The organism is Streptomyces sp. enrichment culture, from assembly GCF_964273255.1.
Lineage (GTDB): Bacteria > Actinomycetota > Actinomycetes > Streptomycetales > Streptomycetaceae > Streptomyces.
In genome coordinates this window covers 740,643-854,976 of record NZ_OZ186835.1, presented here as the reverse complement: position 1 = coordinate 854,976, position 114,334 = coordinate 740,643, and the positions used below count along the sequence as shown (strand labels likewise).

The 114,334-nt window shown below is 73.6% G+C and carries 99 protein-coding genes, 3 pseudogenes and 1 riboswitch (2 of these 103 only partly in view); of the genes and pseudogenes, 65 read left to right on the top strand and 37 right to left on the bottom strand.

The window, feature by feature from the left end; genetic code table 11:
* Positions 1–905 (top strand): annotated as a pseudogene (locus ACSU53_RS03800) (lysylphosphatidylglycerol synthase transmembrane domain-containing protein); its annotated part reaches 148 nt to the left of the window's first position; the annotation flags it as partial.
* A gap of 356 nt (positions 906–1,261) precedes the next feature.
* On the opposite strand, the gene ACSU53_RS03795 reads toward ACSU53_RS03800, so the two are convergent.
* Entirely contained in the window at positions 1,262–2,128 is an 867-nt protein-coding gene (locus ACSU53_RS03795) for a creatininase family protein (protein WP_437024736.1), read from the bottom strand.
* Positions 2,129–2,169: 41 nt separating this feature from the next.
* Here ACSU53_RS03795 and ribA point away from each other — a divergent pair, with 41 nt between their 5' ends.
* On the top strand, positions 2,170–2,832 hold the full coding sequence (gene ribA / locus ACSU53_RS03790; protein WP_362095930.1) for a GTP cyclohydrolase II: 663 nt from the start codon (positions 2,170–2,172) through the stop codon (positions 2,830–2,832).
* 198 nt (positions 2,833–3,030) lie between these two features.
* On the opposite strand, the gene ACSU53_RS03785 is transcribed toward ribA, so the two are convergent.
* Positions 3,031–4,257, bottom strand: a complete 1,227-nt coding sequence (locus tag ACSU53_RS03785) for a serine hydrolase domain-containing protein (protein ID WP_437024735.1) — start codon at positions 4,255–4,257, stop codon at positions 3,031–3,033.
* Positions 4,258–4,373: 116 nt separating this feature from the next.
* On the opposite strand from ACSU53_RS03785, the gene ACSU53_RS03780 reads away from it, so the two are divergent.
* Entirely contained in the window at positions 4,374–4,820 is a 447-nt protein-coding gene (locus ACSU53_RS03780; protein WP_437024734.1) for a PPOX class F420-dependent oxidoreductase, read from the top strand.
* Here the strand turns inward: ACSU53_RS03780 and ACSU53_RS03775 are convergent.
* From ACSU53_RS03775 to ACSU53_RS03755, 5 genes are all read right to left on the bottom strand, one after another.
* The gene (locus ACSU53_RS03775) at positions 4,790–5,413 is read right to left on the bottom strand and encodes a histidine phosphatase family protein (protein WP_437024733.1); all 624 of its coding nucleotides are present in this window, start codon (positions 5,411–5,413) and stop codon (positions 4,790–4,792) included. The two genes, ACSU53_RS03780 and ACSU53_RS03775, sit on opposite strands and share 31 nt — an antisense overlap.
* A 4-nt stretch (positions 5,414–5,417) precedes the next feature.
* Positions 5,418–6,305 carry a phosphogluconate dehydrogenase (NAD(+)-dependent, decarboxylating) gene (gnd, locus tag ACSU53_RS03770; RefSeq protein ID WP_437024732.1) on the bottom strand — a complete coding sequence of 296 codons (888 nt, stop codon included), beginning with the start codon at positions 6,303–6,305 and terminating at the stop codon, positions 5,418–5,420.
* Between the two features lie 104 nt (positions 6,306–6,409).
* The gene (gene opcA, locus ACSU53_RS03765) at positions 6,410–7,345 is read right to left on the bottom strand and encodes a glucose-6-phosphate dehydrogenase assembly protein OpcA (RefSeq protein ID WP_437024731.1); all 936 of its coding nucleotides are present in this window, start codon (positions 7,343–7,345) and stop codon (positions 6,410–6,412) included.
* Positions 7,342–8,943 carry a glucose-6-phosphate dehydrogenase gene (gene zwf, locus ACSU53_RS03760; RefSeq protein WP_437024730.1) on the bottom strand — a complete coding sequence of 534 codons (1,602 nt, stop codon included), beginning with the start codon at positions 8,941–8,943 and terminating at the stop codon, positions 7,342–7,344. Before zwf ends, opcA begins: the two co-directional genes overlap by 4 nt.
* Before the next feature lie 682 nt (positions 8,944–9,625).
* Positions 9,626–11,038: a glycoside hydrolase family 16 protein gene (locus ACSU53_RS03755; protein WP_437024729.1), complete on the bottom strand. Its 1,413-nt coding sequence runs from the start codon at positions 11,036–11,038 to the stop codon at positions 9,626–9,628.
* A 430-nt stretch (positions 11,039–11,468) separates the two neighbouring features.
* Here ACSU53_RS03755 and ACSU53_RS03750 point away from each other — a divergent pair, with 430 nt between their 5' ends.
* The 3 genes from ACSU53_RS03750 to ACSU53_RS03740 all read left to right on the top strand — a co-directional run bounded on the left by ACSU53_RS03750 (position 11,469) and on the right by ACSU53_RS03740 (position 14,067).
* Complete coding sequence (locus ACSU53_RS03750; RefSeq protein ID WP_437024728.1) at positions 11,469–12,803, top strand: 6-phospho-beta-glucosidase; 1,335 nt, start codon at positions 11,469–11,471, stop codon at positions 12,801–12,803.
* Positions 12,804–12,994: 191 nt separating this feature from the next.
* Positions 12,995–13,285 (top strand): hypothetical protein, encoded by a 291-nt coding sequence (locus ACSU53_RS03745; protein WP_437024727.1) that lies wholly within the window; start codon positions 12,995–12,997, stop codon positions 13,283–13,285.
* Positions 13,286–13,503: 218 nt separating this feature from the next.
* Complete coding sequence (locus ACSU53_RS03740; protein WP_437024725.1) at positions 13,504–14,067, top strand: DinB family protein; 564 nt, start codon at positions 13,504–13,506, stop codon at positions 14,065–14,067.
* 292 nt (positions 14,068–14,359) lie between these two features.
* Here the strand turns inward: ACSU53_RS03740 and ACSU53_RS03735 are convergent, their stop codons facing one another.
* The gene (locus ACSU53_RS03735; RefSeq protein ID WP_437024724.1) at positions 14,360–15,526 is read right to left on the bottom strand and encodes an ATP-grasp domain-containing protein; all 1,167 of its coding nucleotides are present in this window, start codon (positions 15,524–15,526) and stop codon (positions 14,360–14,362) included.
* A gap of 329 nt (positions 15,527–15,855) precedes the next feature.
* Between ACSU53_RS03735 and ACSU53_RS03730 the strand changes: the two genes are divergently transcribed.
* Together ACSU53_RS03730 and ACSU53_RS03725 are read left to right on the top strand one after the other, a co-directional pair.
* The gene (locus tag ACSU53_RS03730; protein ID WP_437024723.1) at positions 15,856–16,716 is read left to right on the top strand and encodes a metallophosphoesterase family protein; all 861 of its coding nucleotides are present in this window, start codon (positions 15,856–15,858) and stop codon (positions 16,714–16,716) included.
* Complete coding sequence (locus tag ACSU53_RS03725) at positions 16,713–17,390, top strand: 4'-phosphopantetheinyl transferase family protein (RefSeq protein ID WP_437024722.1); 678 nt, start codon at positions 16,713–16,715, stop codon at positions 17,388–17,390. Before ACSU53_RS03730 ends, ACSU53_RS03725 begins: the two co-directional genes overlap by 4 nt.
* A gap of 299 nt (positions 17,391–17,689) precedes the next feature.
* On the opposite strand, the gene ACSU53_RS03720 is transcribed toward ACSU53_RS03725, so the two are convergent.
* The 3 genes from ACSU53_RS03720 to ACSU53_RS03710 all read right to left on the bottom strand — a co-directional run bounded on the left by ACSU53_RS03720 (position 17,690) and on the right by ACSU53_RS03710 (position 19,509).
* On the bottom strand, positions 17,690–17,926 hold the full coding sequence (locus ACSU53_RS03720; RefSeq protein ID WP_437024721.1) for a hypothetical protein: 237 nt from the start codon (positions 17,924–17,926) through the stop codon (positions 17,690–17,692).
* A gap of 355 nt (positions 17,927–18,281) precedes the next feature.
* Positions 18,282–18,821 (bottom strand): toxin-antitoxin system, toxin component, encoded by a 540-nt coding sequence (locus ACSU53_RS03715; RefSeq protein WP_437033012.1) that lies wholly within the window; start codon positions 18,819–18,821, stop codon positions 18,282–18,284.
* Positions 18,822–18,852: 31 nt separating this feature from the next.
* Positions 18,853–19,509, bottom strand: coding sequence for a helix-turn-helix domain-containing protein (locus ACSU53_RS03710; protein WP_437024720.1), 657 nt, complete (start codon positions 19,507–19,509; stop codon positions 18,853–18,855).
* Between the two features lie 223 nt (positions 19,510–19,732).
* Between ACSU53_RS03710 and ACSU53_RS03705 the strand changes: the two genes are divergently transcribed.
* From ACSU53_RS03705 to ACSU53_RS03685, 5 genes are all read left to right on the top strand, one after another.
* The gene (locus tag ACSU53_RS03705) at positions 19,733–20,401 is read left to right on the top strand and encodes an MmyB family transcriptional regulator (protein WP_437024719.1); all 669 of its coding nucleotides are present in this window, start codon (positions 19,733–19,735) and stop codon (positions 20,399–20,401) included.
* Between the two features lie 293 nt (positions 20,402–20,694).
* Complete coding sequence (fdxA, locus tag ACSU53_RS03700) at positions 20,695–21,021, top strand: ferredoxin (protein WP_437024718.1); 327 nt, start codon at positions 20,695–20,697, stop codon at positions 21,019–21,021.
* Positions 21,022–21,027: 6 nt separating this feature from the next.
* On the top strand, positions 21,028–21,750 hold the full coding sequence (locus ACSU53_RS03695; RefSeq protein ID WP_437024717.1) for a helix-turn-helix transcriptional regulator: 723 nt from the start codon (positions 21,028–21,030) through the stop codon (positions 21,748–21,750).
* 45 nt (positions 21,751–21,795) lie between these two features.
* Positions 21,796–22,224: a hypothetical protein gene (locus ACSU53_RS03690; RefSeq protein ID WP_437024716.1), complete on the top strand. Its 429-nt coding sequence runs from the start codon at positions 21,796–21,798 to the stop codon at positions 22,222–22,224.
* A gap of 334 nt (positions 22,225–22,558) precedes the next feature.
* Complete coding sequence (locus ACSU53_RS03685; protein ID WP_437024715.1) at positions 22,559–23,173, top strand: TetR/AcrR family transcriptional regulator; 615 nt, start codon at positions 22,559–22,561, stop codon at positions 23,171–23,173.
* 150 nt (positions 23,174–23,323) lie between these two features.
* On the opposite strand, the gene ACSU53_RS03680 is transcribed toward ACSU53_RS03685, so the two are convergent.
* On the bottom strand, positions 23,324–24,379 hold the full coding sequence (locus ACSU53_RS03680) for a DUF2510 domain-containing protein (RefSeq protein ID WP_437024714.1): 1,056 nt from the start codon (positions 24,377–24,379) through the stop codon (positions 23,324–23,326).
* A 905-nt stretch (positions 24,380–25,284) separates the two neighbouring features.
* Between ACSU53_RS03680 and ACSU53_RS03675 the strand changes: the two genes are divergently transcribed.
* Positions 25,285–27,978 carry an ATP-binding protein gene (locus ACSU53_RS03675; protein ID WP_437024713.1) on the top strand — a complete coding sequence of 898 codons (2,694 nt, stop codon included), beginning with the start codon at positions 25,285–25,287 and terminating at the stop codon, positions 27,976–27,978.
* 43 nt (positions 27,979–28,021) lie between these two features.
* On the opposite strand, the gene pcaDC is transcribed toward ACSU53_RS03675, so the two are convergent.
* Genes pcaDC through pcaH form a run of 4 tightly spaced genes read right to left on the bottom strand, consistent with a single transcriptional unit; the run spans position 28,022 to position 31,873 of the window.
* The gene (gene pcaDC / locus ACSU53_RS03670; RefSeq protein ID WP_437024712.1) at positions 28,022–29,146 is read right to left on the bottom strand and encodes a bifunctional 3-oxoadipate enol-lactonase/4-carboxymuconolactone decarboxylase PcaDC; all 1,125 of its coding nucleotides are present in this window, start codon (positions 29,144–29,146) and stop codon (positions 28,022–28,024) included.
* On the bottom strand, positions 29,143–30,489 hold the full coding sequence (gene pcaB, locus ACSU53_RS03665; RefSeq protein WP_437024711.1) for a 3-carboxy-cis,cis-muconate cycloisomerase: 1,347 nt from the start codon (positions 30,487–30,489) through the stop codon (positions 29,143–29,145). Before pcaB ends, pcaDC begins: the two co-directional genes overlap by 4 nt.
* On the bottom strand, positions 30,486–31,091 hold the full coding sequence (gene pcaG, locus ACSU53_RS03660) for a protocatechuate 3,4-dioxygenase subunit alpha (RefSeq protein ID WP_437024710.1): 606 nt from the start codon (positions 31,089–31,091) through the stop codon (positions 30,486–30,488). The genes pcaB and pcaG overlap by 4 nt, the downstream gene beginning before the upstream one ends.
* Positions 31,088–31,873: a protocatechuate 3,4-dioxygenase subunit beta gene (gene pcaH / locus ACSU53_RS03655; RefSeq protein ID WP_437024709.1), complete on the bottom strand. Its 786-nt coding sequence runs from the start codon at positions 31,871–31,873 to the stop codon at positions 31,088–31,090. The genes pcaG and pcaH overlap by 4 nt, the downstream gene beginning before the upstream one ends.
* A 351-nt stretch (positions 31,874–32,224) precedes the next feature.
* On the opposite strand from pcaH, the pseudogene ACSU53_RS03650 reads away from it, so the two are divergent.
* A pseudogene (locus ACSU53_RS03650) lies at positions 32,225–32,671 on the top strand (MarR family winged helix-turn-helix transcriptional regulator); the annotation flags it as partial.
* 140 nt (positions 32,672–32,811) lie between these two features.
* On the opposite strand, the gene ACSU53_RS03645 reads toward ACSU53_RS03650, so the two are convergent.
* On the bottom strand, positions 32,812–33,750 hold the full coding sequence (locus tag ACSU53_RS03645; RefSeq protein WP_437024707.1) for a DUF3048 domain-containing protein: 939 nt from the start codon (positions 33,748–33,750) through the stop codon (positions 32,812–32,814).
* Between the two features lie 327 nt (positions 33,751–34,077).
* Between ACSU53_RS03645 and ACSU53_RS03640 the strand changes: the two genes are divergently transcribed.
* Positions 34,078–35,268, top strand: a complete 1,191-nt coding sequence (locus tag ACSU53_RS03640) for a zinc-dependent alcohol dehydrogenase (RefSeq protein WP_437024706.1) — start codon at positions 34,078–34,080, stop codon at positions 35,266–35,268.
* Between the two features lie 205 nt (positions 35,269–35,473).
* On the opposite strand, the gene ACSU53_RS03635 is transcribed toward ACSU53_RS03640, so the two are convergent.
* The gene (locus ACSU53_RS03635; protein WP_437024705.1) at positions 35,474–36,541 is read right to left on the bottom strand and encodes an ATP-dependent DNA ligase; all 1,068 of its coding nucleotides are present in this window, start codon (positions 36,539–36,541) and stop codon (positions 35,474–35,476) included.
* 74 nt (positions 36,542–36,615) lie between these two features.
* Between ACSU53_RS03635 and ligD the strand changes: the two genes are divergently transcribed.
* Positions 36,616–37,638: a non-homologous end-joining DNA ligase gene (gene ligD, locus ACSU53_RS03630; RefSeq protein ID WP_437024704.1), complete on the top strand. Its 1,023-nt coding sequence runs from the start codon at positions 36,616–36,618 to the stop codon at positions 37,636–37,638.
* A 25-nt stretch (positions 37,639–37,663) separates the two neighbouring features.
* Here the strand turns inward: ligD and ACSU53_RS03625 are convergent, their stop codons facing one another.
* Together ACSU53_RS03625 and ACSU53_RS03620 are read right to left on the bottom strand one after the other, a co-directional pair.
* Complete coding sequence (locus ACSU53_RS03625; RefSeq protein ID WP_437024703.1) at positions 37,664–39,880, bottom strand: OmpL47-type beta-barrel domain-containing protein; 2,217 nt, start codon at positions 39,878–39,880, stop codon at positions 37,664–37,666.
* Positions 39,877–42,273: a ThuA domain-containing protein gene (locus tag ACSU53_RS03620; protein WP_437033010.1), complete on the bottom strand. Its 2,397-nt coding sequence runs from the start codon at positions 42,271–42,273 to the stop codon at positions 39,877–39,879. Before ACSU53_RS03620 ends, ACSU53_RS03625 begins: the two co-directional genes overlap by 4 nt.
* Positions 42,274–42,607: 334 nt before the next feature.
* Here ACSU53_RS03620 and ACSU53_RS03615 point away from each other — a divergent pair, with 334 nt between their 5' ends.
* The 4 genes from ACSU53_RS03615 to ACSU53_RS03600 all read left to right on the top strand — a co-directional run bounded on the left by ACSU53_RS03615 (position 42,608) and on the right by ACSU53_RS03600 (position 46,393).
* Positions 42,608–43,714 carry a multicopper oxidase domain-containing protein gene (locus tag ACSU53_RS03615; RefSeq protein ID WP_437024702.1) on the top strand — a complete coding sequence of 369 codons (1,107 nt, stop codon included), beginning with the start codon at positions 42,608–42,610 and terminating at the stop codon, positions 43,712–43,714.
* A gap of 108 nt (positions 43,715–43,822) precedes the next feature.
* A complete protein-coding gene (locus ACSU53_RS03610) occupies positions 43,823–44,899 on the top strand; it encodes a LacI family DNA-binding transcriptional regulator (RefSeq protein ID WP_437024701.1) in 1,077 nt (358 codons plus the stop codon).
* Between the two features lie 107 nt (positions 44,900–45,006).
* Entirely contained in the window at positions 45,007–45,804 is a 798-nt protein-coding gene (locus ACSU53_RS03605; protein WP_437024700.1) for a VOC family protein, read from the top strand.
* A gap of 343 nt (positions 45,805–46,147) precedes the next feature.
* A complete protein-coding gene (locus ACSU53_RS03600; RefSeq protein ID WP_362095844.1) occupies positions 46,148–46,393 on the top strand; it encodes a WhiB family transcriptional regulator in 246 nt (81 codons plus the stop codon).
* A gap of 147 nt (positions 46,394–46,540) precedes the next feature.
* Here the strand turns inward: ACSU53_RS03600 and ACSU53_RS03595 are convergent, their stop codons facing one another.
* The 4 genes from ACSU53_RS03595 to ACSU53_RS03580 all read right to left on the bottom strand — a co-directional run bounded on the left by ACSU53_RS03595 (position 46,541) and on the right by ACSU53_RS03580 (position 52,683).
* On the bottom strand, positions 46,541–47,515 hold the full coding sequence (locus tag ACSU53_RS03595) for an acyl-ACP desaturase (RefSeq protein ID WP_362095841.1): 975 nt from the start codon (positions 47,513–47,515) through the stop codon (positions 46,541–46,543).
* A gap of 235 nt (positions 47,516–47,750) precedes the next feature.
* Positions 47,751–48,527 (bottom strand): dimethylargininase, encoded by a 777-nt coding sequence (ddaH, locus tag ACSU53_RS03590; RefSeq protein WP_437024699.1) that lies wholly within the window; start codon positions 48,525–48,527, stop codon positions 47,751–47,753.
* Between the two features lie 213 nt (positions 48,528–48,740).
* On the bottom strand, positions 48,741–51,047 hold the full coding sequence (locus ACSU53_RS03585; protein WP_437024698.1) for an ATP-binding cassette domain-containing protein: 2,307 nt from the start codon (positions 51,045–51,047) through the stop codon (positions 48,741–48,743).
* 10 nt (positions 51,048–51,057) lie between these two features.
* A complete protein-coding gene (locus ACSU53_RS03580; protein WP_437024697.1) occupies positions 51,058–52,683 on the bottom strand; it encodes an ABC-F family ATP-binding cassette domain-containing protein in 1,626 nt (541 codons plus the stop codon).
* A 420-nt stretch (positions 52,684–53,103) separates the two neighbouring features.
* Between ACSU53_RS03580 and ACSU53_RS03575 the strand changes: the two genes are divergently transcribed.
* Positions 53,104–53,799 (top strand): GOLPH3/VPS74 family protein, encoded by a 696-nt coding sequence (locus tag ACSU53_RS03575; RefSeq protein WP_437024696.1) that lies wholly within the window; start codon positions 53,104–53,106, stop codon positions 53,797–53,799.
* 529 nt (positions 53,800–54,328) lie between these two features.
* Here the strand turns inward: ACSU53_RS03575 and ACSU53_RS03570 are convergent.
* A complete protein-coding gene (locus ACSU53_RS03570; protein WP_437024695.1) occupies positions 54,329–54,745 on the bottom strand; it encodes an SsgA family sporulation/cell division regulator in 417 nt (138 codons plus the stop codon).
* 390 nt (positions 54,746–55,135) lie between these two features.
* Here ACSU53_RS03570 and ACSU53_RS03565 point away from each other — a divergent pair, with 390 nt between their 5' ends.
* Positions 55,136–55,459, top strand: coding sequence for a plasmid stabilization protein (locus ACSU53_RS03565; protein ID WP_432055377.1), 324 nt, complete (start codon positions 55,136–55,138; stop codon positions 55,457–55,459).
* 72 nt (positions 55,460–55,531) lie between these two features.
* Entirely contained in the window at positions 55,532–56,233 is a 702-nt protein-coding gene (locus ACSU53_RS03560; protein WP_437024694.1) for an endonuclease V, read from the top strand.
* Between the two features lie 269 nt (positions 56,234–56,502).
* Here ACSU53_RS03560 and ACSU53_RS03555 read toward each other — a convergent pair whose 3' ends face one another.
* Positions 56,503–57,681 carry a saccharopine dehydrogenase family protein gene (locus ACSU53_RS03555; RefSeq protein ID WP_437024693.1) on the bottom strand — a complete coding sequence of 393 codons (1,179 nt, stop codon included), beginning with the start codon at positions 57,679–57,681 and terminating at the stop codon, positions 56,503–56,505.
* Positions 57,682–57,791: 110 nt separating this feature from the next.
* Between ACSU53_RS03555 and ACSU53_RS03550 the strand changes: the two genes are divergently transcribed.
* From ACSU53_RS03550 to ACSU53_RS03535, 4 genes are all read left to right on the top strand, one after another.
* Positions 57,792–58,202 (top strand): MmcQ/YjbR family DNA-binding protein, encoded by a 411-nt coding sequence (locus ACSU53_RS03550; protein ID WP_437024692.1) that lies wholly within the window; start codon positions 57,792–57,794, stop codon positions 58,200–58,202.
* Between the two features lie 99 nt (positions 58,203–58,301).
* Positions 58,302–59,462, top strand: coding sequence for a CaiB/BaiF CoA transferase family protein (locus ACSU53_RS03545; protein ID WP_437024691.1), 1,161 nt, complete (start codon positions 58,302–58,304; stop codon positions 59,460–59,462).
* Positions 59,459–60,673, top strand: coding sequence for an acetyl-CoA C-acetyltransferase (locus tag ACSU53_RS03540; protein ID WP_437024690.1), 1,215 nt, complete (start codon positions 59,459–59,461; stop codon positions 60,671–60,673). The genes ACSU53_RS03545 and ACSU53_RS03540 overlap by 4 nt, the downstream gene beginning before the upstream one ends.
* Positions 60,674–60,720: 47 nt before the next feature.
* Complete coding sequence (locus ACSU53_RS03535) at positions 60,721–62,898, top strand: 3-hydroxyacyl-CoA dehydrogenase NAD-binding domain-containing protein (RefSeq protein WP_437024689.1); 2,178 nt, start codon at positions 60,721–60,723, stop codon at positions 62,896–62,898.
* A 127-nt stretch (positions 62,899–63,025) separates the two neighbouring features.
* On the opposite strand, the gene ACSU53_RS03530 is transcribed toward ACSU53_RS03535, so the two are convergent.
* Positions 63,026–63,766: a MerR family transcriptional regulator gene (locus ACSU53_RS03530; protein ID WP_437024688.1), complete on the bottom strand. Its 741-nt coding sequence runs from the start codon at positions 63,764–63,766 to the stop codon at positions 63,026–63,028.
* A gap of 200 nt (positions 63,767–63,966) precedes the next feature.
* Here ACSU53_RS03530 and ACSU53_RS03525 point away from each other — a divergent pair, with 200 nt between their 5' ends.
* Positions 63,967–65,691 (top strand): BCCT family transporter, encoded by a 1,725-nt coding sequence (locus ACSU53_RS03525; protein ID WP_437024687.1) that lies wholly within the window; start codon positions 63,967–63,969, stop codon positions 65,689–65,691.
* Positions 65,692–65,772: 81 nt separating this feature from the next.
* Here the strand turns inward: ACSU53_RS03525 and ACSU53_RS03520 are convergent, their stop codons facing one another.
* The 4 genes from ACSU53_RS03520 to ACSU53_RS03505 form a co-directional block, all read right to left on the bottom strand.
* Positions 65,773–68,151: a Tex family protein gene (locus ACSU53_RS03520; RefSeq protein ID WP_437024686.1), complete on the bottom strand. Its 2,379-nt coding sequence runs from the start codon at positions 68,149–68,151 to the stop codon at positions 65,773–65,775.
* 135 nt (positions 68,152–68,286) lie between these two features.
* Complete coding sequence (locus tag ACSU53_RS03515; RefSeq protein ID WP_362095796.1) at positions 68,287–68,412, bottom strand: LPFR motif small protein; 126 nt, start codon at positions 68,410–68,412, stop codon at positions 68,287–68,289.
* A 53-nt stretch (positions 68,413–68,465) separates the two neighbouring features.
* Positions 68,466–69,335: an SCO6745 family protein gene (locus ACSU53_RS03510; protein ID WP_437024685.1), complete on the bottom strand. Its 870-nt coding sequence runs from the start codon at positions 69,333–69,335 to the stop codon at positions 68,466–68,468.
* 144 nt (positions 69,336–69,479) lie between these two features.
* On the bottom strand, positions 69,480–70,232 hold the full coding sequence (locus ACSU53_RS03505; RefSeq protein ID WP_437024684.1) for an enoyl-CoA hydratase/isomerase family protein: 753 nt from the start codon (positions 70,230–70,232) through the stop codon (positions 69,480–69,482).
* Positions 70,233–70,371: 139 nt separating this feature from the next.
* Here ACSU53_RS03505 and ACSU53_RS03500 point away from each other — a divergent pair.
* Both ACSU53_RS03500 and ACSU53_RS03495 read left to right on the top strand, forming a co-directional pair.
* Positions 70,372–70,941, top strand: a pseudogene (locus tag ACSU53_RS03500) (HdeD family acid-resistance protein); the annotation flags it as partial.
* 399 nt (positions 70,942–71,340) lie between these two features.
* Positions 71,341–71,862: an ATP-binding protein gene (locus tag ACSU53_RS03495; protein ID WP_437033008.1), complete on the top strand. Its 522-nt coding sequence runs from the start codon at positions 71,341–71,343 to the stop codon at positions 71,860–71,862.
* A gap of 125 nt (positions 71,863–71,987) precedes the next feature.
* Here ACSU53_RS03495 and idi read toward each other — a convergent pair whose 3' ends face one another.
* From idi to galE, 3 genes are all read right to left on the bottom strand, one after another.
* Positions 71,988–72,581 carry an isopentenyl-diphosphate Delta-isomerase gene (idi, locus tag ACSU53_RS03490; RefSeq protein ID WP_437024683.1) on the bottom strand — a complete coding sequence of 198 codons (594 nt, stop codon included), beginning with the start codon at positions 72,579–72,581 and terminating at the stop codon, positions 71,988–71,990.
* A gap of 257 nt (positions 72,582–72,838) precedes the next feature.
* Entirely contained in the window at positions 72,839–73,771 is a 933-nt protein-coding gene (locus tag ACSU53_RS03485; RefSeq protein ID WP_437024682.1) for a cation diffusion facilitator family transporter, read from the bottom strand.
* Positions 73,772–74,157: 386 nt separating this feature from the next.
* A complete protein-coding gene (gene galE / locus ACSU53_RS03480) occupies positions 74,158–75,129 on the bottom strand; it encodes a UDP-glucose 4-epimerase GalE (protein WP_437024681.1) in 972 nt (323 codons plus the stop codon).
* Positions 75,130–75,423: 294 nt separating this feature from the next.
* Between galE and ACSU53_RS03475 the strand changes: the two genes are divergently transcribed.
* The 20 genes from ACSU53_RS03475 to ACSU53_RS03380 all read left to right on the top strand — a co-directional run bounded on the left by ACSU53_RS03475 (position 75,424) and on the right by ACSU53_RS03380 (position 96,755).
* Entirely contained in the window at positions 75,424–77,289 is a 1,866-nt protein-coding gene (locus ACSU53_RS03475) for a DUF5941 domain-containing protein (RefSeq protein WP_437024680.1), read from the top strand.
* Positions 77,286–78,038, top strand: a complete 753-nt coding sequence (locus ACSU53_RS03470; RefSeq protein WP_437024679.1) for a sugar phosphate nucleotidyltransferase — start codon at positions 77,286–77,288, stop codon at positions 78,036–78,038. Before ACSU53_RS03475 ends, ACSU53_RS03470 begins: the two co-directional genes overlap by 4 nt.
* Positions 78,026–79,087, top strand: coding sequence for an iron-containing alcohol dehydrogenase family protein (locus tag ACSU53_RS03465; protein WP_437024678.1), 1,062 nt, complete (start codon positions 78,026–78,028; stop codon positions 79,085–79,087). Before ACSU53_RS03470 ends, ACSU53_RS03465 begins: the two co-directional genes overlap by 13 nt.
* Positions 79,065–79,844: a CDP-alcohol phosphatidyltransferase family protein gene (locus tag ACSU53_RS03460; protein ID WP_437024677.1), complete on the top strand. Its 780-nt coding sequence runs from the start codon at positions 79,065–79,067 to the stop codon at positions 79,842–79,844. The genes ACSU53_RS03465 and ACSU53_RS03460 overlap by 23 nt, the downstream gene beginning before the upstream one ends.
* 5 nt (positions 79,845–79,849) lie before the next feature.
* The gene (locus ACSU53_RS03455; RefSeq protein ID WP_437033006.1) at positions 79,850–80,731 is read left to right on the top strand and encodes a glycosyltransferase family 2 protein; all 882 of its coding nucleotides are present in this window, start codon (positions 79,850–79,852) and stop codon (positions 80,729–80,731) included.
* 96 nt (positions 80,732–80,827) lie between these two features.
* Positions 80,828–81,763, top strand: a complete 936-nt coding sequence (locus tag ACSU53_RS03450; protein WP_437024676.1) for an ABC transporter permease — start codon at positions 80,828–80,830, stop codon at positions 81,761–81,763.
* Positions 81,756–82,544, top strand: a complete 789-nt coding sequence (locus ACSU53_RS03445; RefSeq protein WP_437024675.1) for an ABC transporter ATP-binding protein — start codon at positions 81,756–81,758, stop codon at positions 82,542–82,544. The genes ACSU53_RS03450 and ACSU53_RS03445 overlap by 8 nt, the downstream gene beginning before the upstream one ends.
* A 359-nt stretch (positions 82,545–82,903) precedes the next feature.
* Positions 82,904–83,806 (top strand): squalene synthase HpnC, encoded by a 903-nt coding sequence (gene hpnC, locus ACSU53_RS03440; RefSeq protein WP_437024674.1) that lies wholly within the window; start codon positions 82,904–82,906, stop codon positions 83,804–83,806.
* Positions 83,803–84,753: a presqualene diphosphate synthase HpnD gene (gene hpnD, locus ACSU53_RS03435; RefSeq protein WP_437024673.1), complete on the top strand. Its 951-nt coding sequence runs from the start codon at positions 83,803–83,805 to the stop codon at positions 84,751–84,753. The genes hpnC and hpnD overlap by 4 nt, the downstream gene beginning before the upstream one ends.
* Entirely contained in the window at positions 84,750–84,893 is a 144-nt protein-coding gene (locus ACSU53_RS03430; protein ID WP_437024672.1) for a DUF6380 family protein, read from the top strand. The genes hpnD and ACSU53_RS03430 overlap by 4 nt, the downstream gene beginning before the upstream one ends.
* The gene (gene hpnE, locus ACSU53_RS03425) at positions 84,890–86,314 is read left to right on the top strand and encodes a hydroxysqualene dehydroxylase HpnE (protein ID WP_437024670.1); all 1,425 of its coding nucleotides are present in this window, start codon (positions 84,890–84,892) and stop codon (positions 86,312–86,314) included. The genes ACSU53_RS03430 and hpnE overlap by 4 nt, the downstream gene beginning before the upstream one ends.
* A 71-nt stretch (positions 86,315–86,385) precedes the next feature.
* Positions 86,386–87,450, top strand: coding sequence for a polyprenyl synthetase family protein (locus ACSU53_RS03420; protein WP_437033004.1), 1,065 nt, complete (start codon positions 86,386–86,388; stop codon positions 87,448–87,450).
* Between the two features lie 119 nt (positions 87,451–87,569).
* Positions 87,570–89,672 carry a squalene--hopene cyclase gene (gene shc, locus ACSU53_RS03415; protein ID WP_437024669.1) on the top strand — a complete coding sequence of 701 codons (2,103 nt, stop codon included), beginning with the start codon at positions 87,570–87,572 and terminating at the stop codon, positions 89,670–89,672.
* Entirely contained in the window at positions 89,672–90,313 is a 642-nt protein-coding gene (locus ACSU53_RS03410) for a phosphorylase family protein (protein WP_437024667.1), read from the top strand. Before shc ends, ACSU53_RS03410 begins: the two co-directional genes overlap by 1 nt.
* A gap of 5 nt (positions 90,314–90,318) precedes the next feature.
* The gene (gene hpnH / locus ACSU53_RS03405; RefSeq protein WP_437024666.1) at positions 90,319–91,341 is read left to right on the top strand and encodes an adenosyl-hopene transferase HpnH; all 1,023 of its coding nucleotides are present in this window, start codon (positions 90,319–90,321) and stop codon (positions 91,339–91,341) included.
* Positions 91,342–91,345: 4 nt separating this feature from the next.
* Positions 91,346–92,503 (top strand): flavodoxin-dependent (E)-4-hydroxy-3-methylbut-2-enyl-diphosphate synthase, encoded by a 1,158-nt coding sequence (gene ispG, locus ACSU53_RS03400; protein WP_437024665.1) that lies wholly within the window; start codon positions 91,346–91,348, stop codon positions 92,501–92,503.
* A gap of 37 nt (positions 92,504–92,540) precedes the next feature.
* Positions 92,541–94,514, top strand: coding sequence for a 1-deoxy-D-xylulose-5-phosphate synthase (gene dxs / locus ACSU53_RS03395; protein ID WP_437024664.1), 1,974 nt, complete (start codon positions 92,541–92,543; stop codon positions 94,512–94,514).
* On the top strand, positions 94,511–95,929 hold the full coding sequence (locus ACSU53_RS03390) for an aspartate aminotransferase family protein (RefSeq protein WP_437024663.1): 1,419 nt from the start codon (positions 94,511–94,513) through the stop codon (positions 95,927–95,929). The genes dxs and ACSU53_RS03390 overlap by 4 nt, the downstream gene beginning before the upstream one ends.
* Positions 95,930–96,015: 86 nt before the next feature.
* Positions 96,016–96,639 carry a helix-turn-helix domain-containing protein gene (locus ACSU53_RS03385; RefSeq protein WP_437024662.1) on the top strand — a complete coding sequence of 208 codons (624 nt, stop codon included), beginning with the start codon at positions 96,016–96,018 and terminating at the stop codon, positions 96,637–96,639.
* Complete coding sequence (locus ACSU53_RS03380; protein ID WP_432058901.1) at positions 96,636–96,755, top strand: DUF6126 family protein; 120 nt, start codon at positions 96,636–96,638, stop codon at positions 96,753–96,755. Before ACSU53_RS03385 ends, ACSU53_RS03380 begins: the two co-directional genes overlap by 4 nt.
* A gap of 42 nt (positions 96,756–96,797) precedes the next feature.
* On the opposite strand, the gene ACSU53_RS03375 is transcribed toward ACSU53_RS03380, so the two are convergent.
* Positions 96,798–97,595 carry a tyrosine-protein phosphatase gene (locus tag ACSU53_RS03375; RefSeq protein WP_437024661.1) on the bottom strand — a complete coding sequence of 266 codons (798 nt, stop codon included), beginning with the start codon at positions 97,593–97,595 and terminating at the stop codon, positions 96,798–96,800.
* A 402-nt stretch (positions 97,596–97,997) separates the two neighbouring features.
* A riboswitch (cyclic di-AMP (ydaO/yuaA leader) is annotated at positions 97,998–98,167 on the top strand.
* A gap of 2 nt (positions 98,168–98,169) precedes the next feature.
* Between ACSU53_RS03375 and ACSU53_RS03370 the strand changes: the two genes are divergently transcribed.
* Together ACSU53_RS03370 and ACSU53_RS03365 are read left to right on the top strand one after the other, a co-directional pair.
* Positions 98,170–99,114: a peptidoglycan DD-metalloendopeptidase family protein gene (locus ACSU53_RS03370; protein WP_437024660.1), complete on the top strand. Its 945-nt coding sequence runs from the start codon at positions 98,170–98,172 to the stop codon at positions 99,112–99,114.
* Positions 99,115–99,317: 203 nt separating this feature from the next.
* Positions 99,318–100,136, top strand: a complete 819-nt coding sequence (locus ACSU53_RS03365) for an SGNH/GDSL hydrolase family protein (RefSeq protein WP_437024659.1) — start codon at positions 99,318–99,320, stop codon at positions 100,134–100,136.
* A 274-nt stretch (positions 100,137–100,410) separates the two neighbouring features.
* Here ACSU53_RS03365 and ACSU53_RS03360 read toward each other — a convergent pair whose 3' ends face one another.
* Entirely contained in the window at positions 100,411–101,034 is a 624-nt protein-coding gene (locus ACSU53_RS03360; protein ID WP_437024658.1) for a TetR family transcriptional regulator C-terminal domain-containing protein, read from the bottom strand.
* A 320-nt stretch (positions 101,035–101,354) separates the two neighbouring features.
* Here ACSU53_RS03360 and ACSU53_RS03355 point away from each other — a divergent pair, with 320 nt between their 5' ends.
* Positions 101,355–102,470 carry an MBL fold metallo-hydrolase gene (locus ACSU53_RS03355; RefSeq protein WP_437024657.1) on the top strand — a complete coding sequence of 372 codons (1,116 nt, stop codon included), beginning with the start codon at positions 101,355–101,357 and terminating at the stop codon, positions 102,468–102,470.
* Between the two features lie 111 nt (positions 102,471–102,581).
* Here ACSU53_RS03355 and ACSU53_RS03350 read toward each other — a convergent pair whose 3' ends face one another.
* Positions 102,582–103,433 carry a helix-turn-helix transcriptional regulator gene (locus ACSU53_RS03350; protein ID WP_437024656.1) on the bottom strand — a complete coding sequence of 284 codons (852 nt, stop codon included), beginning with the start codon at positions 103,431–103,433 and terminating at the stop codon, positions 102,582–102,584.
* A gap of 86 nt (positions 103,434–103,519) precedes the next feature.
* Here ACSU53_RS03350 and ACSU53_RS03345 point away from each other — a divergent pair, with 86 nt between their 5' ends.
* From ACSU53_RS03345 to ACSU53_RS03295, 11 genes are all read left to right on the top strand, one after another.
* The gene (locus ACSU53_RS03345; RefSeq protein ID WP_437024655.1) at positions 103,520–104,353 is read left to right on the top strand and encodes an SDR family oxidoreductase; all 834 of its coding nucleotides are present in this window, start codon (positions 103,520–103,522) and stop codon (positions 104,351–104,353) included.
* A 270-nt stretch (positions 104,354–104,623) separates the two neighbouring features.
* Complete coding sequence (locus ACSU53_RS03340) at positions 104,624–104,833, top strand: 4-oxalocrotonate tautomerase family protein (RefSeq protein ID WP_437024654.1); 210 nt, start codon at positions 104,624–104,626, stop codon at positions 104,831–104,833.
* 933 nt (positions 104,834–105,766) lie between these two features.
* Positions 105,767–108,517, top strand: a complete 2,751-nt coding sequence (locus ACSU53_RS03335; RefSeq protein ID WP_437033002.1) for an ATP-binding protein — start codon at positions 105,767–105,769, stop codon at positions 108,515–108,517.
* A 119-nt stretch (positions 108,518–108,636) separates the two neighbouring features.
* Positions 108,637–109,071, top strand: a complete 435-nt coding sequence (locus ACSU53_RS03330; RefSeq protein ID WP_437024653.1) for a roadblock/LC7 domain-containing protein — start codon at positions 108,637–108,639, stop codon at positions 109,069–109,071.
* Positions 109,072–109,073: 2 nt separating this feature from the next.
* Complete coding sequence (locus tag ACSU53_RS03325) at positions 109,074–109,445, top strand: DUF742 domain-containing protein (protein ID WP_437024652.1); 372 nt, start codon at positions 109,074–109,076, stop codon at positions 109,443–109,445.
* A complete protein-coding gene (locus tag ACSU53_RS03320; RefSeq protein WP_437024651.1) occupies positions 109,423–110,076 on the top strand; it encodes a GTP-binding protein in 654 nt (217 codons plus the stop codon). The genes ACSU53_RS03325 and ACSU53_RS03320 overlap by 23 nt, the downstream gene beginning before the upstream one ends.
* A gap of 60 nt (positions 110,077–110,136) precedes the next feature.
* Positions 110,137–110,712, top strand: a complete 576-nt coding sequence (locus ACSU53_RS03315) for a GAF domain-containing protein (protein ID WP_437024650.1) — start codon at positions 110,137–110,139, stop codon at positions 110,710–110,712.
* Between the two features lie 181 nt (positions 110,713–110,893).
* Positions 110,894–111,922: an L-threonine 3-dehydrogenase gene (tdh, locus tag ACSU53_RS03310; RefSeq protein ID WP_437024649.1), complete on the top strand. Its 1,029-nt coding sequence runs from the start codon at positions 110,894–110,896 to the stop codon at positions 111,920–111,922.
* A gap of 122 nt (positions 111,923–112,044) precedes the next feature.
* Complete coding sequence (locus ACSU53_RS03305; protein WP_437024648.1) at positions 112,045–113,244, top strand: glycine C-acetyltransferase; 1,200 nt, start codon at positions 112,045–112,047, stop codon at positions 113,242–113,244.
* 51 nt (positions 113,245–113,295) lie between these two features.
* Positions 113,296–114,198: a LysR family transcriptional regulator gene (locus ACSU53_RS03300; RefSeq protein ID WP_437024647.1), complete on the top strand. Its 903-nt coding sequence runs from the start codon at positions 113,296–113,298 to the stop codon at positions 114,196–114,198.
* 90 nt (positions 114,199–114,288) lie between these two features.
* A protein-coding gene (locus tag ACSU53_RS03295; protein ID WP_437024646.1) for an MmcQ/YjbR family DNA-binding protein crosses the window boundary here: on the top strand, positions 114,289–114,334 show its 5' portion. It continues 314 nt past the right edge of the window; 46 of the gene's 360 nt are visible here — the first part of the coding sequence; it begins with the start codon at positions 114,289–114,291; its stop codon lies beyond the right edge, outside the window.

The window sequence follows — 114,334 nt, the reverse complement described above, 5'->3', positions numbered from 1 at the left end:
CCCCGGTCGTGCGCACCCGTCTCGGCACCCTCGCCGGGCTGGCCATCCTGGCGGTGCTGATGTGGCGTCTGGGCACCGGAGTCCTCCTGGACGGACTGCGCCGGATCGACGGTCCGGCCCTGCTCGCCGCCCTCGCGGTCGGGCTGGTCACCACCGTGTTCAGCGCCTGGCGCTGGTCCCTGGTGTCCCGGGGTCTCGGCATCCGGCTGCCGCTCGGCCGCGCCGTCGCCGACTACTACCGGGCCCTGTTCCTCAACGCGGCCCTGCCCGGCGGTGTGGTGGGCGACGTCCACCGGGCCGTGCACCACGGGCGCAGCACCGGCGACCTGGGACGCGGCGTGCGGGCCGTCGTCCTGGAACGGGCGGCCGGGCAGCTCGCGCTGTTCGCCGCCGGTGCCGCCGTGCTGCTCACCGTGCCCTCCCCGGTGCTCGACGAGGCCCGGCAGGCCGCCCCGCTGGTGGGCCTCGGTGCGCTGGGCGCCTGCGCGGTCGCCCTCGCGCTGCGCATGAACCGGGCGACGCCGTCCCGGCGCGGCCGGGCGCTGCGCCGGATGCTCGCCGAAGCCCGGGAGGGGCTGCTGTCCCGCAGGAACGGGCCCGGGGTGCTGATCTCCTCGGTCGTCGTCCTGGCGGGGCACCTCGCGATGTTCGTGCTCGCCGCCCGCGTCATCGGGACGGACGCGGCGGTGAGCCGCCTGCTGCCGCTCGCCGTGCTGGCCCTGCTGGCGATGAGCCTGCCGCTGAACGTCGGCGGGTGGGGGCCCCGGGAGGGCGTCACCGCGTGGGCGTTCGGCGCGGCCGGACTCGGTGCGGGCCAGGGGCTGGCCGTCGCGGTGGTCTACGGGGTGCTGTGCCTGGTGGCCAGCCTGCCAGGGCTCGTCGTCCTCGCCGTGCGCTGGTACGCGGGGCTGCGTGCCGCGCGGCGCACGGTCACTGAGCCCGGGGTGCGGGACGCGGCCGGAGCCGGCCACCGGCGCCCCTCGCCCCGAACCGCGGTGCCGGACGCGTCAGGGCCGTCCGGCACCCGGGCCGCAGCACCCGCCTCGGCCGGAGGGCCGGCCTCGGCCGCAGTGCCCGCGCCAGCCGCAGCGTCCGGCCCGGCCACCGTGTCGGCCCCGGTCGCCGAGACCGCCGTACCAGCGCCGGGCCCCGCCGGGGGCGTACGGGCGGCCGCAGTACCCGCCGCAGCCGCGTCCGTGCCCGCCCCCGCCGAACCACCGCCAAGAGCCCTCCCCGCCCCGGTGACCGCCGGCGCGGCAGCTCACCCCGTGGCGGTGACGTCGCCTCCCGGGGCGCCTCCCGGAGGGCCGCCCGGCGTGTCACCCGAGGGAGCGTGCGGCGCGTCACCTACGGGGTCCCGCGGGGTGTCGTCCGTCAGGAGGGTGAGGTATGCGCCGAAGGAATCCGCGAAGGCGGCCAGGAGTTCCTTCCCCTTTTCCGCGGAGCCCAGGGAAGGGCGTCCGATGACACCGGAATCGGTATAGGCGGACATACCCAGGGTCAGCAGGTGACGCCGGTCGTCCGCGACGAAATCGGCCGTCTCATATCCGGGACGGAGCAATTCGGGATGAGCGTGCAGAAGGATGGAGGTCTCGATTTCCCCCGCGTGCATGTCCGTGAGCAGCGAGGTGGCCACCCCGGCCCGTTCCAGGGCCGCTTCCCAGTCCTCCACGGCCGGGAAGAGCGCCATGCGTTCGCCCCGGGCGGAGGCCTCCTGGACGACGTTGCCGAGGACGTAGTTGCCCCCGTGTCCGTTGACCAGCACCAACGTGTCCACGCCGGACCGGCGCAGCGAGTCGGCGATGTCCCGTACGACCGCGTGCAGGGTCACGGAGGAGATCGAGACGGTCCCCGGCCAGGCCGCGTGCTCGTGCGAGCAGGAGATCGTCACCGGAGGAAGGAGGTGCACCGGATACGCGCCGGCGATCTCCCGCGCGATGGCACAGGCCACCAGCGTGTCCGTCGCCAGCGGCAGGTACGCACCGTGCTGTTCGTAACTCCCCACCGGAAGAATCGCGATCTGCCGTGAGACGACGGAGCCCCGCTTGCGTACATCCTCTGTAGTATCCGCCGGCAACAGACCGTGCACCGGGCCGGATGCCGCCGACCGCTTTGGTGAACCACTCATATCGTCACGGCCTTTCGTCTCTGCTTAGGAACCCGAGAATCATGACAGAAAACGTAGGCGTACTCGGCAAGAAGCCCCCGCGGCGGACCGGCGTGGAACGCGTCGTCAACGCCCCCCTGCCCACCGTGTACGGGCCCTTCCAGGCGATCGGCTATCTGGACCACGACCGCGGGGACGAACAAGTCGCCCTCGTGCACGGTGACATAGGGGCGGAGGGTGTCCTGGTCCGGCTGCACTCGGAGTGCCTGACCGGGGACGCGTTCGGTTCGCAGCACTGCGAATGCGGTGACCAGCTCGACGCCGCGATGCGTGCCGTGGTCGCCGAAGGGGCGGGCGTCGTCGTCTACTTGAGGGGCCACGAGGGCCGGGGCATCGGTCTGCTGGCGAAGCTGCGGGCGATGGCCCTGCAGGCCGAGGGGCTGGACACCGTCGAGGCGAACCTCGCCCTCGGCCTGCCGGTGGACGCCCGCGACTACGCCGTCGCCGCCGGCATGCTGCAGGACCTGGGCGTGCGCTCGGTCCGGCTGATGTCCAACAACCCCCGCAAGCGCGAGGCGCTGGTCCGCCACGGCGTGCAGGTCGCCGAGCAGGTGCCGCTGCTGATCCCGCCGTGCGAGAGCAACATCACCTACCTGCGCACCAAGCGGGAGCGCCTGGACCACCACCTGCCGCACCTGGACGCGGTGGCCGCCCACCCGTCCTGACCGGCAGCGCCGGCCGGGACCGATGGGGCCCCGGCCGCAGCCGGTTCCGACGAAGTCCGGGCCCGCGTCGGTTCCGACGAAGTCCGGGCATGCGCCGGTACCGACGTGGTCCCGGCCGCAGCCGGTGCCGGCGAAGTCCCGGCCCGAGAACCGGTACCGGCGAAGTCCCGGCCCAAGCCGGTACCGGCGAAGGGCCGGTCAGGCGACCGCCTCGTGCACCAGCCGCCGGAGGTCACGGAAGACCGTGTGCGAGGACCGGGGCCGTACCTGCGTGTAGAACTGCACGGTCAGGTCGCGGCCCGGGTCGACCCAGAACGCGGTGGTGGCGACCCCGGTCCAGCCGAACGTGCCCGCGGACGACGGCTCCCGCGTCCGGGACGGATCCGTCACCACGGACACGCCGAGACCGAAGCCCACGCCGTCGTTGCCGGGGTCGTCGTGCGCCGGGCGGCTGCCGAACGCCCGCAGATCGGCGCCGCCGGGCAGGTGGTTGCGGGTCATCAGGTCCACCGTGTCCGCAGCGAGCAGCCGCACCCCGTCGAGCTCCCCGCGCCGCCGCAGCATCTCCGTGAAGCGGTGCACGTCGTACGCGGACGCCACCATCCCGCCGCTGCCCGACAGGAACCGCGGCCGCCCCCGCAACGGCAGCCCGGCGACGGGCTCGATACCGCCGTCCTCCGTCTCCCCGTACAGCTCCGCGAGACGTTCCGCCTGCTGTTCGCTCACCTCGAACCCGGCGTCCGTCATGCCCAGCGGGCGGAACACCCGCTCGGTCAGGAACACGTCCAGCGGCTGCCCGGACACCACCTCGATCACCCGGGCCAGCACGTTCGAGGCGACCGAGTAGTTCCACTGGGTGCCCGGGTCGAACTGCAACGGCAGCCGCGCGTAGGCGTCGACGGTCTCCGCGAGGTCCGCCCCCGGCAGCACCGAGGACTCCAGCCCGGCCTCCCGGTACAGGGCGTCCACGGGGTGGGTGCCGTAGAAGGCGAACGTCAGGCCCGCCGTGTGTGTCATCAGGTGCCGCACCAGCATCGGCCCGGCCGCCGGACGGGTCCGCACCTGCGCGCCGGACCCGCCGTCGTAGACCCGGGGCTCGGCGAACGCCGGCAGGTGGCGTCCCACCGGGTCGTCCAGCGACAGCAGTCCCTCCTGCACCAGCAGCAGCGCACCCACCGCCGTCACCGGTTTGGTCATGGAGTAGATCCGCCACAGCGTGTCCGCGCGCACCGGCAGCCCCGCCGCCACGTCGCGCCGCCCGTACGCCGTCAGGTGGGCGACGCGTCCGCCCCGAGCCACCGCCACCAGGAACCCCGGCAGCCGCCCCTCGTCCACCTGCCGGGCGAAGTGCCGGTCCAGACGCTCCAACGCCCCCGCGTCCAGCCCGGCCGGCTCCGGCCCGGTCTCTTGCTCCAGCACGGTCATCGTTCTCCTCGGTCCTGTCTCCCCCCACGCGCCGTGATCATGCGTGGCGGTGCCAGCGGACTACCCCGCCGGACGGCCGGGGGAACGTGCGCCCCCGGCGAACCGTTGATCGAAGTATGACCCAGGACACCGCCCAGCACGCACTGCTCGCCCTCCTCGCCGAGAGCAACAGCGGGGTGCTCGTCACCCTCAAGGGCGACGGACGGCCGCAGCTGTCGAACGTCAACCACGCCTACGACCCCGACGGAAGGATCGTGCGCGTCTCCGTCACCGACGACCGGGCCAAGACCCGCAACCTGCGGCGGGACCCCCGGGCCTCCTACCACGTCACCACCGACGACCGCTGGGCGTACACGGTCGCGGAGGGCACCGCCGACCTCTCACCCGTCGCCCGCGACCCCTACGACGCCACCGTGGAGGAACTGATCCGGCTGTACCGCGACGTGCAGGGCGAGCATCCCGACTGGGACGACTACCGCGCCGCCATGGTGCGCGACCGGCGCCTCGTCCTGCGCCTGCACGTGGAGCGCGCCTACGGCATCCCCAGACGCCCCGCGTCCTGACCGGGCCGCCCGCCCCCGGTGTTCCACTCGGCGATCACCGGACGCCCGTGCTCCAGCGACAGCCGGCTCAGCGTGCCCGTCTCCAGCCGGAACAGCCGCCCGTACGCGGCGGACAGGCCGAGCCGGCGGGCCGTGAGGACGCGCAGCAGGTGACCGTGCGCCACCAGCATCACGTCACCGTCGTCGAGGGACCGGGCCGCCCGGGCCAGGACCCGGTCGGCCCGCGCGCCCACCTCGTCCGGTGACTCACCGGGCAGCTGCGGGCCGGGCGGCACCCCGTCGGCCCACAGGTCCCAGTCGGGGCGGGTCCGGCGGATCGTCGCGGTGGTGACGCCCTCGTAGGCGCCGTAGTCCCACTCGCGCAGATCCGGTTCCTGCTCCGCCCCGGTCAGCCCGGCCAGCTCGGCGGTGCGGCGCGCCCTCTCCAGCGGACTGGTGAGCACGAGGGCGAAGTCCCGGCCCGCCAGCAGCGGGGCCAGGGACCGGGCCTGTTCCTCGCCGTGCGGTGTGAGGGGCAGGTCGGTACGGCCGGTGTGCCGCCCCGACCTGCTCCACTCCGTCTCACCGTGCCGCGCCAGCAGCAGATCCCCCACGCCCCTACGGTTCCTTCCGCGACGCCTCGACGGCGTGCCCGCCGAACTGGTTGCGCAGCGCCGCGATCATCTTCATCTGGGGCGAGTCCTCCTGCCGGGAGGAGAACCGCGCGAAGAGCGACGCGGTGATCGCGGGCAGCGGCACCGCGTTGTCGATGGCCGCCTCGACGGTCCAGCGGCCCTCGCCCGAGTCGTCGGCGTAGCCGCGCAGGTTCCGCAGGTGCTCGTCGTCGTCCAGCGCGTCCACGGCGAGGTCCAGCAGCCAGGAGCGGATGACGGTGCCGTCCTGCCAGGAGCGGAACACCTCGCGGACGTTGTCCACCGAGTCCACGGCCTCCAGCAGCTCCCAGCCCTCGGCATACGCCTGCATCATGGCGTACTCGATGCCGTTGTGCACCATCTTCGCGAAGTGCCCGGCGCCCACCTTGCCGGCGTGGACGAACCCGTAGGGGCCCTCCGGCTTGAGCGCGTCGAACACCGGCCGCAGCCGGTCCACGTGCTCCTTGTCGCCGCCCACCATCAGGGCGTAGCCGTTCTTCAGCCCCCACACACCGCCCGAGACGCCCGCGTCGACGAAGCCGATGCCGCGCGTGCCCAGTTCCCGGGCGTGCCGCTCGTCGTCCGTCCAGCGGGAGTTGCCGCCGTCGACGACGGTGTCGCCGGGCTTGAGGAGGCTGGCCAGCTGGTCGATGACGTGCTGGGTCACCTCGCCGGCCGGCACCATCACCCACACCGTGCGCGGAGCCTCCAGCTCGTCCACGAGATCCGCCAGGTGTTCGACGTCCGACCGCTCGGGGTCGGTGTCGAAACCGACGACGGTGTGCCCGGCGTTGCGCAGCCGTTCGCGCATGTTGCCGCCCATTTTCCCGAGGCCGACAAGACCGATCTGCATGTCAGGTTCACTTCCTGGAGTTCACGGCGGGCGGCCGGCGGCACGCCCGTGGACGGGGGAGGGACCCGGGCCGGGCCGCCCCGGCCCGGGTCCCGTGGTGGCTGTCAGGCGGGGACGGCGGCCCCCTCCGCGGCGTCGCCCCGCAGGGCGATCGCGTACATCTCGTCCGCGTCGAGCCTTCGCAGCTCCTCGGCGATGAGCTCGGAGGTCGGCCGGATCTTCAGCGCCAGCCGCCGCGACGGCTGCCCCGGCAGGGACAGCGTGGCCAGCGGGCCCTCGGGGCGGTCGATGACGATCTCACCGTCCGCGGTGCCCAGCCGCACCCCCGTCACCACGGGGCCGGCCGTCTCCACCCGCTCCACCGGCACACCCAGCCGGGCGTGCAGCCAGCGGGCCAGGAGTTCGGCACTGGGGTTGTCCGCCTCGGTCTCCACGGCCGCCGACGTCACGGTGAGCCGGGCCTGGTCCAGGGCGGCCGCCAGCATCGAACGCCACGGCGTCAGCCGCGTCCACGCCAGGTCGGTGTCCCCGGGCGCGTACGAACGCACCCTGGTCCGCAGCATCTCCAGGGCGTGCTCGGCCGCGTACAGGTCGGTGATCCTGCGCTGGGCCAGTGCGCCCAGCGGATCCTTCGAGGGCACCTCGGGCGCGTCCACCGGCCACCACACGACCACGGGCGCGTCCGGCAGCAGCAGCGGCAGCACCACCGAGTCGGCGTGGTCGGACACCTCCCCGTACGTCCGCAGCACGACCGTCTCGCCGGCTCCGGCCTCCGAGCCCACCCGCACCTCGGCGTCCAGCCGCGGATGCGTGCGGTCACGGGGTGTGCGGGCGTGCCGCTTGATGACGACCAGGGTGCGCGAGGGGTGCTCGTGCGAGGCCTCCTCGGCCGCCTTGATCGAGTCGTAGGCGTTCTCCTCGTCCGTGACGATCACCATCGTCAGGACCATGCCGACGGCCGGGGTGCCGATGGCGCGGCGGCCCTTCACCAGCGCCTTGTTGATGTTGCTTGCCGTGGTGTCGGTCAGGTCGATCTTCATGGCCTGCGCCAGCTCCGTCCGTCTCGTGCGAGCATCTCGTCGGCTTCCACGGGGCCCCAGCTGCCCGACGCGTACTGGGCGGGCCTGCCGTGGGACGCCCAGTACGCCTCGACCGGGTCGAGGATCCGCCAGGACTCTTCCACCTCCTGGTGACGGGGGAACAGGTTGGCGTCCCCCAGCAGCACGTCGAGGAGCAGCCGTTCGTACGCCTCCGGGCTGGACTCGGTGAACGACTCGCCGTAGGCGAAGTCCATCGACACGTCCCGGATCTCCATCGACGTGCCCGGAACCTTGGAACCGAACCGGACCGTCATGCCCTCCTCCGGCTGCACCCGGATGACGATCGCGTTCTCGCACAGTTCCTCGGTCGCGGTCGCGTCGAAGGGGGAGTGCGGGGCCCGCTGGAAGACCACCGCGATCTCGGTGACCCGGCGGCCCAGCCGCTTGCCGGTGCGCAGGTAGAACGGGACGCCCGCCCAGCGGCGGTTGTCGATGCCCAGCTTGATCGCCGCGTAGGTGTCGGTGGTGGAGGAGGCGTCGATGCCGTCCTCCTCCAGGTAGCCGCGCACCTGCGTCCCGCCCTGCCAGGCGGCGGTGTACTGGCCCCGCACGGTGTGCAGACCGAGGTCGTCCGGCAGCCGCACCGCCCGGAACACCTTCAGCTTCTCGGTCAGCAGCGAGCGCGCGTCGAACGCGGCGGGCTCCTCCATCGCGGTCAGCGCCAGCAGTTGCAGCAGGTGGTTCTGGATGACGTCGCGGGCCGCGCCGATGCCGTCGTAGTAGCCGGCCCGGCCGCCGATGCCGATGTCCTCGGCCATGGTGATCTGCACGTGGTCGACGAACGACCGGTTCCACACCGGTTCGAACATGGTGTTGGCGAAGCGCAGCGCCAGGATGTTCTGGACCGTCTCCTTGCCCAGGTAGTGGTCGATCCGGAACACCTGCTCGGGCTCGAACACGTCGTGCACGATCGCGTTCAGCTCCTTGGCCGACTCCAGGTCGTGCCCGAACGGCTTCTCGATGACCGCCCGCCGCCAGGACCCGCCGGGCGCGTCCGCCAGGCCGTGCTTCTTCAGCTGCTGGACCACCTTCGGGAAGAACTTCGGCGGCACCGACAGGTAGAACGCGTGGTTGCCGCCGGTGCCCCGGGAGACGTCCACTTCCTCCACGGCGGACCGCAGCTGCTTGAACGCCGAGTCGTCGCCGAAGTCGCCGGGCACGAAGCGCATGCCTTCGGCGAGCTGCTGCCACACCTCCTCCCGGAAGGGGGTGCGCGCGTGCTCCTTGACCGCGTCGTGGACCTCCTGCGCGAAGTCCTGGTTCTCCCAGTCCCGGCGGGCGAAGCCCACCAGCGAGAAGCCGGGCGGCAGCAGGCCCCGGTTGGCCAGGTCGTACACGGCCGGCATCAGCTTCCGGCGGGACAGGTCGCCCGTCACCCCGAAGATGACCAGCCCGGACGGGCCGGCGATCCGGGGCAGGCGCCGGTCCCGGGGATCGCGCAACGGGTTCGACCAGCCGGCCGCCGTGGACCCCGCCCCGGCGTCGCCCGGGTCGGTGGCGCCGCCGGTGGTGTCCGCCTCGGTCGTCTCTTGGGCCATTCCGCGTCAACTCCCTGGTCGTGAAGCCGCCTGTGCACCGCGTCGGGCAGGTCCTGCCGGGTCCCGCGCACACCGCGCCGCCCCGACGGTGCCGGGCCCGGCCGGTTCCGCCGGGTACCGGGTGTCCCGGCACGCCGGGTCCGTCACCTGCGTGGACGAGAAGATCCGCGCATCACCTCGTCTGTGTGAACCGGTACCACGTCCGCCGTGTTCCTCAGCCGACCGCAACGCGGTCCGGCACGGACGGCGGCACGGTGCGGGTGAAAGCCCGGCGCGGCGGATGGGTACCGCGCATCCGCCCCGGACATGCGGAAAGGGGCTCCACGGGCGGGTGGAGCCCCTCTCCGGCCGGGGGCGGATGCGCCGGCCGGTGGGCGGGCGCGGGTGTGGGTGCGCGTGTGGGCCGTTGGGGTGACCGGGAGGGGTGCGGGCCGGCGGGGCCGGAGGGCCGCGGGGTGACCGCCCGTGGCCCGGCCGCGGGAGGGTCCAGGAGCCGGACGCCTGCGGACCCTTCCCCTGACAGGGCTTCCCCGCAGGCATCTCAGGGGCGGCCGCACGGCTCCGGTGACGGTTCTGAGGGGCACCTTCCGAGACCGAGGGCACCTCCGAGAGTGAGGGGCACCTCTGAGAGTGAGGGGCAGCTCCCGGCCGGGAGCTGCCCCTCACGGCGTCACCGGTGGCGTCAGCGGCCGAAGGTGAACCAGTTGACGTTCACGAAGTCGGCCGGCTGGCCGCTGGTGAACGTCAGGTACACGTCGTGCGTGCCCGTCACGGGGCTGATGTTCGCCGGGACGGTCCGCCACGATTGCCAGCCGCCCGTGTTGCCCACCGCGAAACTGCCGATGGGCGCGTTGCCTCGGCTGTCCAGCCGCACCTCGACCAGGCCGCTCACGCCGTTCGCCGCGCCGCTGGCCACCCGGGCGGAGAACTGCCGGGCCGGGGACGAGCCGAAGTCCACGCCCTTGAAGTGCAGCCAGTCGCCGTTGGCCAGCGCCCCGACGTTCTGGCCGCCCCCGGAATCGGAGGTGGACTCGGTCATCACGCCGGACTGACCGTCGTAGGACTCGGCCTGGATGGTGCCGTAGGCGTCCCGGTCGCCGGTCGGCGGGGGCGTGGTGCCGCCGCTTCCGGAGGTCAGCACCTGGACGTAGTCGACGAGCATCGAGTGCCCGGGCTGCGTGCCGGCGTCCGGACCGCCGCCGAAGGCGTCGGGGAAACCGCCGCCCATGGCCACGTTCAGGATGATGAAGTAGCCGTGGTTCGTGGCGTTCGCCCAGGTCGTGGCGTCCACCTGGTTGGCCCGCACGGTGTGGAAGTGACGGTCGTCCAGGTAGAAGCGGATCTCCTCCACACTGGTCGAGCGGTCCCACTCCAGCCGGTAGCGGTGGAAACCGGCCTGGCAGGTGGTGCCCTGACAGGTCGTGGAGCTGCCGATGCCGCTGTGCTCGTTGCAGGGGCCGCCCGGCGCGGTGCCGCAGTGCATGGTGGCGAACACCGTGTTCTGGCCCTGCGTGTTCTCCATGATGTCCAGCTCACCGACCGACGGCCAGTTCCACCAGTTGCCGCGATACGGGGCGCCCAGCATCCAGAACGCCGGCCAGTAGCCCTTGGCGGCGGCGCCGGTCACGTTCGGCACCTGGATGCGGGCCTCGACGCGGAGCTTGCCGCCCGCCGGGGGCTGGAAGTCGGAGCGGTTGGTCTCGATGCGGCCGGAGGTCCAGTTGCCGGCGGCGTCCCGCCGGGGGGTGATGCGGAGGTTGCCGCTGCCGTCGAGCGAGACGTTCTGCGTGCTGGACGTCATCGTCTCGATCTCGCCGGTGCCCCAGTTGGCCGGGCCGCCCGGGTAGCCCGTGCCGGTCGCGTACCGCCAGTGGGTGGTGTTGACGCCGCTGCCGGCGGGGCCGTCGAAGTCGTCGAGGAACACCTGGTTCCAGCCCGACGGAGGGGGCGGCGCCGAGGCGCTCGCGGTCGGGGTGGCGGCCGTCGCGGCCGCCGCCGCGAGACCGAGCGTGCCGACGACAGCGACCAGCGCCCGCCGCAGGCGCCGGGTCCGGGGTCTGTGGGGGGCGTGGAGGATGCCGGAGGTGTGACTCATGTGGGGAGCCCTCTCGGGTACGGATGCGGGGTGGGGTGGTGGGGGTGGGGGGTGAGGGAATGCAGGGTGGGGGACGGGGTGACGGGGGCGGGGGATGGGGGATGGGACGTGGAGTGGTGGGGGCCGGCAGCGGTCTCGGTGCCCGGCGCGGCTGCACGACGTGCCGGGGAACGGGACACGGCGACCGACCGGACTGAGAGCGCTCTCAGGCTGAGGTCAATGTGCTCTGCGGCCCCACCGTCGTCAAGAGGTGTCACCGAGAAAGTCCGTGCGCCCGGGCCGAGTTCGGTGCGCGAAGCAGGAGACACGGCGCGCGCCGGCCGCCCGCGGCCCCCCGGCGTCCGCCCGCGCGGCCGGTGCCGTACCCGTGCGTGAGCGGGGAACCGTCGGCCCGTCCCGGTTAGGTTGGCCCGGTGGGAAGGGCGCAGACGTGAAGCTGACGATTCTGGGCGGCGGCGGATTCCGGGTGCCGCTGGTGTACGGGGCGCTCCTCGCGGACCGGGGAGAGGGCCGGGTGACGCGGGTGGTGCTGCACGACGTGGACGACCGCCGGCTGCGTGCGATCGGCCGAGTGCTGTCCGCGCAGGCGTCCGGCGTTCCCGACGCGCCGGAGGTGACCGGCACCACCGACCTCGACGAGGCCCTGCACGGCGCCGACTTCGTCTTCTCGGCGATCCGCGTCGGTGGACTCGAGGGCAGGGCGCACGACGAACGGATCGCCTTCGCCGAGGGCGTCCTCGGCCAGGAGACGGTCGGCGCCGGCGGCATCGCCTACGGCCTGCGCACGGTCCCGGTCGCCGTCGACATCGCCCGGCGCACGGCCCGCCTCGCGCCCGACGCGTGGGTCATCAACTTCACCAACCCGGCCGGCCTCGTCACCGAGGCCATGTCCCGCCACCTCGGCGACCGCGTCATCGGCATCTGCGACTCGCCCGTGGGCCTGGGACGCCGTATCGCCCGGGTCCTCGGGGCCGCCCCCGAGGAGGCCCGGATCGACTACGCGGGCCTGAACCACCTCGGGTGGGTGCAGGGGCTGTGGGTCGACGGCCGCGACCGGCTGCCACGCCTGCTCGCCGACCCGGCGCTGCTGGAGTCCTTCGAGGAGGGCCGCCTCTTCGGCGCCGAGTGGCTCCGCTCCCTGGGCGCCGTCCCCAACGAGTACCTGCACTACTACTACTTCCACCGCGAGGCGGTCCGTGCCCACGGCGGCGGACCCACCCGCGGCTCCTTCCTGCACGACCAGCAGGCCGGCTTCTACACCCGTGTGACCGACCCGGACACCCCCGCCCTCGACCTGTGGAACCGCACCCGAGCCGAGCGCGAGGCCACCTACATGGCCGAGAACCGGGAGACCGCCGGCGCGGGCGAGCGCGCGGCGGAGGATTTGTCCGGCGGCTACGAGAAGGTCGCGCTCGCCCTGATGCGGGCCATCGCCCGCGACGAACGCGCCCGGCTCATCCTGAACGTCCGCAACCGCGGCACCCTGGCCACCCTGGACGCCGAGGCCGTGGTGGAGGTGCCCTGCCTCGTGGACGCCCGCGGGGCGCACCCCGAGTCCGTCAGCCCGCTCCCGGACCACGCGGCCGGCCTGGTCCATGCCGTCAAGGCGGTCGACCGCGCGGTCCTCGCCGCCGCCGGATCGGGATCACGCGCCCAGGCGGTCAAAGCCTTCGCACTGCACCCGCTCGTCGACTCCGTGAACGTGGCCCGGCGCCTCGTCGACGCGTACGGGGCCGTGCATCCGGGGCTGGCGTACCTGGGGTAGGCGGAGGTTGCTGTCTCCGGGGGGCTGCTCCGAGAGGTCTCTTCGGGAGGTCTCTTCGGGAGATCTCTCTCAGGGTGAGTCTTCGAGGTGCCGCTTCCCGTGCCCGAGGACCGGCCGCCGTCGACTTCGTCCGGCGGAATCAGGGGAGGATCAAGGTCTACGGAGGTCGTTCTGCGTGACAGTCTGGGGCGATGAGACCCTGGACCCCCTCCGCCGAGGACGATCTGCGGCATCTGCTCAATGAATGGGACCCGTTGGGCGTCGCCGACGAGGCCCCCGACGAGTACGACTGCCTGCTCGTGCCCCTCCTCCAGAGGCTGCGGTCCGGCGCCGACCAGGCAGGGATCGGCGCGTTCCTGCGGCACGAACTGGAGGATCACTTCGGTCTCGATCCCCTGGGCCCGCGGCCGGAGGCCATGGCAGGCCGGGTGCTGGCCTGGTGGACGTCGGCCCGTCCGACGGACCGTGCGGCCAACGCGTAGTCACGGCCTCCCGGTTGTTCCAGCCGGGTCGCCGGTCCTCCGGGATGGGGCGTGCTGTTGGCGGAGGCGCAGGGAACGGGGATCCAGCCGCTCCCGCTCCCCGATCCGTACGGCGGGGAAGGCGGGACCGGGAGCGGCAGGTCGCCTCAACGCGCTCTCGGGGGACGGCATCTGTGAGGCCCCCGCTGTCGCGTCGTCGGTGTCGGTAGGGTGCGGAGATGACGAGAAGCGAGCGGCTCGCGGAGCAGTTGGACTGGCACTGGCGCACGAACATGCGGCCGCGCCTGGACGGGCTCGCCGATGACGAGTACTTCTGGGAGCCGGTGCGCGGCTGCTGGAGCGTCCGCCCGCGCGGCACGTCGGCGGCACCATTGTCGCTGGGTGCGGGGGAGTGGACGATGGACTCGGCGTCCCCCGGCCCGGTGCCGGCGCCGGTGACCACGATCGCCTGGCGACTGGCGCACATCATCGTCTCGTGTCTGGGCTACCGGGTCGGATGGCACTTCGGCGGCCGGGACGTCGACTCGGAGACGTTCGCCTACGCGGGGACCGCGGCCGAGGCGCTGCGACAGCTGGACGAGATGTACGGCAGATGGAACGCGGGGGTCCGCGAACTCTCCGACGCGGAGCTGGACCGACCTCCCGCGGTGGGGCCGGAGCGCCGCCCCATGGAGATCATCGTCCAGCACGTCAACCGGGAGTTGATCCATCACGGCGCTGAGATCGCCCTGCTGCGCGACCTCTACCACTGGAAGGACGGCGCGGCACCGCCCGTCGTCTGACCTTCCCGCCCGTCGGCGGTCACCGTCGGCGGCGGATCCCCGTCGGCCGCCGACGGAGGGCCACCGGGCAGACCGGACACCCAGGCCGGACCTGCGGAACCAGGCCGGACACGCAGGCCGAACCTGCGGACCCGGGCCGGACCCGCCTCCTCGGCCCGCACCACGTGATCGACCAGCTCCCGCGGCCCGGCCGCGCACGACGCGGGCGGAACCGCACACCTCCAGCCCCGTCACCTCGCGCGCGGTGACGCGCAGGTCCCGGGCCGGACACGCAGGCCGCACCCTGGGCGGTTCAGTACCGACGGTGCGGTCCTCCCGCGGGGGCGCCCGCGCCCACGCCGGGGGCGGGCGCCGGCTTCGTGGCGGACGTGGCCGGGGCCGGGGCGGCCGCCGGGGTGGCCGGCTGCGGAGGCAGATCGGTGCGGGCCGGCAGGCCGGCCGGGCGCAGGGGGCGGGGCCCGGACACCACGCTGTAGTCCTGGCCCAGGAACGGCGGTGTCAGGATGCCCGGGTCGTCGCCGAGCGCCAGCCGGACCGCGGCCCACGGGGCGTTGATCCCGCACAGCGACAGCTGGTGCAGCCCGCCCGCCGGGCGGGTGTTGACGTCCATCAGCACGGGCCGCTCGCCGAACATCCGGAACTGGATGTTGGACAGGTGGTGGAGGGCGAAACGCTCCGCGATCCGCCGGGCCGGCTCCAGCCACTGCTCGTGCAGGGTGAAGCCCCGGCGGCGCCCGTTCTTCGTCCGGCCGACCGCCAGCCGCACCGCGTTGTCCGTGCCGGTGAGGCAGTCCACCGACACCTCGGGCTGGCCCAGTTGCGGCATCACCAGCCAGTCCACCGGCTCCTCCGCCTCCCGCACCGCGTTCATCACGAGGTCGTAGGGCACGTACGGGCTGGGGAAGCCGTTCAACTGGGCGAGCGAGTACGGGGCGCGGGTGATCACGCGGAAGCCGACCCCGCCCGCGCCGGACGCGGGCTTGAAGCACGCCCGGTGTCCCCGGTCCTCCAACTCCTCGACGGCAGCGGCCAGTTCGTCGGCCGAGCGGACCCGCCACCACGGCGGCACCGGCACGCCGACCGCCTGGACGGCCTCGTAGGCGATCACCTTGTCCTGGAAGGCGGCCACCGCCTCGGGCGGGGGTGCCAGCAGGGCCGTGCCGACGGCCTCGAACTCCGCGCGGTGCGCCACGACCGCCGCCTGGTGCAGCCGGGGCACGAACACGTCGATCCCGCGCCGCTCGCACTGCGCGAGGGCGTACTCCACGTAAGCGGCCGGGGACAGGCCCTCGGGCTCCAGCTCGGCGGTGTCGGCAGCGGCCAGCACGGGCGAGTCGGGATCACCGTGGGTGGCATGGATCTCCACGGCCCGGTTGCCCGGATTCCGCCTCAGCTGATCGATGAAGAACACGTTCTCCGCGTACGTGCGGTTGAGCCAGACGCGTACGCAGGAGACCATGCATGCCGCCTTTCACGGTTCGCGGGCAGGGTCGAGCGGCCCGTGCCCGGGCAGGAGGTATGGAGGGTCACCGAACCGCTCTGCGCGAAGGACCGTTCGCGGCGGTGGTGTCGCGGCCGATCATACGTCTTCGGCGGCCGCAAACGTGCAACGTCTGTGTCACGGACCCGGCGGACGCCCGTGCCGGGCGCGCCCCGTGGCGGAACCCGCCGGTCAGCGCCGTCACGCCGGACACGTCACTCTTGTCCCGCGCAAACGGATGTGATCTCGTGGGGGAGACCGCGGGTGCAGGGGGAGGGCCGGGGGAACCGGCCGAGGGGGGAGCACGGGTGACGTCGGCCGACGGCGGCGGGGGACGGGTGTGGGCCATCAGTGACCTGCACATCGGGTACGCGGAGAACCGCGCGCTGGTGGAGGGGATGCGTCCGGCCTCGGACGAGGACTGGCTGCTCGTGGCCGGGGACGTGGCGGAGACCGTCGACGACATCGACTGGGCGCTCAGGACGCTCGCCGGCCGCTTCGCCAAGGTGGTGTGGGCGCCGGGCAACCACGAGTTGTGGACCCACCCGAGGGACCGGGTGACGCTGCGCGGTGTCGCCCGGTACGAGCATCTCGTCGACCGCTGCCGCGACATCGGCGTGCTGACGCCCGAGGACCCCTATCCGGTGTGGCGCGGCCCCGGCGGACCGGTCGCCGTCGCTCCGCTGTTCCTCCTGTACGACTACTCCTTCCTGCCGGCCGGCTGCACCACCAAGGCCGAGGGGCTGGCCTACGCGCACGGCACGGGTGTCGTCTGCACCGACGAGTTCCTGCTGCACCCCGACCCGTACGACGGGCGGGACGCGTGGTGCCGTGCGCGGGTCGCCGCGACGGAGCGCCGGCTGGCGGAGCTGCCCGCCCACCTGCCCGTGGTCCTGGTCAACCACTACCCGCTGCACCGGCACCCGACCGAGGTGCTGCGCCACCCGGAGTTCGCCCTGTGGTGCGGCACCACGCTGACGGACGACTGGCACCGCCGTTTCCCGGTGCACACCATGGTCTACGGCCACCTCCACATCCCCCGGAGCACGCGGCACGACGGCGTCCCCTTCGAGGAGGTGTCGGTGGGCTATCCCCGGGAGTGGCGCACCCGTGACCGGCCACCGGGCCGGCTCCGGGCGATCGTCCCCGCGGCGGAGGACGACCGGTGATCGCGGACCTGCTGCCGCCCGCCGTGGCCGCCGAGGAGGCCTACGGCGAGGAGGGCGCCGACGCCCCGCTGTACCCGCAGGAGGCCGCCTGTGTCGCGCGCGCGGTCGACAAGCGGCGCCGGGAGTTCACCGCCGTACGGCACTGTGCCCGCCGCGCCATGGAACGGCTGGGGGTGCCCGCGCAGCCCGTGGTGCCGGGCGAGCGGGGCGCCCCGCGCTGGCCCTCCGGACTGACCGGGAGCATGACCCACTGTGCGGGGTACTGCGCCGCGGCCCTGGTGCGGGTCGGCGACCTGGCGTCCGTCGGTATCGACGCCGAGGTGCACGGGCCGCTGCCCGAGGGGGTGCTGCCTTCGGTGTCCCTGCCGCAGGAGGCGGAACGGATCGGCCGGCTCGGCCGCGACCTTCCCGGAGTGCACTGGGACCGGCTGCTGTTCAGCGCGAAGGAGTCCGTCTACAAGGCGTGGTTCCCGCTCACCGGCGCATGGCTCGACTTCACGGAGGCCGACATCGAGCTGTTCCCGGACGCCGACGCGCACACCCGCGGCGGCTTCCGGGCCGAACTGCTCGTCCCCGGCCCTCGGGTGGGCGAGCGCACCGTGGGGTGCTTCGAGGGGCGCTGGACGACCGGCCGCGGTCTGGTCGCCACGGCGGTGACCGTGCCGCACGGCTGATGCCGGACGGGCCGCGGGCCCCTGAGCCGGCGTGGGACTGGGCCGCCGTGCTGTCGTGCTGTCGCGCTGTCGCGCTGCGAGCAGCCCGGCCGCCGAGCAGCCTTGCGGTGGAGCCGCCGGGCGTCGCTCGTCGATGGTGGGGACCGTGCGGGGCTCCGGCGACGGACCGGGGCCGCGTCGTGACCCCGGCACCGGGGCGGCGGCCGGAGCGGGAGCTTCGCACCGCGGCGGGCAGGAGGGCCGCGCACCGTGCGGAGCAGCCCGTCCCCGGAGGCGCCGCACCGGGACGGGGACGGGGATCACGGTTCGGGGCACCACTCCCGCAGCATCCGGAAGAACTCCTCCTCGTTGCCGCTCAGTCCGGCCCCCGCGAGCGCGGTCTCGGCCTCCGCCAGCACGGACGGCGGGACGACGGGAGGTCGTGCCGGGTCGGTCGGTCCGGTCCGCGTGTCGAGGGTGGCGCGCACCGTGTGCAGCAGGCGCAGATAGGCCTGGACGGCGGTGCGCTCGCGGTCGGTCAGTACGGCGGTCGGCATCGCTCGGCTCTCCCCGTGTCGTGATCGTCGGTCCGGCGCTCCGCACAGCGGTAGCGCCCCTCCAGCTTGCCGCCCACCACTGACAATCGGGCGGCGCCGCACGTCGATTCGCCCACCCGGCGGAGACCGTCGCCTCCCGGACAGCGGGCGTCGGGGGCTCACACGCCGGAGTGCACGGCCGCTCACGCCCCCGGGCCGCCGCCTCGCCGCACGCGCCCGGCAGCGTGGCCAGGGGACGTGCGAGCAGGGCGCGTTCCGCACCGCCGGCCGGGGCACGGAGCTGTCCGGACCCCGGCGCCGCGAGTCGGCCGGAGCCCGGAGCCGAGGCGGTCGGTCGGCCGGAGGGGCCAGCGTCTCAGCCCTGCGGTCCCAGATACCCCAGGGACGCCTCGATGCGGCCCGCCAGGTGATCCCGCTGCACCGGGCCGCGCAGCGACGAACCCGCCAGCCACGTACGGCACTTGCTGGCCAGGAGCAGGCCGAACGCCTCCGCCTCCTTCTCGTCGGCCAGATCGAAGCGGGTCCGGGCGGCGACCCGCACCACCGCGGCCCGGAGGGCGTCCTCGTCCGGGTCCTCGCCGAGCAGCCGGGTCGCGACCTCGGCGCCCGCCACAGGGTGCCCGCAGTGCCCGGCCTTCATGTGCCACAGCTCGTGGCCCAGGATCACCAACTGGTGTGCCGGCGCGGTGCGTTCCTCGATCACCACGAGGTCCCGGTCCGCCAGGTCGAGCCACAGCCCGCTGGCGGTGCCGGGCGGGAACGCGGCCGTGCGGAACTGCACGGGGCGTCCGCGACGCCGGCTCATCGCCGTGCACAGCGCGCCGTAGAGGTCGGCGGGCCGCGCCGGGACGGGAAGCGTCAGCTCCGCGACCAACTCGCCGCACAGGCGGCGCATTTCCCTACCGATGCCCACAGTTCTCCCCAGATCACGACTCGGGTCGCTTGACGCTTTCCAGGAGCATGTCCAGCCACTCGGCGACCTTGTCCCGGTGCTGGTCGGTGGGCAGTTGCGCGGCCCGCCACGCGATCCCGCGCACGCCGTGGTCCTGCAACAGCCGCTCCAGCGGGTCGTCGTCGGCGGCGGCCGACTCGCGCTCCCGGTCGGCCAGCTTCTGGAGCAGTTCCTGCTCGGTGTGCTGCAGGGCGCCCGCCAGCGCCTCGGGGTCCTCCGCCGTGAGGAACCCGGCGTGCACCCGGAAGAACCGCTGGATGGCGTCGCAGTGCTCCATGGTGGGGCGCCGGTCCCCGTTGATCAGGGCGCCGGCCTGCTGCCGCGACATGCCGGCGCCGTCGGCGATCTCCTGCTGGGTGTACTTCCGGCCGTTCGGCTTGAGCCGGGTGCGGCGCAGCAGGTCCAGCCGCTGCAGGAACCGCGCCTGCACGTCGCGCTCCCCGGCCGGCCGGCCGCTCAGCAGGGCTCTGACCACGGACTCCGGTACTCCGGAGGCGATGGACAGCCTGCCGGTGTCGAAGACCTCGGCGTGGGGAACGCCGAGCCGGTCGGCGAGTGCGGCGACGCGGGCGACGACGGCCGGCAGCGCGGTCGTCGGCGCGGTGTCCGGACCCTCGAAGCCACCCGTCACCGGCAGATCTCCTACGTCTCTCACAGGCTTCTCACAACCCGTCGCCGTGAACTTCACGGAGACTAGCCGGTGCTTCGAACTCACATCCAGGTCTCGCCACAACTGTGGCCAATTTCAGCCGTCAACGGGCATGGAATGCCACGATAGTTGACACGCTCGGGCGGCGGGCAGCAGGATCGGGGCGCCGCGTCAGGGCCGCACAGGCAAGAGGGGTGACCTCCCGATGGCACATCAGGCAGCAGGAGGGCAGCGGCAGGCACCGCGGCTCGTCCCCGACACGTCCGAGGCACGCGCCTACCTGGCGGACTACGCCGCCTACCTGGAGACAGTCCCCTTCCCGTCCCTCGTGGTCGACCGGCGGTGGGACGTGCTCCTGGCCAACGGCCCCTTCCGGTCGCTCTTCCGGCAGGTCGAGCCGCATCCGACCGCCATGCCCGACGACAACTTCCTCCGCTTCGTGCTCTTCCATCCGGACGCCGGCACGGTCCTGGGCGAGCACGAGGCGAGCTGGTGCCTGCCGATGCTGGCCCACTTCGCCCGGACCGTCGAGCACTGCGCCCCCGACGCGGGCCTCCAGGCCATCCGCCGCGACATCGCGGAGGACCCGATCATGGAGGTCGCCTACCGGCACGGCGTGCCGCACTGGCTGCGGGTGGTGGGCGAGGGGGCCGCCGAGCACGACGGGGCGGTGCGTCCGCTGATCCACCCCGACCCGCGCTGGGGCGCCACCGACTGCCGCATCGTCGTCGAGACGACACCGACCCTTGAGGAACTGGGCTGCACCCGGCTCACCCTGGTCCTGCGGGACGCGCGCCGCCCGGCCGCCCCCGTGACAGGACGCGGTGCGCGGCGCGGCGCCGCCCACCTGAGGGTCGTGCCCACCGCCGACTGAATCCGGCGTCTCGCTGCGGGCCGAACTTCACGTCCCCGCGTCCCCGCGTCCCCGCGTCCCCGCGTCCCCGCGTTCCCGCGTCTCCGTGCCGCCGCGTCTCCGCGCCGCCGTGCCTTCGTTTCTCCGCGGCTCGTCGGTCGGCTGGACGCTGCGGCTCCCCGCCGGCGGACGGCCGTGTCCTCCGCCGCCCGCCCGGTGAGTGCGACGGGGCGCGTGCCGAGACGTCGGACGGCGGTCTCCCTGTCCCCTCATTTCTCCATGTAGGATATGGAGAAATTGCGGAGGAGGCCGCCGTGACCTACGTGATCGCACAGCCCTGCGTCGACGTGAAGGACAAGGCGTGCGTCGAGGAATGCCCCGTCGACTGCATCTACGAGGGCAGGCGCTCCCTCTACATCCACCCCGACGAATGCGTCGACTGCGGGGCCTGCGAGCCCGTCTGCCCGGTCGAAGCGATCTTCTACGAGGACGACACTCCGGCCGAGTGGAAGGACTACCACCGGGCCAACGTCGAGTTCTTCGACGAACTCGGGTCGCCCGGCGGGGCGTCGAGCCTGGGCCTCATCGAACGCGACCACCCGCTGATCGCCGCCCTGCCGCCGCAGAACGGGCAGGGGTGAGCCGTCGTGACCCCTGAGCGGGCGGACGGACGGGCGGCTCCCCGCCGCCGGGCCCTGCTGGAGGTGCTGCGCGAGGCCGACGGACCCCTCGGTGTCGGCGAGATCGCCCGGCGCATGGGGATCCACACCAACACGGTCCGCCTCCACCTGGACGCCCTCGTGGCCGACGGGGCGGTGGAAGGGACCGTGGAACCCGCGTCCGGACGGGGGCGCCCCCGTACCGTCTACGCGCCCCGCCGCGGCATGGACCGGGGAGGGCGGCGCGAGTACCTGCTGCTGGCCCGGATCCTCCTCAGCCGCCTGGCCGCGGACGAGGCGGGAGCAGCGTCGGCCGCCGTGGAGGCGGGCCGGGCCTGGGGTGGTCACCTGGTGCCCTCCGCCCCGCCCTACCGTGCCGTGGACGCCCGTGAGGCCGTCGACCGCCTCACCGCCCTCCTCGCCGACCTCGGCTTCGACCCGGCGCCCGGCAGCGCCGCACCGGACCACCGGCCCGCCGACGCCTCCGCCGACGGGCCGGGACCCGACCGGGTCCTGCTGCGGCACTGCCCCTTCCTGGAGCTGGCCGAGGAGTACGGGGACGTCGTCTGCCCGCTCCATCTCGGCCTGATGCAGGGCGCGTTGGAGCAGCAGCGGGCGCCGGTGGCGGCCGTCCGGCTGGAGCCGTTCGCGGCACCGGACCTCTGCGTCGCCCACCTCGCACCCGCCCCCCAGAGCAGGGCTGTCGGATAGACCAGGGCTGTCGGACCGTCGGACAACCGAAGGAGCGGTACGGACGTGAACACCACATCAGCGGCGGTGGCCGGAGCCGCCGTCTTCGTCTGGCTCGGCATGGTGCTGGCCATCTCCTTCCTGGAGGCGCCGCTGAAGTTCCGCGCCCCCGGGGTGACCATCCCGCTCGGGCTCGGCATCGGCCGGATCGTGTTCCGTGCCCTCAACCTCGCCGAGGCCGTCCTCGCGGTCGTCGTCCTGGCGGCCGTGGCGGCAGGGGGCCCGGGGGCCGCCGTGGTCGTGGCGACAGCCGCGGCGGTGGCGGTCCTGGCGGTGCAGCTCGGCATCGTGCGGCCGCGGCTCAACCGCCGCTCCGACCGGGTGCTCGCCGGCGAGCAGGTGCCCCGGTCCTCCGCGCACTGGTACTACGTGGGGCTCGAAGTCATCAAGACGGTGGTGCTCCTCGTCCTCGGCGTCCTCCTGCTGAGCGTCTGAGTCCGCCGGCCGCCGCGGGCGCGCGGCACCCCCGTCCACGGGTCCCGCCCCGCCGTCCGGCCGGGCCGGGGCCCGTTGCCGTCGTCGCATCCGTCCGGCGGGTGCCTCACCCCGTGGCACGGGTGCCCCCGGCGGGGCGGGCCCCCTGCCCGGTACGGCCGCGTACCGATACGCGAGCGTTCCGGTACACTTGCGTTTCGATGGTGCGAACCGGGCTTCGGGCCCGGTATCCGCATCCGTGCACGGACCGGTGCACAGGAGGACGAACAGACGGAACGACAGGCACACGACCGGGACACACGTCACCCGAGGTCGGGCCGGAGGAGCCGAACCCATGACGCCGCAGGCAGCACCTCCCGCGGAACCGGCCGGTGCTGCCCGACGCTCCAAGATCACGCCCGAACGGGAGCAGGAGTTCTTCGACGCCGTGCTGGAGGAGATCCGGCAGTCCGGCTACGACGCGGTGACCATGGAGGGCATCGCGGCGAGCACCCGGTGCAGCAAGGCCACGCTCTACCGTCAGTGGGGGACGAAGCCCCAGTTCGTCGCCGCCGCTCTGCGCTCCAGCCCGCGGGCGCGGTTGGCCGGTATCGACACGGGGACGCTCGCCGGTGACCTGCGTGAGGCAGCGCGGCTGACCGGTGAGTGGTCCACACGGGACACTCCGCTGCTCCAGGCGCTCGCCCACGCGGTCACCCGGGACCGGGAGCTCGCCCAGGCGCTGCGCGAGGCCCTGGTCGACCCGGAGGTCGCCGCGCTGGAGGAGATCCTGCGCCGCGGCGTCGAGCGGGGCGAGGTCGAGGTCGGCCATCCGGCCCTGGCCCACGTCCCGGCGCAGATCTTCGGAGTGCTGAGGGGCCGGCCCCTGCTCGAGGGCCGGAACGCCGACCCGGAGTACCTGCTCGCGTTCGTGGAGGCATCCGTCCTGCCGGTCCTGGGCCTCACCTAGACCCGGGGCGCCGTCATCGGGATGACCGGACGGCGCCCCGACCGCGCCGCACCGTGGGGACGGGGGCGGCGCGCACCCCCCGGCCGGGTGGGGTGCCCTTTGAGCGGAAGGGCGCCCCACCCGGCCGTCGTACGCCGGGGACGTACGGGGTCAGACGTCCCGGCCCGTTCCGCCGCCGCCCTTCGCCGCCTCGATGCCCCGGGTGATCTCGTCCATGACGGTCAGTTTCTGGTCGGTGTCCACCCCGGCCCGCACCAGGACGATCTGCCGGGGCTGCGCGGGGGAGGGGAAGGCCAGCGACTGGACGTATCCGTCGGACCCCTTGCTGGTGACCGCCTTCCAGCGCACCAGATAGCCCTTCTGCCCGGCCACGGTGACCGCCTTCGACTCGAGCACGTCGTGCGAGGTGATCTTCCCGTACGACGATCCGCCGTAGGACTCCTCGGCGTTCACCGCGATGTCGGCCTTGGCGACCTCCTCCGCCGTGGAGCCCCGGGTGCCGAGGGCCACGGCGGGAGCCGAGTAGGCGCCGCCCTTGACGCAGGTCTTGGAGGTGTCGCCGGGACAGTCGTAGGAGTCCTTCGACGACACCTGGGCGCCCGCGCCCAACTCCTGGCCGTACCAGCCGTCGGGTATGGGCAGGCTGATGCCGCTCAGCGCGTCGGTGACCGAACCGCTCTCGATGCGGGGCGGCTCGCCCCCGTCCGGGCCCGGCCCCTCCCCGTCGGAGCCGCCCGACCCGCCGTCCTCCTCCCGGTCGCCCGGCGCACGCTCCCGGTCTCCGGGGCCCTGCGACGTCGTCGGGCCGCCGCGCCCGTCGTCGTCGGTGAGCACCCACACACCGACGCCGATGCTCGCCAGCAACGCCACCGCCGCGGCCACGGCTATGCCGATCCGCAGGCCCCGCCCACGGCGGGGCGGCGGCGCGACCGGGTACGCCGGGTAGCCCGGATGCACCGGATAGGGCGCGGCCACCGGCGCGGGCGGCCCTGCGACGGGTCCGCCCGCCGGGCCCGGCCCCGCGGTCGGCGGCGTCGACGGTGCCGCAGCCGGGGCCGACGGGGTCGGCGGGGCCCAGCCGCCGGCCTGCTCCGCCGGGCGGACCCGGTCCGTCCAGGCACTGCCGTCCCACCAGCGTTCGGTGGATGGTCCGTCTTGCGTCTGCCCGGGGTCGGGATACCAGCCGGGGGGAGTCACCTGCGTCATGCCCCCACCGTATGAGGCGTCGGTGAAAGCGGGATGAGAGACGTCCGCCGGGGAGGCTCCCAGGGCCCCTGCTCCGCCGGGGGACGTCGCCGCCCTTCGGCCCTGCGCCGGCCGTTCCTCGGCCGTTCCTCGCCCATGCCCCGGCCGTTCCTCGGCCCTGGGCCTGGTGTCTCTCAGTCCTCCGTCCGGCGTCTCTCGGCCGTCCGTCGGTCGTCCCTTGTCCGCCGTCCTTCGTCCCTCCTCCGTCCGCCCGGCCCGTCCCTCACCCGACAGCGCACTCTCGGGTCACCGTCCCCGTCACCGCCCCGCCGGCGTCCCCTCCCGTCCCCGTCATCGTCCCCGTCCCCGCACGCGTTCCCTCCCGTTCTGCCGTCCGTCCCGACGGCCCAGCGCAGCGCCCGGCCACGCTCCTGCCGCTCCCGGTCCCGCGCCCCGGCCCCACCCTGCCCGGCACCCCACGGCCATCCGTCGGCCCGCGCGGCCCGAGTCGCCCGAGCGACCGCGTGCCCCACCCCCGCTCGTCGCGGAACGCCACGCCACGCCCCGGCCCGGCGCGGGGGCGACGCACCCCGACACGCCGGGTCGGACAGCCGGGCGGCGGGGAGGGCGGCGCCCGGCGTACGGGACGTTCCGCGCGCGCCCGTGACCGGGTGCCCGCGGTCGCGGGCGCTCGCCCCGGTGCCGGTCGGTCGGCCCCCGCCCGCGCGAATCTGTCGGATCGTCACCTTCCGTCCCCTTGACAGACGTTGACCCGATGAGCCGCTGGTGGCGGGCCCGGAGCGTCGACCCCCGTACCCGGAGTCACCCGTCACGGCAACACGTGCCCGGTCCCGCCTCCGTTACGGCGACCGGCCCGCTACGCTCGAGTTGCGTACGTCGTTCGGGCGACTTGGGGAGGTAGCGGGATGACGGAGGTACGGCGGACGGCCGCCGCCTCGGCGTCCCTGTGGGAGCGCGACGAGGAAGTCGCCGCTCTCGCGGAGGCGGTCGACACCCTGTGCGCGGACCGCTCCTCGTCCGGCAGTCTGCTCGTGCTCCGGGGTGAGGCCGGCCTGGGCAAGACGGCCCTGCTGGCGGAGACCCGGCGCATCGCCGAGCAGCGCGGCTGCACGGTGTGGTCCGCCCGCGGCGGCGAGACGCTGCGGTCGGTCCCCTTCAACGTGGTGCGCCAGCTCCTCCAGCCCGCCCTGGTGTCGATGCTGCCGGAGGAGGCGCGGGAGTACCTCGGCGACTGGTACGACATCGCGGGCCCCGCCCTCGGCATAGCGGAGCCCGGTGAGGGCCACGCCGATCCGCAGAGCGTCTGCGACGGACTGGTCGCCGTGGTGAGCCGGCTGGCCCGGCGGGACTGGCCGCTGGTGCTCCTGATCGACGACGCGCACTGGGCCGACCAGGAGACGCTGCACTGGCTCGCCGCGTTCGCCGAACGCCTCTCGGACCTGTCCGTGCTGGTCGTCGTCGCCCGCAGGCCCGGTGAGATCTCCGGCGTGGCGGCCCGCCACCTGGACGCGGTCGCCGCCGCGGCCGACCGCCCCACCACCGTCCTCAGCGCCCTCACTCCCGCCGCCGCGGCGGGGCTGACCCGCGCCACCCTGGGCGAGACCGCCGACGCCGCCTTCTGCCGCGAGGTGTGGGCCGTCACCGGCGGCAACCCCTACGAGACCGTCGAACTCCTCGCCAAGGTGCAGGACAGCGAACTGGACCCGGTCGAGAGCCACGCCGGCGAGCTGCGCGACCTCAACCGGTCCGCCCGCGGCGGGGGCCTCGTCGCCCGCCTGGAGCAGCTCGGCATCGATGTCACCCGGTTCGCCTGGGCGGCCGCCATCCTGGGCACCGACATCACCGTCGACCTGGTGGCCCGCCTCGCCACCCTCGACCACGACGACGCGGTCCGCTCCGCCGAACGGCTGCGCGCCGCCCGCATCCTGACCACGCCCGATCCGGCGACCGGCCGCTGCGGACCCGCCGACCTCGAATTCGTCCACCCGCTGATCGCCACCGCCGTCTACAACTCGATCCCGGACGCGCTGCGGCGCGCGATGCACGGCATCGCCGCCCGCCTCGTCACCGACTCCGCGCTCGGCGCGGCGGCCGCCGCCCGCCACCTGCTGGAGGTGCACCCGGACGACGACGAGGAACTGGTCGCGCAACTGCGGGAGGCCGCCCGCGAACACCTCGCCGTGGGCGCTCCCGACGCCGCCCGCCGCTGCCTGGAACGCGCGCTGGAGGAACCGCCGCGCCCCGAGGTGCACGCGAGCGTGCTCTACGAGCTGGGCCGCGCCACGTTCCTGACCGCGCCCGCGCGCACCATCGGCCACCTGCGCACCGCGCTCGGCATGACCGGGCTCGACGACGACCAGCGGGTGGACGCCGTGGTCCGCCTCTCCCAGGCGCTGCTCCACAACGACCAGATGGAGGAGGCCGTCCGCACCGTCGAGGCGGAGGCCGCCCGGATGGAGCCGGGCCCCGCCCGGATGCGGCTGCAGGCCGTGCAGTTCATGTGGGAGGGCCTCCACGCCGGGGAGACCACCTCACCCGACCGCTCGGAGCGGCTGGCCGAACTCGCCGCCACCTGCACCGGCCGGGACAACTCCGAACGCGCGCTGCTCATCCTGCGCGGTTTCGACGCCATGATGCGCGGCGAGAACGCCGAGGAGATCCTGGAACTCGTCGACCGGGCCCTCGTCAACGGCCGTCTCGCACCCGGCATGGGCTGGACCGACTCGGAATGGGGCGTCGAACTGCTCCTGATGCTGGCCGGTGTCTACGCCTACACCGACCGCCTCGACCGTGCCGAGAGCATGTACAACGAGGCCCTGCGCTCCTACGAGTCGGCCGGCTGGAGCGGCGGCCACCTCGCCCTCGCGCACGCGTACGTGGGGCTCGGGCACCGCAGGCGGGGCCGTCTGGAAGCCGCGGAGGCGTCCCTCCGCGCGGCCCTGCGCATCGCCGAACGCGTGGGCCGCGGACTGCCCCTGTACTGGACGGCGACCTGCAATCTCATCGACACGCTCCTCGCCCGGGGCCATGTCGAGGAGGCGCAGCAGGTCGCCGAGCGGCACGGCTTCGCCCCGCCCTACCCGTCCACCATCGCGCTGCCCGACCCGCGCTCCGTGCGCGGGCGCCTGCTCCTGGCGCTGGGCCGCACGAAGGAGGGCGTCAACGAACTGGACGCCGCCGGGAAGGCCGCCACCGCCCGCGGCCACCACAATCCCGTGCACGTGTTCTGGGCCGCCGACCTCGCCCGCGCCCTGGCCACCGAGGACCCGGCCCGCGCCGCCCGGCTCGCGGTGGACCTCCGCCGCCGTGCCGAACGGTTCGGCACCGACACCGCGATAGGGGAGGCCCTGCGGGTGGCCGCCGCCCTGGAGACGGGACAGCGCGCGGTACGACTCGCCGGGCAGGCCGTCGCCTACCTGGAGTCCTCCCCCTGCCAGTACGAACACGCCGCGGCCCGCATCGAGTTCGGTGCCCTGGCCCGATCGGAGGCCGACCTCGCCCGGGGCCTGTCCCTGGCGCGCTCCTGCGGCGCGGACGGCCTGACCGCCCGCGCGGAGGCCGAACTGCGCACCGTGGCCGCCCGGGTGCCCTCCGGCTGAGGCGAACGGCAAACCGGGGCCGGAGAACGACACGTGACGTGCTTCAGGCGCCGTCCGGCTCCTCGGCCAGCACCCGCTGGGCGGTGGCGAACGCCGCGTTGGCCGCCGGCACCCCGCAGTAGACCGCGGTCTGCAACAGCACCGCGCCGATCTCCTCGGGCGTCAGCCCGTTGCGCCGGGCCGCCCGGACGTGCAGGGCCAGCTCCTCGTGGTGGCCGTGGGCGACCAGCGCGGTGAGGGTGATCATGCTGCGTTCGCGGCGGGTGAGCGCCGGGTCGGTCCAGATCTCGCCCCAGGCGTAGCGGGAGACGAAGTCCTGGAAGCGGGCCGTGAACGGCGTCTGGCGCGCCTGTGCCCGGTCCACGTGCGCGTCGCCCAGCACTTCGCGCCGCACGTCCATGCCCCGGCCGGCATCGCCGGTGAGGTGGGTGCGCAGAGCCGTGAGCACCGCCTCCGGACGTTCGGCCGGGGCGAGGTGGGAGGCGCCGGGGAGCTCCACCAGGGTCGCCTCGGGCACCGCGTCCGCGATCTGGCGCAGGTGGGCCGGCGGGGTCGCCGGGTCCTGCCGGCCCGCGATCAGCAGGGTCGGCACGGTGATGGAGCCGAGGCGGTCCCGCAGGTCGAAGGCGGCCAGCGCGTCGCAGCACGCGGCATACGCCTCCGGGTCGGCCGCGCGGTGGTCCCGGACCAGGCCGGGGACCGTGAACCCGGGGGTGAACCAGCGGGCGTCGGCGCCGTCGGCGAGTTCGTCCAGCCCGTCGCGCCGGACCAGGGCCGCCCGCTCCCGCCACGGCCGGGCGCCGCCGAAGCAGGCCGAGGAGCAGATCACGGCGAGCGTCGTCAGCCGCTCGGGGTGGTGCACCGCCAGGTGCAGTCCCACCGCCCCGCCGAGCGAGACACCCGCGTACCCGAACCGCTCGATGCCGAGCGCGTCGGCGAGCGCCAGGACCAGCCCGGCGAGGTCGCCGACGGTCGCGCCGGGACCGATCAGCTCCGCCGCCGAACCGCCGTGCCCGGGCAGGTCCCAGCGCACCACCCGTCGGAAGGCGGCCAGTTCGGGCGCCACCCGGTCCCACAGCGCGTACGAGGTGCCGAGGGAGGGGCCGAGCAGCAGCGGGGGCGCCGAGGCGGGGCCCTCGGCACGGTGGTGGAGCAGGGGGCCTCTCACGCGCGCTCCAGGGCCTGGTCGGTGAGGACGCCGGCCGCGCCGGCGGCGTCCTCGGGGTCGGTGGCGCCGGACAGGTCGACGCCCGTCAGCTCGGGCTCCTCGGCGAGGAGTTCACCGAGGTCACGGCCCTCTTCGTGGACGCGTCGGGCCAGCCGCGTCAGCAGGTCCCGCGCACGGGCCCGGCCCAGCACCGGCGTCAGCCGGGCGGCCAGCTGCTCGGAGGTGATCAGTCCCCGGGTGCGGCGGAGGTTCCGGCGCATGGCCTCCGGGTGGATCCGCAGGCCCTCGGTGAGCTCGGCGGCGTCCCGGGCGGCGCCCCCGGTGAGCCGCAACAGGTCCCGGAGCGGCTCCCATTCGGCGTGCCAGGCGCCGGCCGGCCGCTCGTCCTCGGCGGCCAGCGACGCGTACAGCGTGGCCGCGAGCTGCGGTGCACGCCGGGCCGCAGCCGCGATCAGCGTGGCGCGCACCGGGTTCGCCTTGTGCGGCATCGCGGACGATCCGCCGCCGCTGCCCTCGGAGACCTCCGCGATCTCCGTGCGGGACAGGGTGAGCACGTCCGCCGCCAGCTTGCCCAGCGCCCCGGCCGTGAACGCCAGACAGCCCGCCAGGTCGGCGACCGGGGTGCGCAGCGTGTGCCACGGCAGGGCGGGGGCCCGCAGCCCCAGTTCGCGGGCGTAGGCGGCGGGCAGGTCGGCCGCGTTCCGCACCCCGAACGCCGTGAAGGCGGCCAGGGTCCCCGCCGCGCCGCCGAGTTGGGCGGGCAGGGAGTCGCGGGCGGCAGTCACCCGGTCCCGGGCGTCGAGCACCAGTGAGCGCCAGCCGGCGGCCTTGAGGCCGAACGTGGTCGGCACGGCGTGCTGGGTGAGGGTGCGGCCCGGCAGCACGGTGTCCCGGTGCTCGACCGCCAGCCGGGCCAGCGCCCGCTGAGTGCGCCCCAGGTCGTCCAGCACCGGGCCCAGGGTGCGGTGCGCGACCAGCATCATCGCCGTGTCCATGATGTCCTGACTGGTGGCGCCCCGGTGCACCTGCGGACCGTGCTCCCGGCCGACGGCCCGGGTCAGGTCCGCGACCAGGGGGATCACCGGGTTGCCGCCGCTGCGGGCCCGTTCGGCGAGCGACACGGGGTCGAAGCCGCCGGTGTCGGCCGCCGCCCGGGTCACCGCCGCCGCGGCCCCCGCCGGGGCCAGGCCCAGCGCCGCGTGTGCCCGGGTCAGGGCCGCCTCGGCGTCGAGCAGCGCCCGCAGGAACGCGTCGTCACCGGTCGCGGCGGCGGCCGGCGAGCCGGCCCACCCCGGGCCGAGCAGACCCGTACCGGACGCGGCACCGGATGCGCTTGATGTCACGGGAACTCCAGGAAGACCGTCTCGCCCTCGCCCTGAAGGCGGATGTCGAAACGGTACGTGCCGTGGCCCTCGTCCACCGCGATCAGCGTGTCGCGGCGGTCCGCGTCGAGCCGGGACAGCAGCGGGTCGGCGGCGAGCGCGGCCGGGTCGCCGGGCAGGTGGATGCGGGTGAACAGGTGGACCAGCAGGCCGCGCGCGAACACGCAGACGCTCAGGTACGGCGCGTTCCGGCCGCGGGCGCCGGGGCGCAGGGTCCGGACGTACCAGTGGCCGTCCGCGTCCGTCTGGATGCGGCCGAAACCCGTGAACTCCACGCCGTTGCGGCCCAGATGGCCGCCGCTCGCCGGGTCCCTGCGCATCGAGCCGTCGACGGCGGGGAGCACGCCGTCCGGGTCCGGGCCCCACACCTCCAGCAGGGCGTCCGGCACGGGCCGGCCCGCGCCGTCGTAGACGTACCCGTGCACGGTGACCGTGTCGGGGTGCCCGAGCGGGGCGACGTCCTCGCCGCCGCGGAAGGGCAGCGCGTAACCGTAGAACGGGCCGACGGTGTGCGACGGGGTGGGCGGCACGGTCCCCTCGCCGCCGTGGTCGTTCCGCGTCATGGCCGGTGTCCTTCCTCGGTCCAGGTGGCCCGGGGCCCGTCGAGCACGATGTCCCAGCGGTAGCCCAGGGAGAACTCCGGTACGGACAGGTCGTGGTCGTAGGCCGCGACCAGCCGCTGCCGGGCCGCGTCGTCCGGCACCGACTGCAGGATCGGGTCGTACGGGAAGAGCGGGTCGTGGGGGAAGTACATCTGTGTCACCAGCCGCTGGGTGAACGCGGTGCCGAACACGGAGAAGTGGATGTGCGCCGGCCGCCAGGCGTTGAGGTGGTTGCGCCACGGGTAGGGGCCGGGCCGGATGGTGGTGAACCGGTAGCTCCCGTCCGCGCCGGTGAGGGTGCGGCCCACCCCGGTGAAGTGGGGGTCCAGCGGGGCGTCGTGCTGCTCGCGCCGATGGGCGTACCGGCCGGCGGCGTTGGCCTGCCAGATCTCGACGAGCTGGCCGGCCACGGGGCGTCCGTCACGGTCCAGCAGGCGCCCGGAGACGGTGATGCGCTCCCCCACGGGCTCCCCGGTGTGCTGCACGGTGAGGTCGTTGTCGTGCTCGGTGACGTCCCGTTCGCCGAAGGCGGGGGAGGACAGCTCGACGAGTTCCGGGTCCCGGGCCGCGTCGATCGTGACCGGGGGCCGCAGCGGATGGCGCAGGGCCGAGGAACGGTAGGGGGCGTAGTCCCGGCGGGGATGGTGTTCGACGGGCGCGCCGCCGGCGATCCGCTGCTGATGGGCGGCGCGTTCGGCCGCGATCTCCCGGTCGATGTCGGCCTGGGTGAGGGTGTCGGTCATGGGCGGGGTCTCCCTGCGTCGGTCGGGCCGGTCGGCCGAGGCCGGGCGTCGGGCGGGGCGATCCGGTCGGGTGAGGTCTGTTCGGTCCGTTCGGTCCGTCCGGTCCGCGTGGCGGGTGCATCGGCAGGGGTGCACGGACGGGGCGCGTGCGGCCCATGCACCGCGGAAGTCCTCAGTGCACTGAGCATCTCGGCTGTCGGATACGCTGCCATCCGGATGAGCGGAGCGTCAAGGCCCGTGTCATGTACGGGGAAGGGCGTCGGCCCTGACCGCGACGGGAACGGGATCCACCCGTGGGGTTATCGTTCCGTGTACAGATGATTTCCCGTCAACCGGACCGTGGGAGCGCGCATGGCGGCCGTGGACCTCGCCACTCATCCCGGGCACCTGGCCCGGCGGCTCCAGCAGGCGCACCACCTGCTGTGGACCACCATGGTCTCGGAGAAGATCACCTCGCCGCAGTACGCGGTCCTCAACGCCCTCGTCGCCGAACCCGGCCTGGATCAGCGCACCGTGGGGGAGCGGGTGGGGCTCGACCGGTCGACCATCGCCGACGTGGTCGCCCGCCTCATGCGGCGCGGACTGCTCGGCAAGGACCGCGACCCGCTGGACGGCCGCCGCTTCCTGCTGCGCCCGACCGGGGACGGTGAACGCGTCCACCGCGCACTGACCGTGCGCGCCGCCCGGATGAACCACGTCTTCCTGGCGCCCCTCGACGCCGCCGAGCAGGCGCTCTTCCTCGACCTGGCCCGGCGGGTCGCCGATGCCGCCGAGCGCCTGCGCCACCCGGACGGCCCTGGCGGTACGGACGGCACGGCCGGCACCGACGGCGATGCCGGCGGCCCGGGTGCCGGGGACCCTGCCGACGGCCGGGTCGGCGGCGACGCCCCTTCCGCGTCCGGTGGCGGCCGAGGCGGGCCCGCCAAGGCCGCCGCGGATCACGGCGCCTCGGCGTACACCACCCAGACCTGACCCCGCGCGAAGTTCACCGGCTCGCCCCCGTCGGTGGTGAACGTCGTGCCGTCCTCGGCGTCCGGACGGGTCCAGCCGACGTCGTGGGCCCGTCCGTCGCGCAGCACCGTGGCCCGGCCGGAGCCGGTGGTCTCGGTGTAGGGCGTGTTGTTGCCGAGGAAGTCGCGGTAGTCCGACGGCCGGACCGTCACGTACTGCACCACGACGGTCGCCGGGGCCAGCGGCCTGCCCTGTGCGGTGGTCGCCGGGGCGCCGTCCATGGCGACCAGCCAGCCGTCGCGGGCGGCGGACCAGGTGAAGGTGAAGCGGGCCGCCGGATAGGACACCGTCCGGGTCCGCACGGGTTCGCCGCCGGCGGGGGGCGGGCCCTGACGGAAGCCGGTGGTCAGGGCGTCCGGCCCGGGCTCCTCGGGCAGCAGACGTGCCGGCCGCAGGTAGAGGTTGTGCGGGGCGGCCCGGTCGGTGCGGCGGACGTACACCCCGGAGGCCGACTCCGGCGTCAGGGGGGTGAGCGGCGCGCTCTCGATCACCGGCAGCAGTTTGCTCTGCGCCCCCGAGAAGGCCAGGACCGGCTGCTCGAACTGACGCAGCAGCTCCAGGTCGGACTCCCGGGCGCTGCGCACCGGGCCGACGGACTCGGGGACGCGTGAGGCGTACACCGCCATCAGCCGGCTCAGCCCGCCCTCCACCTGCTCGACGTACACCACGTCGGCGTCCTCCAGGCCCGTGTGGGGCCGGGCCGTACGGGCGTTGTCGATCTTCACGGCGAGGACCGGGGGGCCGTCCTCGCCGGTCACCGGCGGCTGCTGGGCCGGGCTGCTCCGCGCGCCGCGGCCGTCGTCGGCGGGCGCGCCGCCGGTGCCCGTGCAGCCGGCCGCCAGCCCGGCCGCGGCCAGCACGGCCACCAGGGCCCTGGCGGTCGTCCCGCGCAGTCCGCGCCCTGTGCGCCGTCCGGGGCGCGCACCACCGCGTGCGCCCTCCCGCGCGCTCCCTCGTGAGCTGCTTCGTGTGCTCCCGCTCGTGCTCACCGTGGCCACCCTGCCTGCCCGAATCCGTCGATGTCTCAATTGTGCGCTTTTCTGATCGTCGGGTGTCCTACCCGATCAGGAGCGGTCCGGCGCGCCGCTTCCGCCGATCGGCGCAGCGCTCCGCGGTTCGGTGCGGACCCGCTCGGGTACCCGGGCGCCACCGCACGCGGGACACACCGGTACCGACGGAAGGAGCGGGCGGCCATGAAGGCAGTCACCTGGCAGGGAAAGCGGGACGTACGGGTGGAGACCGTGCCCGACCCCCGGATCGAGGAGCCCACCGACGCCGTCATCCGCGTCACCTCGTCCGGGCTGTGCGGCTCCGACCTGCACCTCTACGAGGTGTTGACCCCGTTCATGACCCCGGGCGACATCCTCGGCCACGAACCGATGGGCATCGTCGAGGAGGTCGGGGCCGCCGTGCCGGACCTCCAGGTCGGGGACCGCGTGGTGGTCCCGTTCCAGATCGCCTGCGGCAACTGCTGGATGTGCCTCACCGGCCTGCCCACCCAGTGCGAGACCACCCAGGTCGGCGCCGAAGGCATGGGCGCCGCCCTGTTCGGCTACACCCGGCTGTACGGCGCCGTGCCGGGTGCCCAGGCCGAGTACCTGCGCGTCCCGCAGGCCCAGTACGGCCCCATCAAGGTGCCGGAGGGCCCTGCCGACGACCGTTTCCTCTACCTCTCCGACGTGCTGCCCACCGCCTGGCAGGCGGTCGCGTACGCCGGTGTGCCCAAGGGCGGCAGCGTGGCGGTCCTGGGCCTGGGCCCGATCGGGGACATGGCCTGCCGGATCGCCATGCTCCAGGGCGCCGGCCGGGTCTTCGGCGTGGACCTCGTCCCCGAGCGGCTGCGCCGGGCGCGGGAGCGCGGCGTGGAGACCTTCGACCTGCGCTCCTTCGACGACGAGAAGGAACTCGTCGCCGCCGTCCGCGACCGGACCGACGGCCGCGGCCCGGACGCCGTGATCGACGCCGTCGGCACCGAGGCGCACGGCAGCGGCGTCGCCCGGCTGGTGCAGAACGCCTCGGCGATGCTGCCCCGCAAGCTGAGCGGGCCGATGGCGGAACGCTTCAGCGTCGACCGGCTCGCCGCCCTCTACACCGCCATCGACATGGTCCGGCGCGGCGGCACGATCTCGCTGTCCGGCGTCTACGGCGGCATGGCCGACCCGATGCCGATGCTCACCCTCTTCGACAAGCAGATCCAGCTGCGCATGGGGCAGGCCAACGTGCGCCGCTGGTCCGACGAGATCATCCCGTACCTCACCGACGAGGACCCCCTCGGTGTCGACGACTTCGCCACCCACCACGTCCCGCTGACCGATGCGCCCCACGCCTACGACATGTTCCAGCGCAAGCAGGACGGAGCCGTCAAGGTCGTCATGCAGCCCTGAGCCGCCGCCCCCGGCCGGTGCGCCACCCCGCTGGGGCACCGGATCCCGGCCCGCCCCGGTGAACGAAGCGGGCGTCACGCCGGGCGTGACGCCCGCTTCGGGCTGCCTGCCGCGCCCGCCGGACGTCGGCCCGCGAACCCGCCCGGGTCGACCGGACCGCACTTCCACCCCTTCCCCGCCTGCCTCACCCTCGCCTGCTCCTGACTCACCCCCCGCCCAGGATCTCCCCGAGGTCGTAGCGCACCGGCTCCTCCAGCTGGGCGTAGGTGCAGCTGAGGGGGTCGCGGTCGGGGCGCCAGCGGCGGAAGCGGGCCGTGTGCCGGAACCGCTGACCGTTCTCCATGTGGTCGTAGGCCACTTCGGCAACCCGGTCCGGCCGCACAGGCACCCAGGACAAGTCCTTCTTGCCCGACCAGCGGCTCGGCGCGCCCGGCAGCCGCGCCGTCTCGTGCGCCGCCTCCTCGGCCCACGCCGCCCACGGATGACCCGACACGTCGTCCATCCGCAGCGGCTCCAGCTCCTCCACCAGCTCCGCGCGGCGCTTCATGGTGAAGGCCGCCGACACCCCCACGTGCTGCAGGACCCCCTGGTCGTCGTACAGCCCGAGCAGCAGGGACCCCACCACCGGCCCGCTCTTGTGCAGGCGGTAGCCCGCCACCACCACGTCCGCCGTGCGCTCGTGCTTGATCTTGAACATCGCCCGCTCGTCCTGGCGGTACCGCAGGTCCAGTGGCTTGGCGATCACCCCGTCCAGGCCCGCCCCCTCGTACTGCTCGAACCACCCGCGGGCCACCTCGACGTCCGTGGTCGCCGGCGCCACGTGCACCGGGGGCGTCACCCCGTCCAGCGCCCGGGTCAGCAGGGCCCGGCGGTCGGAGAGGGGGACGTCCAGCAGCGACTCGTCGTCCAGGGCCAGCACGTCGAAGGCGACGAACGAGGCGGGGGTGCGCTCGGCCAGGGTGCGCACCCGCGAGTCCGCGGGGTGGATCCGCTCGGTCAGCGCGTCGAAGTCGAGCCGCTCGCCGCGCGCGACCACGATCTCCCCGTCCAGCACGCACCGCCGGGGCAACCGCTCCCGCACGGCCGCCACCACCTCGGGGAAGTACCTGGTCAGAGGCTTGCCCGTGCGGCTGCCCAGCTCCACCTCGTCACCGTCGCGGAACACGATCGCCCGGAACCCGTCCCACTTCGCCTCGTACTGCATGCCCGGCGGGATCTTCGCCACGGACTTGGCGAGCATCGGCTTCACGGGCGGCATCACGGGAAGATCCATGCCTCGATTCTGCGGCTTGTGTCCCGTTGTCGCCCGGTGTGCGAGGTGTGCATGCTGCCCTTACCGTGGCTCGCATGGCGGAAGCGGTGGAACTGGACGTGGCCGGCCGGACCGTACGGGTGTCCAGCCCGGACAAGATCTTCTTCCCTGAGCCGGGCTACACCAAGCTGGACGTGGCCCGCTACTACCAGGCGGTCGCCCCCGGACTGCTGCGCGCCCTGCGCGACCGTCCGACGACACTCCAGCGCTACCCGGACGGCATCACCGGCGAGTGGTTCTACCAGAAGCGCGCCCCCAAGGGGATGCCCGACTGGATCCCCACCGCGCACATCACCTTCCCCAGCGGCCGCAGCGCCGACGAGATGTGCCCCACCGAGGAGGGCGCCGTGGTCTGGGCGGCGCAGTACGGCACGCTCACCTTCCACCCCTGGCCGGTGCGGCGCGACGACGTGGACCACCCCGACGAACTGCGCATCGACCTCGACCCGCAGCCGGGCACCGACTACGACGACGCCGTCCGCGCCGCTCACGAACTGCGGTCCGTGCTGGAGGAGTTCGGCCTGCGCGGCTGGCCCAAGACCTCCGGCGGCCGGGGGCTGCACGTGTTCGTGCCGATCGAGCCGCGCTGGACCTTCACCCAGGTCCGCCGGGCCGCCATCGCGGTCGGCCGGGAGATGGAGCGCCGGATGCCGGAGCAGGTCACCATCAAGTGGTGGAAGGAGGAGCGCGGCGAGCGTATCTTCCTCGACTACAACCAGACCGCCCGCGACCGCACCATCGCCTCCGCCTATTCCGTGCGCCCCCGCCCGCACGCCCCCGTCTCGGCGCCGCTGCGATGGGAGGAGGTCGGCACCGCGCACCCGGAGGACTTCGACATCGTGACGATGCCCGCGCGCTTCGCCGAACTCGGCGACGTGCACGCGGACATGGACGACCACGCGTTCTCGCTGGAGCCCCTGCTCGAACTCGCCCGGCGCGACGAGCACGACCACGGGCTCGGCGACCTGCCGTACCCGCCGGAGTACCCGAAGATGCCCGGTGAGCCGAGCCGGGTCCAGCCGAGCCGGGCCAGGAAGCCGAAACCCACGGCGACCTGACGGCCGGCCCGGCCGGACCGGTGGATCAGGACAGGTCCTTGATCCTGATGTCGCGGTACGAGACCACGTCACCGGTGCCGTGCACCTGGAGCCCGATGTAGCCGGAGGCGAACCGCCGCCCGTCCGTGCCCGGGTCGTCCGAGCGCGGCGGGGTGAAGTCCTGGCCGCCGGTGTTGTGGAACTCGTTGATCAGCACACCGTTGCGGTAGACCGAGTAGTGCTGGTCCACCACACGGATCTCGTAGTCGTTCCAGGTGCCCTTCTGCGTGACGCCCGCCCCGGCCAGGCCCACCCGGTCGAAACCGTAGACCGAGCCCGTCTTGTACATGTCGCCGGTGGGGGAGTCGAACACCTGGATCTCGTGCCCGTACTTGATGGCCGCCCACTCGGGGCGCGGCTCTTCCGGGTGGTCGTGGATCTGCGGGAACCGCACGAACACACCGGAGTTGGCGTTCTGGCTGCCCGGCGCGTCGTCACGCCACTGGAGCTTCAGCGAGAAGTCGCCGTACTTCCGCTGGGGGAACCACAGCATGCCGAGCCCGCCCCGGGTGGTGCCCGAGGTGATGGAGCCGTCCTCGTTCAGCGCGAACGAACCGCCGCCCACGTGCTGCCACTGGGCGAAGGACGCCTCGGTGCCGTCGAGGATCGTCCGGTAGCCGTCGGTCTGGCCGGGCGTGCCGATGCCCGACTGCCGGGCGGCCTGGTTCACGGCCCGGTACTCGCGCTGGTCGACGACCCCTTCCTTCTTCAGGCGGTCCAGGACGGTGCGCACGTGCTTGAGGAACAGCGCGTGCGAGGTCCATTCCTTCTCGTCCTCGATCAGCTCGCCGATCCGGCACCGGTTGTCGGTGACCCGGTTGGGCACGCCGGTGTCGACCGTGCCGACGAACACCGTCCGCCGCTCGTCGTACTCCGGGCAGTTGGGCGCGGGCACGCCGCCGCCCGCCACCACCGTGAAGCCCACCGTGAGCGCCTCGGAGGTGTTGCCCGCCTTGTCGGTCGCCCGGTAGGCCACGGTGTGCCGGCCGGCCCGGTCGACCAGGACCGGCCGGGAGTAGGCGAGGTACGGGCCGCCGTCGAGCGAGTACTCGATCCCGGCGACGCCGGAACCGCCCTCGTCGGTGGCGCTGACCGTGACCCGTGCGCTGCCCACGTAGGCACCGTCGGAGTTCCTGGTGCCGTCGACGCCCACCCCCGTCACCGGCGGCGTGGTGTCCTGCGGGGGAGCGGCGACGACCGTGAACTCCACGCTCTTCACGGCGGCGACGTTGCCCGCCCGGTCGGTGGCGCGGTAGCGGACGGTGTGCGTGCCGACCCGGTGCACCATGACCGGGCCGGTGTACGTCTGCCAGGCGCCGTCGCCGATCGCGTACTCGACGGTGTTGACGCCGGAACCGGTGTCGGAGGCGGAGACCGTCACCGTCGCCATGTCGACGTAGGCGCCGTCCTGGTTCCGTTCACCGTCCACGGTCGCCGACGTCTCGGGCGCCGTGGTGTCGTCGGTCGGCGGGGCGACGACGGTGAAGGCGACGCTCCTGGGCTCGGAGACGTTGCCCGCCCTGTCCAGCGCCCGGTAGCGCACCGTGTGGTCGCCCACCTGGTCGATCACCACCGGCGCGGTGTAGGGCTGCCAGGTCTCGTCGTCGCCGACCGCGTACTCGATCCGCTCGACGCCGGAGCCCTCGTCGGTGGCCTCCAGGACGACGCTCGCCGAACCCACGTACTGGCCCTCGGCGTTGCGGGTGCCGGTCACCCCGGCGGTGGCCTCGGGCGCCGTGGTGTCGTCCTCGCCGCCGCCCTCGGTCACGACCAGGATGCCCTGCATCTCGCCGTGGCCGGGGATCGTGCAGTGGTAGAAGTAGCGGCCCGGGGTGAGGGTCACCTCCGCGGTGTGCCGGCCGCCCTGGGCGTCGCCCGGGTTGGCCAGGATGTTCAGCTGGACGTCGTTGTTGAACTCCGGGTCCGACGTGACGAACGTCAGGGTGTGCGGCATGCCGGTGGTGTTGCCGGTGGCCTCGCTGTTCTCGAAGACGATCGTCGCCTTGCCCGCCACCGCCGTCGTCGGCGCCGACAGGTACCTGTCGATGTCGTTGCCCGCGGTCCAGGTGAGGACCTGCTCCGCGGCGCGCGCCCCGCCCGTGCCGCGGCCGTCGGCCACCGAGGCGGTCTGCAGGCCGAGCGCCATCAGCAGGGCGGCCAGCAGGGCCGCCCACAGGCGCCGTGGTCGTGTCACCGGTGTCATCCGGTCCTCCTCGCGAGATCACCGGCGGCCGGGGTCGGCCCGCCACCGGTGTAGGTGACCCGCCACAGCGCCGACCTGGCGTCCGAGGTGAAGAAGCCGCGGCCGTAGTCGAGGACGTACAGGGCGCCGTCCGGACCGAACTTCCAGTCCATGAGGTTCTTGATGCCGTCGTTGCCGACCGGCACGATCCTCTTCAGCGATTCCGCGTGCACCGGAAGCCCGCCGCTCCCGACCGTCTTCGGGTCCAGGAGCACCGCGTGGCGCGGCTGGTCGGCGTCGTAGAAGTCGCCGACGAACCACTTGCCGTCCCAGTACGCGGGCCACTTGACGGCGCTGTCGCTGCGGGCGTCGAAGCGGTACACCGGACCGTTCATCGCGGCCTGGCCGCCGCCCTTGAGCCAGGGCAGCCCGTAGGTGGCCTCGTCGGCCTTGTAGGAGGGCACGCCGTTCGCGTCGCGCGGGAAGTCCGGGGCGCCGCCCTGCGGTGAGTACCAGATGGTGTTGGTGGTCACCGGCGGGAGGTTCACCAGACCGTCGTTGTTCGGCGACTCGTTCTTCGGCCGGTCGCAGTCGTACCAGCCCAGCGGCTGGGACGGGTCGGGCAGGTTGCGGTCCCGGTAGGGCTGCTTGTTGCCCATGCAGTACGGCCAGCCGTGGTTGCCCGCCTTCGTGATGGCGGCGAACGTGTCGTACTTGGCGGGTCCCCAGGTCGTCGACGGCTGTCCGGCATCCGGGCCGACCCAGCCGGCGTAGAGGATGTCGGTCGCCGGGTCGACGGAGATGCGCGCCGGGTTGCGCACGCCCATCACGTAGATCTCGCCGCGGGTCTTCCCACCGCCCTCGGCGGTCTCCTCACCGGTGAACAGGTTGCCCTCCGGCAGGGTGTACGTGCCGTCCGGCTCCGGGTGGATGCGCAGGATCTTGCCGTTGAGGTTGTTGGTGTTGCCGGCGGTGCGGCGCGCGTCCGCGAAGGAGACGCCCTTGTACTGCGGCTCCGGGTTGTTGCCGGAGTAACCGCCGCTGAATCCGCTGGAGTTGTTGTCCCCGGTGGCGATGTAGAGGTTGCCCTTCGAGTCCCAGGCCATGCCGCCGCCGGCGTGGCAGCAGCTGTGGATCTGCACCGGCCACTTCAGCAGCACCTTCTCGCTGCCGGGCAGCAGCTTGTCCGTCTCCCGGTCCAGGGTGAACCGGGAGACGCGCCGCTCGGCCATGCGGGTGTCGCGGTCGATCTCCGAGTGGGGTGTGTAGTGCAGGTACACCCACCCGTTGCGCGCGAACCCGGGGTCCAGCTCGATGCCGAGCAGGCCCTCCTCGTTCTTGCGCAGCTCGTCCCCGCCGCCCTTGTTGCCGAACACGTCGAGCGCTCCGGCGAGGGTGACCTTCCCGGTCTTCGGATCGTAGATGTGGATCTCGCCCTGGCCCTTGCCGATGTCCGGGTCGTTCCAGTCGGTGACGACGGGACGGGAGGAGTCGGCGCCGCCGCGGCCGATGTAGAACACGCGGCCGTCCGGGGCGGTGACCAGGCCGTGGGGCTCGCCGATCTGATCGTTCTTCCCCGGCTGGTTGGGCTCGGTGAGCCGCTCCGCCGCGTAGTTGCCGTCGATCGTCGCCTTGCAGTCGGCCTGGACCAGCCGGGTGGTCCACAGCAGGGCCCCGCGCAGGTGGTCGCGGAAGTCGGTCTCGTCGTAGGACGACACCGTGCCGCCCATGCCGGTGTAGAAGGAGCGGCCGCCGTCGTAGTCCCGGCACCAGCTGACCGGGTGGTCCGCGCCATGGGCGCCCGCACCGGGCTGGTACGTCGACTCCCGTACGCGGGCGACCGTGTGGACGTCGCCCGAGGGGTTCTTCGCCCAGTTGAGCCACTTGTCCGGCCGCTTCCACTGCAGCGGCAGGTCCTTGGTCGCCGGGTGCCGGCGGTCGCCGACCTCGACGGTCGCCCGCTGCACCCGGTCCGGGGAGGACGCCGGACGGGCGCCGATCAGCCCGGTGAACCAGTCCGAGTACGGCTCGGCGCGCGCCGCGTCGTGGATGCCGACGAAGCCGCCGCCGGCCTCCATGTACGCCTCCAGGCCCGCCTCCTGGGCCGGGTCGAGGACGTCGCCGCCGCCGGTCAGGAACACGACGGCGTTGAAGCGGCTCAGCCGCTTGTCGTTGGTGAAGACGGCGGCGTTGTCGGTCGCGGTCACCGAGAAGCGCTGTTCGGCGGGGCCGGTCAGCCCGATCCGCTCGATGGCCGCGATCCCGGCGTTGACCACCGGCGACTCCTCGCCGCCCGCGGCGGAGCCGTGGAACAGCAGGACCCGCACGTCGGCCCCGCCCGGGGGCGACGTGATGGACATCGTTGTCACGGACGGATCCGTGTCGGGGCGCGCACTCGCCGCGGGGCCGGACATCAGCCCGGCGGCCACGATTCCTGCGGTGACGGTGGCCGCCCAGGCCCGCCGTCTCCTCCGTGCGGCCCGTGTCGTGTTCTGGCCTGTGGTGTCCAACCCGCTCAAGGCGTCGGGTTGTCGGTGCGAGGGGAACCGCATGTGGTCACCCACCCCTCCTCGGTCGCAGCAACGGCGTCAAGGAAGTTAGACCCCTTTGCGTCACTCGCCAATACCTATGGCCGCAATGAAACGAACTTTGTCCTGAGTGTGGATAAACCGCGGGCCGGTCGGTACGGTTTCACAGGTTCATGACAGCCACGGGCCCAACGCACGCCCGCATCCAGGGGAGTTCGGCATGGACAGACGCGGCTTCAACCGACGGGTACTGCTGGGCGGAGCGGCCGTCGCGACATCGTTGTCGCTGGCCCCCGAGGCCGCCGTCGCGGCCGGCCCGGTACGCACCGCGCCCGCCGGGGGAGAGGTCCGGCGCATGAAGATGTACGCCGAGCGCCTGCCCGGCGGTCAGATGGGCTACGGGCTGGAGAAGGGCAAGGCGTCCGTCCCCGGCCCGCTGATCGAACTCAACGAGGGCGACACCCTCCACGTCGAGTTCGAGAACACCATGGACGTCCCCGTCAGCCTGCACGTCCACGGCCTGGACTACGAGATCTCCAGCGACGGCACCAAGCAGAACAAGAGCGACGTCCCTCCCGGCGGCACCCGCACCTACACCTGGCGCACCCACCGCCCCGGACGGCGCTCCGACGGCACCTGGCGCTCCGGCAGCGCCGGCTACTGGCACTACCACGACCACGTCGTGGGCACCGAGCACGGCACGGGCGGCATCCGCAACGGGCTCTACGGCGCGGTGATCGTGCGCCGCAAGGGCGACGTCCTGCCCGACCGGACGCACACCATCGTCTTCAACGACATGACCATCAACAACCGGCCCGCGCACACCGGCCCGGACTTCGAGGCCACCGTGGGCGACCGGGTGGAGATCGTCATGATCACGCACGGCGAGTTCTACCACACGTTCCACATGCACGGGCACCGCTGGGCCGACAACCGCACCGGCATCCTGACCGGCCCCGAGGACCCCAGCCGGGTCATCGACAACAAGATCTGCGGACCGGCGGACTCCTTCGGCTTCCAGATCATCGCCGGCGAGGGCGTCGGCGCGGGGGCCTGGATGTACCACTGCCACGTCCAGAGCCACTCGGACATGGGCATGGTCGGCCTGTTCCTGGTGAAGAAGCCGGACGGCACCATCCCCGGGTACGACCCGGACCACCCCCACCACCACGGCTCGGGCGGGACGAAGCAGGGCGCCGACGGCTCCGGTTCCGGCAGGGCCGGAGCGGAGCAGTCCGCGCGGGACGCGGGCGGCGGGCCGTCACCCGCCGGATCCCCGGCCGCGGCGAAGCCCGGGTCCGCGGCGGAGGCCCCGCACCACCACTGACGGGCCGCACCGGCACCCGCCGCCGGCGTCCCGGCCCACGGAAGCGCTCTCGTCAGCCCGCGCACCGGGGCTATCCTGTCCCGCAGCCGCAGGTGAGGAGCCCCAGACGTGACGGAGACTGTGCCGCGCCCCACGCTGGAGGCCGTGGCCGCCCGGGCCGGGGTCTCACGCGCCACCGTGTCCCGGGTGGTCAACGGCGGCGACGGGGTCCGGGAACCGCTGGCCGAACGGGTGCGGCAGGCCGTGGAGGAACTCGGCTACGTGCCCAACCAGGCGGCCCGGAGCCTGGTGACCAAACGCCACGACGCCGTGGCCGTGATCGTCGCCGAACCCGAGACCCGCGTCTTCTCCGACCCGTTCTTCGCCCGGCAGTTGCGCGGCATCAGCAAGGAGCTGACCGCCCACGACAACCAGTTGGTCCTGCTGCTCACCGAGGGCCGCCACGACCACGCCCGGGTCGGCCGCTACCTCGCGGGCGGACACGTCGACGGCGCGCTGGTCTTCTCCCTCCACCTGGCCGACCCGCTGCCGGAACTGATCCAGCGCGCGGGCGTCCCCACCGTGTTCGGCGGCCGTCCCGGCTGGACCGGCGGGCGCGGCGCCGACGACGTGCGGTACGTGGACAGCGACAACCGCGGCGGGGCCCGGGACGCCGTGCGCCACCTGCTCGGCCTCGGCCGCGAGCACGTCGCGCACATCACCGGCCCCCTGGACCAGACCTCGGCGGCGGACCGGCTGGCCGGCTACCGGGACGTCATGACCGGCGCCGACCCCCTCCTCGTCGCGGAGGGCGACTTCACGGCCGGCGGCGGCGAACGCGCGATGCGCGAACTGCTGGACCGCCGCCCGCGCCTGGACGCGGTGTTCGCCGCCAACGACCTCACCGCCGCCGGCGCCCTGCGGGCCCTGCGCGAGCACGGGCGCCGGGTGCCGGACGACGTCGCCGTGGTCGGCTTCGACGACATGCTCCCCGTCGCCGAACAGACCGACCCGCCGCTCACCACGGTCCGCCAGGACATCGAGGAGATGGGCCGGCTCATGGCCCGCCTGCTCCTGCGCGACCTGGACCGCGGAACCCCGGACCCGGAACAGGGAGCCGGAGCCGAAGCCGGGCATTCCTCCTCCGGGCATTCCTCCTCCGGGGTGGTCCTCCCGACCACCCTGGTCCGGCGGGCATCGGCCTGACCCCCGGGCCGCCTCCGACCGGCCTCCGGCCGCGTCCCCCCGGCCGTTGTCAGTGGGGGGTGGAAGACTCGGCGGAGTCGGTGACGAGACCGCCCGGAGGAGACCGCATGCTCACCACCCGCTTCGTCGACGGCGCCCCCGACTGGATCGAGGTCGCCACCCCCGACACCGACGGCGCCACGTCCTTCTACGGGCGGTTGTTCGGCTGGACGTACCGGTCCGCGGGACCCGAGGGCGGTGGTTACGGCTTCTTCAAACGGGACGGCGGGATCGTCGCGGCCGCCACCCGCGTCACGCCCGGCCAGGGACCGTCCGCGTGGACCGTCTACTTCCAGACCTCCGACGCGGACGCCACGGCCGAGGCGGCCCGGGCGGCGGGCGGCGGTGTCACCTCCCCGCCCGAGCAGGTGATGAGCCAGGGGCGGTCCGCGACCCTCATCGACACCGCCGGGGCGCCCTTCGGCGTCTGGCAGCCCGAGCGGCGCATCGGCCTGGACCGGGCCGGGGACGTGGGCTCGCTCTGCTGGGCCGAACTGCACACCCCGGACGTCGCCCGCGCCGCCGCCTTCTTCCACCGGGTCCTCGGCTGGGAGACGACCGGAGTGACCTTCCCGGGCGGGGTCTACACGTCCGTCAATCCGGCGGGCACGGGCGAGGACGGCACGTTCGGCGGCCTGGTCCCGCTGGCCGACGACCCCGAGGACGCGCGGTCCGGTGCCCGGCCGCACTGGCTCCCCTACTTCGGCGTCGACGACCCGGACGCGGTGGTCGCCGAGGCCGCCGCCCTGGGCGGCAGCGTACGGATGCCGGCCACCTCGATCCCCGGCGTGGGCCGCCTGGCCCGCCTGGAGGACCCGTACGGCGCGGTGTTCGCCGTGCTCCGGGGGGACCCGGGGGAGCGGTGACCCGGCGGGGGATCCGCGGCACGAGGGGGGCGACTGCTGGACGACGGTCCTTGGACGGCGACGCCGGTGGCGGTTCGGCTCCCGGTGAACGGCAGCCTGCGGTGAGCCCTCACGGGGAGCCCCGGAACATGGTGGATCACCGTTACGTCGACGTGGGAGGGACACGGCCGGCCTCGATCAGTGGTCGTGTCCGCCTCGCTGCCGGTGCCGCGGCCGCCGACGTGCGGTACAGCCGTCACCTGGCCGGGGGGGTGCCGGCCGAGCGGACCCGTCCGGCCCGGTCTCCCGGGGCGTTGATCCGGCGTTGAGCGAACGTTTCGCGCCGTGGGGAACTCTTCTGGCCATGCACACCGAAACGTTCCCGGCGCCCGACCTCACCTGGCAGGAGGAGGCGCTGTGCGCCCAGACCGGGGGAGACTTCTTCTTCCCCGAGCCCGGCAGCTCGGTCCGCGACGCCAAGCGGATCTGCGGGATGTGTCCCATCCGTGCCGCCTGCCTGGAGTACGCCCTGACGCACGACATGCGCTTCGGGGTGTGGGGCGGGTTGTCGGAGAAGGAGCGGCTGTCGCTGCGCCGCACCTCCCGCTAGGCCGCCGCAGCGACAGCCGCCAGGCCGCAGCCCCTTCCGGCAGGCCGCGCGGTGCTCTGCCGGTGGGTCCGTGCGCAAGCCGGGAGGTCCGGCGTGCGCCTGGGGGGCGGCGCACGCCGGACCTCGTGGAGGACGGTGGTGCGGCGGTCAGCCGGCGGCGCGGGCCGCCATGCGGGCCTTGCGGGCGGCCAGCTTCTCGTCGAACTTCGCGGCTTCGGCGTCCAGGCCGTTCATGAACAGCCCGAGCTCCTCCTGCGCCTTGAGGCCCTCCGGGCCCAGACCGTCGATCTCCATGACCTTCAGGAAGCGCAGCACCGGCTGCAGGACGTCGTCGTGGTGGATGCGGAGGTTGTAGACCTCGCCGATCGCCATCTGCGCGGCGGCCCGCTCGAAGCCGGGGATGCCGTGGCCGGGCATGCGGAAGTTCACGACCACGTCGCGGACCGCCATCATGGTCAGGTCGGGGGCGATCTCGAAGGCGGCCGCGAGCAGGTTGCGGTAGAAGACCATGTGCAGGTTCTCGTCGGTCGCGATGCGCGCCAGCATGCGGTCGCAGACCGGGTCCCCCGACTGGTGGCCGGTGTTGCGGTGGGAGATGCGGGTGGCCAGCTCCTGGAAGGAGACGTAGGCGACCGAGTGCAGCATCGAGTGCCGGTTGTCCGACTCGAAGCCCTCGCTCATGTGCGCCATGCGGAACTGCTCCAGCTTGTCCGGGTCCACCGCCCGCGAGGCGAGCAGGTAGTCCCGCATCACGATGCCGTGGCGGCCCTCCTCCGCCGTCCAGCGGTGCACCCAGGTGCCCCAGGCGCCGTCGCGGCCGAACAGGGTGGCGATCTCGTGGTGGTAGCTGGGGAGGTTGTCCTCGGTCAGCAGGTTCACCACCAGGGCGATGCGGCCGACCTCGGTGACCTTGGACTGCTCCTTGTCCCAGGCCTCGCCGTCCTCGAAGAAGCCGGGGAAGTTGCGGGCGTCGCTGAAGGGGACGTACTCGTGCGGCATCCAGTCCTTGGCGACCTTCAGATGCCGGTTGAGTTCCTTCTCGACCACTTCCTCCAGGGCGTACAGCAGCCGTGCGTCCGTCCAGCCGGTCGAACTGGCGAGGTGGGGAGAAGTAAGCGTCACGGGGACTCCAGGGGGACGGGGGTGGGACGGGATCCGGCGAGCGGTGCCGGAACCTACGGCATCGTAGGCTACGAATCCGTAGGTTACGAAACCGTAGGTTAAGTGCGCCGTAAAGCCCCCCGACCGGACGGAAGAGGACGGCCGCGGACCTCCACGGCGGCCCGGCCCGGGTCCCCCCGGCCGGGCGGCCCATGCGCGCGTCCCGGCGGGCCAACCCGTGGGCGGTGGCGGCCCGTCAGGCGTACAGCTCCCGCAGCCGGACCGACAGGCAGGTCACGCAGCCCTCCAGCTTCTCGAACTCGCCGATGTCCACCAGGACGGGCTCGTACCCGAGATCCGCGTACAGTTCGGCGGTTTTCGGGGCGCTCGCCGCCATCAGCAGCCGGTCCCCGCCGAGCAGGACGACGTGCGCCCCCGACGGCTCGGGAACGGGCAGGAAGCGGGGGAAGAGGGACGGCACGTCCACGGTGGGCAGGTGGCCGACGACCGTGCCGTCCGGCAGCGCCGTGACCGCCGACTTCAGGTGCAGCACGCTGCTCACCGGCACGGACACCACCCGCGCGCCGAGGGGCTCGAAGGCCGCCCGCAGCTGCTGCACCCCGGCCGCATTGGTCCGCCCGCCCCGGCCGACGTAGAGGGTGTCACCGATCTTCAGCACGTCGCCGCCGTCCAGGGTGCCCGGCTCCCAGATCCAGTTCACCGAGCAGCCCAGCGCGGCCACGGCCTCCTCGATGCCGGCGGTCTCGGGGCGCCGCGACTCGGCGCCGGGGCGGGCGATCAGCGCCACGTTCCGGAACATCACCACGGTGTCCTCGACGAACACGGCGTCCGGGCAGTCGTCGGCCGGATCCACCTCCACCGTCTCCCAGCCGTGGCCGAGCAGCGCCTGCGTGTACGCCTCCCACTGCTCCAGCGCGCGGCCGGGGTCGACCGGCTCGCGTTCGATGTGCGTGACCAGCCCTTCGGCGAGCCGGGGACCGGGACGGCGGACGAGGGCCTTCTTGCTGGACACGGGCGGGACTCCGAATCGGACGGGGCTGTAGGACCACGGGCCGGGGCATCGCGCGGCACACGCGGACGCCCCCGGCCGTCGGCGGACCATCATGCAGGGCGAATCGGGACAGGACCACCCCTGGCGGCGATGAGATGAACCACCGGTAACCGGGCGTCCGGGCGGTCCGGGGCCACCCGCAGCCCGGACTCCGCCCGCCCGGCGGCCGGCGGGTCAGTGCCCCCGCACCACCCGCCGCAGGTGCTCCCCGGTGAACGTGCCGTCCGCGCGCAGCAGTTGCGCGGGCGTGCCCTCGAAGACCACCCGGCCGCCCTCCCGGCCGCCGCCCGGACCGAGGTCCACGACCCAGTCGGCACGCGCGACGACGTCCAGGTTGTGCTCCACCACCACGACGGAGTTGCCCCGGTCGACGAGCCGGTCCAGCAGGGCGACGAGACCGTCCACGTCCGCCATGTGCAGTCCGGTCGTCGGCTCGTCCAGGACGTAGACCACGCCCGTGCGGTGCAGCCGGGTGGCCAGCTTGATCCGCTGGCGTTCCCCGCCGGACAGGGTGGACAGCGGCTGGCCGAGCGTGAGGTAGGTCAGGCCGACGTCCCGCAGGGCGCGCAGGCGCCGGGCGACGGCCGGGTCGTCGAAGAAGCCGAGCGCCTCGTCGGCCGTCATGTCCAGCACGTCGGCGACGGACCGCCCGGCGACGGTGAGCGCGAGGACCTCGTCGCCGAAGCGCCGGCCCGCGCAGTCGTGGCAGGTCGTGGTCACCGGGTCCATGAACGCGAGGTCCGTCCGGATCGTCCCCCGGCCCTCGCAGGTGGCGCACGCCCCGGAGGAGTTGAAGCTGAACAGCCCCGGGTCCCGGCCCGTCTCCCGGGCGAAGATCCGGCGCACCGTGTCCATGATCCCGAGGTAGGTGGCCGGGGTGGACCGGGCCGAGATGCCGACCGAGGACTGGTCCACCACGACGGCGTCGTCGTGCGCCGCGGTGAACTCGGCGACCAGCGTGCTCTTGCCGGACCCAGCGACCCCGGTCACCGCGGTGAGGACCCCGGCGGGGAACCGCACGCTGAGGGAGCGCAGATTGTGCCGACGGGCGTCCTTCACCCACAGCGCGCCCGACGGCTCCCGCACCACGTCCTTGACCGCGGGCCGCCGCCCCAGGTACCGCCCGGTCACGGTGTCCGAGGCGGCCAGGGCCCGGGGGCTCCCCTCGAAGACCACCCGGCCGCCGCCGGCGCCCGCGCCCGGCCCCATGTCGACGACGTGGTCGGCCAACGCGATCACGTCCGGGTCGTGCTCGACGACCAGGACCGTGTTGCCCTTGTCGCGCAGCCGCAGCAGCAGGTCGCCCAGCCGGTGCACGTCGCGCGGATGCAGCCCGACGGTGGGCTCGTCGAAGATGTACGTCAGCCCGGACAGGCTCGACCCCAGATGCCGCACCGTCTTCAGCCGCTGCCCCTCGCCGCCGGACAGCGTGGCCATCTCCCGGTCCAGGCTGAGGTAGCCGAGACCGATCGCCTCGATGCGCTCCAGCGCCGTGACGGCCGCCCGTGCGACCGGTGCGGCGACCGGGTCGTCGATTCCGCGCAGCACCGTGATCAGGTCGGTGACCTGCATCCGCGCGCAGTCGGCGATCGACAGCCCGCGCACCCGGGTCGCCAGCGCCGCGGCGTTCAGCCGGGCGCCCCCGCAGTCCGGGCAGGGGCCCTCGGACAGGAACCGCCGCACCGTGTCGCGGGTCCGCGGGCTCATCGCCGCCAGGTCCCGCTTGAGGTACAGCCGCTCGAACCGGTCGGCGAGCCCCTCGTACTCGGTGGTCCACGTGCCGCCCGTGCCGTGCACGGTGACCTTGCTGCCGGGCCGGCCGCGCATCAGGAAGTCCCGCTCGGCCGCGGTGAAGTCGCACACCGGTTTGTGCGGGTCCAGGTCGTCGCTGTTGGTGTACGCCTGCCCCTGCCAGGTCCCCGGCGCGAACGGCGGGAAGCGGACCGCGCCGTCCGCCAGGGAGAGGTCCCGGTCGAGGATGCGGTCCCAGTCGGGTCCCACCGTCCGGCCCAGCCCGTCGCAGCGGGGGCACATCCCCGACGGGTCGTTGAACGAGTACGCCGTCGCCGGTCCGGCGCTCGGGGTGCCGTGCCGGGAGAACAGCACCCGGAGCACGGCGTACACGTCCGTCATGGTGCCCACCGTCGACCGGGAGTGGCCGCCGACCGGCCGCTGGTCGACGACGACCGCCGGCGTCAGGTCCTCCAGCGCGTCCGCCCGGGGCCGCTCGAACTTCGGCAGCCGGTTGCGGACGAACGAGGTGTACGTCTCGTTCAGCTGCCGCTGCGACTCGACCGCGAGGATGTCGAAGACGACGGACGACTTCCCCGATCCCGAAACGCCGGTGAACACGGTCAGCCGGCCCTTCGGGATGCGGAGGGAGACGTCCTTCAGATTGTTCTCGCACGCACCGACGAGGGTGAGGAAACCCCCGCAGTGGCAGGGCGCGGCGGAACGTTCGGGTGCGCTGTGCGGACTCATGCCGCCGACGCTAGGCGGAATACCCGACAGCCTCTGGCGTGATTTCCCGCAGTTCTCCCTCCTCCATCAGCATCCACCGGGTGATCCCGACCGACGTCAGGAACGGCAGGTCGTGACTGGCCACCACCAGCGCCCCCTCGTACGACTCCAGCGCGGTGGTGAGCTGCCGGACGCTCGCCATGTCCAGGTTGTTGGTGGGCTCGTCCAGCATCAGCAGCTGCGGCGCGGGCTCCGCGAGCATGAGCGCGGCCAGCGCGGCGCGGAACCGCTCGCCGCCGGACAGCGTCGACGCCGGCCGGTCCGCCCGGCCGCCCCGGAACAGGAAGCGGGCGAGCCGCGCCCGGATCCGGTTGTCGGTGGCGTCCGGGGCGAACCGGGCCACGTTCTGCGCGACCGTCAGCTCCTCGTCGAGGACGTCCAGCCGCTGCGGCAGGAACCGCAGCGGGACGTGCGCCGTCGTCTCGCCCGCCACCGGGTCCAGCTCCCCGGCCACCGTGCGCAGCAGGGTCGTCTTGCCCGCCCCGTTGCGCCCGATCAGCGCGACCCGCTCCGGCCCGCGCAGCTGCACCTCCCCCTTCACCCGGGAGCCGTACGCGAGCTCCAGGTCCCGCAGGGTCAGGACGGTGCGTCCCGGCGGGACCGCCGTGTACGGCAGGTCCACCCGGATCTCGTCGTCGTCCCGCACGGCCTCCGCCGCTTCGTCGAGGCGCTCCTTCGCCTCGGCCAGCCGCTCCTCGTGCAGGATCCGGTGCTTGCCCGCCGACTCCTGAGCTGCCCGCTTGCGCGCCCCCATCACGATCTTCGGCTCGCGCTTGGTGTCCCACATCTTCTGCCCGTACCGTTTGCGGCGGGCCAGTTTGACCTGGGCGTCGGCCAGTTCGCGCTTCTGCCTGCGCACGTCCGACGCGGCGACCCGCACCATGCGTTCGGCGGCCTCCTGCTCCACGGCCAGGGCCTCCTGGTAGGCGGAGTGGTTCCCGCCGTACCAGACGATCCGGCCGGACCGCAGGTCGGCGATTTGGTCGACCAGTTCGAGCAGTTCACGGTCGTGGCTGACCACGATCATGACCCCGGACCAGCCGCGCACCGCCCCGTACAGCCGTCGGCGGGCGTACAGGTCGAGGTTGTTGGTGGGCTCGTCCAGCAGCAGCACGTCCGGCCGGCGCAGCAGCAGCGCGGCCAGCCGCAGCAGCACCGACTCGCCGCCGGAGACCTCGCCGACGGTCCGGTCCAGCCCGAGGTGCCCCAGGCCCAGCTCGCCGAGCGTCGCCAGGGCACGCTCCTCCACGTCCCAGTCGTCGCCGACGGTCTCGAAGTGCTCCTCGGCCGTGTCACCGGCCTCGATCGCGTGCAGTGCGGCCCGGCGCGCGGCGACACCGAGGGCCTCGTCGACCCGGAGCGCCGTGTCGAGGGTGACGTTCTGCGGCAGATGGCCCACCTCGCCGGTGGTCCGGACGGTGCCGCCGGCGGGAGTCAGTTCCCCGGCCAGCAGCTTCAACAGGGTGGACTTGCCGGAGCCGTTGACGCCGACGAGCCCGGTGCGGCCGGGACCGAAGGCGGCGTCGAGACCGTCGAAGACCGGGGTGCCGTCGGGCCAGGAGTAGGACAGGGAGGTGACAGTGAGGGAAGAAGACATACGGGTCTCCGCGGTTGCTCGATCCGGTCGGGGGCACACGCGTATCGAGACACCGCGGGGCGACGACCGGACCACCGGACACCCGGGAGGAAGGACGGGCTGAAGAAGAAGACCCTGTTCCGCGGGGACGGCTCGAACGCCGAGGTCGCACGCAACGCACACCCGCACGGGGTGTGACGCGGTGTCCCAGAACCTCAGACGAGCAACGTCCCTCTCCCCTCGACGGCAACAGATCCGCTTCACACGGTAGGAGCGGCCGCGGCGGCGGTCAACGCATTTTCCGCCGTCCCGCCGTCCCGCCGTTCCGCCGCCCTGTCGTCCCGTCGTCCCGCCGCCCTGTCGTCCCGTCGCCCTGTCGCCCTGTCGTCCCGTCCCCGTCGTCCCGGAATTCCGTGCATCCCTTCGTCCCGAGGAGGCCCCGTGCCCAACGGTCCGCTCTCGTTGCCGGCCCGGCTGTTCCTGCTGGCCTGGGACACCGACCGGCTCACCGTCGCCGAACCGGCCCGCCTGTCGCCCCTGGTCCGCGCCGGCGCCCTCGCGGAACTGTCCCGGCGCGGACTGCTGATCGACGACGACGGCATCGCCACGCCCGTCGGCCTGGACGCCCGTACGGGCGACGCCGTGCTCGACGGGCTCCTGGAGCTGGTCAGCGAGTCCTGCCCGCACCGGTGGCGGGCCTGGGTGACGCTCCGGGCCCGCCACACCTTCGACGCGGTGCGCGAGCAACTGGTGGCCGAGGGCCTGCTGCGGGCCCGCCGGCGACGGGTGCTCGGGGTGTTCCCGTCGGTCGAGTACGCCCTCGACGGCGTCGCCCGTGCCGCTGTCCTGCAGGAACAGGCCCGGGCCGTCCTCGACGGGCGGGAGCCGGTGGAGGACACCTCCGGCGCGGACGCGCTTGCCGCGGTCCTGGGCACCGCGGCCGGACTGCGCACCCTGCGGCCCGCCGCCGACCGGGCCGGCCGGGAGCGGCGGACGGAGGAGCTGCTGGCCGGACTGACCGGTCCGGGGGCCGGTCGGCAGGGCGCAGGGGCGGGGCCCGTCCTCGGGGAGATCGTGCGCGGACTGCGGACGGCCGCGTCCGCCGCACCCACCCCCTCCGTCACCACCGGAGGCTGACGCCCGCGCACCGGGAGGCCGACGCCGGGCGGGCGGTGGAGCGGGCGGGGCCGTGTCCGGGGCCTCGGGGAGCCAGCCTTCCGCCGGGGCCGCGTGAGGGCTCGCCGCCGGTATGGACGGGGCTCCGGTTCCCATTCCCCGCCCGGGCTGACCGCGCGCGCTCCGGCCCTGCCTGCCCGGTTGCCGGTCTGCCCGGTCCACCCCGACGGTCAGGCCGGACACGCCGCCGTCACCGGCCCGTCCGCCCGTCCGCCCCGAGCTGCCGTACCGTCATCCGTCCGCGTGGCCGCCCCCAGCGGCATGACCGCGACCGGGCGCGTCGCCGCGCGCACCCCCGCCCGGAGGGACTGCGCACAGAGGCGGCTTCTCACCTTGGGTTGTGGAACCGGACCCGGACACGGGACCCGGACACCGGACCCGGACACCGAATCCCGAACCCTCCGAAAGAGGATCCGGGAACGGGGAACCGACACAGGATCCGTACCCGGATACGGATACGGACCCGGACCCGGCACCCGCGAACCGCGCCTCAGCAGGCGTCGCGCATCAGTTCCGCGAGGCCGTGGTCCAGGTCGAGCTGGAGGTGCTCCCGGCCGGCCGGCACCAGTTCGCTGGTGGCCTCAAGGAACCGCCGCACGTCACCCGAGCGCACGTGGACCACGGCGGTGCCCTCCGGAGCGTGGAACTCCAGCACCGTGCGGTCGTAGCCGTAGGGCCGTATCCGGACGTCCCCGTGACCCTCCGGGCCCTGGAGTCCGGCGGTGAGGAGCTCCCGGGAGAACGTCCAGGACACGTCGACGCCTTCCAGCGTGGCGGGTGCCGGGAAGGTCATCCGGACGGCGAACGGGTCGCTGCGGTCGTAGTGCAGCATGGCGGGGATGTTCGGCATCCGCGGTGCGGCGGCGACGAGTCGGGCCTCGACGGGTTGCTCGATGACGGTGGACAACGCCTTGCTCCCTCGTGACGGCTGGGCGGGCTTCCGGGGCGGATCGGGCCGGCTACTGGAAGAGACGACGGAATCAGCCAATCCGTGCACACCCGAAGCGAGTGACCTCTGTCACCGCCTTCATGCACCCGAGTGACAGGGCTCTCGCCCGGCGGGCGCGCACGTCCTCGCCGGCCGCCCGTCGGCCGTGCCGCCGGGGCCGTCCGCCACCCCGGGCCCGCCCCTGCGCGCGGGTGACGGTGCCGGTCGTGCCGCCGTCGCGGAACCGGTCGGCCGTGATCCGGGCGGAGCGGGGTACCCGTGGCGCCGACGCGCCAAAGGCGCACGGACGCGCAAGGACTCGACAGGGCTCGGCAAGGACCCACGAGCCCCGAAGGAGAGGGAGCGGACATGCCACGCGGTTCCAGCCCCAAGCGGGAGCGTCAGTACGAGCACATCAAGGAGAGCGCGAAGGACCGGGGCGAGAGCACCGGCCGCGCCAAGGAGATCGCCGCGCGGACGGTGAACAAGGAACGCGCCCGCTCCGGCGAGTCGAAGACCGCGAGCCGCACCTCGACCCAGGACATGTCGTCCGGCAAGCGGGGCGGTCAGCGGTCCGGGAAGGGGTCCCAGGGCCCCACCTACGACCAGCTGTACGAGGAAGCCAAGCGGCGCAACGTGGAAGGCCGTTCGAGCATGAACAAGAGCCAGTTGCAGCGCGCCCTCGACAAGTGAGCCGCGGCGGGGCTGCCCGGAGCCTTCCGGGCACCCCCGCCGCGTGCGGGGGCGGTCTAGGCTTGCGCCATCATGACCACCGTTCACCTTCCGACCGGCTGGCCCACGACCGAGGACGAGGCGCGTGCGGTCCAGGACGCGCTGCGCGCGCGGGTGGTGCGCGACGAGCCGGGCCCGTCGCCCGGCACCGGCCGGGTCACCGGGGTCGACGTGGCCTACGACGACGCCCGGGACGTGGTCGCGGCGGCGGCCGTCGTGCTGGACGCCGCGACGCTCGACGTCGTCGCCGAGGCCACGGCCGTCGGCCGGATCGCCTTCCCCTACGTACCGGGCCTGCTGGCCTTCCGTGAACTGCCCGCGGTCCTCGCCGCGCTGGGCGCCCTGCCCTGCCCGCCCGGCCTGGTGGTGTGCGACGGCTACGGCCTCGCCCACCCCCGCCGCTTCGGTCTGGCCGCCCACCTCGGTGTGCTCACCGGGCTCCCGGCCATCGGCGTCGCGAAGAACCCGTTCACCTTCACCCACGCCGATCCGGCCGCCCCGCGCGGCAGCAGCAGCCCGCTGCTCGACGGCGCCGAGGAGGTGGGCCGCGCCCTGCGCACCCGGGACGCCGTCAAGCCGGTCTACGTCTCGGTCGGCCACCGCGTGGACCTCGACAACGCCTGCGCCCACACCCTCGCGCTGACCCCCGCCTACCGTCTCCCGGAGACGACCCGGCGGGCGGACGCCCTGTGCCGCCGGGCGCTGGCGGAGGCCCGGGCCGCTTCGGGTGCGTAGCCGGCCCACGAGGCGGCCGGGGAGCGCGCGACTCCACGGACCGGGCAGCCCGGTGGCCCTGTCCGCCTTGGTCCACGGGAGCCGAGCAACGGGTCACCCGGCAGACAGCGGCCCGTACGGGTGCCTCCCGGGGGTGGCGGGCCGGGCCCGTGGCCGGCCGTCCGGGAACCGTGCGGCCCGGGCCCGTGCTCCCCGGTGCGGCTGCCCCGGACCCCGGCGCGGTTCGGGGCAGTCCCGCCGGGAGCGTCCCGGCGCCGCCCCGTCCGCCGTCAGCGCGAGTCGGCGACGCGGAAGCGGATGCCCGCCGCGGTCAGCCGGTCGATCAGCGCGTCGCCCATCGCCACGGCCGTCGTGACCTGCCCCGACGTGGTCGGCAGGTCGTCCAGGGCCAGGCTGAGCGCGCCCTCGGCGAGCATCTTCGCCGTCTCGTCGTAGCCCGGATCGCCGCCCGACACCTCGGTGCAGACCCGCCGTCCGCCGCCCTCGCCGACGAACCGGACGCGGAACCAGCTGCGGGCCCGCTTCCGCTCGCTCGGCCCGTCGCCCGGTGCGAGCCGGGCGGACAGCAGCCGCCGCGCCGGCGCCACCTGGGCCGCCGCGGCCAGCGCGCCCACCGCCGCCACCCCGCCCAGCGCGACGGGCAGGTGCCGCACCGCCGCGTAGTGCCGGTAGCGGAAGTCGGGGCCGTAGGCGTCGAGGGCCTTGGCCGAGCGGCGGACGACCTGCGCGTCGATGGTGGGCAGCGGCAGCGCCCACGCGTCCACCTCCGGGGCGTAGCGCGGTCCGCCGGTGGGGGCGGACACCCGGCGGCCGACCAGCCGGGGCTCGTGGCGCCGCCGGTCCCGGGCCGCCGCCCGCAGCTGCCGGTGCCGGGACATCTGGTGCAGGGCGGAGGCGAAGGTGCCGCCGGAGAAGGCCGCGTCGGCGGTCACGAAGCCGTCCACGGTCAGCGGCACCCCCCGCGGCAGCCGGCGCACGGTGAAGTACGCCCCCAAATCGTGCGGCACGGAGTCGAAACCGCAGGCGTGCACCAGCCGCGCCCCGGTCTCCCGGGCCCGCGTGTCGTACCGCACGTACATCAGGTCCACGAACTCGGGCTCACCGGTCAGGTCGACGTAGTCGGTGCCCAGGTCCGCGCAGGCGGCGACCAGCTCCTCGCCGTACTGGACGTAGGGGCCGACCGTGGTGGCCACCACGTGCGCCTGCTCGGCGAGCGCGCGCAGCGACGCCGGGTCGGACACGTCCGCCCGCAGCAGTCCGGGACGGGCGGTGCCGGGCAGGCCGTCCCGCAGGCGTTCCAGCTTCTCCCCGCTGCGGCCGGCGACGGCCCAGCGCAGCCCGTCGGGGGCGTGGGCGGCGAGGTACTCCGCGGTCAGTCTCCCGACGAAGCCGGTGGCCCCGAAGAGGACGACGTCGTACGGACGGTCGGTCCTGTTCATCCTGCTCATGACACCCCTTGGTCGTGCAGCACACCCCTTGCCCGTGCAGCCGCGCCGCTGTCGGTGGCCGAGGCTAGCGTGTCGAGGGCGGAAGGCGACGACGAGCCCGGAGGAAGCCGATGCCCGTGTCCAGGAACGCCCTGAAGAAGTGGGACAAGGTGCGCGCGTACGCCCTGGGGCTGCCGGAGGCGACCGAGGAGCACCCGTGGGGGGAGAGCGTCGCCAAGGTCAACACGAAGGTGTTCGTCTTCCTCGGCGCGAACGACGGCAGCCACCCCTTCGGCGTGACCCTGAAGCTCACCGACGAGACGGCTCACGCCCACGCCCTGGCCTGCCCCGGTGCCGAGCCCGCCGGCTACGGCCTGGGCCGGTCCGGCTGGGTCCGGGTGCCGCTGGAGCCGGTGGGCGCCCCGTCGGCGGAGGTGCTCTGCGACTGGGTGGAGGAGAGCTACCGCACCATCGCGCCGAAGCGTCTGGCCGCACTGCTGGACGACGGCCGGGCCGGGCGCGGGGACGCCACCCCGGCGTAGAGTGTCTAAGCGCTTGCTCGCCCGGTCTTGTGCCGGGTGGAACGTGTTCTTAACATCACGGGTGTTACATCGGTCGTGTCACGGACTGCTGGGGGCTCGATGACGGAGGCGACGACGCCGGGGCACGGCCCGCTCGGCGGCGTGCGCGTGGTCGAACTGGCCGGTATCGGCCCCGGACCCTTCGCCGCCATGCTCCTCGCCGACCTGGGCGCCGACGTGGTCCGCGTGGACCGCCCCGGCGGCCCCGCGCTCGGCATCGACCCGGCGCACGACATCACCAACCGCAACAAGCGCTCCGTGATCGTCGACCTGAAGGCCGCCGACGGGCCCGGCCGCGTCCTCGACCTGGCCGCCCGCGCCGACGTCCTCATCGAGGGCTTCCGCCCCGGGGTCGCCGAACGCCTCGGCGTCGGACCCGCCGACTGCCACGCCCGCAACCCGCGCCTGGTGTACGGCCGGATGACCGGCTGGGGCCAGGACGGCCCCCTCGCCGACCGTGCGGGCCACGACATCGCCTACATCGCCCTCACCGGCACCCTCGGCATGACCGGCGACCCCGACCGGCCCCCGTCCGCCCCCGCCAACCTGCTCGGCGACTACGCGGGCGGCTCCCTGTACCTCGCCCTCGGCGTCCTCGCCGCCCTGCACCACGCGCGGGCCACCGGCACCGGCCAGGTGGTCGACGCCGCCATCGTGGACGGCACCGCCCACCTCTCCGCCATGCTCCACGGCATGCTGGCCGCCGGCGCCTGGCAGGACCGGCGCGGCGTCAACCTCCTCGACGGCGGCTGCCCGTACTACGGCACCTACGAGACCGCCGACGGCCGGTACATGGCCGTGGGCGCCCTGGAGCCGCAGTTCTACGCCGAGTTCCTGCGGCTGCTCGGCGTCGAGGACGCGTCCGGCGCCCGCACCGACCCCGCCCGCTGGCCCGCCCTGCGCGAGCGGGTCGCCGCCCGCTTCCGCACCCGCACCCGCGAGGAGTGGACGGCCGTCTTCGAGGGCTCCGACGCCTGCGTCGCGCCCGTCCTCTCCCTCACCGAGGCCCCCCGCCACCCGCATCTGGCGGCCCGGGGCACCTTCACCGCCACCGGCGGCCTCACCCAGCCCGCACCCGCACCGCGGTTCTCCGCCACCCCCACCACCGTCCGCACCGGGCCCGCCCGGCCGGGCGCCGACACCGAGGGCGTGGCCCACGACTGGGACGTCCCGCGACTGCTGTCCCCGCCCTCGACCCCTCAGCGAAAGGCCTCCTCGTGAGCACCGAAGCGTACGTCTACGACGCGATCCGCACCCCGCGCGGGCGCGGCAAGGCAAGCGGCGCCCTGCACGGCACCAAGCCCATCGACCTGGTCGTCGGACTCATCCACGAGATCCGCGACCGCTTCCCCGGTCTCGACCCGGCCGCCGTCGACGACATCGTCCTCGGCGTGGTCAGCCCGGTCGGCGACCAGGGATCCGACATCGCCCGCACCGCGGCCATCGCCGCCGGACTGCCCGACACGGTCGCCGGCGTGCAGGAGAACCGCTTCTGTGCCTCGGGTCTGGAGGCGGTCAACCTGGCTGCCGCCAAGGTCCGTTCGGGCTGGGAGGACCTGGTCCTGGCGGGCGGCGTCGAGTCCATGTCCCGGGTGCCGATGGCCTCCGACGGCGGCGCCTGGTTCAACGACCCGATGACCAACCTCGCCGTCAACTTCGTCCCGCAGGGCATCGGCGCGGACCTGATCGCCACCATCGAGGGCTTCTCCCGGCGCGACGTCGACGAGTACGCGGCCCTGTCCCAGGAGCGCGCGGCGACGGCCTGGAAGGAGAACCGCTTCGCGCGGTCCGTCGTCCCGGTCCGGGACCGCAGCGGCCTGGTCGTCCTCGACCACGACGAGCACCTGCGCCCCGGCACCACCGCCGACTCCCTCGCCAAGCTCAAGCCGTCCTTCGCGGACATCGGTGACCTGGGCGGCTTCGACGCCGTGGCGCTGCAGAAGTACCACTGGGTGGAGAGGATCGACCACGTCCACCACGCGGGCAACTCCTCCGGCATCGTCGACGGCGCCGCCCTCGTCGCCATCGGCTCCAAGGAGGCCGGGGAGCGGGCCGGGCTCACGCCCCGCGCGCGCATCGTCTCCGCCGCCGTGTCCGGCTCCGAGCCCACCATCATGCTGACCGGGCCCGCGCCGGCGACCCGCAAGGCGCTGGCCAAGGCGGGGCTGACCATCGACGACATCGACCTGGTGGAGATCAACGAGGCGTTCGCGGCGGTGGTGCTGCGCTTCGTGAAGGACATGGGTCTGTCGCTGGACAAGGTCAACGTCAACGGCGGCGCCATCGCGCTGGGTCACCCGCTGGGCGCGACCGGCGCGATGATCCTCGGCACCCTCGTCGACGAACTGGAGCGCCAGGACAAGCGCTACGGACTGGCCACCCTCTGCGTCGGCGGCGGCATGGGCATCGCCACCGTCGTCGAACGCCTCTGACCCCAGCGCCCGCCCGCGCTTCCTACGCAGACCCCGGAGACTCCCTCATGACCCAGAGCACCACCATCCGCTGGGAACAGGACCGCAGCGGTGTCGTCACCCTCGTCCTCGACGACCCCGGCCAGTCCGCGAACACCATGAACCAGGCGTTCCGCGACTCCCTCGCCGTGATCACCGACCGCCTGGAGGCCGAGAAGGACTCCATCCGCGGCATCATCCTCACCTCCGCCAAGAAGACCTTCTTCGCCGGCGGCGACCTGCGCGACCTGATCCGGGTCACCCCCGAGACGGCGCAGGAGATGTTCGACGGCTCCATGGCCATCAAGCGGCAGCTGCGCCGCATCGAGACGCTCGGCAAGCCCGTCGTCGCGGCGATCAACGGAGCGGCCCTCGGCGGCGGTTACGAACTCGCCCTGGCCTGCCACCACCGCATCGCGCTCGACACCCCCGGCTCCCGGATCGGCTGCCCCGAGGTCACCCTCGGCCTGCTCCCCGGGGGCGGCGGCATCGTCCGCACCGTGCGCCTGCTCGGCATCGCCGACGCCCTGCTCAAGGTCCTCCTCCAGGGCACCCAGTACAGCCCCCGGCGCGCCCGGGAGAACGGCCTGGTCGACGACGTCGCCGAGACCGAGGACGAACTCCTCGCCAAGGCCCGCGCCTTCATCGACGCCCACCCCGAGTCCGCCCAGCCCTGGGACCGGCCCGGCTACCGCATCCCCGGCGGCACCCCGTCGAACCCGAAGTTCGCCGCCAACCTGCCCGCGTTCCCCGCCACCCTGCGCAAGCAGACCAACGGCGCCCCCTACCCGGCGCCGCGCAACATCCTCGCCGCGGCCGTCGAGGGCGCCCAGGTCGACTTCGAGACCGCCCAGGCCGTCGAGTCCCGTTACTTCGTCGACCTGGCCGTGGGACAGACCGCGAAGAACATGATCCAGGCGTTCTTCTTCGACCTCCAGGCCGTCAACTCCGGCGCCAACCGCCCGAGCGGCATCGAGTCCCGCCCGGTGCGCCGGGTCGCCGTCCTCGGCGCCGGGATGATGGGCGCCGGCATCGCCTACTCCTGCGCCCGCGCCGGCATCGACGTCGTCCTCAAGGACGTCTCCCTGGAGGCGGCCGTCAAGGGCAAGGGCTACTCCGAGAAGCTCTGCGCCAAGGCCGTCGCCAAGGGCCGCACCAGCCAGGAGAAGGCGGACGCCCTGCTCGCCCGCATCACGCCCACCGCCGAGGCGGCCGACCTGGCCGGCTGCGACGCGGTGATCGAGGCGGTCTTCGAGGACACCGCCCTCAAGCACAAGGTGTTCCAGGAGATCCAGGACGTCGTCGCCCCCGACGCCCTGCTGTGCTCCAACACCTCCACCCTGCCCATCACCGCCCTCGCCGAGGGCGTCGAGCGCCAGGACGACTTCATCGGCCTGCACTTCTTCTCGCCGGTCGACAAGATGCCGCTGGTCGAGATCATCAAGGGCGAGCGCACCGGCGACGAGGCGCTGGCCCGCGCCTTCGACCTGGTCCGCCAGATCCGCAAGACGCCGATCGTGGTCAACGACTCCCGCGGCTTCTTCACCTCCCGCGTCATCGGCCGCTTCATCGACGAGGGCGTCGCCATGGTCGGCGAGGGGATCGAACCGGCCTCCGTCGAGCAGGCCGCCGCCCAGGCCGGCTACCCGGCCAAGGTGCTCTCCCTGATGGACGAGCTGACCCTCACCCTGCCGCGCAGGATCCGCCAGGAGACCCGGCGGGCGGTCGAGGAGGCGGGCGGCACCTGGACCCCGCACCCCGCCGAGGCCGTCGTCGACCGGATGGTCGACGAGTTCGGCCGCACCGGGCGCAGTGGGGGCGCCGGGTTCTACGAGTACGGCGAGGACGGCCGGCGCGGTGCGCTGTGGCCGGGCCTGCGCGAGCACTTCACCCGCCCGGGGCACGAGATCCCCTTCCGGGACATGCAGGAACGCATGCTGTTCTCCGAGGCACTGGACACCGTGCGGCTGCTGGAGGAGGGCGTGCTGACCTCCGTCGCCGACGCCAACATCGGTTCGATCCTGGGCATCGGCTTCCCGGGCTGGACCGGCGGCGTGCTCCAGTACATCAACGGCTACGAGGGCGGCCTGCCCGGCTTCGTGGCCCGCGCCCGGGAGCTCGCCGGCCGTTACGGTGAGCGCTTCACCCCGCCGGCGCTGCTGCTGGAGAAGGCCGAGCGCGGCGAGGTGTTCACGGACGCCCGCTGAGCCTGCCGGACCCGGACCGCCCCGGCCCCCGTCCCCGTACCGGCCCGCCCGCCGGTACGGGGACGGGCCGGAACGGACACGGAGCTGCCGGGCGAGCGGGGGTCGCGGTCCCCGCCCGGCCGCGCCGTCAGCCCTCGTCGATCCACTCCCGCAGCTCCTCCCGCAGGGACCGCTGGAAGGAGGTCAGCAGAGCCTGCACGACGAGCGGGTGCATGTGGGCGGACAGGGACCGCACGTCCCGCGCCTCCCGCTCGGCGACCGCGTCCCGCAGCAGCCCCGACAGTGCGCGGGCGGCGGCGCGGGAGTGCTCCACGAGCACGGTGCGGGCCTCCCGCACCGTCTCCTCGGCCAGCGGCACGTCCAGCAGCTCGACCCCCAGCCGCAGCAGGCCGGTGTCCACCCGGAAGGCGTCGCCGTCCGGCTCGGCCACCCCCACCGCCGCCAGCCGCCGCACGTCCTCGTCCGACAGCGCGCGCCCCGCCCGCCGTTCGAGCTCGTCACGGGACACCGCCTCCACCGCGTCCGGTGCCCAGGACGCCACCACGGCCCGCTGCAGCGACAGTTCCCGCGCGCTCAGATCCGCCGGCAGCCGGCTCAGGTACCGCTCGATGGCCGCCAGCGTCATGCCCTGGCGCTGCAGCTCCTCGATGAGCGCCAGCCGCGCCAGGTGTTCGCCGCCGTACCGGCCCACCCGGCGCGGCCCGATCGCGGGCGGCGGCAGCAGGCCCCGGGTGCCGTAGAAACGGACCGTGCGCACGGTGACGCCCGCCCGCGCCGCCAGTTCGTCGACCGTCAGGGCCGGTTCCTCGCTGTCCGGGGCCGGGGCCGCTGCGGCACCCCTGCGGGGCCCCTCGGTGTCGGTCGTCATGGGCAGCAGTATCGCCGTCCCGCGCCCACCGGGGCACCCGGGGCACCCGGGGCACCCGGCCCGAGGGGGGCCCGAGTGCCGGCCGTGGTCACAGTGAGACCGAAGCGTGCTGTGGAAGAGGTGAATATCGCGTTCGGAGTGGTAGGGGCATGGCGGGAGGGGCATACGCTGCCCCATCGGCTCGATGAAAGGTGCCGCCTGTGACGCACGACCAACAGAAGGACAAGGAGACTCCGGCGGGTCCCCTGCTGCCCGGTTCGGAGGCAGGACTGCCCGGCAGGGGGCGACCGCAGACCGACCGGGTCGTGTTCGGGGTCACCGCCGTGCTCACCCTGGCGTTCGTCGTCTGGGGCGCGGTGTGGACCGACTCCCTCCAGGACGTCTCCGGCAGCGCGCTCAGCGGGCTGATGCACAACGGCGGCTGGGCCTTCATGCTGGCCGCCTCCGGCTTCGTCGTGTTCGCCCTGTGGCTCGCGGCGAGCCGGTACGGCAGGATCCGCCTCGGTGCGGAGGGCGAGGAACCCGAGTTCCGCACCGTCTCCTGGGTCGCCATGATGTTCAGCGCCGGCATGGGCATCGGCCTGATGTTCTACGGCGTCAGCGAGCCGCTGGCGCACTACGTGGACCCCCCGCCGGGCACCGCCCCGGCCGACTCCGGCCAGCGCATGGAAGTCGCCATGGCGACCACCCTGTTCCACTGGACGCTCCACCCCTGGGCGATCTACGCCGTGGTCGGACTCGCCATCGCCTACAGCACCTTCCGCCGGCGCCGCCGGCAGACGATCAGCGCCGTGTTCACACCGCTGATCGGGGAGCGGGCCTCGAACGGCATCGGCGGCCGGGTCATCGACATGCTCGCCATCATCGCCACCATCTTCGGTTCGGCGGCCTCGCTCGGGCTGGGTGCGCTGCAGATCGGGTCCGGTGTGCAGGAGCTGGGCTGGATGGAGAAGGTCAGTACGGGACTGCTGGTCAGCATCATCGCCGTGCTGACCGCCGCGTTCGTCGCCTCCGCGGTCTCCGGCGTCGAGAAGGGCATCCAGTGGTTGTCCAACACCAACATGGTGCTCGCCCTGGTGCTCGCCCTGTTCGTGTTCGCCGCCGGGCCCACGATCATCGTCCTGGACCTGATCCCCACCTCCGTCTTCTCCTACCTGGGCGAGCTGCCGCAGCTGGCCGGCCGCACCGAGGCCGCCGGCGGTGACGGCGTCGCGGACTGGCTGGGCAGCTGGACCGTCTTCTACTGGGCGTGGTGGATCTCCTGGACGCCGTTCGTCGGCATGTTCATCGCCCGCATCAGCCGGGGCCGCACGATCCGTCAGTTCGTCGGCGGCGTCATCCTGGTGCCCAGCACCGTGAGCCTGGTGTGGTTCGCGGTCTTCGGCGGCTCGGCGATGAGGCTGCAGGAGCAGGGCCGGCTCGGCGACGAATCGACCCCCGAGGGCCAGCTGTTCGCGGTGCTCAACGAGTTCCCGATCGCCACCGCCGCCAGCCTGCTGGTGATGATCCTCGTCGGCATCTTCTTCGTGTCGGGCGCCGACGCCGCCTCGGTGGTCATGGGCACCCTCTCGCAGCAGGGCTCCCTCGAACCGAGCCGCATGGTCGTGGTGTTCTGGGGTGTGGTCACCGGCGCGGTCGCCGCGATCATGCTGCTCGTGGGCAGCGGTCAGGGCGACGCGCTGACCGGTCTGCAGAACCTCACCATCCTCGCGGCGGCGCCGTTCGTCGTCGTCATGGTCTTCATGTGCGTGGCGCTCATGCGCGACCTGCGCCGCGACCCGCTCATCGTGCGCGGTGAGATGGGCTCCGAGGCGGTCGACCTGGCCGTCATCGAGGGGCACCGGAAGTACGACGGTGAGTTCGAACTGCGCATCGGTCCCGGCCGCGGCACCGATGTGGAGGGCGACCCCATCGGCAAGCACTGACCGAACAGGCGAAAGGCCCCGGGGGGCGGCGCACCGCGCCGCCCCCCGGGGCCTTTCCGCCGCGACCGCCCGGCGGACGCGTCAGCGCTCGCCCCGCTTAGGGTCGACGAGACCCGCGCGGCGCAGGGCGTCGGCCATCGCGCTGTTGGCGGGCGGCGCCGCCTGACGGCCGCCGCCCCCGCCACCGCCGCCACGGCGGCCCTGGCGCTGCTGCGGCGGACGGCCGCCGCGCTGCCGGCGCTCACCACCGCCCTGCTGCCCCTGCTGTCCCTGGGGAGCCGCCTCGTCGTCGAGGCGCAGCGTGAGCGAGATCCGCTTGCGCGGGATGTCCACGTCGAGGACCTTCACCTTGACGATGTCGCCCGGCTTGACCACGTCGCGCGGGTCCTTGACGAACGTCTTCGACATCGCGGAGACGTGCACCAGGCCGTCCTGGTGGACCCCGACGTCCACGAAGGCACCGAAGGCGGCCACGTTGGTCACCACGCCCTCCAGGACCATCCCGGAGGACAGGTCGGAGATCTTCTCCACGCCCTCCTTGAACGCCGCCGTCCGGAACGCCGGACGCGGGTCGCGCCCCGGCTTCTCCAGCTCCTTCAGGATGTCGCCGACGGTCGGCAGACCGAACGTCTCGTCCACGAAGTCCTCGGCGCGCAGCGAGCGCAGCACCCCCGTGTTGCCGACGAGCGAGGACACCTCCTGGCCGGTCGCCCGCACCATGCGCCGCACCACCGGGTAGGCCTCCGGGTGCACGCTGGAGGCGTCCAGCGGGTCCTCGCCGCCACGGATGCGCAGGAAGCCCGCGCACTGCTCGTACGCCTTCGGGCCCAGCCGCGGTACCTTCTTCAGCTCGGCGCGCGAACGGAAGGGACCGTTGCCGTCCCGGTGGGCGACGATGTTCTCGGCGAGCCCGGACGTGATGCCCGAGACCCGGGCGAGCAGGGGAGCCGAGGCGGTGTTGACGTCCACGCCCACGCCGTTGACGCAGTCCTCCACCACCGCGTCCAGCGAACGCGACAGCTTCACCTCGGACAGGTCGTGCTGGTACTGGCCGACCCCGATCGACTTCGGGTCGATCTTCACCAGCTCGGCCAGCGGGTCCTGCAGCCGCCGCGCGATCGACACCGCGCCGCGCAGGGACACGTCCATGTCCGGCAGTTCCTGCGACGCGAAGGCGGAGGCGGAGTACACCGAGGCGCCGGCCTCCGACACCATCACCTTGGTCAGCTTCAACTCGGGGTGCTTGGCGATGAGTTCACCGGCCAGCTTGTCGGTCTCCCGGGAGGCGGTGCCGTTGCCGATCGCGATCAGCTCGACCGCGTGTTCCTTCGCCAGCCGCGCCAGCCTGGCGATCGCCTCGTCCCACCGGTTCGCCGGGACGTGCGGGTGGATCACGTCCGTCGCGACGACCTTGCCGGTCGCGTCGACCACGGCGACCTTCACGCCCGTGCGGAAACCCGGGTCCAGGCCGAGCGTCGCCCGCGTGCCCGCCGGGGCGGCCAGCAGCAGGTCGCGCAGGTTGGCCGCGAAGACCCGCACCGCCTCGTCCTCGGCGGCCGTGCGCAGCCGGAGCCGGATGTCGATGCCGAGGTGCACCAGGATGCGGGTGCGCCAGGCCCAGCGGACCGTGTCCAGCAGCCACTTGTCGCCCGGGCGCCCCCGGTCGGCGATGCCGAACCGGTGCGCCACGACGCCCTCGTACGAGGACGGGCCGTCCGTGGGCTCCTCCGGCTCCAGGACGAGGTCGAGGACCTCCTCCTTCTCGCCGCGCAGCATCGCCAGGACCCGGTGCGAGGGCAGGTCGGTGAACGGCTCGGCGAAGTCGAAGTAGTCGGCGAACTTGGCGCCCGCCTCCTCCTTGCCCTCCCGCACTTTGGCGGACAGCCGTCCGCGCACCCACATGCGTTCGCGCAGCTCGCCGATCAGGTCGGCGTCCTCGGAGAACTTCTCGGTGAGGATCGCCCGCGCGCCGTCCAGCGCGGCCTGCGGATCGGCGACGCCCTTGTCCGCGTCCACGAACGCGGCGGCCGCGGCCAGCGGATCGACGCCCGGGTCGCGGAGCAGCCCCTCCGCCAGCGGCTCCAGCCCGGCCTCCCGGGCGATCTGCGCCTTGGTGCGCCGCTTGGGCTTGTACGGCAGATAGACGTCCTCCAGGCGCGCCTTCGTCTCGGCGCCCCGGATGCGGGCCTCCAGCTCCTCGGTGAGCTTGCCCTGCTCGCGCACCGACTCCAGGATCGCGGTGCGCCGCTCCTCCAGCTCCCTCAGATAGCGCAGCCGCTCCTCGACGGCGCGCAGCTGCGCGTCGTCGAGCATCTCGGTCGCTTCCTTGCGGTAGCGGGCGATGAAGGGCACCGTCGAACCGCCGTCGAGCAGCTCCACAGCGGCCCTGACCTGCCGTTCCCGTACGCCGAGCTCCTCGGCGATCCTGCCTTCGATGGACCCTGTGGGGGGTGTCGTCACGATCCCGTACCGCCTTATCCGTTCCGGCTTGCGCGGCAATTCTGACAGGCCGCACGGACAGGGGCGGGAGCAGGGAGCCCCGAGTCCCCGGGCGGCGCGGAGCGGCGGCGCCGCCCCGCGTCCGGGGCCCCGGGGTCAGGCGCGCCGCGTGCTGCTCGACGCACCGCCGAACAGGCGGGCGACGGCGCGGAACGGCAGGGTCACGACGGTGGCGATCGCACCGCCGATCTGGCGCAGGACATCTGCGATGGCTCGGAACACTGGTTTCCCCTTTCGTGCTCCCGACGGGCGCGCCGGGAGACCTGCGGGTACCCTCAGCCCTTGCCGACCATGCCCGCCGGGAACGCACCGGCCGCCAGCGCCCGGCCGGCCAGGTCCGAGGCCAGTTCGGTGAGGCGCGCGACGCCGGCCGCCCCCAGGTGCTCGTACGGCGCCCGGTCCAGCCGGTCCGTCTCGGCCTCCAGCTCCCGGCGCAGCGCCACCCCGGCGTCCGTCAGATTCCCCTCGCCGTCCAGCAGTCCGCGTGCCCGGAGCCGCTCCGCGGCCGCGTCCCAGTCCGCGCGCTGCCAGCCGCGGGTGCCGAGAGCCCACTGCGGGGCCATGCCCTTGCCCGTCGCCGTGTGGCTGACCAGTGCCTCCAACGGGTCCAGCTCCGCGGCGAGCAGGGCGGCGAGGTGACCGTCACCGCGGTGCTCGCGCAGCAGGGTCGCCGCGTGCCAGAGCGCCAGGTGCGGCTCCTCGGGCACCGGCAGCTGGGCGTGCGCCGCGTACAGCGGCCGCGCGACGGGCGTGCACGCCTCCGCGGCACGCAGCGCCAGCTCCGCCGCCTCGGCCACCTCCTTCGCGGCCACCGCCTCCTCGCCCAGCAGCCGCCGCAGCGTCGCGTCGACCGCGCGCGTGCGCGCCGCGAGGACGACGGCCGGCGCGGCGGTCTCCCAGACGGCGGGCACGTGCCGGGCGACCAGAGTTGGCCGGAAGGTGAAGAAGGTGGCCGTCACCACCGGCGCGGACACCGGCCCCATGGCCGCGGCGCGCACCGCGAAGTAGGCGGCCCGGGAGTCCTCGACCCCCACGGCGGCCAGCTCCCGCTCCAGGTCGGGGGAGAAGTAGTGCGTCGAGTGCAGGACGTTGAGCAGGTTGTGGCAGCGCCGTCCGGCGCGCTCGGGCAGGGGTGAAGTCGTCATGCCCGAACGTTACCGACTGGTCGGTACGCCCGTCCCGCGCGGTGCCGGGGATGGCAGGAAAGGTGGGGTGCTCGTCCTTGCGGCCATCGCGGGACCCCGCGAAGAATCGACGGCATGCGAACCGTCCTGCGGCCCGGCCCGTGGCTAGGCGTCGGCCGTGGTCCAGGTGAACCGGGCGGGGCGGCGCTCCAGGAACGCGGTGACGCCCTCCGCGGTGTCGCCGCCGGCGAGGGCCTGCGCCTCCCAGTGGGCGTCCCGGTCGGTGCGGCCGTCCGCGAACTCCTTCGCCGCGGCCTGCGTCAGCTGCGAACGGGAGGCCAGAATTCCGGCGAACTCCGCTACCCGTCGGTCCAGTTCGTCCGGCGGCGTCACCTCGTCGGCCAGCCCGGTGCGCAGCGCCCGTCCGGCGTCGATCAACTCGCCGGAGAACAGCAGGTACTTGGCGGTGGCCGGACCCACCAGCGACACCAGGCGCCGGGTCGAGGACGCCGGGTAGACGATGCCCAGCTTCGCCGGCGTCACCCCGAACGCGGCCCCCTCCTCGGCGAACCGCAGGTCACAGGCGGCCGCCAGCTGGCAGCCGCCGCCCACACAGTGGCCCCGCACCGCGGCCAGCGTCGGCTTGGGGAAGGCGGCGAGGGCCTCCTCGGCCTCCACGGCGAGCCGCTGCGCCTCCCGGGGCGAGCCCTGGAGCGAGGAGATGTCCGCCCCGGCGCAGAACGTGCCGCCCGCCCCGGTGAGCACCAGGACCCGCACCGCGGGGTCGTCGGCCAGCGAGCGCAGCAGCGGCGGCAGGGCGGCCCACATGTCCGCCGTCATGGCGTTGCGCTTGGCCGGGTTGCTGATGACGACCGTGGCGACCGCGTCGGTGACGCCGTGCAGTAGCTGCTGCTCCATGCGCCGGATGCTAACCGCCCCGGTCCGCCCTCTCGGACGGCACCCCTGGTGAGCGGGGCGGCCCGGCCGGGCACCGGAGTGTTACGACCCCGGGACGAAGGGGGACCAGGAGGGAGAAGGGGGGCCCGAGGAGGCGAACATGGTCAAGTCCACCACACCGCACGACGAGGCCGCCAAGCTCAGCCGGGGTTTCGGCTGGCTCGCGGTGCTCGGCGTCGTCCTGGTCGTCGCGGGCCTGGTCGGCCTCGTGTACACCGGGCTCGCCACACTCACGTCGATGCTGCTGTTCGGCTGGCTGCTGCTCGTCGGCGGCGTGGTCGGCCTGCTGCACGCGGTGCAGGCCCGGGACACCAACTTCTTCTGGCTCGGTGTGGTCGTCGCCGCGCTGAACATCGCCGCCGGCGTGGTGATCATCCGGACGCCCGAGGCCGCGGCCGAGGCGCTGACCATGTTCGCCGCGCTGCTGTTCCTGACCGGCGGGGTCTTCCGCCTGGTCGGCAGTCTCGTGGTGCGCGGCCCGCAGTTCGGCTGGACCCTGGTCCAGGGCGCCTTCGGCCTGCTGCTGGGCATCCTCGTCCTGGCCTCCTGGCCGAGCAGCAGCCAGTACGTCATCGGGACGTTCTTCTCCCTGGCCCTGCTCTTCGACGGGCTGGGCCTGATCGCCACCGGGTACGGCGGCCGCCGCATCGTGGGCATGGTCTCCGGGCGCCTGGCCGGGGCGGAGGGCGCTGACACCGCGCCCGGGGGGCCCGCCGGGTCCGCGGGTTCCGCCGGGTCCGCCGGTCCGGGTCGTCCGGACGGCCCACGCGGCCCGGGCGGTCCCGCGGACGGTCCCGGTGGCTCCGACGGCTCCCGTGACCCCGGCGGTTCCGCGGCCGAGGGGCGCCCGTCCGCGCCGGAGGCGCCTCCCGCCAAACCCGTACAACCCGAATAGTTCCCCAAGACGGCGCAAGGCGGGCAGACGCGGTCACTTTTCCGAGCGACTCGAACAGATCCGGTCGCGCCTGCTCGATATGCGCTGACTTGTGTTCAGGACTTCGGTGCGGAGTGCCGCGTTACCAACACTCGACGTGTGGTGACAATCGAGCGCGAGGGTGGCGACCGGTCGATGGACGATCAAGGGCGCGGGTCCGGCCCACGCCCGCAGGGCGCGGAAGGTCCCGCCGACACCGGGACCGTCGAGCCGCTGCCGTACGAGGGCGTGTGGCGGTTCACCGCCCCCGCCGTCGACGCCTCGGTGCCGCAGGCGCGCCGCGCCGTGCGGGACCTGCTGCTGCGCCAGGGGGTCCCGGTTCCCGACGACCTGGCGCACGGCCTGCTGCTCATCGTCTCGGAGCTGGTCACCAACGCGGTGCGGCACGCGGCCCTGCTGTCCCCGACGCTCGCCGTCGAGGTCGCCGTCGGCGCCGAGTGGGTGCGGGTGGCCGTCGAGGACAACCACCCCTACCGTCCGACCGCCCTGGAGACCGACCACGCCCGCACCGGCGGCCGGGGTCTGCTGCTGGTCCGGGAGATCACCCGCGAGGCGGGCGGCGTGTGCGACGTCGAGCACACGGCGAGCGGCGGCAAGGTGATCTGGGCCGCCCTGCCCCTCAAGCCCGCGACCCCGGCCCCGGCCCCGCACATCTGACGCGCAGGACGACCCCGCACGTCAGGGCAGGCGCGGCCGACCGACCGGCCGGCCGGACCGGACCCACGGGGGTCCGGCCGCCGCCCCGGGCCGGCGCTCGACACCGCCCCGGGCCGGGGCGCCGGTCACCAGCCCGCCGAGGATCCCGTCAGCTCGCGCACCGCCGGGCGCGCCGCGTCCAGCACCGTCATGAACCACGCCGAGAACGTGTCCCGCCCGTGCCGCTCGGCCAGCTCGGCCGGGGTGACGAACGCCGTCGACGCCACCTCCTCCGCGTCGGGGCGCAGCGCCGACTGCACCATGCCGACGAAGAGGTGGTTGTACTCCTGCTCCACCAGACCCGACGCCGGGTCGGGGTGGTTGTAGCGGACCGTGCCCGCCTCCGCGAGCAGCGTGGGGGAGATGCCCAGCTCCTCGTACGTGCGCCGGGCCGCCGCGGCGAACGGCGCCTCGCCCGGGTAGGGGTGGCCGCAGCAGCTGTTGGACCACACGCCGGGGGAGTGGTACTTGCCCAGCGCCCGCTGCTGCAGCAGCAGCCGGCCGCGCTCGTCGAACAGGAACACCGAGAACGCCCGGTGCAGCCGGCCCGGTGGCTGATGGGCGGAGAGCTTCTCCGCGGTGCCGATCGTCTCGCCGTTCTCGTCGACCAGCTCCAGCAGAATCGCCTCTGAGGTGCCGTCCGACGGGTCGTGCGTCGCGGTGGCAGGTGTGATCGGCATACCCATCCTTCACTCGGTCTTCGCGCCCCAAGTCTGCCGTACCGGTCCGGCGCTCCGGCACCCGACGCACGCGCCCCGCATGTCCCGGCCGGTGCACGGTCGGGCCGGAAGGGGCCCCGGTGGCGATCGTGCCCACGGCCACGGGCGCGGAACCGCGCCCGCAGGGTGGTGCGGAAGGCACTGCCCGCGCCGGGCGGCGCCCCACGCGCCCCTGTCGCCTCAGGAGCGGAGCCGCGCCCGGGGCGGCGACGCGCGCCTCAGTGACACAGCCGCGCCTCGTGCTCCGCGTGACCGCGCGGTTCCAGCTGGAAGGTGCAGTGCTCCACGTCGAAGTGGTCGCCGAGGCAGCCCTGCAGCTCGTGCAGCATCTTCTCGTGCCCGAGGGCGTTGAGGACCTCGGGGCTGACGACCACGTGCGCCGAGAGGACCGGCATCCCGGAGGTGATGGTCCAGGCGTGCAGGTCGTGGACGTCCTCGACGCCGTCCGTCGCGAGGATGTGCGCCCGCACCTCGGCCATGTCCACCCCCTTGGGCGCGGCCTCCAGCAGCACGTCCAGCGTCTCCCGCAGCAGCTTCAGCGTGCGCGGCACGATCATCAGGGCGATCACCAGGGAGGCGATGGGGTCGGCGGCCGTCCATCCGGTGGTGAGGATCACCAGGGCCGAAAGGATCACCGCGACCGAGCCCAGGGCGTCCGCCGCCACCTCCAGGAAGGCGCCGCGCACGTTCAGGCTCTCCTTCTGCCCGCGCATCAGCAGCATCAGCGACACGAGGTTGGCGACCAGGCCCACCGCACCGAACACCAGGGCCAGGCCGCCCTTGGTGTCGGCCGGGGTGACGAACCGCTCGACCGCCTCGTAGAGCACGTAGCCGCCGACGACGAGCAGCAGCAGGCAGTTGGCCAGCGCGGCGAGTATCTCCGCGCGGGCGAGCCCGAAGGTGCGGCGCTCGCTGGGCGGACGGCCCGCGAAGTGGATCGCGAGCAGGGCCATGCCCAGGCCCACCGCGTCCGTCGCCATGTGCGCCGCGTCCGCGACCAGGGCGAGCGAGTCGGCCATCAGGCCGCCGACGATCTGGACCACCATGACCCCGAGCGTGATCCCCAGCGCCGCCCGCAGTCTGCCGCGGTACGCCGCACTCGCCGTGCCGCCGCCCGGCGCGCCGTGCCCGTGAGCGTGCCCAGCCCCCATGAACATCCGTCCTTCCGTGACCCGTCCGGACCACAGTCAACTACGGGGAGGGGGTATCTGCAACGCGGCACTGAACACCGTTGTCATGTGCCGTGACCTGCGGAAATGTCGACCAGGTCACAGATGGTGCCGGGGGCGGCCCGCGCCCGGGCCGGCGGTCCCGGAACGCAGCGGCGGACACCCGGACGGCGCGGCTCCGCACAGCCGGCGGCCCCGCCGCCCCGCCGCGTGGCCCGCCGCGACCCGCGCGGAGGCGGCCCCCTCGTCGGACGGGCGCCGGGGCCGGCGGCCGGAGGGGCGTCGAGCCGCGGAGGGACGCCTACCCGCCGGCTGCCGGCCGGGGCGGAGCCGGCCCCCGGGTGCCGGAGCGCCCCGCGCGCCGCGCGTCAGTCGCCGTGGTGCAGCTGCCAGCCGCGCCAGGCCGACTCGACCATCTCCCGCACCCCGCGCCGGGCCGTCCAGCCCAGCCGCTCGGCGGCCAGCGCCGCCGACGCCACCGCGCGCGGGGCGTCCCCGGGCCGCCGCGCCTCCACCACGGGGTCGCGCGGATCCCCGGTCACCTCGGCGATGACCCCGATCAGCTCGCGCACCGAGACGCCCTCGCCCCGCCCCACGTTCACCGTCAGATCGCCCCGCGCGCCGCCCCCGGCCTGCCACCGGGCCGCCGCCAGGTGCGCCTCGGCCAGGTCGGCCACGTGAATGTAGTCACGCACGCACGTGCCGTCCGGCGTCGGATAGTCGTCGCCGAAGACACGGGGGGCCTCGCCCCGGGTGAGCCGGTCGAAGACCATCGGCACGATGTTGAACACCCCCGTGTCGGCCAGCTCCGGAGCCGCCGCGCCCGCCACGTTGAAGTAGCGCAGGCACACCGTGGAGATCCCGTGCGCCCGGCCCGCCGCCCGCACCAGCCACTCCCCGGCCAGTTTGGTCTCGCCGTACGGGTTCACCGGGGCGCAGGGCGCGTCCTCCGTGATGAGGTCCACACCGGGGTCGCCGTACACCGCCGCCGACGAGGAGAACACGAAGCGGCCGACGCCCGCGTCCGCGACCGCGTCGAGCAGCGTGACGAGACCGCCCACGTTCTCCCGGTAGTACCGGGTGGGCTGCGCCACCGACTCGGCGACCTGCTTGCGCGCGGCCAGGTGCACCACCCCGGTCACCGCGTGCTCCGCCAGCACCGTCCTGAGCAGGGCCCCGTCCAGACAGGAGCCCTCGACCAGCGGGATCCGGGCGGGCAGGCGGGCCGCCACCCCGGTCGACAGGTCGTCCAGCGCGACGACGTCCTCCCCGGCGTCGGCCATGGCCCGCGCCACGTGTGCCCCGATGTAGCCGGCTCCGCCAGTGATCAGCCATGTCATGGTCGACCACCCTATGCCGACCCTCCCGGCCGGCCCGAGGCGGCGGGTGTCCCCTATCCGCCTCAATGCCCTTTCTGCGGGCGCGGTTTGTGGGCCGGGCCCCGCATCCCCGATGATGATCGCGGCAGGGATGCCGCCCGAACCACGAAGAACCGGCCGCCGAACGACCGGTGAACGCGGGCTTCCAGGCATCGGATAACCTCTGCCGACATGCCGCCCGAAGGCCCCCGGCACGGGCGTGAACCATGCACGCGACCGGCGTGGACGCGTCGGCCCCTCAGGGAGTGAGTTCGGTTGTCGACCGCCATCCTCACCGGTCAGCCGGTCCCCGGTTCGCCACTCGAGGGCGAGCTGCGCTCTCTCGGGTTCGACGTGCACACCGCCTCCGGCCCCGGCGAGGCGGAGGCGCTGCTGGCCGCCGTGCCCGCCGACCGGCGGGTCGCCGTGGTCGACGCCCGGTTCGTGGGACACGAGCACGCCCTGCGCCTCGGCCTGACCGATCCCCGCTTCCCGCTCGCCGCGATCCCCGGAGCCGTCACCGCCCAGCCCGCCGGCCGCCAGGCCCTCACCCGCGCCCTGGCCCGGGAGAGCTCCGGCGCCGACGCCCCGGCCGTGACCGACGCCGGCACCGACGGCGCCGCCCCGGCCCCCGGGCGCACCGCCCTCGCCGCCGGACTCCCCGACCGTCTCGCCGACCGTCTCGCCGCCGAGGGCGCCGAGCCCCACCGGCCCGAGCTCGGCCGTCTCGTCGCGACCGTCCCCGACGACCCGCAGGCCCGCAACGAGGCCAGGCAGGCGGTGGCCGCCGTCGACGACGAGGCGATCCGCCTGAAGTCCGCCGTCAAGGCGCGCGACGGCTTCTTCACCACCTTCTGCATCAGCCCGTACTCCCGCTACCTCGCCCGCTGGTGCGCCCGGCGCGGACTCACGCCCAACCAGGTCACCACCGCCTCGCTGCTCACCGCGCTCATAGCGGCCGGCTGCGCCGCCACCGGAACCCGCGCCGGCTTCGTCGCCGCCGGCGTCCTGCTCCTCGCCTCCTTCGTGCTGGACTGCACCGACGGCCAGCTCGCCCGCTACTCCCTGCAGTACTCCACCCTCGGCGCCTGGCTCGACGCCACCTTCGACCGCGCCAAGGAGTACGCCTACTACGCCGGACTCGCCCTGGGGGCCGCCCGCGGCGGCGACGACGTCTGGGCGCTCGCCCTCGGCGCGATGGTCCTCCAGACCTGCCGGCACGTCGTGGACTTCTCCTTCAACGAGGCCAACCACGACGCCACCGCCAACACCAGTCCCACGGCCGCCCTCTCCGACCGGCTCGACGGCGTCGGCTGGACGGTGTGGGCGCGCCGGATGATCGTGCTCCCGATCGGTGAGCGCTGGGCGATGATCGCCGTCCTCACCGCCGTCACCACCCCCCGCATCACCTTCTACGCCCTGCTCGCCGGCTGCTCCTTCGCCGCCCTCTACACCACGGCCGGCCGCGTCCTGCGTTCCCTCACGCGCAGGGCGAGCCGGACCGACCGTGCCGCCCGGGCGCTCGCCGACCTCGCCGACTCCGGCCCCCTCGCCGAGGCCCTCGCCGGCAGGCTCCGCAAGCTGCCCGCCCGGGGCCCCCTGGGCTCGCGCGCCCTCGTGGCCCTGCCCGGCGCCGCTCTGGTGGTGGCCGCCGCCGCGCTGACCCCGTACGGGGGCGTGCTGCCCGTCGCCCTGGCCGGCCTGTACGTCCTCACCTCGGCCGCGGCGGTCGCCCTGCCCCTCAAGGGCGCCCTCGACTGGCTGGTCCCGCCCCTGTTCCGGGCCGCCGAGTACGGCACCGTCCTGGCCCTGGCGGCCCGCGCGGAGGTGAACGGAGCCCTTCCCGCGGCCTACGGCCTGGTGGCCGCCGTCGCCTACCATCACTACGACACGGTCTACCGCATCCGCGGCAACGCGGGCGCGCCCCCGCGCTGGCTGGTGCGGGCGATCGGGGGGCACGAGGGCCGCGTTCTGGCGGTCGCCGTCCTCGCGGCGCTGCTCACCGCCTCACAGTTCACGGTCGCGCTCACGGTGCTCGCCGTGGCCGTGGCCCTGCTGGTGCTCGCCGAGAGCATCCGCTTCTGGGTGACCGCCCACCGGGGCGGAGCACCCGCCGTTCACGATGAAGGAGAACCCGCATGATCGGCCTCGTGCTGGCTGCCGGCGCCGGACGGCGTCTGCGCCCCTACACCGACAGCCTTCCCAAGGCACTGGTGCCGGTGGGGCCCGCGGGCATAGAGGGCGAACCCACGGTGCTCGACCTCACCCTCGCCAACTTCGCGGAGGTCGGCCTCACCGAGGTCGCGGTCATCGTCGGCTACCGCAAGGAAGCCGTCTACGAGCGCCGTGCGGCCCTGGAGGAGAAGTACGGCCTCAAGATCACCCTCATCGACAACGACAAGGCCGAGGAGTGGAACAACGCCTACTCCCTGTGGTGCGGCCGGGACGCCCTCAAGGACGGCGTGATCCTCGCCAACGGCGACACCGTGCACCCGGTCTCGGTCGAGAAGACGCTGCTCGCCGCCCGGGGCGGGGACAAGCGGATCATCCTCGCGCTCGACGACGTCAAGCCGCTGGCCGACGAGGAGATGAAGGTCGTCGCCGACCCCGCCAAGGGCGTGACGAAGATCACCAAGCTGATGGACCCCGCCGAGGCCACCGGCGAGTACATCGGCGTCACCCTCATCGAGGGCGACGCCGCCCCGGACCTCGTGGACGCCCTGAAGACGGTCTGGGAGACCGACCCCCAGCAGTTCTACGAGCACGGCTACCAGGAGCTCGTCAACCGGGGCTTCCGGATCGACGTCGCGCCCATCGGCGACGTCAAGTGGGTCGAGATCGACAACCACGACGACCTGGCCCGCGGACGGGAGATCGCGTGCCTGTACTGACCCGGCTCATCCCGTCCCCGCTGGTCGTCGACATCCGCCCCGGCGCCCTCGACGACCTCGGCTGCGTCCTCGCCGACGAGCGCATCGCGCAGTCCGGCCGCCTCGCCGTCGCCGTCAGCGGCGGCTCCGGCGCCCGGCTGCGCGAGCGGATCTCCGCCTCGCTGCCCGGCGCCTCCTGGTACGAGGTCGGCGGCGGCACCCTCGACGACGCGGTCCGGCTGGCGGGAGCCATGAAGGCCGGCCACTACGACGCCGTCGTGGGCCTCGGCGGCGGCAAGATCATCGACTGCGCCAAGTTCGCGGCCGCGCGCGTGGGCCTGCCGCTGGTCGCCGTGCCGACGAACCTCGCGCACGATGGCCTGTGCTCGCCGGTCGCCACCCTCGACAACGACGCGGGCCGCGGCTCCTACGGCGTGCCCAACCCGATCGCCGTCGTCATCGACCTCGACGTCATCCGGCAGGCCCCGGTGCGCTTCGTGCGCGCGGGGATCGGCGACGCCGTGTCCAACGTCTCCGCCGTCGCGGACTGGGAACTGGCCTGCCGCGTCAAGGGCGAGCGGATCGACGGCCTCGCCGCGGCCATGGCCCGCCAGGCCGGCGAGTCCGTGCTGCGCCACCCCGGGGGCATCGCGGACAACGACTTCCTCCAGGTGCTCGCCGAGGCGCTGGTCCTCAGCGGCATCGCCATGTCGGTGTCGGGCGACTCGCGGCCGTCCTCCGGGGCGTGCCACGAGATCAACCACGCCTTCGACCTGCTCTTCCCCAAGCGCGCGGCCGCCCACGGCGAGCAGTGCGGCCTGGGCGCCGCCTTCGCGATGTACCTGCGCGGCGCGCACGAGGACTCGGTGTACATGGCCGGGGTGCTGCGCCGACACGGGCTGCCGGTGCTGCCGGAGGATATCGGCTTCACGGCGGAGGAGTTCGTCCGGGCCGTCGCCTTCGCCCCGGAGACCCGGCCCGGCCGCTACACGATCCTCGAGCATCTCGACCTGAAGACCGAACAGATCAAGGACGTCTACACCGACTATGTCAAGGCCATCGGTAGCTGAACTCCGTCCGGTCGTGCACCCCCCGGGGGTCAAGGACCGGCGCAGCGGTGAGCACTGGATGGGGCGCCTCTATATGCGCGAGGTGTCCCTGCGGGTGGACCGCTACCTGGTGAACACCAGGGTCACGCCCAACCAGCTCACGTATCTGATGACCGTCTTCGGTGTCCTCGCGGCCCCGGCCCTGCTGGTGCCGGGGATCGCGGGGGCCGTCCTCGGCGTGCTCATGGTCCAGCTGTACCTGCTGCTGGACTGCGTCGACGGAGAGGTCGCCCGCTGGAAGAAGCAGTACTCCCTCGCCGGGGTCTACCTGGACCGGGTCGGCGCCTACCTGTGCGACGCGGCCGTCCTGGTCGGGCTGGGCCTGCGGGCCGCCGACCTGTGGGGTCCCGGGCGCATCGACTGGCTGTGGGCCTTCCTCGGCACACTGGCCGCCCTCGGCGCGATCCTGATCAAGGCCGAGACCGACCTGGTCGGCGTCGCCCGCCACCAGGCCGGGCTGCCGCCCGTCAAGGAGTCCGCGGCCGAGCCCCGCTCCTCCGGCATGGCGCTGGCCCGCCGGGCCGCCGCCGCCCTGAAGTTCCACCGGCTGATCCTCGGCATCGAGGCGTCCCTGCTGATCCTGGTCCTGGCGATCGCCGACGCGGTCCACGGCGACCTGTTCTTCACCCGGCTCGGCACAGCCGTCCTCGCGGGCATCGCCCTGCTGCAGACCCTGCTGCACCTGGTGTCCGTCCTGGCCTCCAGCAGGCTGCGGTGAGCGCCTTGAAGGTCGGGGCCGTCGTCATCACGATGGGCAACCGCCCCGACGAGCTGCGCGCCCTGCTCGACTCGGTCGCCCGCCAGCAGGGCGACCCGGTCCAGGTCGTCGTGGTCGGCAACGGCTCGCCCGTCCCCGACGTGGCGGAGTTCTCCGACACCGTCCGCACCGTGGAACTGCCGGAGAACCTCGGCATCCCCGGCGGCCGCAACGTCGGCATCGAGGCGTTCGGGCCGGGCGGCCGGGACGTCGACGTCCTGCTCTTCCTCGACGACGACGGCCTGCTGGCCCGCGAGGACACCGCCGAGCTGTGCCGTGAGGCGTTCGCCGCCGACCCCGCGCTCGGCATCATCAGCTTCCGCATCGCCGACCCCGACACCGGCGTCACCCAGCGCCGCCACGTGCCCCGGCTGCGGGCGTCCGACCCGATGCGCTCCTCCCGCGTGACCACCTTCCTCGGCGGCGCCAACGCCGTGCGCACCCAGGTCTTCGCCGAGGTCGGGGGCCTGCCGGACGAGTTCTTCTACGCCCACGAGGAGACCGACCTGGCGTGGCGGGCCCTCGACGCCGGCTGGATGATCGACTACCGGTCGGACATGGTCCTCCACCACCCGACCACCGCGCCCTCGCGGCACGCGGTCTACCACCGCATGGTGGCCCGCAACCGGGTCTGGCTGGCCCGCCGTAACCTGCCGGCGCTCCTGGTCCCGGTGTACCTGGGCGTCTGGGTGCTGCTCACCCTCGCCCGCCGCCCCTCGCGCGCGGCCCTGAAGGCCTGGTTCGGCGGATTCCGGGAGGGCTGGTCCACCCCCTGCGGACCCCGCCGGCCCATGCGGTGGCGTACGGTCTGGCGGCTGACCCGGCTGGGCCGGCCCCCGGTGATCTGACAAGCTCGTGTGCGGGAACAACGGAGCCGCCCCCGGCTCCCCGGCGCATGCCAGGCCCCCCGGGCCGCGCATCTCGAGGACGAAAGCTAGCCACTGGTGAGTGAGACAACGCACGACGGCACGGTCGCGGTCGACGCGTCCGTGCCGTCCGACGAGGGCCTCACGGCGGCGGAGCTGGCCGCCAAGTACGGGCTCTCGGTCAGCGGCGCCCGGCCGTCGCTGCCCGAGTACGTCCGGCAGCTGTGGGGGCGGCGGCACTTCATCCTGGCGTTCTCGCAGGCGAAGGTGACGGCGCAGTACAGCCAGGCCAAGCTGGGCCAGTTGTGGCAGGTGGTGACGCCGCTGCTGAACGCGGCCGTGTACTTCTTCATCTTCGGCCTGCTGCTGGGCGCCCGGCGGGGCATCCCGAGCGATGTGTACGTGCCGTTCCTGGTGACGGGCGTGTTCGTGTTCACGTTCACCCAGAGCTCGGTGCTGGCCGGGGTCCGGGCGATCTCCGGGAACCTGGGGCTGGTGCGGGCGCTGCACTTCCCGCGGGCCTCGCTGCCGGTGTCGTTCGCGCTCCAGCAGCTCCAGCAGCTGCTGTTCTCCATGATCGTGCTGGTCGTGGTGGTGATGGCGTTCGGCTCCCTGCCGTCCTGGTCCTGGCTGCTGGTGGCGCCGGTGCTGCTGCTGCAGTTCGTCTTCAACACCGGCCTGGCGCTGATCTTCGCCCGGCTGGGCAGCCGCACCCCCGACCTCGCCCAGCTGATGCCGTTCGTGCTGCGCACCTGGATGTACGCCTCGGGCGTGATGTTCAGCATCCCGGCCATGCTCGCCGACAAGAACGTGCCCGCCTGGCTGGCGGACGTGCTCCAGTGGAACCCGGCCGCGGTGTACATGGACCTGGTCCGCTTCGCCCTGATCGACGACTACGGTTCCTCCTACCTGCCCTCGCACGTGTGGGCCTTCGGGCTCGGCTGGGCCCTGCTGGCCGGCGGGGTCGGCTTCGTCTACTTCTGGAAGGCCGAGGAGAGGTACGGCCGTGGCTGACGACCCGACGCCGGCCCGCGTCCCCACCGTCATCGCCGACGGACTGCACATCGTCTACCGCGTCAACGCCGCCCGGGCCGGCCGGGGCAGTGCCACGGCCGCGCTGAGCCGGATCCTGCGGCGGGGCAAGGACGACTCGGCCCGCGGGGTGCGCAAGGTGCACGCGGTGCGGGGGGTCTCCTTCGTCGCCTACCGGGGCGAGGCCATCGGCCTGATCGGATCGAACGGCTCCGGCAAGTCGACCCTGCTGCGGGCCATCGCCGGGCTGCTCCCCGCCGAGGAGGGCAGGGTCTACACCGACGGCCAGCCCTCCCTGCTCGGCGTGAACGCGGCCCTGATGAACGACCTCACCGGCGAGCGGAACGTCATCCTGGGCGGGCTCGCGATGGGCATGTCGCGCGAACAGATCAAGGAGCGGTACCAGGAGATCGTCGACTTCTCCGGCATCAACGAGAAGGGCGACTTCATCACCCTGCCGATGCGCACCTACTCCTCCGGCATGGCGGCCCGCCTGCGGTTCTCCATCGCCGCCGCCAAGGACCACGACGTCCTCATGATCGACGAGGCGCTGGCCACCGGTGACCGCAAGTTCCAGAAGCGGTCGGAGGCCCGCATCCGGGAGCTGCGCGAACAGGCCGGCACGGTGTTCCTGGTCAGCCACAACAACAAGTCCATCCGGGACACCTGCGACCGCGTGCTGTGGTTGGAGCGCGGCGAACTGCGCATGGACGGCCCGACCGACGAGGTGCTCAAGGAGTACGAGAAGTTCACGGCGAAGTGACCCGGGCCGTCCGGTGCCCGGCGCAACGCTCGCGGGCCGGTTCGGCGTCTGCAAAGGAAGCGTCAACTTCCGCCGCACACAGGAATCTTGACGCCCAACGGTGTGCTGTGGTGGAGACCGGGACACCCCGGCGGTCCGTACCGCGTTGTACAACGTAAGCTGTAGCGGTCCCCAAAGGCGGCAATCAGGGCCATAATGCGCGACACCATCCCGCAGGGCCGTCCGGAGGAAGTCCGGGCGGCGTGTCCGAAATAGTGTGTATTGGGTCAACAGTGTAGAACGGGAGATGTGACGGCAATGGCTACGGAGGCTCCCCGAGTGAACGCCGTATGTGCCGTCCCCGCACAGGGCAGCCCACGATGAACCGGACCGGCGGGGCGCGCACCACCGCGCCGGAACGCGCCACCCTCGACAAGGCCGCCGCGGAGAACTTCCCCGTGGCGCCGTTCTTCCTGCCCCGTCAGTGGCGCGACGACCTGATGGCGGTCTACGGATTCGCCCGTCTGGTCGACGACATCGGCGACGGCGACCTCGCCCCCGGCGGCGCCGACGCCCGCCTGCTCGGCGTCCCCGCCGACCGCGCGGAGGACCGGACGGCGCTGCTGGACGCCTTCGAGGCCGACCTGCACCGGGTGTTCGACGGCGAACCGCGCCACCCGCTGCTGCGCCGCCTGCGGCCCACGGTCCGCCGCCGCGCCCTGACCCCCGAACCCTTCCTCGGCCTGATCGCCGCCAACCGCCAGGACCAGCTGGTCCGGCGCTACGAGACCTACGACGACCTGCTCGCCTACTGCGCGCTGTCGGCCAACCCCGTCGGCCGTCTGGTGCTCGCCGTCACCGGCACCGCGACTCCCGAGCGGGTCCGCCGCTCCGACGCGGTCTGCACGGCCCTGCAGATCGTGGAGCACCTCCAGGACGTGACCGAGGACCTCGGCCGGGACCGGATCTACCTCCCCGCCAGCGACATGAAACGTTTCCACGTCCAGGAGGCGGACCTCGCCGCGGCCACCGCCGGCGCCTCGGTCCGCGCCCTGGTCGCCCACCAGGCGCAGCGCGTCCGGGACCTCCTGGACGAGGGCGATCCCCTGGTGGCCGGCGTCCACGGCCGGCTGAAGCTGCTGCTCGCCGGGTTCGTGGGAGGGGGACGGGCGGCCGTCCGCGCGATCGCCGCCGCCGAATACGACGTACTTCCCGGCCCGCCCAAGCCCGGCAGGATGCACCTGCTGCGCGAGGTGGGCCTCACTCTGCGAGGAAAGAGGTGATCCGGACCGTGGAGTCGGAAGCGTACGCGTCCCCGCCGGTCCTCGCCGCCTACCGCTACTGCGAGGCCGTCACCGGACAGCAGGCACGCAACTTCGCCTACGGCATCCGGCTGCTGCCGGCGCCGAAGCGACGCGCGATGTCGGCGCTGTACGCGTTCTCCCGCCGGGTCGACGACATCGGCGACGGCACGCTGGACCGCGAGGTGAAGGTCACCCGCCTGGAGGGCACACGGGACCTGCTCGCCCGGATCCGCCGGGGCGCGGTCGACGAGGACGACACCGACCCGGTCGCCGTGGCCCTCGCCCACGCCGCCGAGCGGTTCCCGATCCCGCTCGGCGGGCTCGACGAGCTCATCGACGGCGTCCAGATGGACGTCCGCGGCGCCACCTACGAGACCTGGGAGGACCTGAAGGTCTACTGCCGCTGCGTCGCCGGTGCCATCGGACGGCTCTCCCTCGGCGTGTTCGGCACCGAGCCGGGCGCGCGCGGCGCCGAACGCGCCCCCGAGTACGCCGACACCCTCGGTCTCGCCCTCCAGCTCACCAACATCCTGCGCGACGTCCGCGAGGACGCCGTCGGCGGACGCACCTACCTGCCCGCCGACGACCTCGCCAAGTTCGGCTGCTCCGGCGGGTTCGCCGCGCCGACCCCGCCGGAGGGCTCCGACTTCACCGGACTGGTGCACTTCGAGGTGCGCCGCGCCCGCGCCCTGTTCGCCGAGGGCTACCGGCTGCTGCCCATGCTCGACCGGCGCAGCGGCGCCTGCGTGGCCGCCATGGCCGGCATCTACCGCCGCCTCCTGGACCGCATCGAGCGCGACCCCGACGCGGTGCTGCGCGGCCGGGTCTCCCTCCCGGGCCGCGAGAAGGCGTACGTCGCGGTGCGCGGACTGTCCGGCCTGGACACCCGGCACCTCACCCGGCGGGCCGTCAGGAGGCGCGCGTGACGGGCACGGCGTTCCCCCACGGCACCGCGCGGCACAAGCGGGGGGCAACCCTCCGCGACCCGGCCGCGTCCCAGACCAGGACGGCCGGCCGCGCACCGCTGAACCGGATCCCCGGCCGTCCGGGGGAGGGCGGACGATGAACCGCGTCACCAGGCCCGAAGGGGCACAGGAACCGCAGGGGGCGGCCGTGCGGCACGCCGTGGTGGTCGGCGGCGGACTCGCGGGCACCACCGCGGCCCTCGCCCTCGCCGACGCGGGCGTCCGCGTCACCCTCCTGGAGGGCCGTCCCCGCCTCGGCGGGCTCGCGTTCTCCTTCCAGCGCGGCGACCTGACGGTCGACAACGGCCAGCACGTCCACCTGCGCTGCTGCACCGCCTACCGCTGGCTCCTCGACCGCATCGGCGGCGCCGCCCTGGCCCCGCTGCAGGACCGCCTCGACGTCCCCGTCGTCGACCTCGGCCGCCCCGAGGGACGCCGCCTGGGCCGGCTCCGCCGCGACCCGCTGCCCGTGCCCCTCCACCTCGGGCGCAGCCTCGCCGCCTACCCGCACCTCTCGCTCGCCGACCGGGCGCGGGTGGGCCGGGCGGCGCTCGCGCTCCAGCGGCTCGACCTCACCGACCCCGCCCTGGACACCCAGGACTTCGGCAGCTGGCTCGCCGCCCACGGCCAGTCGCCGCGCGCCGTCGAGGCCCTGTGGGACCTGGTCGGCATTGCCACCCTCAACGCCGTCGCGGGGGACTCCTCCCTGGCGCTGGCCGCGATGGTCTTCAAGACCGGCCTGCTCTCCGATCCCGGGGCGGCCGACATCGGCTGGGCCTCCGTCCCGCTCGGCGACCTGCACGACCGGCTCGCCCGCCGGGCCCTGGACACCGCCGGCGTGCGCACCGAGGTCCGCGCCCGCGTCACCGCCGTCGTCCCCCGCGACGACGGCGGGTGGAGCGTGCACACCTCCGGCGCGACGACCGAGGCCGACGCCGTCGTCCTCGCCGTGCCCCAGCGCGAGGCCTACGCCCTGCTGCCCGCGGGCGCCCTCGACGCCCCCGAACGGCTGCTCGGCATCGACACCGCGCCGATCCTCAACGTCCACGTCGTCTACGACCGCACCGTCCTCACCCGGCCCTTCCTCGCCGCCCTCGGCACACCCGTGCAGTGGGTCTTCGACCGCACCGCGGCCTCCGGCCTGACCCGGGGCCAGTACCTGGCGGTGTCGCAGTCGGTGGCCCAGGACGAGATCGACGCGCCGGTGGCCGTGCTGCGCGAGCGGTACCTGCCCGAGCTGGAGCGGCTCCTGCCGCGCACCCGCGGTGCCGCCGTGGAGGACTTCTTCGTCACCCGCGAACGCCACGCCACGTTCGTCCCCGCCCCCGGCGTGGGACGCCTCAGGCCCGGCGCCCGCACCGGGGCACCCGGCCTGTACCTCGCCGGTGCCTGGACGGCCACCGGGTGGCCCGCGACGATGGAGGGCGCGGTCCGCAGCGGGATCGGCGCGGCCGGCGCCGCGCTGGACACCCTGGGCCGTCCCCGTCCCGCCCACCTCTTCGCCCTAGAGGAGGCGGCCTGATGCTCCGGCAGAGCGGCGCGGCAGGACGCCGCACCCCCGGTACCGCAACAAGAGGAGAGACTGTGCCCACTGTGCCCCCGGCCTCGAAGGCCGCTCGCAGGACCGCGGTGGACGTGTCCGCGCTCCTGGAGCGCGGCCGGACCCTGGCCATGCCGGTGCTGCGCGCGGCCGTCGACCGTCTGGCCCCTCCCATGGACGCGGTGGCCGCCTACCACTTCGGCTGGATCGACGCCCAGGGCCGCCCCGCCGACGGCGACGGCGGCAAGGCGGTGCGCCCCGCGCTCGCCGTCCTGTCCGCGGAGGTCACCGGCGCCCCGCCGCACACCGGCGTGCCCGGCGCCGTCGCCGTCGAGCTGGTCCACAACTTCTCGCTGCTGCACGACGACCTGATGGACGGCGACGAGCAGCGCCGCCACCGCGACACCGTCTGGAAGGTGCACGGACCCGCCCAGGCCATCCTGGTCGGCGACGCGCTGTTCGCGCTGGCCAACGAGATGCTGCTGGAGCTCGGCACCGTCGAGGCGGGCCGCGCCGCGCGCCGCCTGACCACCGCCACCCGCGCCCTGATCGACGGCCAGGCCCAGGACATCTCCTACGAGCACCGCGACCGCGTCAGCGTCGAGGAGTGCCTGGAGATGGAGGGCAACAAGACCGGAGCCCTGCTCGCCTGCGCCAGCTCCATCGGAGCCGTCCTCGGCGGCGCCGACGACCGCACCGCCGACACCCTGGAGACGTACGGCCACCACCTCGGCCTCGCCTTCCAGGCCGTGGACGACCTCCTCGGCATCTGGGGCGACCCCGGATCCACCGGTAAGCAGACCTGGAGCGACCTGCGCCAGCGCAAGAAGTCCCTCCCGGTCGTGGCCGCCCTCGCGGCGGGCGGCCCCGCCTCCGAGCGGCTCGGCGAGATCCTCGCCGCCGACGCCGACAGCAGCGACTTCGCGAACTTCTCCGAGGAGGAGTTCGCGGCTCGCGCCGCCCTGATCGAACAGGCGGGCGGACGCGAGTGGACGGCGGAAGAGGCACGCCGTCAGCACACCACCGCCATCGAGGCCCTCGACGACGTGGACATGCCCGAGCAGGTACGGGAACGGTTCACGGCGCTCGCGGACTTCGTCGTCGAACGGAAGAGATGATCACTATCGGTCGAATAGCCCTCGCGTAGTCGCCGGCCGGAAAGGCGGGGAGCGCACCACCGGCCGACGGCGGACCCACAGCAGACGCACGACATGCAGCACTGCACGAAGGGGAAGCCATGACAGCGACGACCGACGGAAGCACCGGGGCGGCCCTGCCGCCCCGGACCGTCGCGGCCAGCGAACACGACACCGACAACCACACCCCCGTGGCGGCCGGGGTACCCGACGTCGCCGCTCGCGCCATGCGGCGCGCCACCGACTTCCTGCTGTCCCGCCAGGACGACCAGGGGTGGTGGAAGGGCGACCTCGAGACCAACGTCACGATGGACGCCGAGGACCTCCTGCTCCGTCAGTTCCTCGGCATCCTCGACGAGGACACCACCCGCGCCGCCGCCCTGTTCATCCGCGGGGAGCAGCGCGAGGACGGCACCTGGGCCACCTTCCACGGCGGCCCCGGCGACCTGTCCACCACCATCGAGGCCTACGTCGCCCTGCGCCTGGCGGGCGACGCACCGGACGCACCGCACATGGCGAAGGCGTCCGACTGGATCCGCCGGCAGGGCGGCATCGCGGCCTCCCGGGTCTTCACCCGGATCTGGCTGGCCCTGTTCGGCTGGTGGAAGTGGGAGGACCTGCCGGAACTCCCGCCCGAGCTCATCTGGTTCCCGTCCTGGGTGCCGCTCAACATCTACGACTTCGGCTGCTGGGCCCGGCAGACGATCGTCCCCCTGACGATCGTCTCCGCGAAACGGCCGGTGCGGCCCGCCCCGTTCCCGCTGGACGAACTGCACACCGACCCCGGCTGCCCCAGCCCGCCCCGGTCGCTCGCCCCGGTGACCAGCTGGGACGGCGCCTTCCAGCGGCTCGACCGGGCCCTGCACACGGTGCGCAAAATCGTTCCGCGACGCCTGCGCGCGGCCGCCATGAACACCGCCGCCCGCTGGATCGTCGAACGTCAGGAGAACGACGGCTGCTGGGGCGGCATCCAGCCGCCGGCCGTCTACTCCGTGATCGCCCTGCACCTGCTGGGGTACGACCTCAGGCACCCGGTGATGCGGGCCGGCCTGGAGTCGCTGGACCGGTTCGCGGTGTGGCGCGAGGACGGCGCCCGGATGATCGAGGCGTGCCAGTCCCCGGTGTGGGACACCTGCCTCGCCACCATCGCGCTGGCCGACGCCGGCCTGCCCGCCGACCACCCGCAACTGGTCAGGGCGGCCGACTGGATGCTGGGCGAGCAGATCGTGCGCCCCGGCGACTGGTCGGTGCGCAGACCCCACCTCCCGCCGGGCGGCTGGGCGTTCGAGTTCCACAACGACAACTACCCCGACATCGACGACACCGCCGAGGTGGTCCTGGCGCTGCGCCGGGTCAGACACCACGACCCGGAGCGCGTCGACAACGCCATCGGCCGCGGGGTGCGCTGGAACCTCGGCATGCAGTCGAAGAACGGCGCCTGGGGCGCCTTCGACGTCGACAACACCAGCCCCTTCCCCAACCGGCTGCCGTTCTGCGACTTCGGCGAGGTCATCGACCCGCCGTCCGCGGACGTCACCGCGCACGTGGTGGAGATGCTCGCCGTGGAGGGCCTGGCCCACGATCCGCGCACCCGGCGCGGCATCCGGTGGCTGCTGGACGAACAGGAGCCCGACGGTTCCTGGTTCGGCCGCTGGGGCGTCAACTACCTCTACGGCACCGGCTCCGTCGTCCCCGCCCTCACCGCCGCGGGCATCCCCGTCTCCCACCCGGCGATCCGGCGCGCCGTCGCCTGGCTGGAGTCGGTGCAGAACGACGACGGCGGCTGGGGCGAGGACCTGCGCTCCTACCGGGACGCCCGCGGCTGGAGCGGCCGGGGCGCCTCCACCGCCTCGCAGACCGGGTGGGCCCTGATGGCGCTGCTCGCGGCGGGCGAGCGGGAGTCCGCGGCGGTGCAGCGCGGTGTCGCCTGGCTGGCGGCCACCCAGCGGGAGGACGGTTCCTGGGACGAGCCGTACTTCACCGGCACCGGCTTCCCCTGGGACTTCTCCATCAACTACCACCTCTACCGCCAGGTCTTCCCGCTCACCGCCCTCGGCCGGTACGTGAACGGGGACCCCTTCGCCAAGAAGCCGGCCCGGCCCGCCGCCGCGTCGGCACCCGCCGCAGCCGGCGGCGGGACACCCGGCGGCGGGACCGGCGCGGCCGGCGGCCGGCCGTCGCTCGCCGAGGCGAAGGGCAGCTGATGACGGCCCGGCCCGACCCGTCCCCGCTGCTGATCGCCTGCGCGCTCGGCATCGAGCAGTTCGCCCTGCGCAGGCGGTCCGGCGGCGGCACGGGCGGGCCGGTCACCGTGCTGCGCACGGGCATGGGGCCGGCCGCCGCCGAACGCTCGGTGACCCGGGTGCTCGCCGGGCCGGCCCTCCGCGGCGCCGCCGTGCTGGCCACCGGCTTCTGCGCCGGACTGGCGCCCGGCATGCACCCCGGCGACCTCGTCGTCGCCGAGGAGACCCGCGACCCGCGGGGCACCGTCCCCTGCGAGGGCACGGACCTGCTGGTCGAGCAGCTCATGCGCACCGTCCCCGGACGCACGGTGCACACCGGCCCCCTCACCGGCTCCGACCACGTCGTACGCGGCCCCGAACGGGCCGGCCTGCTCGCGACCGGCGCGATCGCGGCGGACATGGAATCCGCCGCCACGCTCCTGAGCGCCGTCCGCGCGGGCGCGCGCCCGGTTGCGGCCGTCCGGGTGGTCGTGGACGCTCCAGAACATGAACTGGTCCGGATCGGCACGGTGCGCGGTGGAATATCGGCTTTCCGCGTCCTTCGTTCCGTGCTTCCCGCCTACCTCGAATGGCACCGTTCCCTGCTGCTCCCCCGGAGGTGAGCCAGATGGCCATGCCGCTGCGCCAGTCCATCAAGGTCGCTACATACCTGGCCGAACAGAAACTCCGCAGGCGGGACAAGTTCCCGCTCATCGTCGAGCTGGAGCCCCTCTACGCCTGCAACCTCGCCTGTGAGGGCTGCGGCAAGATCCAGCACCCGGCCGGGGTGCTGAAGCAGCGCATGCCGGTCGCCCAGGCGGTGGGGGCGGTGCTGGAGTCCGGTGCCCCCATGGTGTCCATCGCCGGCGGGGAACCGCTGATGCACCCTCAGATCGACGAGATCGTGCGCCAGTTGGTGTCCCGCCGGAAGTACGTGTTCCTGTGCACCAACGCCATGCTGCTGCGCAAGAAGATGGACAAGTTCACCCCGTCCCCCTACTTCGCGTTCGCGGTGCACATCGACGGGCTGCGGGAACGGCACGACGAGTCCGTCGCGAAGGAGGGCGTGTTCGACGAGGCCGTGGCGGCCATCAAGGAGGCCAAGCGGCGCGGCTTCCGGGTCACCACCAACTCGACCTTCTTCAACACCGACACCCCGCAGACGGTCGTCGAGGTGCTCAACTACCTCAACGACGACCTGAAGGTCGACGAGATGATGATCTCGCCCGCCTACGCCTACGAGAAGGCACCCGACCAGGAGCACTTCCTCGGCGTGGAGCAGACCCGGGAGCTGTTCAAGAAGGCGTTCGCGGGCGGCAACCGCCGGCGCTGGCGGCTGAACCACTCCCCGCTGTTCCTCGACTTCCTCGAGGGCCGGGTCGACTTCCCGTGCACCGCCTGGGCCATCCCCAACTACTCCCTGTTCGGCTGGCAGCGCCCCTGCTACCTCATGAGCGACGGCTACGTGCCGACGTACCGGGAGCTGATCGAGGAGACCGACTGGGACAAGTACGGCCGCGGCAAGGACCCGCGCTGCGCCAACTGCATGGCGCACTGCGGCTACGAACCCACCGCCGTCCTCGCCACCATGGGCTCCCTGAAGGAGTCGCTGCGCGCCATGCGCGAGACCGTCTCGTCGAACAGGGAGTGACGCCGTGACCGCAGTCTCCCTGGGGATGCCGGGTTCACCGGTGCGCCCCCTGGCCGAGCGCCGCAGGAGCCGCAGGATCCAGGTCGGGTCGGTGGCGGTGGGCGGTGACGCGCCGGTGTCGGTGCAGTCGATGACGACGACGCGGACGTCGGACATCGGTGCGACGTTGCAGCAGATCGCGGAGCTGACGGCGTCGGGGTGCCAGATCGTGCGGGTGGCGTGTCCGACGCAGGACGACGCGGACGCGTTGTCGGTGATCGCGAGCAAGTCGCAGATCCCGGTGATCGCGGACATTCATTTCCAGCCGAAGTACGTGTTCGCGGCGATCGAGGCCGGGTGCGCGGCGGTGCGGGTGAATCCGGGCAACATCAAGAAGTTCGACGATCAGGTCAAGGAGATCGCTAAGGCGGCGGGGGAGCGGGGCACGCCGATCCGGATCGGGGTGAACGCGGGCTCGCTGGACCGGCGGCTGCTGCAGAAGTACGGCAAGGCGACGCCGGAGGCGCTGGTGGAGTCGGCGCTGTGGGAGGCGTCGCTGTTCGAGGAGCACGGGTTCCGGGACATCAAGATCTCGGTGAAGCACAACGACCCGGTCGTGATGATCGAGGCGTACCGGCAGCTGGCGGCGCAGTGTGATTACCCGCTGCACCTGGGGGTGACGGAGGCGGGTCCGGCGTTCCAGGGGACGGTGAAGTCGGCGGTGGCGTTCGGTGCGCTGCTGTCGCAGGGGATCGGGGACACGATCCGGGTGTCGTTGTCGGCGCCGCCGGTGGAGGAGATCAAGGTCGGTAACCAGATTCTGGAGTCGCTGGGGTTGCGGCAGCGGGGTCTGGAGATCGTGTCGTGTCCGTCGTGCGGGCGGGCGCAGGTGGATGTGTACAAGCTGGCCGAGGAGGTCACGGCGGGTCTGACGGGGATGGACGTGCCGTTGCGGGTGGCGGTGATGGGCTGTGTCGTCAACGGTCCGGGTGAGGCCCGGGAGGCCGACCTGGGGGTGGCGTCGGGCAACGGCAAGGGGCAGATCTTCGTCAAGGGCGAGGTCATCAAGACGGTGCCGGAGTCGAAGATCGTCGAGACGCTGATCGAAGAGGCGATGAAGATCGCCGAGCAGATGGAGAAGGACGGCATCACGGCGGGGGAGCCGGCCGTCACCGTGAGCTGAGCACCTCGACAGCACGGCATGCGAAGGGGGCCCGACCGTGTCGATCCTGGAGAGCATCCGACAACCGCGCGACCTGAAGGCGCTGTCCGCCGCGCACCTGACCCAACTGTCCGCAGAGATCAGAGAGTTCCTGGTGAACGCCGTCGCCAGGACCGGCGGCCACCTCGGCCCCAACCTGGGCGTGGTGGAACTGACCGTCGCGCTCCACCGTGTCTTCGAGTCACCGGCCGACCGCATCATCTGGGACACCGGCCACCAGTCCTACGTCCACAAGCTGCTGACCGGCCGGCAGGACTTCTCCAAGCTGCGCGGCAAGGGCGGCCTGTCCGGCTACCCCTCGCGCGAGGAGTCCGTCCACGACATCGTCGAGAACAGCCACGCCTCCACCGCCCTCGGCTGGGCCGACGGCCTGGCCAAGGCCCGCCAGGTGCGGGGCGGGACCGGGCACGTGGTGGCCGTGATCGGGGACGGGGCGCTCACCGGCGGCATGGCCTGGGAGGCGCTGAACAACATCGCCGCCGCCAAGGACCGCCCGCTGGTCATCGTCGTCAACGACAACGAGCGCTCCTACGCGCCCACCATCGGCGGCCTCGCCGACCACCTCGCCGCCCTGCGCACCACCGACGGCTACGAGCGGGTGCTGGCCTGGGGCAAGGACGTCCTCCAGCGCACCCCCGTGGTCGGCTCCACCGTCTTCGAGGCGCTGCACGGCGCGAAGAAGGGCTTCAAGGACGCCTTCGCCCCGCAGGGCCTCTTCGAGGACCTGGGCCTGAAGTACGTCGGCCCGGTCGACGGCCACGACATCGGAGCCGTGGAGTCGGCCCTGGCCCGCGCCAAGCGCTTCGGCGGACCGGTCATCGTGCACTGCCTCACCGAGAAGGGCCGCGGCTACGAACCGGCCCTCGCCCACGAGGAGGACCACTTCCACACCGTCGGCGTGATGGACCCGCTCACCTGCGCTCCCCTGGCGCCGTCCGGCGGGCCGTCCTGGACGTCGGTGTTCGGCGAGGAGATGGTCCGCATCGGGGAGGAACGCGAGGACGTCGTCGCCGTCACCGCCGCCATGCTCCACCCCGTCGGCCTCGGCGCGTTCGCCGCGCGGTTCCCGGACCGGGTCTGGGACGTCGGCATCGCCGAGCAGCACGCGGCCGTCTCGGCGGCGGGACTGGCCACCGGCGGCCTCCACCCGGTCGTCGCCGTCTACGCCACCTTCCTCAACCGCGCCTTCGACCAGCTGCTGATGGACGTCGCACTGCACCGCTGCGGGGTCACGTTCGTCCTGGACCGGGCCGGCGTCACCGGCGCCGACGGGCCGTCCCACAACGGCATGTGGGACCTGTCCGTGCTCCAGGTCGTCCCCGGCCTGCGCATCGCGGCCCCCCGGGACGCCGACCAGCTGCGCGCCCAGCTGCGCGAGGCGGTCGCGGTCGAGGACGCGCCGACCCTGCTGCGCTTCCCCAAGGAGTCCGTCGGTCCGTGCCTGCCCGCCGTGGACCGGATCGGCGGCATGGACGTGCTGCACCGCGCCGACGCGCCCCAGGTGCTGCTGGTGGCCGTCGGCGTCATGGCACCGGTCTGCCTGCGGGCGGCCGAACTGCTGCAGGCCCGCGGCATCGGCTGCACGGTGGTGGACCCCCGCTGGGTCAAGCCCGTCGACCCCGCGCTGCCCCCGCTGGCGGCCGGACACCGCATGGTGGCCGTCGTCGAGGACAACAGCCGTGCGGCCGGGGTCGGTTCGGCCGTCGCGCTGGCCCTGGGCGACGCCGATGTCGACGTGCCCGTCCGCCGGTTCGGCATCCCGGAGCAGTTCCTCCCGCACGCCAAACGCGGTGAGGTGCTCGCCGACATCGGCCTCACGCCCGTCGAGGTGGCCGGCCGGATCAGCGCCTGCCTCGCCCTGCGCCACGAGGGGGAACAGCGGCAGCCGGACGCGTCCTCCGATGCGCCGCGGGAGCAGTCCCGGCGGCCCGCACCGTCCCCGTCACCCCAGCAACAGGAGCACCAGGCATGACCACTGCGGAGTCCGCGTCGCAGCCGTCGCAGGCCGGAGGGTTCGACCTCGCCGCCCTGCTGGCCGAGCGCGGGGCGGAGCGCTACGAGCTGCACGCCCGGTACCTCAACCACCAGCTCCCGCGGATGCTGCACACCATCGGTTTCGACAAGGTCTACGAGCGAGCCGAGGGTGCCCACTTCTGGGACGCCGACGGCAACGACCACCTGGACATGCTGGCCGGGTTCGGGGTGATGGGCCTCGGACGCCACCACCCCGTGATCCGCAAGGCGCTGCACGACGTCCTGGACCTCTCGCTGGCCGATCTCACCCGCTTCGACTGCCAGCCGCTGCCCGGTCTGCTGGCCGAGAAGCTGCTCGCGCACAGCCCGCACCTGGACCGGGTCTTCTTCGGCAACAGCGGCACCGAGGCGGTGGAGGGCGCGCTGAAGTTCGCCCGGTTCGTGACCGGCCGGCCGCGCGTGCTGTACTGCGAGCACGCCTTCCACGGCCTGACCACCGGCTCCCTGTCGGTCAACGGCGAGTCCGGGTTCCGCGACGGGTTCGCCCCGCTGCTGCCCGACACCGCCGTGCCGCTCGGCGACCTCGACGCCCTGGAGCGGGAGCTGCGCAAGGGGGACGTGGCCGCCCTGATCGTCGAGCCGGTCCAGGGCAAGGGCGTGCACGAGGCGCCCCCCGGCTACCTGCTCGCCGCGCAGGAGCTGCTGCACCGGCACAAGGCGCTGCTGATCGCCGACGAGGTGCAGACCGGCCTCGGCCGGACCGGGGACTTCTACGCCTACCAGCACGAGGAGGGCGTGGAGCCGGACCTGGTGTGCGTGGCCAAGGCGCTGTCCGGCGGCTATGTGCCGGTGGGCGCCACGATCGGCAAGGACTGGATCTTCAAGAAGGTCTACTCGTCGATGGACCGGGTGCTGGTGCACTCGGCCAGCTTCGGGGCCAACGCCCAGGCGATGGCGGCGGGCCTGGCGGTGCTGTCGGTCATGGAGAGCGAGCAGGTCGTGGCGAACGTGCGCGCGACCGGCGAGCTGCTGCGGTCCCGGCTGGCGGCCCTGACCGAGAAGTACGAGATGCTCGCGGAGGTGCGCGGCCGGGGGCTGATGATCGGCATCGAGTTCGGCCGGCCCCGCTCGCTGAAGCTGCGCGGCCACTGGGCCATGCTCCAGGCGGCCCGCAAGGGCCTGTTCGCGCAGATGGTGGTGGTGCCGCTGCTCCAGCGGCACCGGATCCTCACCCAGGTGTCCGGGGATCACATGGAGGTGATCAAATTGATCCCGCCGCTGATCATCGGCGAGGCGGAGGTGGACCGGTTCGTGGACGCCTTCACGGCGGTCATGGACGACGCGCACCAGGGCGGCGGCCTGATGTGGGACTTCGGCAGGACCCTGGTGAAGCAGGCGGTCGCCAACCGCTGACCGGCCCCGCGCGGCACCCGCCCCTCGCTTTTTGTCTATGAGGCAAGAAATTTGCCCGCGGGGCAAGACGGGTGCTGAATAGGAACATGAGCTCCCCCGAGACAGAGCCGTCGGCCGCCCGGGCCGACGCCCTGGGTCTGGTCGCGCCGCAGTTGCGGGAGCTGCGGCGCCGGGCCTCCCTCACCCTGGAAACCGCGGCCCGCGACGCGGGCCTGTCGCCCGCCCATCTCTCCCGGCTTGAGACCGGACAGCGCCAGCCCTCCCTGCCGATGCTGCTGTCCCTCGCCCGCGTCTACGGTACGACGGTCGCCGAACTCCTCGGTGAGACGGCCCCCGAACGGGACGCCGTGGTGCGCGCCGACCGGATGGAACCGACGACCGCCGGCGGCTGGACCTACTGGCAGGCCGGCGGGCCGGGGCGCGGCATGCAGGCCCTGCGGGTGCACGTCCCGCACGGCTCGCAGGGCGACATCGTGCGCGTGCACCCCGGCGAGGAGTGGCTGTACGTCCTGCGGGGACGGCTGCTGCTGCGCCTCGGGGAGACGCGGCACCGGCTCGGTCCCGGCGACAGCGCGCACTTCGACTCCCTGACCCCGCACCGGATCGCCGCCCAGGACCCCGACGGGGTCGAGCTGCTGTTCGTGCACACCCTGCTGCAGAGCCCCACGGCGGCGCTCTGTCTCGGCCCCGCCCACGGAGATGCCTCGTGAAGAACCTGGAAGAGAAGTTCCCCCGCGCCCTGTGGGTGCGCCTGTTCGTCTACGTCGTGGCCGGTCACGTCGTCGCGGGCTTCATCTACGTGCTGTTCACGGTGGGCGCGCAGTAGACGGGCCGGGGCGCTCGCGCCCCGGCCCGGTGCGCGGCGGGGTCAGTCCAGCAGGCGGGCGCGCAGCCGTTCGCGGGTCGCGGGGGCGAGGGCCAGTCCGCGTTCGAGGTAGGCGTCGACACCGCCCCACGTCTCCTCGATCGTCTCCAGCGCCGCCGTCAGGTACTCGGCGCGGGCGTCGAACAGCGGGTTGAGCAGGTCCATCACCTCGGGGGAGTAGGCCGAGGCGGAGTCCCCGTTGCGCTGCACCTTGTAACGGCGGTGCCGCTCGTTGGACTTCAGGTAGTCCTCGAAGATCGCGTCGCGCTCCACGCCCACCGCCAGCAGCGTCACCGCCACCGACAGGCCCGCCCGGTCCTTGCCCGCCGCGCAGTGCATCAGCGCGGGGACGCTCTCCTGGGCGAGCGCGTGCAGCACCTGGGAGTGCTCGGCGGTGCGGCCCTTGATGGTGGCCCGGTAGGAGGCGATCATCCGGTCCGCCCCCTTGCCGTCGGCGAGGATCGAGCGCAGCTGCTCCAGGTCGCCGTCGCGCACCATCCGCCAGAACTCCGCCCCGTCGGCCGGGTCGCTGAGCGGCAGGTTGACGTTGCGCACACCGGGCAGCGCGACGTCCGGTCCCTCCAGCTTCTGGTCGGCCGCGTTGCGGAAGTCGAAGACGGTGTGCAGTCCCAGGGACGACAGGAAGGCGGCGTCCTCGGCGGTCGCGTGGGCGAGGTGACCGCTGCGGAACAGCACCCCGGGCCGGACGCGCCGGCCGTCCACGGTCGGCAGCCCGCCCACGTCACGGAAATTGCGCACCCCGGTCAGCTCGGGCTCGGTCGACGGGACGTGCTGCGTCACGGGGGCTCCTCCCACTCGGCGTCGTCGGCGCGACTCGCCGACGGCACCTCGACGATACGACATCACCGTCCGGAGAGAAGTCCTGATTCGGCGTTTAAGGCGTTCTGTCCGTTTAGGGGAATTCGCCGTAACGTGCCCCGATAGAAAGGGAGATGGGAATGGGGTGCGTGAGCATCGTCATAGTGGTGACGGCGCGTTGTCGCCATGTGCACGTAATTCCCGTGTTCTGCAAGCCCGTTCGCGCTTCCTCCGGTCGCGGAAGCGACGCACGGTGACGCCAATGGTCCGAGTGGATCACGGAAAAGGGCGTTCAGGGGGAACCCCTCGCTTGTCCCCTTGCGTCTTGGTCGCTTACGTTCGCCACCGATCCGGACGGACGCCTAATCCTGCCGCCGTCCGGAGCCCGCACACTCACTGACCCGTGAACGGCAGGAGCGGGGGACCCACAGGTACGACTGCCTGTTACCGGTCTTCCGGAGAAACAGGCTTGGGGTTAAGCCGCGTCACGACGCGGCCGGGCATCTCCAGCCCGAACCCGACAGCTCACCTCGCAGGCGCCGGAGAGGAATTCGTCATGCCCGCCAAGGGTAAGCACCGCCGTCCCAGGACCCTGCGTCTCACCCGTTCCATCGCCGTCGCCGGAACCGGTGGCGCCGCTCTCGCCCTGCCGCTCCTCGGCGCCACCGGCGCCCACGCCGCCACCCCCGAGGCGGCCCCGGCGAAGACGGTCCAGGGCCTGTCCGTCGGCGCCAAGGCCGACGCCGAGGCCGACGCGAAGAACGGCGAGTCCCGCACCTACGTGGTGAAGTCCGGGGACTACCTGGCCAAGATCGCCGACACCGAGAACGTCGACGGCGGCTGGAAGCAGCTCTACGCCGACAACCGCGAGGCCGTCGGTGACGACCCGTCGCTCATCCACCCCGGTCTGAAGCTGTCGATCGACGGCAAGGCCGCGCCGAGCGCCCCGAAGAAGACCTCCTCGGCTCCGTCCGCCCAGGACGCGCCGAAGAAGAAGACCGCGCCCGCCAAGCCCTCCGCCGGCAAGAGCGAGGCCCCGGTCAAGAAGACCGCCCCGCAGTCCACGAGCGCCAACCAGGCCGCCGGCGTCTCCGGTTACACCTCCCCGGTGCCCGGCGGTGGCGTCGGCACCGGCTACAAGGTGGCCGGCAGCATGTGGTCCAGCGGCTACCACACCGGTGTCGACTTCAGCGTCCCGACCGGCACCTCGCTGAAGGCCGTCGGCTCCGGCACCGTGGTCTCCGCCGGCTGGGCGGGCGCGTACGGCAACCAGGTCGTCATCAAGCTCGACGACGGCCACTACGCCCAGTACGCCCACCTGTCCTCGCTGTCCGTCTCGGCCGGCCAGGCCGTGACCGCCGGTCAGCAGGTCGGTCTCTCGGGCTCCACCGGCAACTCGACCGGCCCGCACCTGCACTTCGAGATCCGCACCTCGCCGAACTACGGCGCCGACGTGGACCCGGTGTCCTACCTTCGCTCCAAGGGCGTCGCCATCGGCTGACCCCTCGCGCGAGACCCGTGCGCAACCTGCCTGACACGCCGCCGAAGGCCGGTCCCCGACCCGGGGCCGGCCTTCGGTGCTGCGCGCGGGGATCCGTGCTGCGGGTGGACAAGGGCGGCCGGGCGGAAGTGGCTCATCTCACCACCCGTCAACCCTTTCCTACGGTCGCGTAGGTCACATTCGAAAAGGAATCATGGGTGACTGTGGCAGACGATTCGAAGAGTGACAGCAGAGTAGAGATCGGGTCGTACGTGGCGGTGGGGGACAGCTTCACCGAGGGAGTCGGCGACCCCGGCCCCGACGGCGCGTTCGTCGGCTGGGCCGACCGGTTCGCCGTGCTTCTCGCCGACCGCCGGCCCGAAGGCGCCTTCCAGTACACCAACCTCGCGGTGCGCGGGAAGCTGCTCGACCAGATCGTGGCGGACCAGATCCCGAGGGCGGTGGAGCTCGCCCCGGACCTGGTCTCCATCTGCGCGGGCGGCAACGACATCATCCGGCCGGGCACGGACCCGGACGAGGTGGCCGAGCGGTTCGAGCGGGCCGTCGCGGCGCTCACCGCCGTGTCCGGCACGGTCCTGGTCGCCACCGGCTTCGACACCCGGGGCGTCCCCGTGCTGCGGCGGCTGCGCGGCAGGATCGCCACGTACAACGGACACGTGCGGGCCATCGCCGACCGCTACGGCTGCCCGGTGCTCGACCTGTGGTCCCTGCGCAGCGTCCAGGACCGCAGGGCGTGGGACGCCGACCGGCTCCACCTCTCGCCCGAGGGCCACACCCGGGTGGCGCTGCGGGCGGGGCAGGCCCTCGGCCTGGCGGTTCCCGCCGACCCCGAGCAGCCGTGGCCCCCGCTCCCGGCTCGCGGCACCCTCGACATCCGGCGTGACGACGTCCAGTGGGCCCGCGAGTACCTGGTGCCCTGGATCGGCCGCCGCCTGCGCGGGGAGTCCTCCGGGGACCATGTGACGGCCAAGGGCACGCTGTCCCCGCACGCCATCAAGGAGCGGATCGCCGCGGTGGCGTGAGCGGTGAGCGATGGGTGCGCCCGGCCTCCCGGGCGCACCGGGGCCGTGCCGCTGCCCGTCCGTCCGTTCCGTTCGGCCCGCTGCATCCATTCCGTCACTTGCCTCAATCCCGTCCGGTTTGCGGCGATTGACGGCCTTTGTGATGGTGCGAGCCGGGTCTCGTGAGGCCGGGGTGCGGGGACTGGATCCGAGCAGCACAACGGGGGCGGGCGGGCCCCCGATGCTGGCGCGCGGTCGCGCGCTCGGCGCGCCGTCGGCACGGTGGCCGCGCCGCTCAGCGCGCCGTCGGCACGGTGAGGGCCCGCCGTTCCACGCCCAGTTCGCGGGCCAGCGCCTCGTCCACCCAGGCGAGCGCCCTGCTCCTCGGCACCGCCGTGCCGTACGACGTCATCTGCACCGCGAGCCCGTCCAGCAGCGCGGTCAGCCGCAGGGCCGCGCCGGCCGGATCGGGGCAGCGGAACTCCCCGGCGCTCACGCCCTCCCGGATCACCTCGGTCAGCGCGGCCTTCCACTGCCGGTCGAGATCCCCGGCGACCTCCCGCAGCACCGGCTCGCGCAGCGCCATCGACCAGCCCTCGATCCACAGCCGCCATCCCTTGGCCGGACCCGTGGGCGCGTACCAGCGCACCGCCGCCCGCAGCCGGCGCAGGGCCGTCGTACGGCGGCCGAGCAGCTTGCGCAGGTGGGCCAGATCGCCCTCGGCCGCGTACGCGAAGGCGGCGGCGACCAGCTTCTCCTTGGTGGAGAAGTGGTACAGCACCAGAGCGTTGCTCACGCCCAGGGCCGACGCCACGTCGGAGATCCGGACCGTCGCCGCTCCCCGCTCCTCGATCTGCTCGATGGTCGCCCGCAGCAACTCGCCCCGCCGCTCCGCCACGCTCAACCGCACCCTGGTCACGCCCGTCACCCTAATCCGGCGCCGCGCAAGCGCCCAAGGGGCCGTCCCCGTCCGGCTCTTGCCTCCGCCGGGCCGGGCGGCGGCGCCCGGGCACGACCACGCCCGGCCGGACGGCACCCGGGGGCCGCAGGGCGAACCCCGTCGTCCGGGCCGAGGCCCGCCGCCCGGACCGCTCGGGGCGGCCCTGTCGGACCGGCCGCACATAATGGAAAGTCCGAACGACTCTTCCTGGAGGTTCCGTGGCCGGTTCCCCATCCCGAACCTCAGCCCTCCGAGCGTGGCGGTCCGCAGCCTTCGGCGCGGACCCCGCCGGGGAGCGCATGGCGCGCATCCGCCGGTCACCGCACTTCCGGGACGGGGTCTTCCAGAATCCCGGCGGCCCCTCGCGGACCCGGCCCTCCGGCTCGGCGCGGGAGCTGGCGAAGGTCTACTTCGACAAGGAACGCCGCGCCCGCCGGGCCCCCGCCGGGACGATCCCCGTGCACGCCACCACCCTCGCCGACCTCGCCCGCCCGCCGGCCGACGGGCTGCGCCTGACCTGGATGGGCCATTCCGCCGTGCTCGCCGAGATCGACGGGCGCCGCGTCCTCTTCGACCCGGTGTGGGGCGAGCGCTGCTCCCCGTTCCCCTTCGCCGGACCGAAGCGGCTGCACCCCGCGCCGCTGCCTCTGGCCGCGCTCGGTCCGGTCGACGTCGTGGTGATCTCCCACGACCACTACGACCACCTGGACATGCCCACCATCAAGGCCCTGGCGGGCACCGACACGCTGTTCGCCGTGCCGCTCGGCGTCGGGGCCCACCTGGAGCACTGGGGCGTCGCCCCCTCCCGGCTACGGGAGCTGGACTGGCACGAGTCGACGCAGGTCGGCGGACTCACCCTCACGGCCACCCCCGCCCGGCACTTCTGCGGCCGGGGACTGCGCAACACCCAGCACACCCTGTGGGCGTCCTGGGTCGTCGCCGGGGAGCGGCACCGCCTCTACCACAGCGGCGACACCGGCTACTTCGACGGATTCCGGGACATCGGCGCCGACCACGGGCCGTTCGACGTGACGATGATCCAGATCGGGGCCTACTCCGACTTCTGGCCCGACATCCACATGACCCCCGAGCAGGGCGTCCGGGCCCACCTGGACCTTCATGGCGGCCGTCCGGGCGGTGTGCTGCTGCCCATCCACTGGGGCACCTTCAACCTGGCCCCGCATGCGTGGGCGGAGCCGGGGGAGTGGACGAGGGACGCGGCCCGCGACGCCGGCCAGGCGGTGGCGGTGCCCCGCCCCGGTCAGCCCTTCGAGCCAGGGGGGAAGCTGCCGGACGAGCCGTGGTGGCGGGCGGTCTCCGGTCCGATCACCCGCCCGTGGCGGCGGTCCCGGGCCGTCGCCGACGGCGTCCCCGGGACCGGTACGGGCGACCTCGACCTCGCCGGGGGGCGGTGACGCGGAGGCAGGCCCACGGGGGCGAGGGCGTGCCGGTCCGCCGGTGTCCCGCCGGACCGGGGCGTCGGTCTCCACGGCCGGTCCCGGGCCGGTGACCGGTCCGGGCACTGCTCACGGGTTGACCGTCTGCGTGCCGACGACGGACAGCAGGTCGAGCAGGCCGGCGCTGTCGGTGCCGACCGCCGGGGTGAACCACAGCAGCCGCTGACGGCCGTCCTCGCTGAACAGATTGAGGCAGTTGACCTCGACCAGCCCCAGCACCGGGTGGATCAGGCGCTTGCGGTCGTTGCGCCGGAACGCCACGTCGTGGTCGTCCCACAGTGCGACGAACTCGGGGGAGGAGTCCCGCAGCGACGTGATCATCGAGGCGGCCTCGGTGTCGCGGGCGTCCCGCCGTGCCGCGGCTGCCCGCAGGTCCGCGACGAAGGCCCGGGACTGGTGGGCGTGATCGGCCTCGGGGTACAGCTGCCGGGCCTCGGGTTCGGTGAACCACCGGTACACGAAGCTGGCCCGGGCGCCCCGCAGACCGGCCTGGTCCCCGAGCAGCGCCACCGCCAGCGGGTTCTGGACGAGGGTGACGTGCAGGTCGGTGATGACCTGGGCCGGGGTCGACGTCATCCGGGTGAGCAGGTCGAGCATGCCCGGGTGGACGTGCGAGGCGGGCCCGCCGGACGCGGGCACCGGGCGGTCGGCCAGACGGTAGAGGTAGTCGCGTTCGTCGGCGGTCAGGCGCAGAGCCCGGGACAGCGCGGCGAGCATCTGTTCGGAGGGCTGGGAGCCGGCGCCGCGTTCGAGCTCGTTGTAGTAGTCCACCGACGCCCCGGCGAGCTGGGCGACCTCGTCGCGGCGCAGCCCGGGCACCCGGCGGCGGGGCCCGTGGGGCAGGCCCACGTCGGCCGGGCGGATGCGGGCACGCTGGGAGCGCAGGAAGGCTCCCAGCTCGGTGTATCGCGCGGATCCCATGTCTGTCATTGTGCGTCCGGCCGGGCCGCCGACCCAGGGGATGACATCCCCTGGTTGCGCCGGCCGTCACCGCACATCGTGGAGGCATGACTTCGACACCTCCCCCCTCCCCGTCCCCTTCGCCTCCTTCGTCTCCTTCGTCTCCGCCTTCGCCGTCCGGCTCACCCTCCGGTTCCTCCACGCTCCCCGCGTCCGGGCGGGTCGCCGTGGTCACCGGTGGGTCGCGCGGCATCGGCCGGGCGGTCTCCCTCCGGCTCGCCCGGGACGGCCTCGCCGTGGTGGTGAACTACGCGAGCGACGCGGCCGCCGCCGAGGAGACCGTGGCCGCGATCACCGCAGCGGGCGGGCGGGCGATCGCCGTGCGCGCGGACGTGGCGGACGAGCACCGGACGACGGCCCTGTTCGACCGCGCCGAGCAGGAGTTCGGCGGCGTGGACGTCGTGGTGAACTGCGCCGGCCGGCTCGCGCTGTCCCCCATCGCCGACCTGGACCTCTCGGTGCTCGACGCCCTGCACCGCACCAACATCCGGGGCGCCTTCGTCGTCGCCCAGCAGGCGGCCCGCCGACTGCGCCGGGGCGGCTCGTTCGTCGGCTTCTCGACCTCGGTCGTCGGCACCCGGTTCCCCGCCTACGGCGCGTATGTGGCGAGCAAGGCCGCCGTGGAGTCGGTCACGCTGATCCTCGCCCGAGAGCTGCGCGGGCGCGACATCACCGTGAACACCGTCGCCCCGGGGCCCACCGCCACCGACCTGTTCCTCGAGGGCAAGACGCCCGAGCAGATCGAGCAGCTCGCCGGGGCCGCGCCGCTGGAGCGGCTGGGAAGCCCGGAGGACATCGCCCACGCGGTCGCCTTCCTCACCGGCCCGGAGGGGCACTGGGTGAACGGCCAGGTGCTCCGGGCCAACGGAGGGATGGTGTGAGCGGCACGCACCGGCCCGTCGTGGCGGCACACCCGCCGACACCGGCTTCCGTCCGGGCGGGCCGATGAACCCGGCGGACTCCGCCCCCGCCCCTGACCTGACCTGACCCGATGGCATCGCGCGGGACGGTCGGCCGGTGGGCGTGCACCGCATCCTGCCCCCGGCACGGAACCGCCGGCCCCCGGGCCACCGCAGCACCGACCCCGCGTCACCGAACCCCCGAACCACTCGCCCACCCACCCAACCAACCAATCCACCAAGGAGACACCCATGCCGTTCGCCCACTTCAAGGTCCCCGCAGGCACCCTGGGCGCCGAGGACAAGCGGAAGATCGTCGAACGGACCACCGACCTGTACGCGGAGATCTATGGCGAGCGGGCCCGCGCCACCACGGTCGTACTGGTCGACGAGGTCCCCGACGGCGGCTGGGGGGTCGCCGGCCAGGTCCTCACCGCCGCCCTGCTCAACGGCGACGTCTGACGACGTCCCCTTCCCTTTGCTCCCCCCGCCCAGCCGTCCCCCCGCCCAGCCGTCCCCCCGTCCAGCCGTCCCCCCCGCCCGGGCGGTCCAGGGCAGGTTGTGAGGCTGCGGACCGTCGCTCCGGGAGCGCGGCGGGTCCGCAGCCGGTGCCCGGTCGGACTCACCACCACCGCCCGGGTGGCCCTGGCCAGGACGCTACTGAGCGTCACATTCCCGCTGGGGCCGATCGTCGGCGCGGGGCTGCGTCGGTGCGGTCGACGGGTCGGCGGGGGCCATGCGTGCGGCGTCCGGGCAGGGTCGGCGGGCCGGTCGCTCCCCGGTCCTCCCCGAGGTCGCTTGACCGCAAGTGAGCAGGTCCGATCGTTCCTGGACCGTTTCTCGACGAGGTGGTGGCGGGCTTATCGGTCTGTCGTACGAAGCCTCATACCAGAGCGGGACGTCTGCCGTAGGAGTTTGTCAACTGCCCACCGCACGTGATGCGGTGGCAACTACGGTGAGTGTCGGTCGGGCGACGCGTGGCCGACATGTCTCGTCCCTTCAGCCCGGCCGGTACGACGACGCAGCGACGACTCGGACGGCCCGCGCACCAGACCGCGGGCATCGCGTCAACCACAGGTCGGACCAGGGAGCGGGGACCGGTACGTGCAGGCACAAGGCGGACGAGGGAGCGGGCGGGGCGAGCGTCCCCGCCGCCCGGGCCCGGCCGGCGGCGCCCCGGGCGTGAACGGCGCACACGGTGCCCCTGGCACCCCGCGCGGGCGATCGGCCGACGGCCGCACCGGCACCGGTGCCCCGCCCGGAACGGCAGCCGCCGGCGGCGCCCGGGACACGGCGACGCCCGGCGCGGTGACCGGTACCGGCCCGGTGCCCGTCGTCCGCGCGCACGGTTCCCGTGGCGTACGGGCCCGGACCGGCGAGTCCGGCCGGGGCACGGTGAGCCCGTCGGGCGGGCCCGGCGGCCGCCGCTCCGGTTCGCGGGCCGCGCCCGACGTCCGCGGTCCGGGCGCGCGCGGCGAACGGCGTGAGGGCGGACGCCACGGGCGGCCGCCCGCCCGGGCCGCCGCCGCACCGGCCGAGACCCACATACGGCCCCAGCTGCTGCGCCTCGCCGTGCTGCCGCCGGTCGCGGTGGCGCTCAGCGGGTGCGCGGCCGTGATCTTCACCGTCCGCTCCTCCGGCGTGCGGCCCGGCCCGACGATGTGGGCCGTGCTCGGCGGAGCCGTGTCCGTGGCCCTCGCCGGCATCGTCATCGCGGCGGTGGCCGCCGACCGCGCCGCCCGGCTGGTGCACGACCGCCTCACCACGCTGCGCCGGAGCACCGCCCGCCGCGAGGCCGACCTGCGCACCCTGGTTGAGGACCTGCGCCGGGGCGACAGCCCGCCGGACCGCGGCCACCGCGGTGAACCGCCCGCCGACGCCGACGACTTCGACCTGCTCGCCGCCGACCTCACCCGCGCCCACGACGGCGCCGTCACCGCGGTCGTGCAGGCCTCCCGCCTGTCCAGCCAGGCCGGCAGCGAACAGAAGCTGGAGGTCTTCGTCAACCTCGCACGGCGCCTGCAGTCCCTGGTGCACCGCGAGATCTCGATCCTCGACGAGCTGGAGAACGAGATCGAGGACCCCGACCTGCTCAAGGGCCTCTTCCACGTCGACCACCTCGCCACCCGGATCCGCCGCCACGCCGAGAACCTCGCCGTCCTCGGGGGCGCCGTCTCCCGGCGGCAGTGGAGCAACCCCGTCTCCATGACGGAGGTGCTGCGGTCCGCGATCGCCGAGGTCGAGCAGTACTCCCGGGTGAAGCTCGTGCCGCCGATCGACGGCACGCTGCGCGGGCACGCCGTCGCGGACGTCATCCACCTCCTCGCCGAACTCGTCGAGAACGCCACGGTGTTCTCCGCCCCGCACACCCAGGTGCTGCTGCGGGCCAGCCTCGTCACCTCCGGTCTCGCCGTCGAGGTGGAGGACCGCGGCCTCGGCATGCCCGTCGGCGAGCAGGAACGGATGAACGCCCTGCTCGCCGACCCCGACCAGGTGAACGTGGCGAGCCTGCTCGCCGACGGACGCATCGGGCTGTTCGTGGTCTCCCAGCTGGCCAAGCGGCACGGCATCCACGTCCGCCTCCAGACCAACATCTACGGCGGGATCCAGGCCGTCCTGGTGGTGCCGCAGGCCCTCCTGGGCACCGAGCCGGAAACGGCGCCGGCGGGCGTCACGGGCCCCGGCGGCCCGGGGACCGTCCCACAGCCCGGCGGTCCCGCCGTCGCGGCCGGGCACGCGGGCCCCGGTGTTCCGTCCCTCGCACCGGCCTCCCCGTCCGCCGCCGCACCGCAGCGCTCCCACAGTGCCTCCGCCAGCCCCAACGCCTCCGCAGCCGTGACCGACACCGGCGTCGTCCCGGCCGTTCCCCCGCCGCTGCCCGCGCGCAGCGCCCGCGAGAACCGGCCCACCCCCGCCGAGGCCATGCCCGGCATCAGCGCCGAGGACCGTCTCGTGCTGGAGGAGAACGGCCTCCAGCCGCTCACTCCGCGCGGCGGTGCCGTGCGCGGCACCATGGACAAGCCCCGGCTGCCCCGTCGTCGCGCCCAGGAGCACATCGCCCCCCAGCTCCGGGACGCCCCCGCGCCCCGCCAGGACTCCGAGGACGTCGCCGGCCACGACCCCAACCTCATGGCGGCCTTCCAGCGGGGCATCAGCCTCGCGGAGGCGCAGAACCAGCTCGAACCCGACACCGAGGCGCCCCGCACCACGGACGCGGGAACGGGCACCGCAGACGCGGGAACCAGCACCGACGGTTCGGGACCGGCCCCGGCAGCCGATCCCTCCCCGGGCCACCCGGACCAGGACCTCCCGGCCCCCGGCTCTCCCGCCACCGACCTCACGGACCCCGCTCCCACCCTCACCTGGCACCCGGACCCCGGCCCCACGACGCCGCACCCCACGGCCTCCGACCCCGTGGCTTCACCACCCATGGCTTCACGACCCATGGCGTCGGAACACATGGAGCACCCCCACACGCCGACCCCGCCCACGGGCGCGCATGCCGTGGACGGCCACTCCACGGGCTCACAGTCCATGGACGCCCGCGCCATGGAGGCCCGCGCCATGGAGGCCCGCGCCATGGAGGCCCGAGCCATGGAGGCCCGAGCCATGGAGGCCCGAGCCATGGATGCGCACGCCACGGACGCGCACCCCACGGACACCCGTGTCACGGACACCCGCCCCGCCGGTTCGCCCTCCCCGGACCGGACCGACGCGGACGGACACCACCGGGACGTCGGCCCGTGGGACTCGGGTCACTGGAAGCTCGCATTCCACCCGGCACCGGCCCCGGACTCCCCGGCACGATCACACCTGCCTCCCGTGACACCGGCCCAGCCGCACCTGCCCCGGCAGTCCCCGCCGGAGCCCCGGCTCCAGCCTCAGCCCCAGCCGGCGTCGCCGCCGCAGCCGCAGGCCCCCGCACCGGCCCCGGCCCGCCCCTCGCCCCGCCCCGCGGACCACCCCCTGGCGGACCCGGCCCCGGCGGCCGCCCCGCTGCCGTCCACCCCGCTGCCCACCTCCACCGGCACACCCACGCCCTACCTCGACGCGCTGGCCGACCTCGCCCCGCAGCCACCGGACGACCGGTCCCCGGTCCGCCCCGCCCCCACCCACCGGCAGGACGGGAGCCCGCCCGCCGGATGAGCACCCCGCCCGCTCCCACCCGCCCCACCCAGACCCCAGCCACCCCCACCACCCCGACGACCTCCGCGCCCACCCCCAGCGCTCCCGCAGACCTTCGTACCCCTAGGAGTCGATCCACCATGGCGAGCGATGCGCCGACCGCCCACACATCCGACCTCGACTGGCTGATGAGCGGTCTCGTGCAACGCGTACCGCACACCTTCAGCGCCGTCCTGCTGTCCTGCGACGGACTGGTGAAGTCCGTCCACGGCCTCGACCCGGACAGCGCCGACCACATGGCCGCCCTGGCCTCCGGCCTGTACTCCCTCGGCCGCAGCGCCGGCATCCGGTTCGGCGACGGCGGCGACGTCCGCCAGGTCGTCGTCGAACTCGACTCGACCCTGCTGTTCGTCACCACCGCCGGGTCCGGCACCTGCCTCGCCGTGCTGGCCGGCCGCGAGGCGGACGCGGCGGTGCTCGGCTACGAGATGGCGATGCTGGTCAAGAGCGTCCGGCCGTACCTGATGACCGCCCCCCGCCAGCACTCCGTCGAACCCCCGGCGATGAGGCCTTGAGCGTGACGACGGCCGGTGACGGGCCCTGGCTCGACGACGCGGCCGGACGGCTGGTGCGCCCTTTCACCGTCAGCGACGGCCGCACCCGCCCCACCGTCGCGCTCGACCTGATGTCGCAGGTGATGGCCACCGGAGCCACCCCCCTCGGCTACCTGGGCCCCGAGCACACACAGGCACTCGACCTGTGCCGCGCGCCGCTCCCGGTCGCCGAGGTCGCGGCACACCTCACGCTGCCGATCGCGGTCGCGAAGGTGCTGCTGGCCGACCTCGTCGACTGCGGGGCGCTGACCACCAAACCCCCCGCGTTCCACCACACCCCGACGGACCGGGCCCTTCTGGAGGCAGTGCTCGATGGACTACGACGACAGCTCTGACCACGGCGCCGGCCACGCGTACGGCGCCGCACCCGGGACCGGCGCCGCAGCCGATCCCTTCCCCACCGCGCTCAAGATCCTGGTGGCGGGCGGCTTCGGGGTCGGCAAGACGACCTTCGTCGGCGCCGTCAGCGAGATCGCGCCGCTCAGTACGGAGGAACTGCTCACCACGGTCAGTGCCGCCACCGACAAGCTCGACGGCATCGAGAACAAGGTCGAGACGACCGTGGCCATGGACTTCGGCCGCATCACCCTCGACGCCGAACACGTGCTGTACCTGTTCGGCACCCCGGGCCAGGAACGGTTCTGGTTCATGTGGGACGAACTCTGCGAGGGCGCCCTCGGCGCGGTCATCCTGGCCGACACCCGGCGCCTGGAGGAGTGCTTCGCCGCCGTCGACTTCTTCGAGCAGCGCGGACTCGGATTCATCGTCGCCGTCAACGAGTTCGACGGCGCCTTCCGCTACGACCCCGAGGAGGTGCGGGCCGCCCTGGACCTGCACCCCGGGATCCCCGTCGTCCGCTGCGACGCCCGGATCTCCAGCTCCGGTGTCCAGACCCTCCTGACCCTCGTCCGCCACCTCATCGCCCACGCCCCGGCCCCCATCACGGGCCACGGCGCCCACATGTGATGCCCGCACACCGCCACGGAGCCCGTATATGACATTCGCCCACACCCCGGGAGTGCGCCCATGAGCTACGACCCGCCGCGCCCGGCCGGTCGTCTCCTGCTCACCCCCGAGGACCGGGACGCCCCCGCCCGCACCCGGCGGCTGCGCGAGCTGGGCCTGGGGGAGCATCCGGAACCCGCACTGGACGCCTTCGCGTACGGCCTCGCGGAGCTCACCGGTGCGCCGTACGCCATGGTCAACTTCCTGGGGGAGCACGGGCAGTTCTTCGCGGGGCTGCAGACCCCGGCCGTCGCCCCGGTCGTCCGCGGCGACGGCACCGGCGCGCTGCTGGGCCGCGTCCTGCCCCGCGACCACGGCTTCTGCCCGCACGTGGTGGTCCGGCGCAAGGCGCTGGTGCTGGAGGACGTGAGCGACTACCCGCGGTTCGCGGGCAACCCGGTGGTCGACGAGTTCGGCGTGCGCTCCTACCTCGGCGCCCCGCTCATCGACAGCACCCGCACGGTGCTCGGCACCGTCTCCGTCTGCGACGTCCAGCCGCGGGCCTGGGGCCGGGAGGGCCTGGCCGCCATCAAGGAGCGGGCCGCGGAACTCGCCGGGCGCCTGGAGCGCCGGCCGGGCGACGGCCTGCCCCCGTGACCCGTGCGCGGCCCGCCGGACGGGTGACGGCGTGAAGGAAAGCTGTGGCCGCGCTTAAGAAATCCTCGATGGACCCCCGAGGGTGTTGTACGGCAGATTGCAGTGCGCATCCCCTCTTCGTCCCGGCCCGGGGCCTGCTCCGGCATGCCCGCGGCGGGACCTCACCCACAGGAGCCGTAGCTTGAAGGCGCTGGTCAAGCAGAAGGCGGAACCCGGGCTGTGGCTCGCGGACGTCCCGGAACCCGCCGTCGGACCGGGCGATGTGCTGATCAAGGTGCTGCGCACCGGGATCTGCGGCACGGACCTGCACATCCGGTCCTGGGACGGCTGGGCCCGGCAGACGATCACCACCCCCCTGGTCCTGGGACACGAGTTCGTCGGCGAGGTCGTCGAGACGGGCCGGGACGTCACCGACATCACCACCGGTGACCGGGTCAGCGGCGAGGGCCACCTGGTGTGCGGCAAGTGCCGCAACTGCCTGGCCGGACGCCGGCACCTGTGCCGGGCCACGGTCGGCCTCGGGGTGGGCCGCGACGGCGCTTTCGCCGAGTACGTCGTGCTCCCCGCCACCAACGTGTGGGTGCACCGGGTGCCCGTCGACCTCGACGTCGCCGCGATCTTCGACCCGTTCGGCAACGCCGTGCACACCGCGCTGTCCTTCCCGCTCGTCGGCGAGGATGTCCTGATCACCGGCGCCGGCCCGATCGGTCTGATGGCCGCCGCCGTCGCCCGGCACGCGGGCGCGCGCAACGTCGTGATCACCGACGTCAGCGAGGAGCGCCTGGAACTCGCCCGCAAGATCGGCGTGAGCCTGGCGCTGAACGTGGCCGGGTCCTCCATCGCCGACGGGCAGCGGTCCCTCGGGCTGCGCGAGGGCTTCGACATCGGCCTGGAGATGTCCGGCCGGCCCGAGGCCATGCGCGACATGATCGCCAACATGACGCACGGCGGCCGCATCGCGATGCTCGGCCTGCCGGCCGAGGAGTTCCCTGTCGACTGGGCCCGGATCGTCACCTCGATGATCACCGTCAAGGGCATCTACGGCCGGGAGATGTTCGAGACCTGGTACGCCATGTCCGTCCTGCTGGAGGGCGGCCTGGACCTGGCCCCCGTGATCACCGGCCGCTACGGCTACCGCGACTACGAGGCGGCCTTCGAGGACGCGGCGAGCGGTCGCGGCGGCAAGATCATCCTCGACTGGACGTCGTAGGCCGCGCCCCCGAGGCCCCGCGCCCCCGCGGGCCCCGCGCGTCACCGCGTCCCCGCGGTGCCGTGGCCGCCCGCCGGTCCTGACCCGACAGCACCTTCGCCCGTACCTTCCAGGAGCCCCTCATGTTCGACTCCGTGCGCGACGATCTGCGTGCCACCCTCGACGAGATCCGCGCCGCCGGCCTGCACAAGCCGGAGCGCGTCATCGGCACCCCGCAGTCCGCCACCGTGAACGTCACCGCCGGCGGACGCCCCGGTGAGGTCCTCAACTTCTGCGCCAACAACTACCTCGGCCTCGCCGACCACCCCGACGTGATCGCCGCCGCCCACGCGGCCCTCGACCGCTGGGGCTACGGCATGGCCTCCGTCCGCTTCATCTGCGGCACGCAGGAGGTGCACAAGGAGCTGGAGGCCCGTCTGTCGGCGTTCCTCGGCCAGGAGGACACCATCCTCTACTCCTCCTGCTTCGACGCCAACGGCGGTGTCTTCGAGACCCTGCTCGGCCCGGAGGACGCGGTGATCTCCGACGCACTGAACCACGCGTCGATCATCGACGGCATCCGGCTGTCCAAGGCCCGCCGCTTCCGCTACGCCAACCGCGACATGGCCGACCTGGAGCGGCAGCTCAAGGAGGCCGCCGACGGCGGCGCCCGCCGCACGCTGATCGTCACCGACGGCGTGTTCTCCATGGACGGCTACGTGGCCCCGCTGGACGAGATCTGCGACCTCGCCGACCGCCACGGCGCCATGGTCATGGTCGACGACTCGCACGCCGTCGGCTTCGTCGGCCCCGGCGGGCGCGGCACGCCCGAACTGCACGGCGTGATGGACCGCGTCGACATCATCACCGGCACCCTCGGCAAGGCGCTCGGCGGCGCGTCCGGCGGCTACGTCGCCGCCCGCGCGGAGATCGTCGCCCTGCTGCGCCAGCGCTCGCGCCCCTACCTGTTCTCCAACACGCTGGCCCCGGTGATCGCGGCCGCCTCGCTGAAGGTCCTCGACCTGCTGGAGTCCGCCGACGACCTGCGGATCCGGCTGGCCGAGAACACCGCCCTGTTCCGCCGCCGGATGACCGAGGAGGGCTTCGACATCCTCCCCGGCGACCACGCCATCGCCCCGGTGATGATCGGCGACGCGGCCCGCGCGGGCCGCATGGCGGAACTGCTGCTGGAGCGCGGGGTCTACGTGATCGGCTTCTCCTACCCGGTCGTGCCGCAGGGCCAGGCGCGGATCCGCGTCCAGCTGTCCGCCGCCCACTCCACGGACGACGTGAACCGCGCGGTGGACGCCTTCGTCGCGGCCCGGGCGGAGCTCGACGCCTGAGCCGACCGCACGGCGGCCGCCGCGACCACCGCGTTTGAGACAATCGGTCGCATGATCGAGGCACGGCGGCTCCACATCCTCCGTGCGGTGGCGGACCACCGCACGGTCACCGCGGCGGCCGCCGCGCTCTACCTGACCCCCTCCGCCGTCTCCCAGCAGCTGGCCGCCCTGGAGCAGGAGACGGGGCACCGCCTCGTGGAGCGCGGTGCCAAGGGGGTCCGGCTGACGCCGGCCGGGGAGATCCTGCTGCACCACACGCACGCGGTCATGGCCCAGCTGGAGCGCGCCGAGGCCGAGCTCGCCGCCTACGGCTCGGGCTCGGCCGGAACGGTCACGGTGGCGTCCTTCGCCACCGGCATCGCCGAGGTCGTCGCCCCCGCGGTGGCCGGGATCGCCCGGTCCGCGCCCGGCATCCGCATCCGTGTCCAGGACGCCGAGGGCGACGCCAGCCTGCCGATGGTGCTGGACCGGCAGGTCGACGTCGCCGTGGCGGTCGAGTACCGCGGCGCGCCGTCGGCCGACGACCCCCGCCTCACCCATCTGCCGCTGTACGCGGAGCCCTTCGACGCGGTCGTCCCGGTCGGCCACCGCCTCGCCGACGCGGCCGAGGTGCCGCTGGCCGAACTGGCCAAGGACCCCTGGATCGGCCCCTACCCCGGCAACCCCTGCCACGACGTCGTCGTCCTGGCCTGCGAGCACGCCGGGTTCCAGCCCCGCATGGAGCACTCCTCGGACGACTTCCGGGCGGTGGTGGCGCTCGCGGCGGCCGACGTGGGGGTGGCCCTCGTGCCGCGTTCGGCGCTGCGCGGCACGGACCTCACCGGTGTCGTGGTGCGCCCGGTGGACGCGGCACCCACCCGCCGGGTCTTCGCCGCCGTCCGCCGGGGGGCGGAGGAGCACCCCCTGATCCGCCCGGTCCTGGACGCGCTCGGCGAGGCCGCCGGCCGGGCGTGACGCCGGCGCCACGGGGCGCGGCACGGCGTCCGGGAGCGCCGCCGCCCCGCTGCCCGGCCGGTGTCGGTGGCTGCCGCTACCGTGCCTGTCATGCCGGATGCCGACGCCGTACGACGGATCGCCCTGTCCCTGCCGG

Coding starts and splice junctions, on each gene's coding strand:
- ribA (WP_362095930.1), top strand. CDS start 2,170: ATGACAGAAAACGTAGGCGTACTCGGCAAGAAGCCCCCGCGGCGGACC.
- ACSU53_RS03550 (WP_437024692.1), top strand. CDS start 57,792: ATGCCCGTGTCCAGGAACGCCCTGAAGAAGTGGGACAAGGTGCGCGCG.
- ACSU53_RS03715 (WP_437033012.1), bottom strand. CDS start 18,821: ATGCGCCGCCTGTGCGGCGAGTTGGTCGCGGAGCTGACGCTTCCCGTC.
- ACSU53_RS03785 (WP_437024735.1), bottom strand. CDS start 4,257: ATGACCGTGCTGGAGCAAGAGACCGGGCCGGAGCCGGCCGGGCTGGAC.
- ACSU53_RS03740 (WP_437024725.1), top strand. CDS start 13,504: ATGACGAGAAGCGAGCGGCTCGCGGAGCAGTTGGACTGGCACTGGCGC.
- ACSU53_RS03560 (WP_437024694.1), top strand. CDS start 55,532: ATGACCACCGTTCACCTTCCGACCGGCTGGCCCACGACCGAGGACGAG.
- ACSU53_RS03320 (WP_437024651.1), top strand. CDS start 109,423: ATGGACTACGACGACAGCTCTGACCACGGCGCCGGCCACGCGTACGGC.
- ACSU53_RS03305 (WP_437024648.1), top strand. CDS start 112,045: ATGTTCGACTCCGTGCGCGACGATCTGCGTGCCACCCTCGACGAGATC.
- ACSU53_RS03635 (WP_437024705.1), bottom strand. CDS start 36,541: ATGGATCTTCCCGTGATGCCGCCCGTGAAGCCGATGCTCGCCAAGTCC.
- ACSU53_RS03545 (WP_437024691.1), top strand. CDS start 58,302: ATGACGGAGGCGACGACGCCGGGGCACGGCCCGCTCGGCGGCGTGCGC.
- pcaG (WP_437024710.1), bottom strand. CDS start 31,091: ATGACGCGGAACGACCACGGCGGCGAGGGGACCGTGCCGCCCACCCCG.
- ACSU53_RS03460 (WP_437024677.1), top strand. CDS start 79,065: ATGTCAAGGCCATCGGTAGCTGAACTCCGTCCGGTCGTGCACCCCCCG.
- ACSU53_RS03640 (WP_437024706.1), top strand. CDS start 34,078: ATGAAGGCAGTCACCTGGCAGGGAAAGCGGGACGTACGGGTGGAGACC.
- ACSU53_RS03535 (WP_437024689.1), top strand. CDS start 60,721: ATGACCCAGAGCACCACCATCCGCTGGGAACAGGACCGCAGCGGTGTC.
- hpnH (WP_437024666.1), top strand. CDS start 90,319: ATGGCCATGCCGCTGCGCCAGTCCATCAAGGTCGCTACATACCTGGCC.
- shc (WP_437024669.1), top strand. CDS start 87,570: ATGACAGCGACGACCGACGGAAGCACCGGGGCGGCCCTGCCGCCCCGG.
- ACSU53_RS03505 (WP_437024684.1), bottom strand. CDS start 70,232: ATGGAGCAGCAGCTACTGCACGGCGTCACCGACGCGGTCGCCACGGTC.
- ACSU53_RS03705 (WP_437024719.1), top strand. CDS start 19,733: ATGGCACATCAGGCAGCAGGAGGGCAGCGGCAGGCACCGCGGCTCGTC.
- ACSU53_RS03350 (WP_437024656.1), bottom strand. CDS start 103,433: ATGGGATCCGCGCGATACACCGAGCTGGGAGCCTTCCTGCGCTCCCAG.
- pcaH (WP_437024709.1), bottom strand. CDS start 31,873: ATGACCGACACCCTCACCCAGGCCGACATCGACCGGGAGATCGCGGCC.
- idi (WP_437024683.1), bottom strand. CDS start 72,581: ATGCCGATCACACCTGCCACCGCGACGCACGACCCGTCGGACGGCACC.
- ACSU53_RS03565 (WP_432055377.1), top strand. CDS start 55,136: ATGCCACGCGGTTCCAGCCCCAAGCGGGAGCGTCAGTACGAGCACATC.
- ACSU53_RS03745 (WP_437024727.1), top strand. CDS start 12,995: ATGAGACCCTGGACCCCCTCCGCCGAGGACGATCTGCGGCATCTGCTC.
- ACSU53_RS03755 (WP_437024729.1), bottom strand. CDS start 11,038: ATGAGTCACACCTCCGGCATCCTCCACGCCCCCCACAGACCCCGGACC.
- ACSU53_RS03585 (WP_437024698.1), bottom strand. CDS start 51,047: ATGAGTCCGCACAGCGCACCCGAACGTTCCGCCGCGCCCTGCCACTGC.
- ACSU53_RS03555 (WP_437024693.1), bottom strand. CDS start 57,681: ATGAGCAGGATGAACAGGACCGACCGTCCGTACGACGTCGTCCTCTTC.
- ACSU53_RS03580 (WP_437024697.1), bottom strand. CDS start 52,683: ATGTCTTCTTCCCTCACTGTCACCTCCCTGTCCTACTCCTGGCCCGAC.
- ACSU53_RS03675 (WP_437024713.1), top strand. CDS start 25,285: ATGACGGAGGTACGGCGGACGGCCGCCGCCTCGGCGTCCCTGTGGGAG.
- ACSU53_RS03605 (WP_437024700.1), top strand. CDS start 45,007: ATGCTCACCACCCGCTTCGTCGACGGCGCCCCCGACTGGATCGAGGTC.
- gnd (WP_437024732.1), bottom strand. CDS start 6,305: ATGCAGATCGGTCTTGTCGGCCTCGGGAAAATGGGCGGCAACATGCGC.
- ACSU53_RS03510 (WP_437024685.1), bottom strand. CDS start 69,335: ATGACGACTTCACCCCTGCCCGAGCGCGCCGGACGGCGCTGCCACAAC.
- ACSU53_RS03410 (WP_437024667.1), top strand. CDS start 89,672: ATGACGGCCCGGCCCGACCCGTCCCCGCTGCTGATCGCCTGCGCGCTC.
- ACSU53_RS03470 (WP_437024679.1), top strand. CDS start 77,286: ATGATCGGCCTCGTGCTGGCTGCCGGCGCCGGACGGCGTCTGCGCCCC.
- ACSU53_RS03345 (WP_437024655.1), top strand. CDS start 103,520: ATGACTTCGACACCTCCCCCCTCCCCGTCCCCTTCGCCTCCTTCGTCT.
- ACSU53_RS03390 (WP_437024663.1), top strand. CDS start 94,511: ATGACCACTGCGGAGTCCGCGTCGCAGCCGTCGCAGGCCGGAGGGTTC.
- ACSU53_RS03330 (WP_437024653.1), top strand. CDS start 108,637: ATGGCGAGCGATGCGCCGACCGCCCACACATCCGACCTCGACTGGCTG.
- hpnC (WP_437024674.1), top strand. CDS start 82,904: ATGAACCGGACCGGCGGGGCGCGCACCACCGCGCCGGAACGCGCCACC.
- ACSU53_RS03680 (WP_437024714.1), bottom strand. CDS start 24,379: ATGACGCAGGTGACTCCCCCCGGCTGGTATCCCGACCCCGGGCAGACG.
- hpnE (WP_437024670.1), top strand. CDS start 84,890: ATGAACCGCGTCACCAGGCCCGAAGGGGCACAGGAACCGCAGGGGGCG.
- ACSU53_RS03340 (WP_437024654.1), top strand. CDS start 104,624: ATGCCGTTCGCCCACTTCAAGGTCCCCGCAGGCACCCTGGGCGCCGAG.
- opcA (WP_437024731.1), bottom strand. CDS start 7,345: ATGAAGATCGACCTGACCGACACCACGGCAAGCAACATCAACAAGGCG.
- ACSU53_RS03780 (WP_437024734.1), top strand. CDS start 4,374: ATGACCCAGGACACCGCCCAGCACGCACTGCTCGCCCTCCTCGCCGAG.
- ACSU53_RS03495 (WP_437033008.1), top strand. CDS start 71,341: ATGGACGATCAAGGGCGCGGGTCCGGCCCACGCCCGCAGGGCGCGGAA.
- ACSU53_RS03735 (WP_437024724.1), bottom strand. CDS start 15,526: ATGGTCTCCTGCGTACGCGTCTGGCTCAACCGCACGTACGCGGAGAAC.
- ACSU53_RS03620 (WP_437033010.1), bottom strand. CDS start 42,273: ATGTCCGGCCCCGCGGCGAGTGCGCGCCCCGACACGGATCCGTCCGTG.
- ACSU53_RS03600 (WP_362095844.1), top strand. CDS start 46,148: ATGCACACCGAAACGTTCCCGGCGCCCGACCTCACCTGGCAGGAGGAG.
- ACSU53_RS03530 (WP_437024688.1), bottom strand. CDS start 63,766: ATGACGACCGACACCGAGGGGCCCCGCAGGGGTGCCGCAGCGGCCCCG.
- ACSU53_RS03315 (WP_437024650.1), top strand. CDS start 110,137: ATGAGCTACGACCCGCCGCGCCCGGCCGGTCGTCTCCTGCTCACCCCC.
- ACSU53_RS03685 (WP_437024715.1), top strand. CDS start 22,559: ATGACGCCGCAGGCAGCACCTCCCGCGGAACCGGCCGGTGCTGCCCGA.
- ACSU53_RS03625 (WP_437024703.1), bottom strand. CDS start 39,880: ATGACACCGGTGACACGACCACGGCGCCTGTGGGCGGCCCTGCTGGCC.
- ACSU53_RS03795 (WP_437024736.1), bottom strand. CDS start 2,128: ATGAGTGGTTCACCAAAGCGGTCGGCGGCATCCGGCCCGGTGCACGGT.
- ACSU53_RS03385 (WP_437024662.1), top strand. CDS start 96,016: ATGAGCTCCCCCGAGACAGAGCCGTCGGCCGCCCGGGCCGACGCCCTG.
- zwf (WP_437024730.1), bottom strand. CDS start 8,943: ATGGCCCAAGAGACGACCGAGGCGGACACCACCGGCGGCGCCACCGAC.
- ACSU53_RS03720 (WP_437024721.1), bottom strand. CDS start 17,926: ATGCCGACCGCCGTACTGACCGACCGCGAGCGCACCGCCGTCCAGGCC.
- ligD (WP_437024704.1), top strand. CDS start 36,616: ATGGCGGAAGCGGTGGAACTGGACGTGGCCGGCCGGACCGTACGGGTG.
- ACSU53_RS03355 (WP_437024657.1), top strand. CDS start 101,355: ATGGCGCGCATCCGCCGGTCACCGCACTTCCGGGACGGGGTCTTCCAG.
- ACSU53_RS03615 (WP_437024702.1), top strand. CDS start 42,608: ATGGACAGACGCGGCTTCAACCGACGGGTACTGCTGGGCGGAGCGGCC.
- ACSU53_RS03485 (WP_437024682.1), bottom strand. CDS start 73,771: ATGGGGGCTGGGCACGCTCACGGGCACGGCGCGCCGGGCGGCGGCACG.
- ACSU53_RS03300 (WP_437024647.1), top strand. CDS start 113,296: ATGATCGAGGCACGGCGGCTCCACATCCTCCGTGCGGTGGCGGACCAC.
- ACSU53_RS03370 (WP_437024660.1), top strand. CDS start 98,170: ATGCCCGCCAAGGGTAAGCACCGCCGTCCCAGGACCCTGCGTCTCACC.
- galE (WP_437024681.1), bottom strand. CDS start 75,129: ATGACATGGCTGATCACTGGCGGAGCCGGCTACATCGGGGCACACGTG.